This is a genomic window from Paracoccus sp. Arc7-R13 (assembly GCF_004010775.1).
Classification (GTDB): domain Bacteria; phylum Pseudomonadota; class Alphaproteobacteria; order Rhodobacterales; family Rhodobacteraceae; genus Paracoccus; species Paracoccus marcusii.
In genome coordinates this window covers 1-108,609 of record NZ_CP034810.1, presented here as the reverse complement: position 1 = coordinate 108,609, position 108,609 = coordinate 1, and the positions used below count along the sequence as shown (strand labels likewise).

Sequence of the window (108,609 nt, the reverse complement as noted above, 5' to 3'; positions counted from 1 at the left end):
GCCACGGCGATCTGGGCATGGTCACCGAATCCGACCTGGCGCTGGTCCTGTCCAACAGCGGCGAGACGCCCGAGCTGGCCGACCTGATCGCGCATACGCGGCGGTTCTCGATCCCGCTGATCGGGGTTGCGGCGCGGCCGCAATCGACGCTGATGCGGCAGGCGGACCTGGGGCTGGTGCTGCCCGCCGCACAGGAGGCCTGCGGCAACGGGATCGTGCCCACGACGTCGACCACGATGACGCTGGCCTTGGGGGATGCGCTGGCCATCGCGCTGATGGAGCATCGCAGGTTCACGCCGGAACATTTCCGCACCTTCCATCCCGGCGGCAAGCTGGGCGCGCTGCTGGCGAAGGTGGGCGATCTGATGCACACCGACCTGCCGCTGGTCGGGCTGGATGCCCCCATGTCCGAGGCGCTGCTGGTGATCAGCCAGAAGGGCTATGGCGTGACCGGGGTCGTGGACGGGGACGGTCTGCTGGCGGGGATCATCACCGACGGCGACCTGCGCCGCCACATGCAGGGCCTGCTGGACCTGGACGCGCGCTCCGTGATGACGCCCGCCCCGCGCACCATCGCGCCCGGCGCCCTGGCCGAGGCCGCCCTGGCGCAGATGCAGGAGCGCAAGATCACCTGCCTGTTCGCGGTCGAGGACGGGCGCCCCCGCGGCATCCTGCACATCCACGACTGCCTGCGTGCGGGGCTGGTCTGACCATGTCGCGGACCCGCATCGTCCGCTGGCTGCGCGTGCTGCTGCCGCTGGTGGCGCTGGCGATGCTGTCGACGATGTTCCTGTTCAGCCGCGGCTCTGACGTGGAATCGCGCATTCCCTATGCCGAGGTCGATGCCCAGGCCGCGGCGCGTGACAACCGCATCGTCGCGCCCGAATACAGTGGGGTGACCGGCGACGGGGCGCAGCTGACCCTGCGCGCGGCGCAGGTCACGCCGGGCGGGTCCGGCGGGGCCGCGGGGGACGTGGCGCTGGATTGGCTGCGCCCCGACGGGCTGCGTGCCGAGCTGACCGCGCCGCAGGGCGGGTTGCTGGACGGGCTGGTGCGGCTGGAGGGCGGCGTGCGCATGACCACCAGCAGCGGCTGGCAGCTGGACACGCCGCAGATCGACGCGCGGACCGATACGTCGGTCCTCCAGGCCGACCGCGGGGTCGAGGCGCAGGCGCCCTTTGGCCGCATCACCGCGGGCCGCATGCGGCTGGCCCCTGCTGCGACCGATGCCGATGCCGGGGCCGCTGCGGGCGATTCGGCGGGCGGCGGGGCCGCAGTCTTGAATTTCTCGGACGGCGTGCGTCTGATATACCAACCCTGACACCGGGCCGCTTTCCGCCCGAAGCCCTATCGAGGACCCGATGACCCTTCGCCCCCTGCTGATCGCGCTGGCGCTGGCCGCGCCGCAGCCCGCCCTGGCGCAGACCACCTTCGGGGGGATGCAGGCCGACACCTCGGCCCCGGTCGAGGTGTCGGCCGACAATCTGGACGTCAACCAGGCCGACGGCACCGCGCTGTTCACCGGCAACGTGGTCATCGGTCAGGGAGAGATGCGCCTGTCGGCGGACCGCGTCGCCGTGCAATACGCATCCGGCGACCAGCAGCGCATCGACAGCCTGACCGCGACCGGCAACGTGACCCTGGTGTCTGGGGAGGACGCGGCCGAGGCCGCCGAGGCGGTCTATGACGTCGCCGCGGGGTCGGTCCTGCTGACCGGGGACGTGCTGCTGACCCAGGGGGGCAACGTGCTGGCCGGAGAGCGCATGACGGTCGACCTGGCGACGGGCGCGGCGCAGGTCCAGGGGCGCGTGCGGTCCGTCCTGCAGCCGGGGTCCAACTGATGACCGACCGTTCCGGGCTGGACGTGCGTGGCCTGCGCAAGTCCTATCGCAACCGCCCCGTGATCCGCGACGTGTCCGTCAGCCTGCAGCGCGGAGAGGTCGTGGCCCTGCTGGGCCCGAACGGGTCGGGCAAGACGACGTGCTTCTACTGCATCGCGGGGCTGGTCACGGCCGATGCCGGGCAGGTGCTGATCGACGGGCGCGATGTTACGCGCCTGCCGATGTTCCGCCGCGCGCGCATGGGCATCGGCTATCTGCCGCAGGAGATGTCGATCTTTCGCGGCCTGACGGTCGAGCAGAACATCATGGCGGTGCTGGAGGTGGCAGTCGACGACCCCCGCCACAGGCGCGACCGGCTGGAGGAGCTGCTGGCCGATTTCTCGATCACGCATCTGCGCGGGGCGCCGGCGCTGGCCCTGTCGGGCGGCGAACGCAGGCGGGCCGAGATCGCCCGCTGCTTGGCGTCCGATCCGGGCTTCCTGCTGCTGGACGAACCCTTTGCGGGCGTCGACCCCATCGCCGTGGGCGAGATCCGCACCCTGGTCCATGCGCTGAAGTCGCGCGGGATCGGCGTCCTGATCACCGATCACAACGTGCGCGAGACCCTGGGCATCGTCGACCGGGCCTATATCCTGCATGACGGGCATGTGCTGATGTCGGGCACGACCGACCAGATCGTGGCCGATCCGCGCGTGCGCGAGGTCTATCTGGGCGACAGCTTCTCGCTGTCCTGAGCGCGCGGAAATCCGATTCAGGGTCACGCCCCCGTGTGGGCCGTTGACAGTCGGCGCGCGCTGTCACCAAATTGAGATATGCGGGTGCGGAGATGCCGCCCCGTTCAACCCGTTCGCGCCCTTGCCGGCACCAGTGGCGGGCAGGCGCCGCGACGACGGGCAACCGGAGAGGAGTGACGATGCGCTATACCATCAGCGGAAAACACATCGATGTGGGTGATGCCCTCAGCACGCATGTAAAGACCGAACTGGGCGCTACGATCGAGAAGTACTCTCAGCGTCCGACCGATGCGGCGGTGACCTTTTCCAAGGACGCGCATCAGTTCATGTGCGATTCGGTCGTGCACCTGTCCACTGGCCTGAACGTGGCCGCGCGCGGGACGGATACCGACATCTATGCCGCCTTCGAGGCCTGCCGCGAGAAGATGGACAAGCAGCTGCGCCGCTACAAGCGCCGCCTGAAGGACCACCACAAGGAACGGCCCGAACCGGTTGTCTTCGGCGAGGCAGGCAGCTATGTGCTGGCCGCCGACGAGGATGCGTGGGAATCGCAGGATGACAGCCTGCAGCCGATCATCATCGCCGAAATGCAAAGCCGCGTGCCCACCCTGTCGGTCGGCGATGCGGTGATGCAGATGGAACTGTCGGGCACCCCTCTGCTGGTGTTCCGCAACGAGAAACACGGCGGCGTCAATGTCGTCCACCGCCGCGACGACGGCAACGTCGGTTGGATCGATCCGCGCGGAAACGGCTGACCGCACGTCCGCGTCCAAACGACGCGGGACGACGGCCGCACTGGATGCCGCCCCCCTGACAGCTATGTCCGGGGGGCGGACAGCTTGGGAAAGACAAAGGCGCCATGCAACTTGCTGAAATCCTCCGGCCCGGGGCGGTCCGTTCCTTGGGACAGGTCACCTCGAAGAAGCGGCTGTTCCAAGAGCTGGCCGATCTGGCCCATGCGGAATACGGGCTGAATGCCTCCGAGGTGCTGGACGCGCTGCAGGAACGCGAAAGCCTGGGGCCGACCGGGGTGGGGCAGGGCGTGGCGCTGCCGCATGCGCGGCTGCACGGGCTGGACAAGGTCGCGGGGCTGTTCCTGCGGCTGGACAAGCCGCTGGATTTCGACGCGGTGGACCGCCAGCCGGTCGACCTGATCTTTGCGCTGCTGGCCCCCGAAAGCAGCGGCGTTGACCACCTCAAGGCGCTGGCGCTGGTGTCGCGCACGCTGCGCGATCAGGACCTGCGCGCCAAGCTGCGCGCCAATGACGACCCCGTCGCGCTGCACGCGGTCCTGTCGGCGGCACAGGGGATCAAGGCCGCCTGAGCCTGCCTTTCGAACAACACTGTTCAAATCGGACCGGATCGGCCCTATAGTCCAGGGGGTGACACCCACGGGAGGGCTGACCATGACCAGACATCATGCCGACAAGCCGCGGATGCAGGGGGCGGCGCGCCTGCGCGAATTCCTGCGCCTGGACCGCGAGGGCGGGATGCACGGCGCCATCCGCGCCCTGCACGCGCGCCCCCACGCCCGGGCCGAGGACAGCCGCAAGGCCGCCGAATACGCCCGCATCGCGCGGGGTCACCTGAAGTGACCCCGAGGAGGACCGCCCGCTGGGGCGGTCCCGCATTCAGGCCTCAGGCGCGGACCAGCGCCTCATAGCTTTCGGCCACGTCGCGGGTGATCTGGCCCACCTGGAAATGCCAGTCGCCGATCTGGCCCACGGGCGTAACTTCGGCCGCGGTGCCGGTCAGCCAGCATTCCTGGAACCCCTCCAGCTCGTCGGGCGTGATGCGGCGTTCGTGGACCGTATAGCCCTTGTCCTTCAGCATCTGCACGATGGTCTGACGGGTGATGCCGTTCAGGAAGCGATCGGCCAGCGGCGTGTGGACCTCTCCGTCCTTGACGAAGAAGATGTTGGCGCCGGTCGCCTCGGCCACGTAACCCTCCCAGTCCATGAACAGTGCGTCCGAACAGCCCTTGGCCTCGGCCGCGTGCTTGGACATGGTGCAGATCATGTAGAGGCCCGCGGCCTTGGCGGCGGTGGGGATGGTCTCGGGGCTGGGGCGTTTCCATTTGGCCACGTCCAGTTTCGCCCCCTGCCACTTCGCGTCGCCGTAATAGCTGCCCCATTCCCAGGCCGCGACGGCCATGCGGACCGGGTTGCGCGCCGCAGATACGCCCATGTCCGGCCCCGACCCGCGCCATGCGACGACGCGGACATAGGCGTTCTCGAAGCCGTTGGCTTTCAGCACGGCCTCCTTGGCGGCGTCGATCTCCTCGGCAGAATAGGGGATCGGCATGTCCAGCAGGCGGCCCGATTCGATCAGGCGCAGCGAATGTTCGTGACCCTTGAAGATCTTGCCGTCATAGCACCGCTCACCCTCGAAGACCGAGCTGGCATAGTGCATCGCATGGGTCAGGATGTGTACCTTGGCGTCGCGCCAGTCCACCAGGTCCCCGTCCATCCAGATCTTGCCGTCGCGATCGTCGTAAGCCAGCATCATATGTCTCCATCCGCCGCCCGGTTTTTCGATTCTTGCGCCTGTCAGGGCGGATTTGGCATGTTTGTTACGCAAGATGCTTGACGGCTAGCAATCACGGATTAGAAAGTCAACAACGCTGCCATATCCGGGGCAGGTGACGAACAGAGGGTGCAGATGCAGGAAAAAGCGCGGATCCAGGCGATGATGGGCGAGGACCTGCTGTTCCTGACCGACGACCAGCTGCGCCGCGGGATCGAGGCGATGTTCTTTGCCTATCGCGCCTTCACCGCCGATCCGGACCTGATCCTGGCCGAGCTGGATTACGGCCGCGCCCATCACCGCGCGCTGCATTTCGTCAACCGCGATCCGGGGCTGACGGTCACCTCGCTGCTGGCGGTGCTGGGCGTGACCAAGCAGTCGCTGAACCGCGTGCTGCGCACCCTGATCGAGGACGGGCTGGTCGACAGCCGCATCGGCCGCCGCGACCGGCGCGAACGCCAGCTGCACCTGACGGCCAAGGGCACCGCCCTGGAACGCCGCCTGTCCGAGGCGCAGCGGGCACGGATGCGCGCCGCCTATCGCAATGCCGGGCCCCAGGCCGTGTCGGGGTTCCGCCAGGTTCTGGAAGCGATGATGGACCCCGAGACCCGGGCGCAGTATCAGGCGCTGAAGGATCTTCCCGAAGACCGCTGAGGCCGCCATGACGCATACCGACTGCCACCTGCTGATCGTCGACGACGACGAACGCATCCGCGCGCTGCTGGGGCGGTTCCTGCGCAAGAACGGATACATGGTCACCATGGCCCGTGACGCGGTCCAGGCGCGCCGCCTGCTGGCGGGGCTGGAGTTCGATCTGATCGTCATGGACGTGATGATGCCCGGAGAGGACGGCCTGGCCCTGACGCGGGCGCTGCGCGAGCGGATCGACACGCCGATCCTGCTGCTGACCGCCAAGGGCGAGACCGAGGACCGGATCAGCGGGCTGGAAAGCGGCGCCGACGACTACCTGCCCAAGCCCTTCGAGCCGCGCGAACTGCTGCTGCGCATCGGTGCGATCCTGCGCCGGGTGCCGGTGGTCGAGGTGGCGCAGCCGAAATACCTGACGCTTGGCGCGCTGCGCTATGACACGGACAAGGGCGAGTTGTGGAACGGCGACGCGCCGCTGCGCCTGACGGGCACGGAAACCGCGCTGCTGCGCCGTCTTGCGGCCAGCCGGGGCCAGCCGGTCAGCCGCGCCGACCTGATCGACGACCTGGGCCGGGGCGGCGGCGAGGACGAGAACGGAGAGCGCGCCATCGACGTCCAGATCACCCGCCTGCGCCGCAAGATCGAGCCCGACCCGCGCGAGCCGCGGTTCCTGCAGACGGTGCGGGGCACCGGTTACATGCTGGTGGTGGACTAGGGCGGTCCGCGGCCCTAGCGTGCGGCGATGAACGATCAGGCCACATATCGGGGAATCACGCTGGACGGGGACAGCGCGCTGGCGCTGCTGGACTGGCAGCTGGAGATGGGCTGCGACGTGCCCATGCTGGATGCGCCGGTGGACCGGTTCGACCTGCCGACCCGCGTGGCGCCCGCGGCTCCTGTGCCCCAGGCCCCGCCGCCGCCCGCCGACCACGATCTGGCCAGCCGCGTGGTGTTGGCGCAGGCACTGGCCGACGGGGCCGGCACCCTGGCCGCGCTGGCCGAGGCCCAGCAGGGGTTTGACGGGATCGAGCTGAAGAAGGGCGCCCGCAATTTCTGCTTTGCCGATGGCAACCCCAAGGCCCGCGTCCTGATCCTTGGAGAGGCGCCGGGCGACGAGGAGGACCGGCAGGGCCGCCCCTTCGTGGGGCGCGCGGGACAGATGCTGGACCGCATGTTCGCGGCCATCGAGCTGTCGCGCGACGGGGTCGATGCGGAACGCGCCTTCTATGTCACGAACGTCCTGACATGGCGCCCGCCCGGCAACCGCGACCCCGAGCCCGATGAAATTGCCGTGAGCCTGCCGTTCCTGCGCCGCCATGTCGACCTGGTGGCGCCGGACTTGATCGTGCTGATGGGCAACATTGCCTGTCAGGCGGCGATCGAGAAACGCGGCATCCTGCGCCTGCGCGGCCAGTGGGTGCAGGCGTTCGGGCGGCCCGCGCTGCCCATGACGCACCCGTCCTATCTGCTGCGCAACCCCGCCGCCAAGCGCGAGGCCTGGGCGGACCTTCTGTCGCTGCAGGCGCGGCTGGAATCGCTTTTCGTTTAGGTTTCGTTTGCCCATCATGCGCTATCCCGGCCATCCCATAGATGGACCATCCGCATGCGTTTCCTGTCCCGCAGCCTTCTGGGGCTGTTCCTGACCTTCCTGACGCTGGCCCTGCTGATGCTGGCCGCGGGAATCCTGTGGCGTGCGGTGACGCCGGACGGGGACGGACCCGCGGTGCGCGCCCCTGCCGAACAGGTCTATGCCGCGCGGCTGGTCACGGTTGCGCCGGGGGTGGTCCAGCCGCAGATGCAGGTGTTCGGCCAGGTCCTGTCGCGACGCAATCTGCAACTGCGCGCGGGTGCCGGGGGCCGCATCGTCCAGCTGGACCCCGCCTTGCAGGAGGGCGGCACGGTCGTCGCGGGCCAGCTGCTGGCGCGCATCGACCCGTCCGCCGCACAGGCGGCGCTGGACAGCAGCCAGGCCGAACGCGCCGACGCCCAGGGCGTGCTGGAAGATGCGCGCCGCCGCGTCGACATCGCGGCCCAGGACGTGGCCGCGGCGGACCGCCAGGCCGAACTGCGCGCCGCCGCGGTGACGCGGCAGGAGCAGCTGGCCGACCGCGGCCTGAGCACCAGCCTGGACCGCGAGACCGCCGAACTGGCCGCATCCACTGCCAGCCAGACCGTGATCGCCGCCCGCGCCGCCCAGGCCGACGCGCAAAGCGCCGTGACCGCGGCCGAGAACGCCCTGCGCCGGGCCGAGATCGCCGTGACCGAGGCCCGCCGCGCGCTGGCCGACACGGAACTGCGCGCGGGCTTCGACGGGCGCGTCACCGCCGTCACCGCGGTCGAGGGCGCGCTGGTCGGCGTGAACGAACAGCTGGCCACGATCATCGACCCCGCGGCGCTGGAGTTGCAGATCCCGCTGTCGCTGGACCAGTTCGGGCGCCTGCTGGGCCCGGACGGTGCCCTGCTGGACCGCGAGGTGACGGTGACGCTGGACGGCAGCGCCGGCGCAGTGGTCGCGCAGGCGCGGCTGGATCGGGCGGCGGCCTCGGTCGCGGAGGGGACGGCGGGGCGGGTGGTCTATGCCCGGCTGGTCCAGGGTGCGCAGGCGCTGCGCCCGGGCGATTTCGTGACCGCGCGCATCGCCGAACCGGCGCTGTCCGACGCGGCGATCATTCCGGCGGCGGCCCTGGGGTCGGATGGCGGCCTGCTTGTCGCGGGGGCGGACGGCCGCCTGCAGGCGACGCCCGTGACCGTGCTGCGCCGGCAGGGCGACGATCTGATCATCGCGGTGCCGGCCGACCTGGCAGGGGCGCGCATCGTGGCCGAACGCGCGCCGCAGCTGGGCACCGGCATCCGCGTCCGCGACGCCGCAGCCCCCGTGCCCGCGCAGGGGCCCGATCAGCGGGCGCAGGGCCGGGGCCCCACCCGTGGATAGGCGCCCGGGCCTGATCGGCACCTTCGTGCGCCATGCCACGCTGGCCAACCTGCTGCTGGCGGTGATGGTGGTGGCGGGCCTTTATTCCGCGCCGCGCCTCAGGGCGCAATTCTTTCCCGACACGGTCGTCCAGCAGATCCAGGTGGCCGTCCGCTGGGACGGGGCCGGGGCGGATGATGTGGACCGGTCGGTGGTCGGCGTGCTGGAACCCGCGCTGATCGCGGTCGAGGGCGTGTCCCTGACCGAAAGCCAGTCCAGCCAAGGCAGCGCCCGCATCACCCTGGAGTTCGAGCCGGGCTGGGACATGTCCCGCGCCACCGGCGAGGTCGAGGCCGCCATCGCCGCCGCGGGCGACCTGCCCGAGGGCGCCGAGGACCCCGAGGTCACGCGCCGCGCCTGGCGCGACGCGGTCACCGACGTGGTGATCTCGGGACCCGTGGGCCTGGACCAGCTGGGCCGCATCGCGGACGACCTGACCAACCGCCTGTACGCCCGCGGGGTGACGCGGCTGTCCGTCACCGGCCTGTCCGCCCCCGAAACCCTGGTCGAGCTGCGCATGGCCGACCTGGTGCAGCACGACATCACGTTGGACCAGATCGCGGCGACCATCGCCGCCGCCGCCGCGCCCACGCCTGCGGGCGACGTGGCATCGGGCATATCGCGCGTGCGCACGGGGGCCGAGACGCGCACCCCCGAACAGGTCTCGGCTCTGGTCCTGACCGCGCTGCCCGACGGGACGCAGCTGACCATAGGCGACGTGGCGCAGGTGCGCGACACGGGCATCGACCGGGGCGTGGCCTATTTCGTCGACGGCAACCCGGCGGTCACGGTGTCCGTCCAGCGCAGCGCATCGGGCGACGCGATCGGCATGCAGCAGGACGTGCAGGCGGCCGTCGACGCGCTGGCGCCGACCCTGCCGCAGGGGGTCGCGGTGGAACTGGTGCGGGCGCGGGCCGAACAGATCTCGGCCCGGCTGTCGCTGCTTTTGGACAATGCGCTGATGGGGCTGGGGCTGGTCCTGGGCCTGCTGTTCCTGTTTCTGAACGCCCGCACCGCGATCTGGGTCGCGGCGGGCATCCCGGCGGCGCTGCTGGCGGCGGTGGCGATGATGTACGCGGTCGGCATGACGATCAACATGATCTCTCTGTTCGCGCTGATCCTGACGCTGGGCATCATCGTGGACGACGCCATCGTGGTGGGCGAACATGCCGACTATCGCGCCCGCAAGCTGGGCGAGCCGCCGCTGATCGCCGCCGAACGGGCGGCGGGCGCGATGGGCGCGCCAGTGATCGCATCGACCCTGACCACGATCATCGCCTTTGCCGGGCTGGTGCTGATCGGCGGACAGTTCGGGTCGCTGGTGTCGGACATTCCTCTGACCGTCATTCTGGTGCTGGCGGCATCGCTGATCGAATGTTTCCTGATCCTGCCCAACCACATGGCGCATGCGCTGGCCCATCACGGCAAGGACCGCTGGTACGACCGGCCGTCGGTCGTCGTGAACCGCTGGCTGGACCGGTTCGTGGCGGGCGTTCTGCGCCCGCTGGCGCGTCTGGTGCTTGTCGCCCGCTATCCGGTGCTGGCGCTGGTCATGGTGGGCTTTTCCTGGTCCACGGCGGCGCTGATCAGCGGGTCGGTGCCGTGGCGGTTCTTCGATTCGCCCGAACAGGGCAGCGTGTCGGGCAATTTCGCCATGCTGGAGGGGGCCACCCGCGACGACACCCTGCGCGTCATGGAACTGGTGCAGGACGCGGTGGACCGGGTCGCGGCCGAATATGAGGCAGAATACGGCATCAGCCCGCTGACCCATGTGATGACCCAGGTCGGCGGCAATGCGGGCCGTCCCCTGCCGGGGGCCGAGACCAAGGACGCCGACCTGCTGGGCGCCGTCCAGATGGAGCTGATCGACCCCGATTTCCGCCCCTATTCCAGCTTCGAGCTGGTCGCCGCCTTGCAGGAGGCCATGCCCACCGACCCCCAGCTGGAGACGATCAGCTTTCGCGGCGGGCGGTCGGGGCCGGGGGGCGATGCCATCTCGGTGCTGATGACCGGTGCGGATGCCGCAACGCTGAAGGCCGCCGCCGAGGCGCTGAAGGCGCGGCTGGCCGAGGCGCCCGAGGTCTCGGCGCTGGAGGACAGCCTGGATTACGACAAGGACGAGCTGGCGCTGCGCCTGACGCCCCAAGGCGAGGCCCTGGGCTTCACCACCGACGGGCTTGCGCGCGAGCTGCGCCAGCGCCTTGGCGGGATCGAGGCCGCAACCTGGCCCGAGGGCACCCGCACCGGCGCCATCACCGTGGAACTGGCCGAAGACGACCGCCGCGCCGATTTCCTGGACCGGATGCAGATGCGCACCGCGTCCGGGGCTTGGGTGCCCCTGGGCGACATCGTGTCGGTCAGCACCGAGGCGGGCTTCTCGGTCGTCCGCCGCGAGAACGGCGAGCGGATGATCGAGGTCACCGGCGACATCTCGGGCGACGATCCGGCGCGGGCGGCGGCGATCACCGCCGACCTGCAGACGCGCCTGCTGCCCGACATCGCCGCGCAGTTCGGTGTGACCTATGACGTCACCGGCCTGGCCCAGCAGGAGCGCGCGTTCCTGTCAGAAGCTCTGATCGGATTCGCGCTGGCGCTGACCGGCATCTACATGGTGCTGGCGTGGATCTTTGCCAGCTGGACGCGGCCCCTGGTGGTGATGTCGGTCATCCCCTTCGGACTGATCGGCGCGGTCTGGGGGCACGCGGCCTGGGGCCTGCCGCTGAGCTTGTTTTCCGTGGTGGGCCTGATCGGCATGTCGGGGATCATCATCAACGATTCCATCGTGCTGATCTCGACCATCGACGAATACCGGGCCACCCGGGCCCTGCGGCCCGCGATCGTCGATGCGGTCGCCGACCGGTTCCGCCCCGTGCTGCTGACCACGGCCACCACGGTTCTGGGCCTGGCCCCGCTGTTGTACGAACGCTCGTCGCAGGCGTTGTTTCTCAAGCCCACGGTGGTCACGCTGGCCCATGGGCTGGGATTCGGGATGGTGATGGTGCTGCTGGTGGTGCCGGCCGTGCTGGTCGCGGGCGACGATCTGGCCCGCGCCCGCCGGGCCTTTCGCCGCAGCCTGCGGGCCGGTCCGGTGCGCGGCGTGATGCGCGGCGCGGTGATCGCGGCCGTCGCGGGGCTGCTGCTGATCCTGGGGCCGGTGACGGTGCTGCCCGCGATGGGCCTGGCCGCGCCCGGCGGGTGGCCGGGGGCGGGGGGCGCGCTGCTGGCCTATCTGGCGACGCTGGCGGCGATCATGGCGGGGGCGACCCTGGCGCAGGTCCGGCGGGGGCGCCGTGCGGGGACCTAGTCCGCGGCGCAGCCGGTGGTTTCGGTCGCCCGTCCCCCATCGGCGGGGATCACCGTCAGGCGCAGTGCGTCATGGTCCAGATCGAAGGGCTTGCCCGAGGGAGCGACCATCTCGACCACCGCCTGGGGGCCCGTGGGTCCGGGCAGGATGTCCGCCGCCGAGACCCAGACCTGCGGATTGTCGGTCAGTTCGACCGCGGCCAGCGTGGCCGGGCCCTGCGGCAGGTCCATCGCGACGCGCAGCCCGTCTGCCAGGGGCGTCACCTCGCAGGCGGGGTTGCCGTCCAGGCGCTGCGGCTCCGCCGCAAGGGCGCTGGCGATCACCGGGTCCGACTGCCTGCCCACGGGCGGCGCCTGCAGTTCAAGGTGCACGGGAACGCAGATGTTCTCGCACAGGCCTAGATCGATCTGGGCGGCGATGTCGACGGGCTTGCCGGGGTCCTGCGGATGGGCGGTCAGCGGAAGCACGAGGCGGTCGTGATAGCCCATCTCCAGCGTCTCTCCGGATCGGATGGCCTGGGGCGCGGGCCAGTGCAGGGTGACATGGGACAGGTTCCGTGAGCCCGCCCAGTCCAGCTGGGGCGGCAGGCCGGTGTCGCCGGGGCTGCGCCAGTAGGTCTTCCAGCCCGGCTCCAGCAGCAGTTCCAGCGCCAGGATGCGCGCGCCGCCGGGTTCGGTCCAGCCGGGCAGCAGCTGTGCGCCGCGCAGGCCGGGCGGCAGGTCGTCCTGGGCGATGGCGGGTCCGGTCAGGACAAGCGCCAGGGCGGTGGCAAGAAGCGGGCGGGGGAAATGTGTCATGCCCCTGTCCTAGCGCCCGCGCGGCGGGGGCGGAAAGTCACAATTCCGCGCAAGCCTTGCAACATCCCGCCCCAGTGCCGATCTGTCATGAAAAGGAGACATGATGACCAGCATCACCGGTGATTCCGCCCAAGACCGCAACCTGACCGGCAAGATCCTGATCGCCATGCCCGGCATGAGCGATCCGCGTTTCGAGCGGTCCGTGGTGCTGGTCTGCGCGCATTCCGACGAGGGGGCGATGGGGCTGGTGCTGAACCGCCCGCTGCCCGAGATCGGCTTTGGCGATCTGCTGGACCAGCTGGGCATCGAGGCCGAGGAGGATGCGCGGCCGATCGAGGTGCGCTTTGGCGGCCCGGTCGAGCCGGGCCGGGGATTCGTGCTGCACAAGGTGGCCGAGCACGGGCAGGACCCCGAGGGGCGCTTGCGGATCGGTCAGGCGCTGGCGATGACCACGACGCGCGACATCCTGGTGGAACTGGCGCAGGGCTATGGCCCCGATCCTGCGGTTCTGGCGCTTGGCTATGCAGGCTGGGGGCCGGGGCAGCTGGAGACCGAGATGCTGGCCAATGGCTGGTTGACCGGAGATGGCGCCGAGGACCTGATCTTTGATCTGTCGCACGAGGACAAGTGGCAGCGCGCGCTGCGGGCGCAGGGGATCGATCCGTCGCTTTTGTCGGCGGCGTCCGGCCGCGCCTGAGCTTTGCGTCCCGCGCGGCGCCGGGGGGTTCCACCCCCCGGACCCCCTGGGGCGGAGGACGCCTTGCGGTGTTTTCCTGACCAATGAATGATTGCGACCTCCGGGGGGTCCGGGGGGCGGAGCGCCCCCGGCCACCGCGGGACGCAATCGATCACGCCAGTTCGGGGAAGAACCGGTCGGAAGGGGTAAAGATCTCGCATCCGTCGGCCGTCACGCCGATCGAATGTTCAAACTGGGCCGACAGCGACTTGTCGCGCGTCACCGCCGTCCAGTCATCGGCCAGGACCTTGGTTTCCGGGCGGCCGAGGTTGATCATCGGCTCAATCGTGAAGAACATGCCCTCCTCCAGCACCGGGCCTTTTCCCGGGCGTCCGAAATGCAGCACGTTGGGCGGCGAATGGAACACCCGCCCGATCCCGTGCCCACAGAAGTCGCGCACCACCGACATGCGCCGTTCTTCCGCATAGGTCTGGATCGCCGCGCCGATGTCGCCGAAGGTCGCGCCGGGGCGCACGGCCTCGATCCCCTTCATCAGCGCGTCATGGGTCACCTGCAGCAGCCGCTGCGCCTTGAGCGACGGCTTGCCTGCCACGTACATCCGGCTGGTGTCTCCGAACCAGCCGTCCAGGATGACCGTCACGTCGATGTTCAGGATGTCGCCGTCCTTGAGGCTCTTGTCGCCGGGGATGCCGTGACAGACTACGTGGTTCACGCTGATGCAGCTGGCATGCTGGTACCCGCGATAGCCTATCGTGGCCGAGGTCGCGCCCAGCTCCGTCACCCGGCCCCGGATGAAATCGTCCAGCGCGCCGGTGGTGACGCCCGGTGCGACCATCGGCCCCACCTCGTCCAGGATCCGCGCGGCCAGGGCGCCCGCCGCCCGCATGCCTGCGAAATCCCCGGGCATGTGCAGGCGGATGCCTTCCCTCGTGATACGGCCTTCGTCCATCGCTGATCCTTTCTGTCTGCCGCCCTAGATAGAGACGCGCGCCCACTTGTTCCAGCCCCGGCTGCGGGCATAGATGGGGCGCGACACCCAAGGGAGAGCCTGATGCAGTCCGACAACCCCACAGCCGCCATCCTGGTCATCGGCGACGAGATCCTGTCCGGCCGCACCCGCGAAGGGAACGCCCATCACCTGGCCCAGGTGCTGACCGCCACCGGCATTGACCTTCAGGAGATCCGCGTGGTGGCCGACGACACCGACCGCATCGTGGACGCGATCCGCGCACTGGACCGGACCCTGGGCGGGGCGTACGACCTGCTGTTCACCTCCGGCGGCATCGGGCCCACGCATGACGACATCACCGCCGATGCCGTGGCCGCCGCCCATGGCACCACGGTCGAGGTCAACCCCACCGCCCGCGCCCTGCTGCAGGAGCGCTGCGACCGCATGGGGGTCGAACTGAACGAGAACCGCCTGCGCATGGCCCGCATCCCCGTGGGTGCGACGCTGATCGACAATGCCGTGTCGGCCGCGCCCGGCTTCTCCATCGGCGCGACCCATGTGATGGCGGGCGTCCCCGAGGTCTTCCGCGCCATGGTCGCCTGGCTGATCCCGCAGCTGCCCGTGGGCCGCCCGGTGCAGTCCCTGACCGTCGAGGTCCGCCGCGGCGAAAGCGAGGTGGCCGAGGACCTGAAGGCCGTCGCCGCCGAATACGCCGACCTGTCGCTCGGGTCCTATCCGTTCCGCGATGACACGGGTTGGGGCACGAACCTTGTGGTGCGGGGCCTGGATGCCGCCCGCGTCGATCTGGCCATGGCCGCGCTGCGCGGACGCATCGGGTTGTGAGGCCCGACCCCGATCTGGCCGCCGCCTTCGAGGCGACCTGGCCCGCGTCTGAGACCGTCCGCTGCGGCGGCTTCCTGGTCGGGCGGGGCGCAGGGGCGGGCGGGCGCGTCAGCTCGGCCATCGCGGTCGGTCCGTGGGGCGATGCCGACATCGATGCCGCCTGCGCCCGGCATGCCGCATGGGGCCAGCCGCCGCTGTTCCGTGCGTGGGACGATGAAACTGACCTGATCGCCGCCCTGACCGCGCGCGGCCTCGGCGCGCATATCCCGACCCTGGTCATGGCCGCGCCAATCGCCGCGCTGACCGACCGGCAGATCCCGCCCGTCACCGCCTTCGCGATCTGGCCCCCCTTGGCGATCCAGCGCCAGATCTGGGGCGCGGGCAACATCACCCCCGCAAGACAGGCCGTGATCGACCGCGTGCCCCTGCCCAAGGCCGCCCTCCTGGGCCGCATCCGGGACCGTGCCGCCGGCGCAGGCTTCGTCGCGCTGCATGACTGCACCGCCATGGTCCACGCGGTGGAGGTCCTGCCCACCTTCCGCCGTCAGGGTCTCGCCGGCTGGATGATGCGCCAGGCCGCCGCTTGGGCCCAGGATCTCGGTGCCACACGCATCGGCCTGGCCGTCAGCCGCGCGAATACCGCAGCCCAGGCCACCTATGCCAGCCTCGGCTTCACGGTCCAGGGCAACTACGCCTATTACGGCCCCGCCGCCTGACCCACTGGACCGACCGCGCCCGGACCGCAGGTCCGGGCGCCACCGACGGCCGCGACCCCGGCCCGTCAGGGCCGGTCAGGCGCGGCCGTCCGCCCCGCTCACAGCTCGGTCCGCAGCTCCCACAGGTCGGGGAACAGCACCACGTCCAGCATCCGCCGCAGATAGGTCACCCCCGACGTGCCCCCCGATCCGCGCTTGAAGCCGATGATCCGCTCCACCGTCGTCACATGGTTGAACCGCCAGCGGCGGAAGTAATCCTCGAAATCCACCAGCTTCTCGGCCAGCTCATACAGCTCCCAATACCGCGCCGGTTCGCGATAGACCTCGGCCCAGGCCGCCCGCGCCGCCGCGTCCGGCGCATGGGGCTTGTCCAGCACGGTGCGCGCCGCCACGTCGAACCCCGCCGCTCTCAGCCGCCCCAGAACCTCGTCGTACAGCGACGGCCGCGCGGCCTCCGCCCGCAGCGCCTCGGCCAGGTCGGGCCGATGCGCATGGGGCGCGATCATCGCCATGTTGCGGTTGCCTGCGACGAACTCGATCATCCGGTACTGATGCGACTGGAACCCGCTGCTCTCGGCCAGCGCGGGGCGAAAGGTCGAATATTCCGACGGCGTCATGGTGCGCAGCACGTCCCAGGCCGAATTCAGCTGCTCCATGATCCGCGCCACGCGGGTCAGCATCTTGAACGCCGGGCGCAGGTCGCCCACAGCGATCCGTTCCCGCGCCGCCCCCATCTCCAGCAGGGCCAGCTTCATCCACAGCTCGGAGGTCTGGTGCTGGATGATGAACAGCATCTCGTCATGCGCATCCGACAGCGGATGCTGCGATGTCAGTAGCCGGTCCAGCCCCAGATAATCGCCATAGGACATGCGCCCGTCGAACGACATGCGCGCGCCTTCCTGTGCAGGGTCGATACTCATTGCTTCAGCCTGAACCTCTGGATCTTGCCGGTCTGGGTCTTGGGCAGGGCCGCGCAGAAGACCACCCGGCGGGGATATTTGAAGGGCGCGATCACGTCCTTCACATGACGCTGCAGCCGCTCCGCCGTCGCGGTGTCGGGCGCGACGCCGGGGGCCAGCACCACATGCGCCTCGACGATCTGGCCGCGCTCCGGGTCCGGCGCGCCGATCACCGCGCATTCCAGCACGTCCGCGTGCGCCAGCAACGCCGCCTCCACATCCGGCCCCGCGATGTTGTAGCCCGACGACACGATGATGTCGTCGCAGCGCGCCGCGAAATGGAACCGCCCGTCATCGTCCTGCCAGAAGGTGTCGCCGGTCAGGTTCCAGCCGCCCTGCACATACTCTGCCTGCCGCGCATCGTTCAGATAGCGGCAGCCGGTGGGCCCGATCACCGCCAGCCGCCCCATCTCTCCGCGCGGCACCTCCTGTCCCGCATCGTCCACGATCCGCGCGCGGTATCCCTGCACGGGCCGCCCGGTGCAGCCTGGATGGCTGTCGTCCAGCCGGTTGGTCAGGAAGATGTGCAGCATCTCGGTCGCGCCGATCCCGTCCAGCATCGGCTTGCCCGTGCGGTCGTGCCAGTCCTGCCAGATGGGGGCGGGCAGCGTCTCTCCGGCGCTGATCGCCACGCGCAGGCTGGACAGGTCCGCCCCCTGATCCATCGCGCGCAGCATCACCCGATAGGCCGTGGGCGCGGTCACGCAGATCGTGGCGCGGTGGCGTTCGATGATCTCGATCATGTTCGGGGGCGAGGCGTTCTCCAGCAGCACCGCGCTGGCCCCGAAGCGCAGCGGGAACACCGCCAGCCCGCCCAGCCCGAAGGTGAAGGCCAGCGGCGGTGACCCCACGAAGACATCGTCGGGCCTCACCCCCAGCACCTCCCGCGCATAGCCGTCGGCGATGATCAAGAGGTCGCGGTGGAAATGCATCGTGGCCTTGGGCTCGCCCGTCGAACCCGACGTCATCCCCAACAGCGCCACGTCATCCCGCCCGGTCCGCACCGCCTCGAACCGCACGGGTTTCGTCAGCGCCGCCCGGTCCAGCTCCGCGTCATGGTTCGCGGTGCCGTCGAACCCCACCACGGTGGTCAGCGTGGCCGAGCCCTTGGCCGCCGCCACCAGCTCATCCATCAGGCGCGTGTCGCACAGCGCATGCGTCACCTGCGCCTTGTCGATGATCTGGGACAGCTCCTTGGCGCGCAGCATGGGCATGGTGTTGACCACGACCGCCCCCGCCTTGGTCGCGGCCAGCCAGCAGGCGACCATCGCGGGGTTGTTGGCCGACCGGATCAGCACCCGGTTGCCCGGCCGCAGCCCGTAATCGGCGACCAGCGCATGGGCCAGCCGGTTGGTCCAGTCCGACAGCTCCTTGTAGGTCCGCGCCCGCCCGTTGCCGACCAGCGCGACCCGGTCCCCGAACCCGCGATCGACCATGCGGTCGGTCAGCTCCGCCCCCGCATTCAGCCAATCAGGATAGTCGTATCCGGACAGGTCGATCCGCGGCCAGGCCTCCGGCGGGGGCAGGTTGTCGCGCGTGAAGCTGTCCTCGTGCCCGCTTGGTCCCAGCATGATCGTCCCCCTATTCCGGCACCACGGCCGTGGCCTCGATCTCGACCTTGGCGCGGTCCTCGACCAGCGCCACGACCTGCACCAGCGCCATGGCCGGGTAATGCCGCCCGATCACGTCACGGTAGGCCGCCCCCACCGCGCGCAGCGCGCCCAGATATTCGTGCTTGTCGGTGACGTACCAGGTCAGCCGCACCAGATGCTGTGGCCCCGCGCCGCCCTCGGCCAGGACCGCCACGATGTTCTCCAGCACCTGCCGGACCTGGCCCGCGAAATCGTCGGTCTGAAAGACCTGATTCGCGTCCCAGCCCACCAGCCCGCCGGTAAAGATCATCCGCCCCCGCGCCATGATCCCGTTGGCATAGCCCGAGGCGCGCTTCCACGTCGCCGGATGCAGGGGTTCATGCATGATGCGCCTCCAGGGTCTGTCGCATGTCGTCGGGCCAGGGCGACGGGGTGAAATCGCGGTCCATCCAGACCACGGTGGTCCGCGCCTCCACCCGGTCCTCGCCGCGGATCAGAAAGCGCGCGCTGGACCGGCCCAGATGCTCGACCACCAGCGTCCAGTCCAGCCGGTCGCCAAGCCGCGCAGGCTTGCGGAACGCCATCTCCAGCGCGACGGTGGGCATCCCCTGACCCGCCGCCATCATCGGGCCGAACCCATGCCCCACGACCTCCAGGAAGAAGTTCTCCACCATGTGGTTCACCATCTCCGCATAGCGGGGGTAAAAAACGATCCCCGCCGGGTCGCAGTGGCAGAACTCGATGGGAATGGTGCGGGAATAGGTCATGCGCCCTCCAGGATGCTGCGGGCGATGACGACGCGCTGCACGTCGCTGGCCCCCTCATAGATGCGCAGGGCGCGGATCTCACGGTACAGGCTCTCGACCGTGCTGCCGGTGCGCACGCCGTCGCCGCCATGCAGCTGCACCGCCTGGTCGATGACCTCCTGCGCGATCTCGGTGGCGTACAGCTTGGCCATCGCCGCCTCGCGCGTGATGCGGGGCGCGCCCTGGTCCTTGGCCCAGGCCGCGCGATAGATCAGCAGGGCGGCGGCGTCGATCTTCAGCGCCATGTCGGCCAGATGCCCCTGGACCATCTGCAGCTCGGCCATCGGCGCGCCCTGGATCTGGCGCGACCGCACCCGCGCCAGCGCCTCATCCAGCGCCCGGCGCGCGAAGCCCAGGGCCGCGGCCCCCACCGTGGGCCGGAAATGATCCAGCACCGTCATGGCGATGCGAAACCCCTGTCCCGCCTGCCCGATCAGCGCCTCCCCCGGCAACCGCACCCCGGTCAGGCGCAGATGCGCCAGCGGATGCGGGGCCATCACGTCGATGCGGCCTGCCACCTCCAGCCCCGGCGTGTCCGCAGGCAGCAGGAAGGCCGACAGCCCCCGCGCGCCTGGGGCCTCTCCGGTCCGCGCCACGATCACATAGACATCCGCGATCCCGCCGTTGGAGATATAGGTCTTTTCCCCGTCCAGCACCCACCCGTCGCCATCCCGCCGCGCCGTGGTCGCCAGCCGCGCCACGTCCGACCCCGAGGCAGGCTCGGTCAGCGCGAACCCCGAAATCGCCCGGCCCCCTCGCGTCCGCTCCAGCCATGCCCGCTGCGACGCGCTGCCGAACAGCGTCACCGCCCCCATGCCCAGGCCCTGCATGGCGAAGGCGAAATCCGCCAGCCCGTCATGGCGCGCCAAGGTCTCGCGGATCAGGCACAGCGCGCGCACGTCCAGCGCCTCGCCCCCCGAATGCGCCAGCCACCCGCCATCGCCAAGCGCCCGCACCAGCCCCCGACAGGCCCCGTCCACATCGCCGTGATCCACAGGCAGCGCGCCCAGGGCCCAGTCCTCCAGCCCCTGGGCCAGCGCGCGATGCCTGTGCTCAAAGAACGGCCAGTCCAGAAAGCTGCGATCCATCGTCTTCTTCACCCAAATATCCCGGGGTCCGGGGCAGAGCCCCGGTTCCCTTAGTTGCCCTCGAAGACCGGCGTCTCCTTGGCGACGAAGGCCCGATAGGCCCGCTCGAAATCGCGCGTGGTCATGCAGATGGCCTGGGCCTGCGCCTCGGCCTCGATCGCCTGGTCCAGCCCCATGGTCCATTCCTGCAGAAGCTGCGTCTTGGTGATGCCATGCGCCCAGACAGGCCCCGCCGCGATCGCCCGCGCCAGATCCATCGCCGCCGCAAGGACATCGTCATGCAGGCTGTTCCAGAACCCCCACCGCTCGCCCTCCTCGGCGCGCAGCACGCGGCCGGTGTACAGCAGTTCCGCCGCGCGCCCCTGTCCCACGATGCGCGGCAGCATCGCGCAGGCCCCCATGTCGCAGCCCGCCAGCCCCACCTTGGTGAACAGGAACGCGGCCTTGGCCGAGGGCGCGGCCAGCCGCAGGTCGCTGGCCATGGCCATGATCGCGCCCGCGCCCACGCAGATCCCCTCGACCGCCGCGATCACCGGCTTGCCGCAATGGATCATCGCGCGGACCAGCTCTCCGGTCATGCGGGTGAAGGCCAGCAGCTGCGGCATCTCCATGCCGACCAGCGGGCCGATGATCTCATGCACGTCGCCGCCGGAACAGAAATTCCCGCCGTTGGAGGCCAGCACCACCACATCCACGTCCGAGGCATGGGCCAGCATCCGAAAGCACGCGCCCAGTTCGGCATAGCTGTCGAAGGTCAGGGGGTTCTTGCGTTCGGGGCGGTTCAGGCGGATCACCGCGATGCGGTCCGTGACCTCCCACAGGAAATGCTCGGGCGTCAGATCGGCCATGGGGACGGGTTTCATTCGGGCCTCCCGGCGCGGGACAGGATGTCGCGCAGCGCCTCCAGATCGGTTTCGGACAGTCGGCCCAGGATCGCGTCGACCTCGGCCTCATGGCCCAGGGCCATGATCTCGAACGCCTCCAGGCCTTCGGGCGTCAGGCGCACGCGGATGCGGCGGCGGTCGCCATCCTCGGCCTCGCGGCGGACCATGCCGTCGGCCTCCAGCCGGTCGACGACCGCGGTGGCATTGCCGTTCGACACCAGCAGCAGGCGCGACAGCTCGGACATGGTCACGCCCTCGCGCCTGCGCCACAGCGCCGCCATCACGTCAAAGCGGGGCAGGGTCGTGCCATGCGCGCGGCGCAGATAGTCGCGCAGGTGGTTCTCGGCCCCCCGCGTCACGCCCAGCAGGCGGATCCAGATCTTCAGCCGCCGCTTGGACAGGTCGGTCATGCGCTCTCGCCCCCGTCCAGGACGATGGCCTGGCCGTTCACGCTGGCCGCAGCGTCTGATGCTAGCCACAGCGCCGCGCCGGTCACCTCGGCGGGCGCGATCAGGCGGCCCTGCGGGTTGCGGGCGGTCAGCGCGGCCAGCGCCGCGTCGCGGTCGCGCCCCGTCTTCGCCATGATCCCGTCCAGCGTGCGGCCGGTCATTTCTGTGTCCAGATAGCTGGGGCAGATGGCGTTGGCGGTGATCCGTTTCGACGCCACCTCCAGCGCGATCGACCGCACCAGCCCCATCACCCCGTGCTTGCTGGCCGCGTAGGCCGAGGCATAGGCCGCCCCCCGCAGCCCCGCGGCCGAGGACACCGCGATCAACCGCCCCCCCGGTCCCATCTGCGACAGCGCCTGCCGAAAGGTCAGGAAGACCCCCGTCAGGTTGACCGCCATGATGCGGCTGAACTGGTCCAGCGTGGTGCGGGCAAAGGGCGCGGCCTCGGCGATGCCGGCATTGGCGATGACCACCTGGCAGGGGCCGGCGTCGTCGAAGATGCGGCGCACCTGATCCTCGTCGCTGACATCGCCGGGCACGGCGCGGATCAGGCCGCCCGCCACCGCCTCAAGCCGCGCGGCATCGCGCCCGGTGATGACGACTTCATGGCCTTGGGCGGCAAAGGCGCGGGCCATGTCGGCGCCGGTGCCGCTGCCGCCGCCGGTGATCAGGACGCGGGTCATGCGCGGATCTCCTCGGCCTGCTTGGCGGCCAGTCGCCGCGCCTGATCGCGGCCCGCGTGATAGGGCAGGGGCCAGTCCGCCCCGTCGCCAAGCGCCGTCGCCGCATGCAGCGTCCAATAGGGATCGGCCAGATGCGGCCGCCCGATGGCCACCAGATCGGCGCGCCCCGCCATCAGGATGCCGTTGGCCTGATCCGCATCGGTGATGTTGCCCACCGCCATCGTGGCCAGCCCCGCCTGGTTGCGGATGCGGTCGGAAAACGGCGTCTGGAACATCCGCCCATAGACGGGCCGCGCATCGGGCGTCGTCTGGCCCGCAGACACGTCGATGATATCCGCCCCCGCCGCGTGAAAGGCCCGCGCGATGGCGACCGATTCGTCAGGCGTCACGCCGTTCTCGGTCCAGTCCGTGGCCGAGATGCGCACCGACATGGGCCGCCCCTCGGGCCAGACGGCGCGCATGGCGGTGAACACCTCCAGCGGCCAGCGCAGGCGGTTCTCCAGGCTGCCGCCGTATTCATCGCCGCGCCGGTTCGACACCGGCGACAGGAACCCGGACAGCAGATAGCCATGCGCCGCATGCAGCTCGATCATGTCGAAGCCCGCCGCATCGGCCATGCGGGTCGCGGCCACGAATTGCGCCGTCACCGCCTCCATGTCGGCGCGGGTCATCTCCTGCGGGACGGCATTGCCCTCGGACCAGGGCAGGGCGGAGGCCGCCATGATCGGCCAATTGCCCTCCGCCAGCGGCTGGTCCATCCCCTCCCACCCGATGCGGGTGGAGCCCTTGCGGCCCGAATGGCCGATCTGACAGCAGATCCTGGCATCCGTCTCGGCATGGACGAAATCGGTGATCCGCCGCCAGGCCGCCTGATGCTCGGGCGCATAGAGGCCCGGACAGCCCGGCGTGATGCGGCCTTCGGGGCTGACACAGGTCATCTCGGTGAAGACCAGCCCCGCGCCGCCCTTGGCGCGTTCGCCGTAATGGACCAGGTGCCAGTCGGTCGGGCAGCCGTCCTGCGCCTTGTACTGGGCCATGGGCGAGACGACGATGCGGTTCTTCAGCGCCATGTCGCGCAGGCGGAAGGGCGCGAAGATCGGCGCGCGGCCCGGCTGGCCGCCGGCCTGCCGTTGGAACCAGTCCTCGGCCTCGCGCACCCAACCCGGGTCGCGCAGGCGCAGGTTCTCATGCCCGATCCGCTGGCTGCGGGTCAGCAGGGAATAGGTGAACTGGATCGGGTCCAGGTCCAGGTAACGCTCGACCTCCTCGAACCATTCCAGGCTGTTGCGGGCCGCCGATTGCAGGCGCAGCACCTCGACCCGCCGTTCCTCCTGATAGCGTTCGAAGGCGCGGGGCAGGTCGGGTTCGGAATGCAGGTAATCCGCCAGTGCGATGGCGCTGTCCAAGGCCAGCCGCGTGCCGGACCCGATCGAGAAATGCCCCGTCGCCGCCGCATCGCCCATCAGCACGACGTTCTCATGGTACCACCGCTCGCAGATGACGCGGGGAAAGTTCATCCAGACGGCCGAGCCGCGCAGATGCGCCGCGTTCGACATCAGCTCGTGCCCGCCCAGATGGTCCTTGAAGACCGCGCGGCAGGTCTCGACGATCTGCTCCTTGGACATGGCTTCGAAGCCCATCGCGTCCCAGGTCTCTTGCGCGCATTCCACGATGAAGGTCGCGGTGTCGGCATCGAAGGAGTAGACATGCGCCCAGAGCCAGCCCTGCGGCGTCTTTTCGAAGATGAAGGTGAAGGCGTCGTCGAATTTCTGTTTGGTACCCAGCCAGACGAACTTGCAGCGGCGGATGTCGATGTCGGGGCGGAACACGTCCGCATATTCAGTGCGGACCTTGCTGTTCAGCCCGTCGCAGGCGACGACCAGGTCATAGTCGCGGCGATAATGTTCAGCGGTCTGGAACTCGGTCCGGAACTGCAGGTCCACGCCCAGGTCGCGCGCGCGCTCCTGCAGCAGGATCAGCAGCTGCCGCCGCCCGATGCCCGCGAAGCCGTGCCCGCCCGAAACCTGCCGGTGGCCGTCGCGTATGACCGCGATGTCGTCCCAATAGATGAAGTGGTCGCGGATCGCCTGGGCCGAGGGCGGGTCGTTCTTCTGCAGCCGCGACAGGGCGTCATCGGACAGCACCACGCCCCATCCGAAGGTGTCGCCCGCGCCGTTGCGTTCCAGCACGGTGACGTCATGCGACGGATCGCGCAGCTTCATCGAGATCGCGAAGTAAAGGCCCGCAGGCCCGCCGCCCAGACAGAGAATCTTCATCCCGTGCCACCTCCTGCGCTGCAGGCTGGCACGGGTCCGAAATCATTTCAAGCTTGAAACTTCTCTGGCGATGGAGGCTGCGATCATCGCAGGCACTTCGGGGGCCAGGCCCACCGGGTCCAGGCGCGGGCCGGTGAAGCCCGCCTGATCCAGCGCCTGCGGCAGGTCGTCCAGCACATGTTCGGCGCGCAGCGCAAACAGCGGCAGGCTGATGGCGCGATCGAGGTCACGGGCGGCGTCGGCGATGAAGGGTTCCTGTTCGACGAAGCCCGCGACGACGCGGGCGAAATGCGGCGCGATGCGGGCGGCCAGTGCCATGGTGATGTCGTGGCTGGCCTGTCCGCGCTGCGATCCGTGCGCGGAGAGGAGCAGGGTCGTATCTGACAGCGCCCAGCCCTGGGCATCGGCCGCCTGCTGCGCCTTTTCGATGACCAGCGCGTCGAGGCCGGGATCGGTGCCGAAGGGGCGCATGATATGCGCGCCCGGTGCGCCGGCCTGAGTCAGGCGGCGGGGCAGTTCGACGCCGGTGAACCAGCCCTCGGCCATGAACATCGGATAGATGATGCAGTCGCTGCGGCAGGTGCGGGGCAGGGCGTCGGGGTCGGCGAGCGTCGCGCCCAGGACCTCGACGCCGGGGGCGTGGGCCGCGACCTGGGCGGCCAGCGCCTCGATGGCGGCCTGCTGGGGTGCGGGGTCGCCGGGCTGGCCATGCGAGACGATGACGGCGCGCGACAGGGTCTGCGGCTGATCGGCGTCATGGAAATACTGGGCCAACGCCTCGGGCATGGGGAATTCGGCCAGGGCGCGGGCGCGGGCCTCGGCCGACATCTTGCGGGCGGTCTTCTCGATGATGCGGGGGATCTTGTGGTCGGGCTGTTCGGCCATGAAATCGCCCAGATACCAGCGGATGAAGGTGAAGCAGATCACGTCCTCCAGCGCCTGCACCTGGGGGTCGCGCTTGAGGCCCTGTTTGGTCAGCATCTTGCGGGCGCGGTCGATGTCATCGGCGTCATAGCCCGCATCGGCCATGATGCCGGCGATGCGATCCGCGTGACGGCGGCCCTGTTCCTGACGCCAGGCCAGATAGCCGGGGCGGTTCATCGGATAGTCGGCCCGCGGCAGCAGCCAGCGTTCGACATGCTGGCCGCGGCAGGCGATGCGCAGAACGTCGTCGGCGTCTGGGAACAGGCGCTGCTGTTCCGCCGTCATGCGCTGGCCATAGAGGAGGTTCGCAGGCTTGCCGTCGTCCAGGTTCGGGTCCTGGGCATTGGCGGCATCAATGGCGGTGAAGGCATGGTCGAGGCGGGTCATCGCGGGCTCCGGCTGGTTCGGGGGGAGTGTGCGCGGGGCGCGCGCGGGTGGCAAGCGGGCAGGGGGGCGCTGCCCCCCGTCCTGTGGACTCCCCCCGGGGTATTTGGGCAAAGGAGAAATCTCAGGGCAGGGCGAAGAGGTCGGGGATGTCCCGACGGTCGCCCAGAAGGATCTGTGCGGTCAGGTCGGCGATCAGCGGGGCCATGCCGAAGCCGATCTTGAAGCCGCCATTGACGATCAGGTGGCCGGGGCGGCCGGGCCACGGGGCCAGCACCGGCGCGCGCGAGCGGGCGCGGGGGCGCAGGCCGGCCCAGATGTCGAGGACGGGTGCATCGGCCAGCGTCGGGCAGATCGCGACGGCGCGGGCCAGCAGATCCTGGGCCTGATGGTCGGGGTGTACGGTGTCGTAGGTGTTTTCCGAGGTCGAGCCGATGGCCGTGGTGCCGTCCGCATGGGGCACGATATGCAGCCCGTCGGCAAAGACCTGAGGGCTGTCAGGGGCGGCGTGGGAGAGGAGCAGCGACTGGCCCTTGACCCCCTGGCCGATCTTGCGGTCCAGCGCGCTGTTCAGCGCCACAAGTCCCGGCGTGCCCGTGGCCCAGATCGTGGGGGCGTGGGCGTCGGGGGCCGGCGTGTGTTCGTGGATCCGGCCGCCCCCGGCGCGGATCGCCGCGGTCAGAGCCTGCAGGGCGGCGCGGGGATTCAGGCGGGCCGTCAGCCCGTCGGTCAGCCACAGGCTGGTGGGGCTGGGCGGGATCAGCGGGCCGTGCGGATCGCGGGTCAGCGCCATGCCCATGGCAGCAGGCCACTGGCGCGCGGCGGCCGCGATGCGGTCGGGCAGGCGGGCGGCGGTATCCATGTCGGGAACGGGTTGCAGGCGGCCGGTGCGGGCGTAACCCGTAGGCAGGCGGGAGGCCTGTTCGACGCTGGCCCAGAAGGCGGGGGCGGCCAGAAGGCTGTCCAGCTGCAGCTGTTTCTTGATGTTCCAGGGGTCGGGCGCATGGGGGGCCAGGGCGCCCACATGGCCGCCCGAGGATCCTGCGCCGATGGTCGCGGCCTCGAACACGGTGACCTGCGCGCCGCGCCGGACCAGCGCCCAGGCACAGGCCAGCCCAAAAATGCCGGCCCCCGCCACATGGATCACCCTTGCCAAAGCCGCGTCCTTTCCCGACAGATGCGTCATGAGCGACCTAACCCATCCCCGTCCCGATGACGAGCCTGCGCTGGACTGGCGCGCTGGGGGCGTTCCCGTGTCACAGCAGTTCGACGACCCCTATTTCAGCCTGGGCGGCGGGCTGGAGGAGACGCGGCACGTCTTCTTTGCGGGCAACGACCTGCCCGCGCGGCTGAGGCCGGGGTTCCACGTGGCCGAGACGGGGTTCGGCACCGGTCTGAACGCATTGGCGCTGGCGCAGGTGGCGACGGTGCCCGTGCGGATGACCAGCTTCGAGGCCTTTCCGATGAGCCGCGCCCAGCTGGAGCAGGCGCATGCCGCCTTTCCCGACCTGTCGGCGCTGGCGGCGCAGCTGCGCAACGGGTGGGGGCAGGGGGTGATCCGCGTGGGACAGGTCGCGCTGACCGTGGTCCTGGGCGACGTGCGCCAGACGTTGCCCGCGTGGCGGGATGCGGCGGATGCGTGGTTCCTGGACGGCTTCTCTCCGGCCAAGAACCCGCAGATGTGGGGCGCGGACGTGATGGCCGAGGTCGGCGCACATACCGCGCCGGGGGGCACGTTCGCCACCTATAGCGCCGCGGGCCATGTCCGCCAGGCGCTGTCGGATGCCGGGTTCGAGGTCCTCCGCAGCCCCGGTTTCGGGCGCAAGCGCCACATGAGCCGGGGGCGGCTGAGGACGTCGGACGGCTGAATCCGCGGTCCCGCACTGGCAATCGGGGCGGGCAGGGCCTATCTGCGGGACCGGACAGCTGTGCGCGAGGCGCGCCACGGTCCCCGAACTCACCTACAGGAGAGGCGCATGGGCGCGATCATCGACATCGACCACCTGTCCAAGGAATATGGCAGCGGCACCAAGGCGCTGGACGACGTGACCCTGTCCATCGACGAGGGAGAGATCATCGCCCTGCTGGGCCCCAACGGGGCGGGCAAGACCACGCTGATCTCGATCATCTGCGGGTTGGTGGTGCCGACCGGCGGCACGGTCCGCGTGGGCGGGCACGACATCCGCACCGACTGGCGCGCCGCGCGCAAGCTGATCGGCCTGGTCCCCCAGGAAATCGCGCTGGAACCGTTCGAGAAGGTCATCAACTGCGTCCGCTTCACCCGCGGGCTGTACGGCATGCCTCCGGACGAGGCCTATATCGAGCGCATCCTGCGGTCGCTGTCGCTGTGGGACAAGCGCGACGCCGCCACGCGGGAACTGTCGGGCGGCATGAAGCGCCGCGTGCTGATCGCCAAGGCGCTGTCGCACCAGCCCAAGGTGCTGTTCCTGGACGAGCCCACGGCGGGCGTCGACGTCGCCCTGCGCCGCGAGATGTGGCAGGTCGTGGGCGATCTGCGCCGCGAGGGCGTGACGATCATCCTGACCACCCATTACCTGGAGGAGGCCGAGGAGATGGCCGACCGCATCGGCGTCATCGCCAAGGGCAGCCTGCTGCTGGTCAAGCCGACCAGCGAGCTGATGGGAGAGTTCGGCAAGAAGACCCTGTCGATCGAGCTGGACCAGCCTCTGGCCGCGATCCCCGACGATCTGTCCGGGCGCGGGCTGTCGCTGTCGGATGACGGGCGGCGGCTGTCCTTCGAATACGACACGCGGGCCGAACGCACCGGCATCGCGCGCCTTCTGGGCGATCTGGCCGCGCGCGGCATCACCGTGCGCGACGTGTCCACGCGGCAATCCAGCCTCGAGGACGTCTTCCTTTCCCTGGTCTCCGAGGACGCGGCATGAGCATCAACTGGTTTGGCGTCTGGTCCATCTTTCACCACGAGATGATGCGGTTCTTCCGCACCATCTGGCAGTCGCTGGCATCGCCCGTGCTGTCCACGGTGCTGTATTTCGTCGTCTTCGGCGCGGCCATCGGCGGGCGCATCCAGTCGGTCGAGGGGGTCGAATACGCGGCCTTCATCGTGCCCGGCCTGATGATGCTGACCGTGCTGCAGCAGGCCGTCAGCAACGCCAGCTTCGGCATCTATTTCCCTAAGTTCAGCGGCACGATCTATGAATACCTGGTGTCGCCCGTCGGCTGGATCGAGGTCACGATGGGCTTCGTCGGCGCGGCAGCGGTCAAGTCGATCCTGATCGCGCTGGTGATCCTGCTGACCAGCTTCGTCTTCGTCGGCGTCCACATCCTGCACCCGTTCTGGATGGTGGCCTTCCTGGTCCTGTCGTCGATCGGCTTCAGCCTGCTGGGCTTCATCATCGGGCTGTGGGCCAAGTCGTTCGAACAGCTGCAGATCGTGCCGATGATGGTCATCATGCCGCTGGTCTTCCTGGGCGGCGCCTTCTATTCGGCCAGCATGCTGCCGCCCTTCTGGGAGGGCGTGGCCAAGCTTAACCCGGTCCTCTACCTGATCTCGGGGTTCCGCTGGTCGTTCTTCGGACTGGCCGACGTGCCGGTGGGGGTGTCGCTGGTGGCGGTGGGGATCATGGTCGTGATCTGCCTGGCCATCATCCGCTGGATCTTTGCCACCGGCTGGCGCCTGCGCGACTAGGGGCGCAGGCTGCCGCAGATCCGCGCCTGCGGGTCCAGGCGCACGTATTCGCGGGCCGAGATGATCTTCATCTCCATCGAGCGGTTCCAGCCCCCGAACCACCGCTCGCGGATGCCGCCACGATAGAAGTTGCCCATGATCTGATCGACATAGGGCGGGATGATCTGGGTGCCCTGGATGCGCGGCGCGTGAAACCCGATCCGCGCCTGCGGCCCCAGGCAGGCATTGGGCATCGTCGTCAGGATCGTGCAGGCCGACCGGCAATAGCCGCGGATGCGCACTGTGCGGCCCGACGATGCCAGCTCCTGACGGGTCTGCACCATCTCCAGCACGTTGCCGCCGCGGTTGTTCCACACGTCGATGAACTCTCCCGCGCGCTGGATGCCTTGCGGCTGCTGGGCCAAAGCGGGGGTCGCGACCGTCAGGGCGGCGGCAAGGATCAGGGCAAGGCGGCGGGGTTTCATCATGGCGACATCTGGTCCTTTTTTCGGGCGGTGGTGAAATCACGTTCCGGCGACGACGGGCATCGGGAACGCGCATTGCCGTGAACCGGTTGCCCGCGGGGGACGTTGGGCCCGCGAACCCATATCGGAGAAGCCCATGTTCCGCCTGCTCAAGCTGTTTGCCATCTTCAAGATGATCCGTCGTTTCATGGGCCGCCGCTGACCGCGGAACGGACTTTCCCCGCGATCCAGAATCGCTTATGTGCGGCGGATGCAGCAGAACCCGCCCGAACTCCGCCCCGACCTTGCGCGTGCGCGCATCCCGGATGACCGCCGCGACGGTCAGCCGACCATCGGCATGGTCAGCCTTGGCTGCCCCAAGGCCTTGGTAGACAGCGAACGCATCCTGACGCGCCTGCGGGCCGAAGGCTATGCGATCAGCGCCGATTACCATGGTGCGGATGCCGTGGTGGTCAACACCTGCGGGTTCCTGGACAGCGCCAAGGCCGAGAGCCTGGATGCCATCGGCGAGGCGCTGCGCGAGAATGGCCGCGTCATCGTCACCGGCTGCCTGGGGGCGGAACCGGATTACATCACCGGCGCGCATCCCAAGGTCTTGGCCGTGACCGGGCCGCATCAATATGAACAGGTGCTGGACGCGGTCCATGCCGCCGTGCCGCCGCAGCCCGATCCGTTCATCGACCTGCTGCCCGCCAGCGGGGTCAGCCTGACGCCGCGCCATTACAGCTATCTGAAGATCTCGGAAGGCTGCAATCACAAGTGCAAGTTCTGCATCATTCCCGACATGCGCGGCCGTCTGGTCAGCCGCCCGGCCCATGCGGTGGTGCGCGAGGCCGAGCGCCTGGTGCAGGCCGGGGTGCGGGAACTGCTGGTCATCAGCCAGGACACCAGCGCCTATGGGCTGGACCTGAAGCACGCGACCGACCGGGGGCACCGCGCCCACATCACCGATCTGGCGCGTGATCTGGGCAGCCTTGGGGCCTGGGTGCGGCTGCATTACGTCTATCCCTATCCGCATGTGCGCGACCTCATCCCGCTGATGGCGGATGGCTTGGTCCTGCCCTATCTGGACATCCCGTTCCAGCACGCCCACCCCGACGTCCTGCGCCGCATGGCGCGCCCGGCGGCGGCGGCCAAGACCCTGGACGAGATCGCCGCCTGGCGCGACATCTGCCCCGACATCACCCTGCGCTCGACCTTCATCGTGGGCTATCCCGGAGAGACCGAGGCAGAGTTCCAGACCCTGCTGGACTGGCTGGACGAGGCGCAGCTGGACCGCGTCGGCGCGTTCCAGTACGAAAACGTCAAGGGCGCGCGGGCCAACGACCTGCCCGACCACGTGCCCGACGCGGTCAAGCAGGACCGCTTTGCGCGATTCATGGAAAAGGCCCAGGCCATCAGCGCCGCCAAGCTGGAGGCCAAGGTCGGCCAGCGCATCCAGGTGATCGTCGACGAGGTCGACGAGCGTGGCGCCACCTGCCGCACCAAGGCCGACGCCCCCGAGATTGACGGAAACCTGTTCATCGACGAGGGGTTTGACGCCCTGTCGCCGGGCGATATTGTGACCGTGACGGTGGACGAGGCGGGCGATTATGACCTTTGGGGAACACTTGAGCGCTGACGCCCTGTCGCGCCTGGTCACCACGCTGACGATCAGCCCGGCCTTCGATCCCCAGGGCCAGCCCCGCAAGCCTGGAGCGCTGTGCATTGGTGCGCAGAAGGCCGGGACCAGCTGGCTGGCCCAGATGCTGGGCCAGCATCCGCAGGTCTGGATCCCGCCCTTCAAGGAGGTGCAGTATTTCAACCATCTGCACATCCCCGAACACCGCCGCTGGATCGCCTGGCATTACCGCAACAAGCCCCAGGAGATCCGCGACCGCCACACGACGCGCAAGGTCGAGCTGCAGCCCGAGCTGGACGCCTATCTGACGGCCATCACCAGCGGCAAGATGTTCCACAACCAATGGTACAAGCGTGTCTTCGCCCCCGCGCCCGAACACGCGATGCCGATGGATTTCACCCCGGAATATTCCGGCCTGCCGGACGAGGGGGTGCAGGCGGTCCGCGACCTGCTGCCCAAGGCGCGCGTGATCTATCTGATCCGCCACCCCGTCGATCGCGCCATATCGCAGCTGCGCATGAACCTGCGCCGGGAAAAACGCGTGCCCGTGACCGAGGCCGACTGGCTGGCCGAGGTCGCGAACCCGGTCCTGGACGAACGCGGCGACTATGCCGCCTATCTGCCGCGCTGGCTTAGGCGCTATCCCGACATGCTGGTCCTGCCCTTCGGTCGGATCTCGCGCGCGCCGCACCGGGTGATGGACGCGGTCGAGGCGCATCTGGGGCTGGGCCCCTGCTTCTACGCCAACCTGACGCAGAAGGTGTTCGCAAATCCCGACGGCCCGATGCCGCCCCCCGCGGCCATCGCCGCGCTGGAGGCGCGCCTGGCCCCCCAGATGGACGCGCTGCGCGACATCATGGGCGACGATTTCGTGGACGAGGTGCGCTGATCTTCCATCGGACGCCCGTTTCCCTTACAAAGCGGCAAATTCACAGGAGTTTCCGATGGCGTCCTATCAGTTCGTCTACCACATGGACGGCGTGTCCAAGACCTATCCCGGCGGCAAGAAGGTGTTTGAGAACATCAAGCTGAACTTTCTTCCGGGCGTCAAGATCGGCGTCGTCGGCGTCAACGGATCGGGCAAATCCAGCCTGATGCGCGTGATGGCCGGCATCGACAAGGATTTCACCGGCGAGGCCTGGGCCGCCAAGGGTGCGACCGTCGGCTATCTGCCGCAGGAGCCGCATCTGGACGAAAGCCTGGACGTGCGCGGCAACGTCATGCTGGGGGTCGCGGCCAAGCAGGCCAAGCTGGACCGCTATAACGAGCTGGCGATGAACTACTCGGACGAGACCGCCGAGGAGATGTCCGCCCTGCAGGACCAGATCGACGCCGAGAACCTGTGGGACCTGGACAGCCAGGTCGATGTCGCGATGGAGGCCCTGCGCTGCCCGCCCGACGACGCCGATGTCAGCACCCTGTCGGGCGGCGAACGCCGCCGGGTCGCGCTGTGCAAGCTGCTGCTTGAGGCGCCGGACATGCTGCTGCTGGACGAACCGACCAACCACCTGGACGCCGAGACCATCGCCTGGCTGCAAAAGCACCTGATCGAATACAAGGGCACGATCCTGATCGTCACCCACGACCGCTATTTCCTGGACGACATCACGACCTGGATCCTGGAGCTGGAGCGCGGCCGCGGCATCCCGCACGAGGGGAACTATTCCTCGTGGCTGGACGCCAAGGCCAAGCGCGTGGCGCAGGAGGCCCGCGAGGACAAGTCCAAGCAGAAGGTCCTTGAGAAGGAACTGGAATGGATCCGCGCCGGCGCCAAGGCCCGTCAGGCCAAGCAGAAGGCCCGCGTCAACGCCTATAACGAGATGGCCAACAAGACCGAGAAGGAGCGCATCACCAGCGCCCAGATCATCATCCCGAACGGCGAGCGCCTGGGCGGCAAGGTGATCGAGGTCATCGGCCTGAAGAAGGCGATGGGCGACAAGCTGCTGATCGAGAACCTGGACTTCACCATCCCGCCCGGCGGCATCGTCGGCGTGATCGGTCCGAACGGCGCGGGCAAGTCGACGCTGTTCCGCATGCTGACCGGCCAGGAGCAGCCCGACGAGGGCACGATCACCCTGGGCGAGACGGTGCAGCTGTCCTATGTCGACCAGTCGCGCGACGCGCTGGGCGACAACCACAACGTCTGGGAGGAGATCAGCGGCGGCGCCGAGCTGATCGCCCTGGGCGACGCGACGATGAACAGCCGCGCCTATTGCAGCGCCTTCAACTTCAAGGGCAGCGACCAGCAGAAGAAGGTCGGCACCCTGTCGGGCGGCGAACGCAACCGCGTGCACATGGCCAAGCTGCTGAAATCGGGCGGCAACGTGCTGCTGCTGGACGAACCGACCAACGACCTGGACGTCGAGACGCTGCAGGCGCTGGAGGCGGCGCTGGACGATTTCGCGGGCTGCGCGGTGATCATCAGCCACGACCGCTTCTTCCTGGACCGTCTGTGCACGCATATCCTGGCGTTCGAGGGCGACGCGCATGTCGAATGGTTCGAAGGCAACTTCGAGGCCTATGAGGAGGACAAGATCCGCCGCCTGGGTCCTGATTCGGTGAACCCCAAGCGCGTGAAGTACAAGAAGTTCACGCGCTGATCGCACCTGTTGCGGCAATGAAAAAGGCGGCCCCCGCGGGGGCCGCCTTTCGCGTTCGGACCGTTTCGATCAGAACCGGAACGAGGCGCGCACCTGCACCATGTCGGTGTCGAGGTCGAGGCCCGACACGTCGTTGACGTCGTCGAAGTCCTGGCGGGTGTATTCCGCGCCCAGGGTCACGCGCTCGGTGACCTTGAAGTCGGCGCCGATGCCATAGGTGAAGGCGGTTTCCGACAGGTCGTCCGCATCGACATGGGCAGCGCCCAGAGAGACGTAGGGCATGAAGCGGCCCAAGTCATAGCCCGCGCGGCCGCGCAGCCGGACCAGGTCGCCTTCGCCGGCCTCGTCCAGGTCGATGCGGTTGTAGTCCAGCTCGCCGCCCAGAACGAACTGGCCGAAATCGCGGTTGTAGCCGCCGTGCACGCCGTAGGCGTCAAAGTCGCTTGACACGCTGTCGCCGTCGAAGTTCACGTCGGCATCCCCCTGGCCGTACTGCAGACCGGCATAGAAACCGGTCCAGTCGGACACGGGTGCCGCGACGGGGGCGACGACGGGTGCGGGGGCGGGCTCGACCACGGGGGCGACATAGCCGCCGGCATGGGCGGTGACGGCGAACAGGCTTGCGCCCAGAGTTGCGAATGCAAGTTTCATGATGGGGGTCCTTCTCAGTCTGATGACGGGGCAGATCTAACCGTCTGACCCTGCTGCCGAAAGGTTGACGCCCGGATTGCCCGTGTGCGGCGTTGCATGGTCGCAACCACAGGCTTGTGAACCCGCGTGAGCGACGCCAGCCGAACCCGTGCGTGGGGCCGCAAAGGAGGCCTGTGCCGATCACGACCTGCCGCCAAAGCCAGGGCGTGCAGGCCGAGACGCGCGGTTCACCGCCTGCGCGGACCTTGTCGAGGCCGTGCGCCTGTCAGGATGTGACCTGCCGGGCCCCGCCGCAGGACCGCTTGCCGGTCATGGCCGGATTGGTCGGCAGGGGGGCATCGGGGGTGCGGGCGTCCTGGGGGGCGGGGATCACGATGGGCGCGGGCGCCGGGGCCTGGGGCGGTCCGGTCTGGGCCAAGGCCGCAGGGGCGGTCAGGGCACCCAAGAGCAGCGCGGTCAGGAACGATCGGGGCATGGGACAGTCCTTTCGCAGGGGACGACTGTCTCAGGGTGCGCCCGAATCACGCTTCCGCAAAGCGGAAAAACCGATGGTATCAGCGCGTCCTTCCGGAAAAACCCGGCGGGCGGCGGGCGATCCAGGCCCAGAACGGGGCCAGGTCGGGATGGGTGCGCAGCGCCTCGACCGTGTTCACGTTTCGCGCCAGCTCCGTCTCGCGCAGGGTCTTGTGGATCGTCTTGTGGCAGATGTGGTGCAGCAGCACCGTAGGGCCCCCCTTGCCGCCGCGCAGCTTGGGGATCAGGTGATGGCGGCTTTGCGGCACGTCGGGCGGGATCGGGCGCAGGCACAGCGGGCAGACCGGGTCGGGGTCTGACGCCATCGTGACCTCTGGTTCGGTATATCTGGATTTACGCATCTGTCCGCCGTCGGTTAGGCCGAAGGACATCTGACCCCGGACCCGCCGAAAGGACAAGCCATGCCGACCCGCCGCTTTCTTCTGGCCTCTGCCGGCGCCTTCGCGGCGATGCCCGCCTTTGCGCAGGACCGCCCCAACCCGATGCCCGATGAGTTGCGCCAGGCGCTGGAACGCGACCCGACCGCACCGGTGCTGGGCAATCCCGACGGCAACATCACCCTGACCGAGTTCTTCGATTACAACTGTCCGCACTGCAAGACGATGCTGCCGCTGATGTCGGAACTGGTCCGGTCGGACCCGCAGCTGCGGGTGGTGCTGCGCGAATGGCCGGTCTTCGGTCCCGGATCGGAATTCGCGGCGCGCGCGTCGCTGGCGACGCTGCCCACGGGCAACTACTGGCGGCTGCACGCCGCCCTGCTGGGCATGCGCGCCCGCGCCGAGGAGGCGACCGTGATGCGCGTTGTCCGCGATCTGGGCCTGGACGAGGCCGCGATCCGCACAGGCATGCAGGCCGATACCGTCGAACGCCACATCACCTACAGCCACCTGCTGGGCGACCACATGGGGCTGATGGGCACGCCAAGCTTCATCTGCGGGGACGAGGCCGCGTTCGGCGCGATGACGCTGGAGGAGCTGCGCGCCCTGGTCCAGCGCGGACGGCGGACGATGGGGGTCTAGTCCCCCGCCGGGTCGCGCCGCCCCCACGCGGCGTCCTGCATCTCGCGCAGGCGGGATGCGGTGCGTTCGAACTCGAAGCTGCCTTCGCCCTCGTTGTACAGCTGTTCGGGCTGGTCCGCGCCGCTGGCGATCAGCCGGACCCGCGCCTCGTAAAGCGCGTCGATCAGCGTCACGAAGCGCTTGGCCTCATTATAGTTCGACGCCGACAGCCGCGGCACGCCGTCGATCAGCAGCACGTCGACCGCGCGTGCCACCGCCAGGTAATCCGCGGGCCCAAGCGGCTTGCCGCACAGGTCCCAGAAGCTGGACCGCGCCGCGCGCCTGACATGGGCGGGCAGGGTGACCTGGCGCCCCTGCACGGTCAGGACCAGCGGTTCGGGCGTAGCGTCGCCGGTCAGCTCGGCCCAGACGGCGTCCAGTTCGGCCCGTGCCGCCGCGTCGGCGGGGGCGAACCAGACCTGACCGCCCTGGCGGTTCTGGCGATAGTCGGTGCGGCTGTCCAGGCACACCACCTCCATCCGCTGGCGGATCAGCGCGATGAAGGGCAGGAACAGCTGGCGGTTCAGCCCATGCTTGTACAGGTCGTCCGGTTCGCGGTTCGACGTTGTGACCACCGTCACCCCCTGGTCGAACAGAACCTGGAACAGCCGCCCCACGATCATCGCGTCGGCGATGTCGCTGATCTGCATCTCGTCAAAGCACAGCAGGCGGACTTGGGCCGCCACGGCCTCGGCCACGGGGCGGACGGTGTCCTGCTCGCCGCGCTTGCGCGCCTCGTTCAGGCCGGCCTGGATCTCCTGCATGAATTCGTGGAAATGCACCCGCCGGGTGGGAACGTCGCCGGCCGCGTCGGCCATCAGGTCCATCAGCATGGATTTGCCGCGCCCCACGCCGCCCCACAGATACAACCCCTGCACCGCGGGCACCGGATCGGGGCTGCCCACGCCCAAAAAGGCCCGCCACGCCGATCGCGGCTTCTGCGGCGGTGCCGCCTGCAGTTGATCCAGAACGCGGTCCATGTGCGGCAGCACCGCTGCCTGCGCGTCGTCGTGGCGCAGCGCGCCCGATGCGATGCGCTGGCGGTAAAGATCGCTGACCGTGCCCATGGCGTGCCCCTGTCCTGTGACCGATGCACCCCTGCCACGGCGCGGCCCGTGCCCGCAAGGGTCTGCGGCCTTGACCGCCGCGGCGTGGCTGTGCGACGCCCGACGCGATCCCCGCTGACGTAGGTGCGCCGATGACCGACCTGCCGATCCTGTTCGTGATGGCCGCCCAGCCCGAATACGGCCCGGCCCTGCGCGCGCGCATCCAGCCGCTGATGACCGGCATCGGCCCGATCGAGGCCGCGGTCCAGCTGACCGCCGCGCTGGCCCGCATGGACCGGCTGCCCCGGCTGATCGTGTCGCTGGGGTCGGCCGGGTCCGCGCGTCTGGCCCAGACCGAGGTTTATCAGGTGGGCGCCGTCGCCTGGCGCGACATGGATGCCAGCGCGCTGGGGTTCGCGAGGGGCTGCACGCCGCTGCTGGACCTGCCGCGGGTGATCGACCTGCCGCACCGCATCCCCGGCCTGCCGGTGGCCAGCCTGTCCACCGGCGCCGACATCGTCAGCGGCCCCGCCTATGCCGCGATCGAGGAGGACATGGTCGACATGGAGACCTTTGCCCACCTGCGTGCCGCCCAGAATTTCGGCGTGCCGCTGATCGGGCTGCGCGGCATCTCCGACGGGGCGGCCGATCTGGGCGGGATGGACGACTGGACCCGCTATCTTCAGGTGATCGACGGCAAGCTGGCCGCGGCGGTGGACCTGCTGCACAAGGCGCTGGCCCAGGGGCGGCTGGTCCTGTGACAGGGCGCACGCTTGTCCTTGGGGCGGCGGCCCCCTAAACCGGGGCGGCAACGGACAAAGACGGGCAAGCATGGCACGCGGCGCAAGCAATCTGGAAGACCGGCCCACCAGCCGGCGGGTGGGGGCGCTTGGCGCGCTGTGGCCGTTCGTCCGGCCCTATCGCGGGCAGATGGTGCTGGCGCTGGTAGCGCTGGTGCTGACATCGGCGATCAGCCTGATCCTGCCACTGGCCGCACGCCGGGTGGTCGACAATTTCGACGACGGCGCGGGCCTTCTGGACAAGTATTTCGGCGCGGCCCTGATGATCGTGGCGCTGCTGGCTCTGGGCACGGCGGCGCGGTACTTCTTCGTGACACGGTTGGGCGAACGGGTCGTGGCCGACATCCGCAAGGCCGTCTATGCCCGCGTGATCACCCTGTCGCCCGCCTTCTTCGAACGCGTGATGACGGGGGAAATCCTGTCGCGCATCACCACCGACACCACGCTGATCCAGTCGGTTGTAGGGTCGTCGCTGTCCATCGCGCTGCGCAACATGCTGATCCTGGCGGGGGGCATGGCGATGCTGGCCTGGACCTCGGTCAAGCTGATGGGACTGGTGCTGCTGATCGTGCCCGCCATCCTGATCCCGATCATCGTGCTGGGACGCCGCCTGCGCGCCCTGTCGCGCGCCAACCAGGACTGGATCGCCGCATCCTCGGGCACAGCGTCCGAAACCCTGCTGGCCGCCCAGACCATCCAGGCCTACACCGCCGAGGCGCGCAGCATGGTGCGCTTTGACGACGTGACCGAACAGTCCTATGTCGTGGCCCGCACCCGCATCGGCACCCGCGCGGTGATGACCGCCATCGTGATCTTCCTGATCTTTGCGGGCGTGATCGGCGTGCTGTGGGTCGGTGCCCGCGACGTCCAAGACGGGGTGATGACCGCGGGCCAGCTGGTGCAGTTCGTCATCTATGCGATCCTGGTCGCGGGCGCGGCTGGCGCCCTGTCCGAGATCTGGGGCGAACTGCAACGCGCCGCCGGGGCGACCGAACGCCTGGCCGAACTGCTGTCCGCGACGGACACGCTGACCGATCCGGCGCGCCCGGTGCCCCTGCTGCTGCCCGTGCGCGGAGAGATCGTGCTGGAGGGGGTGGCCTTCAGCTTTCCCTCGCGTCCCGACGCCCCGGCCCTGCACGGGATCGACCTGACCATCCGGCCGGGGGAGACCGTGGCGCTGGTCGGCCCGTCTGGGGCGGGCAAGACGACCGTGATCCAGCTGATCCAGCGGTTCTGGGACCCGCAATCGGGTCGCGTGACGATGGACGGCACCGACCTGCGCCAGCTGGCGCGCGTCGATCTGCGCAGCCATATCGCGCTGGTTCCCCAGGACCCGGTGATCTTTGCCGCATCCGCCGCCGACAACATCCGCCTTGGCCGCCCCGACGCGACCGACGCGCAGGTGCAGGCCGCGGCGCGCGCGGCGCATGCGCATGACTTCATCGCGGCCCTGCCGCAGGGATATGACACCGCGTTGGGCGAACGCGGCGTGATGCTGTCTGGCGGTCAGCGCCAGCGCGTGGCCATCGCCCGCGCGATCCTGCGCGACGCGCCGGTCCTGCTGCTGGACGAGGCGACCAGCGCGCTGGACGCGGAATCCGAATCGCTGGTCCAGGCCGCCGTCAGCCGCCTGGCCGAGGGGCGCACGACCGTCGTCGTGGCCCACCGCCTGGCGACGGTCAAGAAGGCCGACCGGATCGTGGTCCTGGATCAGGGCCGGATCGTGGCCACCGGCAGCCATGACGAACTGGTCGCGCAGGGCGGGCTCTATGCGCGCCTGGCGCGGATGCAGTTCACCGACGGGCCGGGTGACAGGCCGGTCGACCCCGCCTAGCGCGGGGCGGCCAGCACCATCGCCCAGAACACTGTCCGCCCGTCCGCCGCCAGCGCCTGGCCGATGCCCACGTGGCGCACCCGCGCATGCAGCATGTTCGACCGGTGCCCCGCCGACCGCGCCCAGCTGCGCATCGCGGCGCCTGCGTCGCGCTGGCCCGCGGCGATATTCTCGGCCACGACGGAGGCGGCATAGCCCGCCGACCGGGCGCGCGCCTTGACGCCCCCGCCGCCCCGATGGCTGAGCCTGCCGCGGGCGGCCATCTCGCAGGCCTGGCGGGTCGCCGCCGCCGTCAACGCGGGATCGACCGTCACCGCGCCCAGCCCGGCCTGGGCCCGCATCTGGCTGACGGAGGACGCGATGGCCTGGCTGGCCCGGGGCGGGGGCGTGGCGCAGGATGTCGACGCATGGGCCGGCCATGCGCCGGCCACGATCAGCGCCAGCGCGGCGATGCGGTTGAAATGTCGGGTCATCCGATCCTCGTCTTTGTGGTCATCCGAATGGGTCGGGCCGCAGGTCATGCCCGCGGCCTAACGGGGGGCCGCATAGACGGCGGCCCAATAGGTCGTGCGCCCGTCCTGGGACGTCGCCTGCCCCACGCCGAAATCGCGCACCTGAGGCAGCATGATGTTGGCGTGATGCCCCGGCGAGGCCGTCCATTCCGACAGCACCCGCGGTAGCGAGAACGGCCCCGCGGCGATATTCTCGGCCGAGACGGTGGGCTGATAGCCCGCCTGCTTCAGGCGCATGGCGGGTCCGGTGGTGGTGCTGCCCAGATGGGTCATGCGCCCGCGCTGCGCCATGTCGCAGGCATGGCGCGCCGCGACCCGGGCCAGCCGGGGATCGGCGCGCAGCGGCGTCAGGCCGGCGCGGGCCCGCGCGCGGTTGCTCACCTGCGCCGCCATCGCGTTCCGGTCCGGCGCCGTCGCGCCGCATTGCGCGGGTCCGGGCGGGCCGACCTGGACCGCGTGGGGGTCGTGTCCCACCGGCGCCTGCGGGGTGGCCGCGCATCCCGCCAGCAGCGCCGCGCCCAGGATCATCAGCGATCCCCGTCCGTATCCTGTCCAGTTCGTCATGCCCTGCGGTGACCCCGTTTCCAAGCGCGCCTTGGTTCTTATAGCCGCCCCGGGTTAACAAGCGCTTTCGCCCCGATGCGGCCATGGCGCCCTGGTTTGGCGGAACCGTGCCGACATGGCGGTCGTTCGGTGGCGGAACATCACAAGGACCTTTGCACATGGCCATCTGGGATTTCGTGAAAGACGCGGGCAAGTCGGTCTTCGGCAAGGCCGAGGCCGCCACGCTCAAGCCCGCCGTCGCGGCCCCTGCCGCAGCCCCCGCCGCCGCGCAGCCCGCGGCCCAGGACGACACGCAGCGCAAGGTCGCGGCGCTAAAGGCGGAACTGCGCGCGCTGAACCTGGACGGCGACGACGTGCACCTGCGCCTGCGCGGCGACACGGTGGTCGTCGAATCCAAGGGTGCCGACCGCGAGACGCTGGAGAAGCTGATTTTGGCCGTCGGCAACATCGAGGGCATCGCCAAGGTCGAGGCCGACCTGCCCGCCGATGCCCCCCAACCCGTCTTCCACACCGTGAAGAAGGGAGAGACCCTGTCCGCCATCGCCAAGGAGCACCTGGGCAACGCGAACAAGTACGCCGCGATCTTCGAGGCGAACCGCCCGATGCTGAGCGATCCCGACAAGATCTATCCGGGCCAGGTCCTGCGCATTCCCGCTGCGGACTGACCACCCCGGTTGGACCGCCATGACGCCGCGTCGGCCATCGGTTGACGCGGCGTTTTCACATGCGGCGGACCGGTCGGGACTTGCCCCGCCCGGCCTTGTCGGACCATCCTGACCCGCAGGGAGGGGCCGCAGCCGATGCGGCCCGACAGCAGGGGGACCAGATGGGCAAGTTCGGCAGCTATGCGGACCGCGACAGGATCGAACAGGAAGGCAGCTTCGACGCGCGCGGCCTGCCGGTCACGATCTATGAATTCCTGTCGCGTACGGCCGAGCGGTTCCCGCAGCGGCCCGCGATCTCGTTCCAGCTGCTGTCGGGGCCCAAGGATCACGCCGTTACCCTGTTCTGGCAGGACCTGCTGGAACGCGTGACCGAAACCGCCAACCTGTTCCGCAGCCTGGGCGTGGGGCCAACCGACACCGTCGCGTACCTTCTGCCCAACAGCATCGAGACGCCGGTGGTCCTGCTGGCCGGGGCCACGGCGGGGATCGTGAACCCGATCAACCCGCTGCTGGATGCAACCCAGATCGCCGGCATCCTGCGCGAGACGAATGCCAAGGTGCTGGTCACGCTGAAGGCCTTCCCCAAGACCGACGTGGCGCAGAAGGCCGCCGAAGCGGTGGCCCAGGCCCCGAACGTCACCCATGTGGTCGAGGTTGACCTGAACCGCCATCTGCGCGGCCTGAAACGCTTTATCGTGCCGCTGATCCGCCCCAAGGTGAAGGTCCGGCACAAGGCCAAGGTCCTGGATTTCGAGGCCGCCACCAGCGCACGCAAGCACACCGCCCTGGAATTCGACGACCCCAAGGCCGACCGCGTCGCGGCCTATTTCCACACCGGCGGCACCACCGGCACGCCCAAGGTGGCCCAGCACAAGTACAGCGGCATGATCTATAACGGCTGGCTTGGGGGGACGCTGCTGTTTGACGAGACCGACGTACTGATGTGCCCGCTGCCGATGTTCCATGTCTTTGCGGCCTATCCGGTGCTGATGTCCTGCATCGCGTCAGGCGCGCATGTGGTGATGCCCACGCCCGCCGGATACCGGGGCGATGGGGTCTTCGACAACTTCTGGAAGCTGATCGAGCGGTGGCAGGCGACGTTCCTGATCACCGTGCCCACGGCCATCGCCGCGCTGATGCAGCGTCCGGTCAACGCCGATGTGGGCAGCCTGAAGACCGCCATCTCGGGTTCGGCGCCGCTGCCGATCGAGCTGTATAACCGCTTCAAGGCGGCCACCGGGGTGGAGATCGCCGAAGGCTACGGCCTGACCGAGGCCACCTGCCTGGTCAGCTGCAACCCGGTGGACGGGCTGAAGAAGGTGGGCTCGGTGGGCATCCCGCTGCCGCACACGCATGTGCGCATCCTGAACCACGACGATGCGGGCCGGGTGCATGAATGCCCCACCGATGTCGTCGGAGAGATCTGCGTCGCCAATCCCGGCGTCTTCCCCGGCTCGACCTATACCGAGGCCGACAAGAACCATAAGCTGTTCGCCGACGATCGGTACCTGCGCACGGGCGATCTGGGCCGGATCGACGCGGACGGCTATCTGTGGATCACCGGGCGGGCCAAGGACCTGATCATCCGCGGCGGCCACAACATCGACCCCGCCGAGATCGAGGAGGGGATGCTGTCGCACCCCGCCGTCGCGTTCGCCGGCGCCATCGGCCAGCCCGACGCCTTCGCGGGCGAACTGCCCTGCGTCTATGTGGAACTGGTTGGCGGAGCCACGGTGACCGTGGACGAACTGGCGGCCCATGCCCGCGACCACATCCATGAACGCGCCGCCGTCCCCAAGCATATCGAGATCCTGTCGGAACTGCCCAAGACCGCGGTCGGCAAGATCTTCAAGCCGGACCTGCGCCGCCTGGCCATCAGCCGCGTCTATGACGCCGCCCTGCAGGGCACCGGCGCCCGCGTGGTCGAGGTGCGCGAGGACAAGAAGCGCGGGTTGGTCGCCCGCCTGTCGCGCGAGGGCAACGTCGCCGAGAATCAGGTCCGCGAGAGGCTGGGTCAGTTCACGACGCCCTGGGACTGGGCGTGACGGCGGGGACCGGGGGCCGTCAGGCGCCCCGGTCCTGTTCGTCCTTGGCCCACAGATAGCCGATGAAGGCGCCCTTGATCAGGCGCAGCAGCACAAGTGTCATCACCGTGGTGATCAGCCCGGTGACCGCCAGCAGCGTCGCGGGTTCGGGGCGCCAGACGTTCCAGATGATGCCGAACAGCGGGATCAGCACCAGCAGCATCACCGTCATGGTGAAGAACGCCGGCCCGTCCGCCGCCGGATAGCGGGACAGGGGCGCCTGGCAATGCGCGCAGACCGGGTTCACCTTCAGATAGCCCTGCATCAGCTGCCCCTCTCCGCAGGAAGGGCAGCGGTTCATGACGCCCCGCAGGATGGCGGCGCGGCTGTCTCGGATCTGGGTCATGGGCTGTCCTTGGGTTCGGGCGTGGCCTAGCCGTTGTCGCGCAGGATGCGCCCGGCCAGATACAGGGATCCGCAGATCAGGATACGCGCGCCGGGGTGGCGGGTCACCAGCTGTTCCACCGCCTGCGCGGCATCCTGGGCCACATGCGCGGTCATGCCGACCTGGCGCGCGGCGTCGGCGGTCTGGGTGGCGGGCAGGGTGTTCGGCTCTCCGGGGATGTCGATGGCGGTCAGGCCGGCGGCGTGGTCGGCCAGCGGACGCAGATAGCCCGCGACATCCTTGGTGTTCAGCATGCCGCAGACCAGATGCGTGGGGCGTGCGGGCATCGCGGCCAGGGTCGCGGCCAGCGCCTGCCCGCCCGCCGGGTTGTGCCCGCCGTCCAGCCACAGCTCCGCCCCCTGGGCCAGATCGACCAGCGGACCATGGCGCAGGCGCTGCATCCGGGCGGGCCATTCGGCCTGCGTGACGGCGGCGCGGGCCTGCGCGTCGGTGGCGCCAAGCGCGCGCAGGGCGGCCAGCGCGGTGCCCGCGTTCTGGACCTGGTGCGGGCCGATCAGCTTCGGGCGGGGCAGGTCCCACAGCCCGTGATCGTCCTGGAACACCATGCCGTCGCGTTCGGGCTGGATCATCCAGTGCTGGCCATGCGCGACGATGGGCGCGGACAGGCCCATGGCGCGCGCCTCGATCACGCGCAGGGCATCATCGTCCTGGGGGCCGACGATGACGGGGACGCGGGGCTTGATGATGCCGGCCTTTTCGGCGGCGATCAGGGGCAGCGTCTCTCCCAGGTACTGGGTGTGGTCGATCGAGACCGGCGTGATGACCGTCAGGCGCGGCGCGTCGATGACGTTGGTCGCATCCAGGCGCCCGCCCAGTCCGACCTCCAGCAGGGTGAAGTCCGCGGGGGTGCGGGCGAAGGCCAGGAAGGCTGCGGCGGTGGTGATCTCGAAGAAGGTGATGGGCTGGCCGTCATTCGCGGCCTCGACCTGGGCCAGCAGGTCGGCCAGGGCGTCGTCCTCGATCAGGGTGCCCGCCAGGCGGATGCGTTCGCGAAACTGCGCCAGGTGCGGCGAGGTATAGGCATGGACCCGCGCGCCCCCGGCCTCAAGGCCTGCGCGGATCATCGCCTGCGTGCTGCCCTTGCCGTTGGTGCCCGCGATGTGGATCACCGGGGGGATGGCACGTTCGGGGTTGCCCAAGGCCGCCAGAAGGCGGTGCATTCGGTCGAGCGACAGGTCGATCACCTTGGGGTGCAGCGCCATGAGGCGCGACAGGATCGCATCGGATGTGGTCATGTCATGCACCGGGGGCCAGCCCCCGGACCCCCGGGGTATTTCGACAAAGAAGAATTACTCGGCCGGGGCCGGCGCAGGCGTGGGAGCCGGCGCCGGGATCGGGTCGTTGACCGGTTCGGGCGCTGGCAGGTCGGCGCGGGTGGGGGCGGGCAGGCCGCCCAGCATCCGCAGGATCGAGACCAGTTCGTCGCGCAGCTTGCCGCGATGGGTCACGCGGTCCAGCATGCCGTGTTCCAGCAGGTATTCGGAGCGCTGGAACCCTTCGGGCAGCTTCTCGCGGATCGTCTGTTCAATCACGCGCGGGCCGGCAAAGCAGATCAGCGCGTTGGGTTCGGCGATGTGGATGTCGCCCAGCATGGCATAGCTGGCGGTGACGCCGCCCGTGGTCGGGTGGGTCAGCACGACGATGTAGGGGATGCCGGCCTCGCGCAGCATCTCGACCGCGACGGTGGTGCGGGGCATCTGCATCAGGGACAGGATCCCCTCCTGCATGCGGGCGCCGCCCGCGGCGGAGAAGAGGATCATCGGCTTTCTAACCTTGATCGCCCGTTCGGCGGCCGCCACGATCGCATTGCCCACATACATGCCCATGGACCCGCCCATGAAGCTGAAGTCCTGGCCCACGGCGATGACCGGGGTGCGGCCGATCTCCCCCTCGGCGACCAGCATGGCCTCTTTTTCGCCGGTGGATTTCTGCGCGGCCTTCATGCGGTCGGGGTATTTCTTCTGATCGCGGAACTGCAGCGGGTCTGCGATGGGCTCGGGGACCTTGACCTCGACGAAGGCGCCGCCGTCGAACAGCGCACCGAAGCGGTCGCGCGGCGTGATCGCCATGTGGTGATCGCAGTTCGTGCAGACGTTCAGGTTGTCCGACAATTCGCGGTGGAACAGCATCGTCCCGCATTCGGGGCATTTCGTCCACAGGTTCTCGGGGACTTCGCGCCGCGAGAACAGCGAGTTGATGCGCGGGCGGACGTAGTTCGTGATCCAGTTCATCGCGAATGGCCTTGGCTGTTTCAGGCCCCCAGATAGGGCCCCACGCGGGGAATTGCAATTGCCGGGGGGGCGGCTGATGATGCCGGGCATGTGGACGACCCTGTTCTTTTTCACGCACACGACCCTGTCGCTGGTGATCATCGCCCGCGTGCTGCTGCGTCCCAGGGTCGAGCCCTCGGTGCGGCTGGCCTGGATCATGGTCGTCGAGGCGGTGCCGCTTTTGGGGATCGCGGCCTATCTGCTGTTCGGAGAGGTCCGCATGAAGCAGGCCGAGGTCCAGCGCATGTCCGACGTGCGCGACCGCCTGACCGGCCTGCGCACCGCCGTGCCCGCCGTCCGCGCCGACCGGTCCGACCCGGCGGGCCCGATCATCGCCGCGAACGAGGCGGTGGGCGGCATGCAGGCCGTCCAGGGCAACAGCCTGCAGCTGCTGGAGGAGAGCGACGGGGCGATCGACGAGCTGGTCGCGGCCATCGATGCGGCGACCGATCACGTGCATCTGCTGTTCTACATCTGGCTGCCCGATGCCAGCGGCACCAAGGTCGCCCAGGCCCTGTGCCGCGCCGAGGATCGCGGCGTGCAATGCCGTGTCATCGTCGACGCCCTTGGGTCGCGGTCGCTGGTCCGGTCGGAGCTGTGGGACCGGATGAGCCAGGCGGGCGTGGAATGCGTCACCGCCTTTCCCTGGGGCCTGCCCTTCATCAGCATCCTGTTCCAGCGTCTGGACTTGCGCAACCACCGCAAGATCCTGGTGATCGACAATGCCATGGCCTTCACCGGCAGCCGCAACTGCGCGGACATGGCGTTCGCGATCAAGGCGCGCTTTGCCCCTTGGGTCGACATCCTGGTTCGGGTCGAGGGACCGGCGGTGCGCCAGCTGCAGGGCGTCTTCCTGTCGGACTGGATGAGCTATACCGGCCGCGATCTGGGCCCCATGCTGCAGCCGGTGGCGCCGGTTGCCGATCCCGGCGTCGCGGCGCAGGTGGTGGCCACCGGCCCCGACCTGCGCGCGGGCAGCGTGTCGGACTGCCTGTCCGCGATGCTGCATGCGGCGCGCGACCGGGTGGTGATCACCACGCCGTACTATGTCCCCGACGATGCGCTGGACGCGGCGATCCGGGCAGCGGCGCGGCGCGGGGTGCAGGTCACCATGATCCTGCCCGCCCGCAACGACAGCCTGATCGTGGGGGCGACCAGCCAGGGCTTCTATTACGGGCTGCTGGCCGCCGGGGTCCGGCTGATGCTGTTCCGCGACGGCCTGCTGCATTCCAAGATCCTGACCGTGGACGGGCGCATGGCGATGATCGGCAGCGCGAACCTGGACCGTCGCAGCTTCGAGCTGAACTATGAGGTCAACATGGCGGTCTATGATCCGGAATTCGTCGGGCTGCTGGATGCGCGGCAGGCCAGCTATGTCGCGCGGGCCGACGCGATCACGCTGGACCAGGTGCGCGCCTGGTCGCCGTGGCGGCGCATCCGCAACAACGCGCTGGCGCTGGCATCGCCGCTGCTGTGATCACAGGGGCAGGGCGGTCGTGTATTTCGTCTGACGCAGCACGAAATGCGTCACCGTGCTGCGGATGATGCCCAAGGACAGCATCCGGCGCATCAGGAAATGTTCCAGCCCCTCGGGGTCGGTCGCCACGATCTTCAGCTGATAGTCGAAGGTGCCGGTGATGGTCGCGCATTCCAGGATCTGCGCCTCGGTCTGCACGAAGCGGTCGAACCGCGCCAGCGTCGCCTCGGTATGGTCCAGCAGCGACACCTGGACATAGGCCAGGGCATGCAGCCCGGCCTTGGCCGGCGGGACCAGCGCCACCTGCCGGTCGATCACCCCGGTCTCGATCAGCCGCCGCAGCCGCCGCCACGCGGGCGATGTCGACAGGCCCGCCGCATCGGCCAGCCCCTGGGTCGACAGGGTCGCGTCCTGCTGCATCAGGCGCAGGATGCGGCGGTCGGCATCGTCCAGATCGGGCATCGGTTTCCTCTGTTTCGGCGGTCTGCGAAATGATGTGCCGCCAAAGCCGGATGGACAACCCATTCCGGCAAGGTTTTTCCCCCGCATCCGGTAATCTGGACCGCAGAGGAGGACGTGCCATGCCGAAATCGACCGAATATGCCGCCAAGGTCGCCGACGACCGGGGTTTCATCGCCTATGACGCCGAGGAGGATGCCGTCTGGCGCGACCTGATGGCCCAGCAGTTGCCCGCCGTGCGGGACCGGATGGCCTCGCCCTATCTGCGGGGTCTGGACCTGCTGGACCTGCCGCAGGTCCGCGTGCCGCAATGCCCCGAGGTGTCGGCCAAGCTGGGCGCGCTGACCGGGTGGCGGGTGGAACCCGTGCCGGCGCTGATCGGGTTCGGGCGGTTCTTCGGCATGCTGGCCGACCGGACGTTCCCGGCTGCCAGCTTCATCCGCAAGCGCAAGCATTTCAACTACATCGAGGAGCCGGACATCTTCCACGAGATCTTCGGCCACACGCCGCTGCTGACCGATCCGGCCTTTGCCGCCTTCAGCCAGGCCATCGGCGCGGCGGGAACGCGCTGCGACAAGGCCGATTATGCCTGGCTGATCCGCCTGTATTGGTTCTCGATCGAATTCGGGCTAATGCGCGAGGATGGCCAGCTGAAGGCCCTGGGATCGGGGCTGGCCAGTTCGGTCACCGAACTGCCCTGGGCCATTTCCGGGCAGGCGGAACAGCGGCCCTTCGACGTGATCGACATCCTGCGCACGCCCTATCGGATCGATATCCACCAGCCGGTCTATTTCGTGATAGACGATCTGGACGACCTGTTCGCCGCCGCCCGGCGCGACCTGCTGGCCGACATCGCCCAGGCCCGCGCCCTGGGGCTGCACGCACCGAAATACCCGCCCAAGACCGCCGCCTGAAAGGACCGATGCCATGACCACCTGCGATCTTGCCGCCCGCGACTGCGAACCCTGCAAGGGGGGCGTGGCGCCGCACGACCCTGCGACCGCCGCCACCATGCTGAACCGGCTGACGGGCTGGACCCTGTCGGACGATGCCACCGCCATCACCCGGCGCTTCACCTTCAAGGGGTTCGCCAAGGCGGTGGAGATGGCGAACCTGGCCGCATGGCTGGGCAACAAGCAGGGCCACCATCCCGACATCGCCTTCGGCTGGGGCTATTGCGCGGTGACCTTCACCACGCACGAGGCCGGCGGGCTGACCGACAACGACTTCATCTGCGCCGCCCGGCTGGACGCGCTGGTGGCCTGAACGGCACGCGTCAGGGTTGTCCGGCGGCCCGTCACGGTCTATCCCCAAGGCCAGAGGTTTCCAGCATACGGGCCGTGCCGCATGACGAATCGTCGCCTTGTCCGGGATGACCGGCGCCAGACCGGGGGTCGCGTCCATGTCGCGCCATGAGACTAGCTGGCTGTCGCGCCGCCGGCGCGGCCATGCGGCCCGGCAATGGTCGCGGATGCTGAAATCGGTCACGCGCCGCGACCGGCCCCTGGATCCCGACCTGCGCGACGAGGCCCGCGACCTGCATCAGGTGCTGTCGCGTCTGCTGCACGCCGCCGACGCGCGCAGCGTGGGCGCCCGCGATTCCCTGTCGCGCATCGATCTGCCGGCGGGCACCGACTGGCGCTGGCGGCCCCAGATCCTGCAGGCGCGCCATGCCGCCCCCGCGCTGATCGCCCCGGAAGCGGGCCGGTGGCTGTCCCCCGAGGTGGCGCTGTTCCACGACTGCGCCGAACGTGCGCTGATCCTGCGGCAGGTGCGCAACCGCCGCGCCACCGACCTGTCCGATTACGGGCTGGCGCTGGAGGTGATGGGGTTTTCCGGAAGCTTCCTGTCGTTCTCGCTGTCGCTGCCGGTCGAGGCGCTGCGTGATCTGGGCGGGCATCACATCATCCGGCTGGACGCGACGCTGCAGGCGGAACGCCCCATCGCGGTCTATGCCCGGCTGAACATCCAGCAGGGTCCGAACACCGAAACCATGCTGCGCAAGATGGGCGAGCCGATCGAGGGCCGCCACTGCAACCGCATCGTCGAGTTCGACCTGGGCTATGCCGAACTGTCCGCCCGGTCGGTCGAGAAGGCATGGCTGGACCTGATCTTCGAGGCGCCCTTCATGAACGCGGTCGGCCTGCGCGATGTCATCCTGTCGCGCCATCCCCGCGCCCAGATCTGAGGATATGGCCATGCCGCATTTCGACAATCACGGCCTGAAGGGCGGCGTCTGGCGCGGCGCGCTGACGGGCATCGACGCACCCGGCATCCGGGTCGTGCTGATTCAGCACGCCGAGGTCCTGGCCGAGGCGCGCGTGACCGCCGACGGCCCCGGCCGCTGGCTGGTCGAGGCGGACCTGCCGGCCCAGGTCCTGTCGGACGGGGTGCAGACGCTGCTGCTGAAGACGGCGGCGGGGCCGGGACCGGACAGCGGGCCGGACGGGTATGTCCTGGCGCGGCTGTCGCTGATGGCGGGCCAGCCCCTGGACGAGGATCTGACCGCCGAGATCGCCGCCCTGCGGGCCGAGCTGGAACTGGTCAAGCGAGAGCTGCGCCGCTTTGCCGCCGACCTGACGGGGCGCTAGGTCCCGTCACCCGGCCGTCATGGTTCCTTGCGAAAAGCGGGGGGCGTGGCTATATCGCGGCTTCGCGACCCGCCCCCCGTGTTTCTTGACGTAAGGTTGACCATGACCCTGCCGCAGACGCCGCATTACCTGATCGACATGGCCCGTCTGCGCGCCAACATGGAAAAGGTCGCCCATCTGCGCGAGGCGTCGGGCGCCAAGGCACTCCTGGCGCTGAAATGCTTCGCCACCTGGTCGGTCTTCGACCTGATGCGCGACTACATGGACGGGACCACGTCCTCGTCGCTCTATGAACTGCGCCTGGGGCATGAGACCTTCGGCAAGGAGACCCACGCCTATTCCGTGGCCTGGGCCGATCACGAGATCGACGAGGCGGTGGGTTACGCCGACAAGATCATCTTCAACAGCCTGTCGCAGCTGGACCGTTTCGGCGCCAAGGCCGCGGGCATCGCGACCGGCCTGCGGCTGAACCCGCGCTTTTCGACCAGCGGCTTCGATCTGGCCGACCCGGCGCGGCCGTTCTCCCGCCTGGGCGAAGGCGACGTGGAGCGGCTGGAATCCGCGCTGGATCGCATCAGCGGCGTGATGATCCACTACAACTGCGAGAACGGCGATTTCGACCTGTTCGACCGCCAGCTGACCCGGATCGAGGACGAGTTCGGCACGATCCTCAAACGCCTTGACTGGGTGTCCCTGGGCGGCGGCATCCACTTCACCGGCGAGGGCTATCCGCTGGACCGGCTGGCCGACCGTCTGAAGGCCTTCCAGGACCGCTTCGGCGTGCAGGCCTATCTGGAGCCCGGCGAGGCCAGCATCACCAACACCACCACGCTGGAGGTCAGCGTCCTGGACATCATCGACACCGGCAAGCCCGTGGCGATCGTGGACAGCTCGACCGAGGCGCATATGCTGGACCTGCTGATCTATCGCCAGGACGCCCGCCTGCCGCAGGAGGGTGACCACCGGTACCAGATTGCGGGCAAGACCTGTCTGGCGGGCGACATCTTCGGAGAGGCGGGCTTTGACCGGCCCCTGCAGATCGGCGACCGGGTCAGCATCCAGGATGCGGCCGGATACACGATGGTCAAGAAGAACTGGTTCAACGGCGTCGCCATGCCCGCCATCGCGCGCCGCGAGGAGGACGGAACGATCCGCACCGTCCGCAGCTTCGGTTACGACGAATACAAAGGCAGCCTGTCCTAAGGCCACCCATCCTCTGCCACCTGAAGGAGACAGAATTGGCGAAGAAGAACGTGCTCATCATCGGTGCGGGCGGCGTGGCGCAGGTCACGGCCCACAAGGTCGCGCAATGGGCGGCCGAGTTCGGCGACCTGCACATCGCGAACCGCACGCAGGCCAAGGCCGACGCGATCATCCAGTCCTTGCGCGAGAAGGGTCATGACATGGCCTGGACCAGCCACGCGCTGGACGCCATGGACGCGGACGCGGTCGAGGCGCTGATCCGGCAGGTGGATGCGGGCATCGTCATCAACGTGGGCACGGCCTTCATCAACATGACCGTCCTTGAGGGCTGCATCCGCGCGGGCGCGGCCTATATCGACACCGCCATCCACGAGGACCCGGCCAAGATCTGCGAGACGCCGCCCTGGTACGGCAACTATGAATGGAAGCGCCGCGAGGACGTGGCCAAGGCGGGCATCACCGCCATCCTTGGCGCGGGCTTCGATCCGGGCGTGGTCAACGCCTATGCGCGCCTGGCCGAGGACGAGTATTTCGACAAGGTCGACAGCATCGACATCGTGGACATCAACGCCGGGTCGCACGGCCGCTGGTTCGCCACGAATTTCGACCCCGAAATCAATTTCCGCGAGTTCACCGGCACAGTCTACTCCTGGCAGAAGGGTGCCTGGCAGGAGAACCGCATGTTCGAGGTCGGCCGCGAATGGGACCTGCCCGTTGTGGGCAAGCGCACCGCCTATCTGTCCGGCCACGACGAGGTCCACAGCCTGTCGGCCCGCTATCCGCAGGCCGACGTCCGGTTCTGGATGGGGTTCGGAGAGCATTACATCAACGTCTTCACCGTCCTGCAGAAGCTTGGCCTGCTGTCGGAACAGCCGGTCACGCTGGCCGACGGCACCGACGTGGTGCCGCTGAAGGTGGTCAAGGCCGTGCTGCCCGACCCGGCAAGCCTCGCCCCCGACTATGAGGGCAAGACCTGCATCGGCGACCTGGTCCGCGGTACCCGCGACGGCAAGGAGGCCGAGGTCTTCATCTACAACGTCGCCGACCACAAGGAGGCCTTCGAAGAGGTCGGCAGCCAAGGCATCAGCTATACCGCGGGCGTGCCGCCGGTCGCGGCGGCGATCCTGATCGCGCGCGGTCTGTGGGACGCGGGCAAGATGGCCAATGTCGAGGATCTGCCCGCGCGACCCTTCCTGGAGCTGCTGGGAAAGATGGGCCTTCCCACCCGCGTCATCGACGCATCGGGCGATCATCCGGTCTGATCCAGGCCGATCCGGAATAACGTGAACGCGGCGGTTCGGAACATCCGGGCCGCCGCCTGCGTTTGCGCAGCACACGGGTGCCACCGGCGTTGGGGAACGCGGCGCCCGCATCGGGGGTTCGACATGCCAGGTCCTGAAGGACATCTTTTTCCACGGTTTTCACAACGCGCCGACAGCAAGGTCCCGGTTCTGGCGAACTGGGCCGTGATCGGCATCTTCCTGGTCATGGCCTTCGCCGCCATCGCTGCGGGACGCGATTTCCTGATGCCCGTCACCATGGCGATGCTGCTGTTCTTCGTCTTCACGCCCCTGCGCCGATTTGCCGAACGCCGCGGCATCCCGGATGCGGCGACGGCTGCGGGCATCACCCTGTCGATCCTGCTGGCCGTGGGGGTCATCGCCTATGCCGCCAGCGGCCCGCTGAGCCGGGCGATGAGCAACATGCCCATCATCAGCGCGCAGCTGGAGCAGAAGTTCGACAGCGTCCGCGACAGCCTGTCGGACCTGCGCGAGGCCGCCGCACGCATCGACGAGGCGCAGAACACCGATCCCGGCCCCGAGGAACCCCCCGCCATCCGCATCCAGCAGGAGGGCGAGACGACCCTGGGCACCGTCATGCACATGGCGCCGCTGCTGATGGGGCAGGTGTTGTTCACACTGATCCTGCTGTTCTTCCTGATCGCGTCCGGCGACCTGCTGTATCTGAAGATCGTCCAAAGCTTCGACCGCATGCGCGACAAGCGCGGCGCCTATCTGGCCCTGCGCCAGATCGAGGATTCGCTTGGCAACTATCTGGGCGCCATCACCATCATCAATGCGGGGCTTGGCCTGGCGGTGGGGCTGACGATGTGGGCCTGGGGGATGCCGGGCCCGCTTCTGTTCGGGATCGGGGCGTTCCTTCTGAACTTCATCCCCTATCTGGGGGCGATCACCGGGGTCGCCATATCGGGCATCGTGGCGCTGGTGGTGATGCCAGGGCTGTTCTGGCCGGCGATGGTCGCCGCAAGCTACCTGGGCCTGACATCGCTGGAGGGGCAGATCATCACGCCCTACTTCGTGTCGCGGCGGCTGCAGATGAACACGGTCGTGGTGTTCCTGGGCGTCGCGCTGTGGGCTTGGTTGTGGTCGGTCATCGGGATGATCATCGCGGTGCCCGTGCTGGTGGTGATCCGCGTGCTGGCCGAACACATCCCCGGGTGGGAGAAGTTCGGCAACTTTCTGGCGGGCGACGAACCCCCCGCCCTGACCGACGAGGACGAGGACGAGGCCCGCGAACTGGTCGAGGCGGGTGCCGCCGCCGAGGATGGCCCCGCCGCCCGCGCGGTCACGGCCGAGCTGGTCGCGACCCACGACGCCACCGATGCGCCATAGAAAAACGGGCCGGCGATCGCCGGCCCGTTTTCCGTTGTCATGGGCGTAAGGCTCAGCCTGCGGGCAGGGTGGGCGCGATCTCGTTCACAGCGGCCTCGATCTGCTGGCAGGTCGCCTCGACGGTGCTGCCGCGCTCTTCGACGGCATCGGCCAGGGACACCTCGGTTCCGCCGACGGACACGGTGCCTTGGGCGCCCTTCTCCTCGGCGGCGCTGCCGACGGCCTCGTCACCGCCCTGCAGAAGGCCGACCAGCTTGCCCTGGGCCTCGACGGCCTCGGCACCGGTGAAGCCCTGCTCCTGGCAGTACTGCAGGATGCCCAGCTGATTGCGCGCGGCCTCGTACGTGGTGCCGGGATCGGCGGGGGCGGTCTGCGCGGGGGCATCCTGTGCGGGCGCTGCGGCATCCTGGGCGACAACGGCGGCGGGCAGCAGGCCCAGACCCATGGCGAATGCGATCTTGCGGATCATGTCGTTTCCTTTTTCTGCGTACCCGGTGGTGATCCGGGCAACGTCGGCAGGACGCTAGACCGAGCGATCGGGAATGACCCGATCCGCACCGTCCATGACCTCCATACCGGCAAGACCCTGCCTGAAACCCGCCCTGGGATCGCCGGATCTGGGCAGGTTCCGGCGCAGGCTGTTTACCCCCGATCACATCGGCACACGAAATCATCAGCAGCCCCCGTGACACGGGCGTGATTGAACCGTTCGTCCGCCCAAAGGTTGGGTGCGTGACAGCGGCATCGACCGCAGCGAATCACAGGAGAGTACGATGACCAATCCGATCGCATCCCTGAAGCTGGGTGGCGTGGCCGCCGTCCTGACCGCCCTAATGGCGACGGCTTCCCTGGCCCAGACCGCCGTGCCGACGGAGGGGATGACCACCATGGAGGAGGTCCAGTTCCCGACCCTGGACGGGTTCGCGACCGACCAGGAGGTCATCGACAGCCTGTCCGCCCAGGGCTACGAGAATGTCGTCGTCCTGCGCGGCCCCGAGACGCTGATCGTCAGCGGGGAACGCGGCGGCCTGCCGACCGAGTTGATCTTCAGCGCCACGGACGGGACGCTGCTGATGGTCGACGGGATCGAGCCGGTGACCGACGGCTGATCCGATGATCTCTTGTTGAACAGGCCGGGTCATGTGCCCGGCCTTTTTCATGGGTCACGGCGCGTCGGGATCCTGCGCCAGCTGGTCCAGCGCCGCGGACAGGGCGGCCGCGTCAGATCCCAATTCCGCCAGCAGGCGATCCTGAAACGCTTGCGCGACCTGGCCCAACCGGTCCATCAGATCACGCCCTTGCGGGGTCAGTTCCAATACGATCAGGCGGCGGTCGCCCGCATGGTCCGACTTGGCGACCAGCCTTGCCTGTTCCAGCCGCGTCGCCGCCCGGCTGACGACCGACTTGTCCAGATTGACGCGGGTGTGGATGTCGCGGACGCTGACGGAACCGGAATGGTTCAGATGCGCCAGCACCCGCCATTCGGGAATCGTCAGCCCTGCTTCGGCCGCATAGAGGCGGGCGAAACGGCGGCTGACCTGCTGGGCCGCGACGGCCAGGCGATAGGGCAGAAAGTCGTCCAAGTGAAAGGCCATGATCCCCTCCGGTCCGGATCAGATGGCCCGAAAGCGGGGCAGGGGGCAACCGCCCGTCACACCAGTCCCAGCATCAGCGGCACCGCGATCAGCGTGGCCAGGGCGGCGGTCTGGACCAGAAGCATGGCGATGGCGGCGGCGCCGACCTGCGCCATGCGCGCCAGCGCGGTCTTCATGCCGACCGCGGCCACGGCGGCGACCAGCAGGGCCCGCGACAGGGTCGAGGCGGCATCGGTCACGGGCAGCGGCACCAGATGCGCCGAATTCGCCGCCGCCAGCACCAGAAACACCAGCACGAAGCCCGGCAGCAGCGGCGGGCGCGCGGCCCCCGCGGGCGCGGCACGGCGCAGGACCAGCGCCGCAATCAGCACGACGGGCGCCAAGAGCGTCACGCGGATCAGCTTGACCACGGTGGCGATGTCGCCTGTCTCCTCGGAGACGGAATAGCCCGCGCCCACGACCTGGGCCACGTCATGGATCGTGGCACCCAGGAACAGGCCGGTCTGATGCTGGTCCAGGCCCAGGCCCGCCGCCAGCATCGGATAGACGATCATCGCGAAGGTCGACATGACCGTGACGGTGATCACGGTAAAGGACAGGTCGCGTTCCGCGCTGTCCCGCGCGGGCAGGACGGATGCGATGGCCATCGCCGCCGATGCCCCGCAGATCGCCACCGACCCGCCGGTCAGCAGGCCAAAGGCGCGGTCCTGGCCCAGCCTGCGCGCCAGCGCGACCGATCCCAGGATCACCGCCGCGACCGATCCCGCGACCAATGCCACGAAGGGCCAGCCGATCGCGGCGACCATGTCCAGCGACACCCGCAGGCCCAGCAGCGCGACCCCCGCGCGCAGCAGGGTGCGGGCGGCAAAGTCGATGCCGGGACCGGCGCGGTCGTCCTCGGCCAGGAAATGCAGCGGCATGCCCAGCAGGATCGCCATCAGCATCACCGGCACGCCGTAATGGCCGGACAGGAACTGCGCCGCCATGGCGACGGTGACGGCCAGCATCAGGCCGGGCGCCAAGGCGCGCGCGCGGGCGGCAAGGGGGATGTCGGTGCGGGTCATGGGCGTCCAGGGGGGCCGGGTCGCGGCCCCCGGCAGGGGTTACTGGATGTCGCGGGCGCGTTCCTCGGCCAGCGCGGTCTCGGCCTGGGACACGGCCTCGCGGAAGCTGGCCAGGATCTCCTCGCCACCGTCGACATTGCCGGTGAACCAGTCATAGACCGGGGCCGCGGCCTCGGTGAAGGCGGCCTTCTCCTCGGCCGTGGGGACATAGACCTCGCCGCCGCCGGCGCGGAACTCCTCATAGGCCGCGATGGACTTGCGCTTGGGCGACGCGAAGGTCGCCTGCTGCAGCTGGGCGAACCCGTCGACCACGATGGCGCGCATGTCCTCGGGCATCTCCATGAAGCGTTCGTTCGACATCCACCACATCGCGCCCATGTAGGCGTGGCCGTCCAGCGTCAGGTATTGCAGCCCGGCTTCGGGGAAACGCATCGACATGATGTCGGTGATGCCGTTCGCGGTGCCCTCGACCACGTTGGTCTGCAGCGAGGTGAACAGTTCCGCCCAGGGGATCGGCGTGGGCGAGGCGTCCAGCGCGCGCACCAGCTCCTGCGGCAGGTCGGCCACGACGGTGCGCATCTTCAGGCCCGACAGGTCGGCGGGCGTCTGGATGCGGCGCTTGGTGTTGGCGAAGTTGCGCCAGCCGCCGGTGTTGCCGATCGTCATCAGCCGCAGCATCCCGCCCGAATCCTCCAGCGTCATGTCGCGCAGCTGGCGGGTGAAATCGCCGGTCAAGACGCGTTCGGCCACCCGGTCGTCGGCCATGATGTAGGGCAGGTCCAGAACCTGCAGATAGGGAAACAGCCCCGCCGCCCCGTCCGAGGTCGAGATGTAGACGTCAATCGAGCCGTCGGCCACGCCCTGGAGGCATTCCGCACCGTTCGAGCAGAGCTGCGTGCCCATGAAAATCTCGACCGCGATGGCGCCGTTGGAGGCCGCCTCGACATGCGACTTGAAGACCTGCAGGCCGTCGAAATCCTCGTCGTTCTCATTCGAGTTGGCCACGGCGCGCAGGGTATAGTCCTGGGCCATGACGGGGGTGGCCAGCGCCAGGGCGGCGGCCAGGGTCAGTGCGGGTTTCAGCATGGTATCCTCCCTTGGTGGTCTCAGTCCGCAAAGCCGGTCAGGCGCGGGATGGTCATGGAAATGGCCGGGACATAGGTGATCAGGAAGATCACCAGCACCTCGACCAGCAGGAACGGCAGGATGGCGCGGGCGATGGTCATGACCTTTTCGCCCGACACCGCAGAGGCCACGAACAGCACCAGCCCCATGGGCGGCGTGGCCAGGCCCACCGTCAGGTTGACGCACATGATGATCGCGAAATGAACGCTGTCGACGCCCATGCCGGTGAAGACCGGCCCCAGGATCGGCGCCAGGATGATGATCGCGGGGCCCGCGTCCAGGAACATGCCGACGACGAACAGGAACAGGTTGATCATCAGCAGCAGGATAAGCGGGTCGGCGGTCAGCGTCAGGATCCAGTCGGCCATCATCTGCGGCGTCTGCGACAGCGAGATCACCGTCTTGAACGACATCGCCGCCCCCACCAGCAGCAGCACCACCGCCGAGGTCAGCGCTGCGCGGCCTAGGACGTCCGGCAGTTCCGCGATCTTCATCGTGCGCAGCACGAACAGGCTGATGACCAGCGCATAGACGGCGGCGACGGCGGCGGCCTCGGTGGGCGTGAAGACGCCGCCCAGGATGCCGCCCAGGATGATGACGGGGGTCATCAGCGGAAAGAACGCCTTGAGGCTGGCCTGTCCGCGCTGGCCCCAGCTTTGGCGCGGCGCGGCGATGGGAAAGTCGTAGCGGTCGGCCATGACCTTGACCGCGATCATCAGGCCCACGCCCACCAGGATGCCGGGCACGATGCCCGCCAGGAACAGCGCCGCGACGCTTTCGCCCATCACATAGGCATAGATGATCATGATCCCCGACGGCGGGATGATCGGCCCGATGACCGAGCTGGCCGCGGTGATCGCGGCGGCGAAGCGGCGGGTATAGCCCTGCTTCTCCATCGCCGGGATCAGCATGGACCCAAGCGCCGAGGTGTCGGCCACGGCCGATCCCGACAGGCCCGCGAACAGCATCGACGACAGGATGTTCACATGCGCCAAGCCGCCGCGGAAATGCCCCATCAGGGCCTGGGCGAATTCGACCAGGCGCAGCGTGATGCCGCCGCGGTTCATCAGCTCGCCCGCCAGCATGAAGAACGGGATCGCCATCAGCGGAAAGCTGTCCATGCCGTTGTAGAGGTTGCGGTACAGCAGCGTCAGGTCGCGTTCCTGTCCGTTCAGCATCAGCAGGATGCCCGGCGCCGCCAGCATCCCGAAGAACACCGGCAGGCCGATCAGCAGAAAGGTCAGGAACAGCGGCAGAAACAGGATCAGCATCACTCGGCCCCCCGCAGGCCCGCATCCAGCCCCTCGATCGGGGGCAGGTCGCGGGCGCCGCCCAACTGCGCCAGGATGCGCAGGATCAGTTCGACATTCACGGAAATCAGCAGCATCAGCCCGACCGGGATCGACGCCATCATCCAGGACCGCGGCACCCGGTACCAGTCGCCGAAATCCAGCGACGTGGGCAGGAACAGCGATGCGCTGGCAAAGCGCCCGCCCAGGCCCGTCACCTCGCGCCAGCCGATCTGCACGGCTGCGACCAGCACCACCAGCGACACGACCAGCAGGACCAGGTTCAGCAGCCGCGCGGCCGTCGCGGGCAGCATGGCGGGAAGAAAGTCGATCGCGACGAAACCCCCGCGCCGGAACGCGGTCGGCGCCATCAGGCCGGTCATCCACAGCATGCAGAACCGCGCGGCCTCGTCCGGCCAGGCCAGGGCGCTGTTGAAGCCATAGCGCGCGACGACCTGCACGATGGTCACCACGACCATCAGGCCGATGGCCACGATGCCCACCGCGCGCCCCGCGCGCAGCAGCTGTTCGTTGATCCGGGACAATGGCCGGACAAGGCCCGTCAGCAGGCGCATCTTGGGTGTCTCCTCCCCCGTTTCGTGACGGTGCCGGGCCTCCTCCTGCCCGGCGCCGCGGTCAGTCAGCCTCTGGCGATCCCGGCGATTTGCCCGCCGAAGAAGGCCAGCGGATCGCCTTCGGTGATCTGGGCGTGCAGGACGCGACCGACGATGATCATGTGGTCGCCCGCCTCGTGCATGGCGAACAGGTCGCAATCGAACCGGGCCAGGCAGCGGTCCAGCACCGGCACGCCATGCGCGTTCGCGGACAGGCCCGCATGGTCCAGCGCGTTGCGGTTGCGCGCGACGGTCCAGGCCAGATCGGCCTGGTCGGCGGCCAGCACGTGGATGGCGAAATGGCGCGCCTGCGCAAAGACCGGAAAGCGGGAGCTGGCCAGCGCCGGCGACCACATCACCAGCGGCGGGTCCATCGAGATGGACGAGAAGCTGTTGGCGGTCATCGCCGCGCAGCCGCCCTCGGTCGCGGCGGTCACCACCGTGACCCCGGTCGCAAAGCGGCCAAAGGCATCGCGCAGCAGCCGCCCGTTCTGCGGATCGGGAACGAAGCTGTGCGGGATCGGTCGCGTCATGGCACCTCTTGCCCAAGGGCTGCTTGGTAAAGGCGGAACCACTGCACGCGGTCCAGCCGGACCTTTTCGGCATCGGCGATCCGGGCGATCCGTGCAAGCGAATTGGTGCCCATGACCGGCAGGATGGTCGCGGGGTGGCGCAACAGGAACGCAACAGCCACCGCCGCGCGGTCCACGCCGAATTCCGCCGCCAGCGCGTCCAGTTCAGCAGCGACGGGACCGTGACCGGTCATCAGGCTGCCGCCGCCCAGGGGCGACCAGGCCATGACCGGGTCGCGGCGGCGCTGATGAAAGGCCAGGTCGCCGTTGGTGAAGGGCTGGATCGCGGCCAGCGACACCTCGATCTGGTTGGTGACCAACCGGGTCTGCATCGACCCCTGCAGCAGCTCCACGTCCCAGGGGCGGAAGTTCGACACGCCCACCGCGCGGACCTTGCCCGATGCCACCAGCGCGTCCAGCGCCGCGCCCGTGTCGTCGGGGTCCATCAGCGGGTCGGGGCGGTGGATCAGCAGCAGGTCGATCCGGTCCGTGCCCATGTCGCGCAGCGACGTGTCGACCGCGGCGCGGATGTGATCGCCGGACGTGTCGTAATGCTTGCAGGCCGCGTCGGCGTATTTGCCGATCGGTGCGATGATGTCGCATTTCGTGACGATCTCGATCCGGTCGCGCAGGCCGGGGCTGGCACGCAGGGCGGCGCCCAGGATGCCTTCGGCGGTATAGGCGCCATAGATGTCCGCCTGGTCCATCGTGGTGATGCCCTGGTCCAGGCAGGCCTCGATCTTGGCCTGGACATGGGCGGGCGAGGTGTCGGCATCGTCGCCGATCCGCCACATGCCATAGACCAGCCGCGACAGGCTCAGATCGTCGGTCAGCGTCACACGGTTCATCTCAGCGCCTTTCGCCGGTGCCCAGGGGCGTTGCGGGGGTGGTGTCGGGCACGCGGCCCCAGACACGGTTCAACTGGCAGGTATTCATCTGGGGCAGGACGCGGCTGCCGAAATGGCAGGCCTCGTCGTTGTGGGGATAGCCCGACAGGATGAAGGCGCGGATGCCCATGCGACGCAGCTCCTCCAGCTTGGTCAGGACCTGGTCGGTCGATCCGACGATGGCCGCGCCGCAGCCCGACCGCGCCCGGCCCACGCCGGTCCACAGGTTGGGCTCGATATAGCCTTCCAGATCGGCCAGCTCTCGGTTGCGCGCCTGGCGGCTGACGCCGAGCGAGCCCGCGTCCAGCGCGCGTTCGCGGATCAGCCGACCCTGGTCATCGTCCAGCTGGCTGACAAGGTCGCGGGCATATTCGCGGGCCTCGGCCTCGGTGTCGCGGACGATCACATGGGCGCGAAAGCCGTAATCCAGCGTGCGGCCGTATTTCTCGGCCGCGGCATGGGCGGCGCGCATCCTGTCGGCGATGTCCTCGGTCTTCTCGGGCCACATCAGATAGACGTCGCAATGCTGGCCGCACAGGTCCAGCGCGTCGGGGGAATACCCGCCGAAATACAGCATCGGCCCGCCCGTCTGATAGGGCTGGACAGGATCGGTGGTCAGGCCGCTGAAATCATAGACCTGACCCTGATAGTTGATTTCGCCCTGCGTCCAGGCCTGCTTCAGGATCTCGACCACCTCGCGACTGCGCTGATAGCGGAAGGGGCTCGGCTCCTGCTGGCCGGGGAAATTGCTGCTGATGATGTTGACCGTCAGGCGGCCCTCCAGCATGTGGTCCAGCGTGGCGATGGTGCGGGCCAGCATGATCGGCTGCATCTCTCCGCAGCGGACGGCAGCCAGCATGTTGATGCGTTGGGTGATCGGCGCGCAGCCCGCGACGAAGGACAGCGTGTCCTGTCCGACCTGATAGCTGGACGGGCACAGGATGTTGCCGAAACCCTGCCGTTCGGCGGTGCGCACGATGTCAGAACAATGCGCCCAGGACGACCGCAGCGACCCGTCGGGCACGCCCAGATGGCGGTAATCGTCGGAACACAGCGCCGCGAACCAGGCGACCTCGACGGCATCCAGATCGGCTGAGGTGACGGGGACGACGGTCATGGTTTCCTCCCGGGACGGCGTCGGATTTCCCTTTGCATAGCGTCCCCCATCGTGTAAATCAATGGTGTATCAATTTACCGGGGGACGGTCGTGGCAGGGGCAGGCGAACATCGGTCGGACGCGTTGCCGATCCACCTGCAGATCACCGAGATGATGATTCGCGACATCGCCGCGGGTCGTCTGGTCGATGGCCAGAAGCTGCCGCCCGAACGCCAGATGGCCCAGGCGCATGACACCACCGTGCGGACCCTGCGCAAGGCGCTGGCCGAACTGGAGGCGCAGGGCCTGCTGGACCGTCGGCAGGGATCGGGGAACTACATCCGGGCGGGCGAACCGACGCGGGCGGTCTATTCGATGTTTCGGCTGGAACATGCGCAGGGCGGGGGCGGGCTGCCGCGCGCGCGGCTGCTGTCGGTCGGATCGCATCCCAAGGATGCCGGCCAGCCCGCCTATGGCAGCGCCGATCACGGCACCCGGTTCCGGCGCCTGCGGTTCCTGGACGACACCCCCATCGCGGTCGAGGAGATCTGGCTGGACGGCGGGGCCGGGGCCATTCCCCCCGAGATGGTGCAGGATTCGCTGTATCTGACCTACAAGCGGGCGCTGAAGCTGTGGATCACCCGGGCCGAGGATCGCGTCGGCCTGGGCACCGTGCCCGACTGGGCGCCGCCCGATTTCGCGCCCCGCCCCGGCAGCACGACCGCCTTCATCCAGCGCCTGTCCTGGGCGCAGACACAGGACGCGGTCGAATTCTCGCGCACCTGGTACGACACCGACCGCGCGCTCTACGTCCAGCGCCTCGTCTAAGGAGATCCCATGACCATGCAAGACAGCCGCGTGATCACCTATGGCGTGATCGGCTGCGGGATGATGGGCCAGGAACACCTGCGCAACATCGCCCTGCTGCCCGGCACCGCCATCGGTGCCATCTTCGAACCCGACGCCGCCATGCGCGCCCGCGCCGCGGCGCTGGCCCCCGGTGCGCGCATGGTCGACAGTGTGGCCGACCTGCTGGCGCATCCGGGGCTGGACTGCCTGCTGATCGCCAGCCCGAACCACCGCCATGTCGAACAGCTGCAGGCCGTGGCCGCGCACAGGCCGCTGCCGGTGCTGGTGGAAAAGCCGCTGTTCACCCAGGCGTCGGACGCGGCGGCGGTGGCGGAACTGGCCGCACGGCACGCGGCGCCGGTCTGGGTCGCGATGGAGTACCGCTACATGCCCCCCGTCGCCCGGCTGCTAGAGATGGCCCAGGAGGCCACCGGCGGCATCCGCATGCTGAGCATCCGCGAACACCGCTATCCGTTCCTGTCCAAGGTCGGTCAGTGGAACCGCTTCAACCGCTACAGCGGCGGGACGTTCGTCGAGAAGTGTTGCCATTTCTTCGACCTGATGCGGCTGGCGCTGGGGTCGGATCCCGTCCGCGTCATGGCCACCGGCGGGCAGGCGCTGAACCACCTGGACGAGGTGCATGACGGCCGGACGCCCGACATCTTCGACCACGGCTATGTCGCGGTGGACTTTGCCGACGGCACCCGCGCCATGCTGGAGCTGTGCATGTTCGCCGAAGGATCGCGCTGGCAGGAGGAGATCAGCGCCGTGGGCCCCCGCGGCAAGATCGAGGCCTTCGTGCCTGGTCCCACGCGCTTCTGGCCCGCGCATCTGGGCGATCCGCCCGTGGCGCAGGTCGTCGTGTCGCCCCGCGAACCCCGCGGGCCGCAGGTCCACGTGATCCCCGTGGACCCGACGCTGCTGGATGCGGGGGATCACAACGGCTCGACCTTCTATCAGCACCGGGGGTTCTTGGAACTTGTCCGCGGCCAGCGCGACCGCCCCGACGTCAGCGTCCAGGACGGCATCTGGGCCGTGCGCATGGGGCTGGCGGCGCAGACCGCGATGATCGAGCGGCGCGTCGTCGAATTGTGACGCCCCGCACAGCGGATGTGCGGCCAAGGCAGTGCCGCGCATCCGCGAAACGCGCTATCAGGGGAAAAATCCGCATCGAAGGCCCCCCATGCGCCAGAACACCAAAGCCAGCTATGGCAGCGTCGCCCGCAGCCTGCACTGGCTGACCGCCCTGATCATCCTGTCCAACATCGCCCTGGGCCTGTGGGCCGAACGCATCCCGCTGGAGCAGATGGCGCTCAAGGTGCAGGTGTTCTCGTTCCACAAGACGCTGGGTCTTGCGGCGCTGGTCGTGGCGCTGGTGCGCATCGGCTGGGCGCTGACCCAGACGCGCCCCGCCCCCGTCCACCCCGAACGCCGACTGGAGACCCTGCTGGCCGAGGCGGTGCATTGGACGCTTTACGGGTCGATGGTGCTGGTGCCGGTGACGGGCTGGATCGAACATGCCGCGACCGACGGGTTCGCGCCGATCCTGTGGCCCTTGGGGCAGGGGCTGCCGCTGGTGCCGAAATCGCCCGCCCTGGCGATGGTCATGGCCCAGGTGCACCACGTCTTTGCCTTCCTGCTGATCGGGTCGGTGGTCCTGCATGTGGCGGGCGCCATCAAGCATGCGGTGATCGACCGCGACGGGGTGCTGGGCCGCATGACGCGGGGCGTGCCCGCGGGCCGGGGCGTCGCCGCCCGCCACGCGCTGCCGGCGCTGGTCGCGGTGGCGGTCTTCGGGGCTGGGGCGGCCTATGCGCTGGCCACCGCGCCGCGCGACGCGGCCCCGGTGGCGATGCTGGAACAGGCGGCGTCTGAATGGCAGGTCACCGACGGTGAACTCGGCTTTGCCGTGCGCCAGATGGGATCGACCGTGACTGGCAGCTTTGCTGACTGGACGGCGGCAATCACGTTCGACCCGGACAGCGGCACGGGCGCAGTGACGGTGACCATCAACATGGACAGCGTCACCATCGGCACCGTCACCGACCAGGCCAAGGGGGCCGAGTTCTTTGACGTCGACGCCCATCCCACCGCCGTCTTCGAGGGCACGATCCGACCCGAGGGCGCGGGCTATGTCGCCGAAGGACCGCTGCGCCTGCGCGACCAGCAGATGCCCGTCACGCTGCCCTTCGATCTGACCATCACGGACGGCGTCGCCGTGATGCAGGGGCAGGCCGTGATGGACCGCCGCGACTGGCAGGTGGGGGCGGGATATGCCGACGAAAGCACGGTGGGGTTCCAGGTGGACCTGAGCGTCGCGCTGACCGCCACACGGTGATGTGCGCTGGCTGACAGCCCCTGTTCGCGCATCGCTAGTTGCCCCACGGGCCGCTTCCAAGGATGGTGCCCCCACAACAAACGGAGATTCCGATGCTGAAAACGACCGCCCTGACCGCCGCTTTCGCCCTCGTCGCCGGTGCCGCCCTGGCCGAGCCGCAGGCCTACAGCCTGGACACCTCGCACAGCCAGATCGTGTTCGACTACAGCCACCTGGGCTTCTCGACCACGACGGGCATGTTCGGCGACATCACCGGCACGATCATGTTCGACGCCGAGGACCCGGCCGCATCCTCGGTCGAGGCGACGTTCCCGGTCGCTTCGCTGATGACCGGCTTTGCGGGCCGTGACGAGCATTTCCTGTCGCCCGACTTCTTCGGCGCCGAGGGTGCCGCCCCCGAGGTGACCTTCAAGTCCACGGGCATCGAGGTCACCGGCGACACCACCGCGCTGATCACCGGCGATCTGACCCTGAACGGCGTCACCAAGGAGGTCGTGCTGGACACCACGCTGAACCAGCAGGGCACCCACCCGATGGAGAACAAGCCCTGGCTGGGCTTTGACGCGACTACCACCCTGCTGCGCAGCGACTTCAACGCCGGCATGTTCGCCCCCGCCGTGTCCGACGAGGTCGAGGTCCGCATCTCGGTCGAGGCGATGCCGGCCGAATGATCGCCGATCCGGCGTGACGACAGGGGCCCGTGGCATCGCCGCGGGCCCTTTCGCATGTCGCCGATCCGATAGCCGGGTCGCGGCCGGCATGGTTGACTGGTCTGCGCGAATCACCGCTGGATCGGAAGACCGCCGCTTGACCGGTAGGACCATCCTTGCCCTGCTGGCGGCGCTGCCGCTGGCCGCCTGCGTCGGTGACGACCTGACCGGCCCCGCCGCCACCGCCTGCCGTGCGGCCATCGCGGCCCAGGTGGGCAGGGGCCTGTCCGCCGTCACCCTCGTCGCCATGACCGAAACGCAGGCAGGCGCCGAGGTCGAGGCCGCCGTCACCGGGGCCGAGGCGCCATGGACCTGTCGGACCGACGCCGCCCATCGCGTGCTGGGCGTGACGTATTCCGGCAGCGAGGGGGCCCTGTGAGCCCAAAACGAAAAGATGCCCGCAGACCACCTGGGGCAGGGTTCATAAGATTGCATCTGGGGGGATGACTGGTAGCGGAGGTGCGTTTCAGTTCCACCCCCCGACATGATCTTGGTTTGTTTTACTTAAGATATGTCGGATAAATCTGGGCGGCGATTAGGATCAGGACCCATTGATCCGCTTAAGGCTGTCGCCGCTGCGTGATTCAAGGCCCCGATTTGACAGGGGTGTTGATGAGCAACCTTTTCTGGCTGACCGACGCGCAGATGGACCGGTTGAGGCCGTTTTTTCCAAAGAGCCATGGCAAGCCGCGTGTCGATGACCGGCGCGTGTTGAGCGGCATAATTTTCGTTAATCGCAATGGCTTGCGGTGGTGCGATGCCCCGCGTGAATATGGACCGCCGAAGACCCTCTACAATCGATGGAAGCGGTGGGGTGACATGGGAGTTTTCGCCAGGATGATGGAGGGACTGGCATCCGAAGGCACCGAGCAGAAGACCATCATGATCGATGCGACGTATCTCAAGGCGCACCGCACGGCTTCGAGCCTGCGGGCGAAAAAAGGGGACCCGGCGATCAACGCGGACGTCTGATTGGCAGAACGAAGGGCGGATTGAACACCAGTTGCATGCTGTCACCGACGCCAAGGGACGGCCCTTAAAGTCCTTCATGACCGCCGGGCAGGTCAGCGACTACATCGGAGCCGCGGCCTTGCTGGGCAGCCTGCCCGGAGCCGAATGGCTGATTGCCGACCGGGGCTACGATGCCGACTGGTTCAGGGAAGCGTTGAAAGACAAAGGGATGAAGCCCTGCATCCCAGGCCGGAAGTCGCGCGGCAAGGCCGTCCGCTACGACAAGCGCCGCTATAAACGGCGCAACCGCATCGAGATCATGTTCGGCAGGCTCAAAGACTGGCGCCGCATCGCGACCCGCTACGATCGATGTGCAAAGACCTTCCTGTCAGCAGTCGCCCTCGCAGCTACCGTCATGTTCTGGCTTTGACGATCAATGAGTCTGGAGCCTAGGAGAGCGGCCACTGTAAGCGTCTTCGGGGCGGTGCCATGTCTTCATCCGCATTCAAGGCGGAATAAATAGGCTGAGATAAGAAAACCGTTCACGGAATGGTTAATCAACTATCGTTTCAAAACGCTTTCGAGCTTATCGGACACGCTATCGCGACGGGCTTCATTCGTCGCACCGGAAGACATCCTGATAGCTCTGCCGCCGGCCGGTGAGATCGAAGCAGAGACCGCGGGCGCGGATGTCGTCGCGGATGCGACTCATCTCGACACAGGCCATCGAGCGTTCGGTGATCGATATGCCGTCCGCCATGCAGCGCTCCATGCTGGCGTGATGGCGGTCCACGAGGCGGCGATCGGCGCCGCTGAGGGCACCACCTTTTGTCGTCAGAATGAGAACGACGATAAGGGCCGTGACAAGCGCGAGGACGCTGGCGGTGATGACGCGGCGACGGGGGGAGAGGGGCATGGTGCGGTCCTTCGGGAAAGGGCTGGGGCGGAGAGAGGCAGCCGGGATGCGGCCGCCTCGGGCAGGGTGAGACGGGCGGTGCGTTAGCGTGCCGTCAGGGCATCGAAGTCCGCGAAGACTTCGGTGCCGGTGGCGCCGTAGCCGAGCGCGTCGGCCGCGGCGAAGGGATCCGCGCCGATCTCCGCCTCGGGGTGACAGGCGTGCAGATACATCGCCGTCACCAGGGTGGTGGCGCCTACAGGGGTCACGAGATCCAGACCCTGGTAGCTGCCGTCGCCTGAGCGGAAGGCTGGCCGGATCTCGGAGCAGAAGAACTGGACCGGGGCCGGGGCCTCCCAGTTCAGGGTGGCGGGATCGGTCTCGGGTGCGTCCGAGACGGCGGTGCGCAGCGAGACCATCACCAGATCGCCCGGCACGGCGGCGCTGCCGTCGCCCACTACATGGTGCGAGACCTGATCGACATGGATGCATTCGCCCATCTGGCAGCGGCCGAGATAGGGCGCCGCAGTCACCGCGCCGGGCAGCAGGAGCGCCGGCAGCAGGAGGGCAGGAAGGGGGATCGTGGAACGGTGGTCGGTGGTCGAGGTGAGGGTCATGGTCGTCTCCGTATTGCTGGGGGTGGGTGAGGGTGGTCGTCATTCCTGACAGCGCGCCGGATTGGCAAGGCATTGGTGCAGGGTCTCGGGCGCATCGGGATCGAGGTCCCGGGCGAGGCGGCCGGGGATGAGGGAGAGGTCCCGCAGCTGCCAGAGCCCCGCCGCGTCCGGACCGTGGAGCGTGCCAGTGAGGGTCAGCGGCGCCTCCAGCGGCCCGAGCTGCAGGCTCAGCTCAGTCCGGCTGGCCGAGAAGATCCCGCCGCGCGTCCTCGCCTCGGCCTCGAAGCCGTAATCGCAGAGGAGCGCGGTGGCGTTCACCGTTTCGCCGCCGCCGACATCGAAGGCGCCATAGCGCAGCTCAGCCGGGGCGATCTCGAAGAGCCGCTCGCAGCGCAGATGGGTGTGACGGGCCGCGAAGCGCTGCCGGAGGTCCCGGCAATGCGACAGGAGAGGACGCAGCCACGGCTGGCCTGCGTCAAAGGCGGCGCATTCCGGCAGGTCGGCCAGCTCGTGCCGCGCGGGATCGAGCGCGTCCATTGCTGCGTCGAGGCGTTGCCGCTCGGCCTCCAGCACCTCGTTCCGCCTGGCCGCGCCGGCGCGGCGGGCTCCCTCGAAGGCCGCGTCGATCTCACGCGCGCCCGCGCGGTAGGCGGCGCTTGCGGAGATGCGGGCGAAGTCGTTGTCGGCAGGCGCGTAGCCATTCGCCTCGATCGCCGCGTCGAGCGTGTGGGGCGCAGCCTCGATCTCGGACAGGGCGCGGCTGGCGCGCTCCCCGGCGATCTCGACGAGCCGCGCGCCGGCCTTGGCCTCGCAGGCGGATCCGGCCGCATCGGCTGCCGCGTCGCGCTCGAAGCCGAACGCCTCGCTCATCCGGGCCAAGCAGTGCAGGGAGACAAGATAGGGCTCGGTGATCCGCTCGACGCCCTGCGCCAGCTCGGCCCCGCGGACCTCCGCCGCGGCATCGGCCTCTGCCGTGGTCGCCGGGGCCGCGGGGGTGGCTTGCGCCGAGGCCGCGAGAGCGGCGGCGGGCAGGACGGCGGCCATGATGGTGGCCCTCACGGTGGCAGGGCGGTTCGGGAAGAGGCAGGTCATCAGAGTCATCCTCGGGTGGTGGCAGGGATCAGGCAGTCTCCATCCGGCCACCGGGCAGCTGAGCGCGGCAGGACGAACGGCAGGGCAGGCAGATAAGGCTGTCGCGGCGCGTCGGCGCTCAGCCGGCGGCGGGCGGGCGGAGCCGCGGCGTGCCCGGAGGCAGGCGCGGGACGGGGGCATCAACGGGCGGGGTCTCGGGCATCGGGGTCTCTCGGCTGCGAGGAATGAGGCCAAGGCTTGGGGAGAAGTGCGGGCTTGGCGCATCTTATTCACAGGATGCTTCTATTTCCATAGTATACTTCGTGGCGCGACTCGGGTCATTTCAGTTCTAGGATCGGGATGACCGATCGTGCCGATGCCCTCCTTTCCGCCTTCGCCATCGTCCTGCGCCGGCACCGCCTCGCCGCCGGGATGACCCAGGAGGAGCTGGCCCATAAGGCCGGTGTCAGCCCGCGCTACGTCTCGCTGCTCGAGACCCGCAAATACCAGCCCACCTTGGCCACCGTCGATGGCATCGCACTGGCGCTTGGAATGCCGCTGGCGGCCTTCGTCGCCGAGATCGAGACGGAGCATGCCGCCGCCAGTGTGCCCCGGCCCTGATAGGGTCCGCGGCGTTGCTGCAGTTGACAGCGCCGCCACCTGCATCATCCCCGCCGCCGCCTATCGCGGTCATAACCATAACCCGCACCCTCCCGCCGGCGGCCGCAGCTGCGACCTCGCCGCCTCGATCTGGGCGATGAGCAGCTCAAGTCGATCCTGGGCCATCATCGCGCCGCGGGAGAGGCCCGCGCCCTTGGGTCTGGGCACCGCCTCGGCGGCCCAGAAGACCAGCCCAAGAAGATCGCGCAGGACAGCGGCCTCGTCCAGCGCATCTACGAGGGCGCCCCGCAGCAAGGCAAGGTCGGGGACCTGCTCAGACATCGGGTGATCCTCCCGTGCCCGGACCGGGGGGCGGCGGCGCGGACCCGGCTGATCCGGCACTACCGGCCGCAGGCGGCGTCTCGCCATCCGACGCCGTCCGCGTTCTGGCTGTCGGTGCCGTCGATGGGTTCTCTCCATCGGCCCGCGAGGCTTCGCCCGCCGTGATGGCCACCGCCGTCACCGGGTCCTCGAACGGATCGCCCTCGATCACCCGTTCCGCCTCGAGGCGGGACGCCAGCGCGTCGAGGAGCGGCCGGCTCTCCTTCAGGAGCACCGTGGCGCGGCCATGACCACGCTGGAGATGCGCCTCGACGCGGTCGCGCAGATGCGGGTCGGCCGCCAGCCGCGCCATCGGGTTGGCGTGCCAGGTCAGGCCCCCGCCGAGGCCCCAGGACAGCTCCAGCTGCAGCGCGAGCCCGGTCGCCAGCGCCAGGTCACTGCCGGCATCGCCCCCCGCGCCGGTGCCGGGGGCGCCGAGGACCAGCGCCTCGGCCGCGCGCCCGGCCAGCCGGCAGGTGATCCGCGCCTCCAGACCCACGCGGGTCGGGTTGCCGGCCTGCTCCTCCATGGCGACGACGCCACCCGTCGCACCGATCCGCGCCGCGGTGATGCGGCCGGCGAGAACCCCGGCCTGACGCAGGCGGTGGAAGGCCACGGCATGGCCCGCCTCGTGAACCGCTATCCGGCGCATCAGGCCCGGCGCCTCGGGGCCGAGACCCAGGGCGCCGGCAATGTCGGCGGCGGTGATCCCGCGACCGGCGGCGCGGGCCAGGCTGCGAGCCTCGCGCAGGGCGGCGTCGATCTCGGCCGGGCTGTGGCCGATGGCGCGACGGGACAGATCGTCCAACGCCTCGGGGGGCAGCGCGCAGCCCAGTTGCCGGGTGAGGATCGCCTGCAGGCCCGCGCGGCCGGGCAGCCGCAGGGCCAGCGTGCGGTCGAGCCTGCCGGGACGGCGCAGGGCCGGGTCGATGGCGCCCGGGTCGTTCGTCGCGGCCAGCACCAGCACCCCCTCGTGACCCAGCACCCCGCCGAGCTGTTCCAGGAGCCCGGCGATGACCTGCGCGCGGTAGGTCGAGGCGTGCCGGTCATCCGAGCTGCGGCTGCCGGCGGCGTCCAGCTCGTCCAGGAACAGCACGCAGGGCGCCGCAGTCCGGGCGCGCGCGAAGGTGGCGCGCATCTCGCGCAGCAGATCGCCCAGATGCCCCGCCGCCTGCCAGTCTCCGAGCGAGGCCGCGATCAGCGGCAGCCCCGCCGATCCGGCGATGGCGCGCGCCAGCCAGGTCTTGCCGGTCCCCGGCGCACCATGGATCAGGAGCGAGCGGGTCATCTCGGACCAGGCCACCCGGCCCGCGCGCCAGCCGGCCATGTCGGCGATGAGCCGCGCGGCCGCGTCGCGGACCGGTCCGTCCTCGAGGGACAGATCGTCGAGCGTCAGGGTCGCGTTGCCGCGCGCGGGCGCGCTGGCCGCGAGGCGGCGCAGTTCGGCGGTCCAGGCCGCCGGGTCCGGTGCGCGCAGGGCCAGGTGCCAGGCCTCGGCCTCCAGCCCGCGGAGCGCCGCGTCGGAGGGCAGGTCCGATGCTGGGACAGGCGCCGGCACCGCCGCGCTCGGGGCGTCACCGGCCGCGCGCGGTCCGTTCCCGCCGCGCGCGCTGCGCGCGCCGCGGGTGCGGGCCGCGGCACCTGTCGCGCAGGCGCGCGCCGTGCCTGTCACCGCGAGATCCAGCACCGCCGCCACCGCCGCACGGTCGGGCGGGCCGACATGCAGCAGCGGCGGCAGCAGGCGCGCGATGCGCCGGGGCAGCTGGCTCTCCCCGCCGAGGATCAGCAGATGCGGCATGTCCCCGCCCGCCAGCACCCCTTTCCAGAAGGACCGGATCGCCTCCGGGGGCTTGGCCTCCGAGGTGGAGGCGGTCCCGGTCCCCGGCGGCGTCGCCGCGCAGGTCAGGGCGAGCGGGACCCCGGGATGCTCTGTGGCGATCAGCGCCTGCACCAGGCGGGCCAGCTCCGGGGCCAGCCCCGCCGGACGGCAGGCCATGAGCGTGATCGCCCCGGGGCGGAGCATCCGTGCCAGGTCGGAGGCCTCGGGCAGGGCTTGGGCGAGCATCGCAAGCGCCAGCGCCATGAGCGGGCGCTGCGCGAGGGGCGGACGGGTCCCGGCAAACGAGATCTCCTCGTCGAGCGGCGTCATGGTCTCGAGATCGTCGATCTCGCCGATGCGCCCCTCGACCAGGGCCTCGAAGACGGCGTCCGACATCTCGGGCGGGGGCAGGGGTGCCGCATCGATGCGGCGGGCGGCGGTGTGGAAGCGGGTCAGCCAATCGGACATGGCGGGACCTCCCGTGATCGGGGGAAAAGGACGGGGCGGCGCCAGCACGAGCCTGTGCGCGCGCGCGCCCCGCGACGGGTTCAGGAAAGGGAGCCGGGGCTCAGCGGCCGGAGGATCCGTCGGTCCCGGGGTCCTCGGGCGGCGTCTCGTCCGCCGCGGTCGGGTCGGGCGCTGTCGGATCAGACGCCTCCAGCGTCACGGCCAGCGCGTCCAGCCGGGCCTCGATCTCGGCCCGGAGTGCGGGGCGGTAGATCTCGCGGGAGACGTTGAGCATGTCGGCGAACTCCTCCCGCGAGACGACCGCCTCCGGAAAGCCCCGGCGCAGATCGCCGTGCATGCGCTGCTCGGCCGCACAGGCCGCGGCCCCAGTGGGCACGACCAGCTCGCGCAGCACCCGCACGCGGGCCTCGGGGGGCAGGCCCAGCTGATGGCGGTGCCGCTTCTCCGGATGGGCGGAGTAGCCCAGCTTCAGGAAGTGGCGATCTCCATGGCGCAGGTCCAGCAGGTAGATGCGGCTCTCCCGCGCGCTCCAGCCCTTGCCGCAGCCCGGGCAGTCGACCTGCCCACAGGAGAGGTTCGCCCGGGCGATGCGCCGCTCGGTCCCGCAGGCGTGACGATAGAGATGGTAGTTCGGATTGCGCTCGGGGTCCGGGCCGATCCGCGTCCAGCCGCGCCGCGCGGCGATGGCCGCCTCCTCTGCCGCGAAGCAGGTCTCGCAGCGCAGGCCCGCGGTGCCCTCGGCCATCCGGCGGACATAGTCGAACTGGCGGCGCTGGTCGTGACCGCAGCGGGCACGATAGAGCCCGTAGGCGGTGTCCTCCGGGTCGCGGCCCAGGTAGACCAGTGCCGCCCGGGCCGCGGTCTCCGCCCGGCGGGCCTCCAGGCAGGCATGGCAGATCGGCCGGCCCGCCATCAGCGTGAAGATCCGGCAGGTGAAGACACGCCCGCAGGTCCGGCAGCGCAGCGCCAGGTGCAGCTGGTCGATGACCCGGCCGGCGATGTCGAAGCCCTTGGCCTCGGCGGCGGCGATCCAGCCGGGGGAAAGGGGGCCGGGATGGACCGCCAAGGGCGTGCCGTCCACGAGAAGGGTGCCCGGGGCGGCGAGAGCCGCAGCATCGGCGGTCGGGCAGGACGAGAGCGTCGCCGGATCGGATGCGGCGGAACGGGGTTTGCGGGGCATGGACGCCTCCAGATGCTGAGATAGGGAAAACCCGCCCTCGCGCGACCCGTCCGCGCGAGGGATGTGCAGGACGCGCGTGTGCAGCATCGGACCGCCCCGGTAAGGCGGGGTCGCGGCAGACGGCAGCGCGGGTCAGGAAGAGGGAAGGGTCAGGCCAAGACCGGCGTCGCGACCGCGGCCATCTCCGGCTCGATCTCGTGGGGATCGAGATGGCAGGGCAGGGAGGCCATCTCCCCGACCGCCACGCGCATGCTGCGCAGCATCTGCCGGCAGCGCCAGGCCACGGCGCCATGACCAGGGCAGGCGAAGAGACCGGGCGCCTGGTCCAGGACCTGCCGGGCCTCGCGGAACTCGGCAGTCGTGCCGGCCTGCATCAGCAGGTAGCCGATCAGCGCCATGTGCCGCAGGGGCCGGTCCTCGGGGCGCATCACGGCGGAGCTGCGGATCCCGTCGATCCGGGCGAGGACGCCGGCACGGGCCGCCTCGGCCTCGCGAAGCGACGCGGCGAAGCCCGGGTCCCGGACGTCGGCCGCGCTGATGTCGCGCTCTGCCTCCACATGGGCCGCAAGCCCCGCCAGAAGCCCCGAGAAGGCGCGCGAGATCGGCGTGTGGGTGAAGTGGCGCGATGCCGGTTCCGTCACGCCGACAGGTGTGGTAAGGCTGCGATTAGCCATCATCGATCTCCATCTGATCGGTTTCGGTTAGAGCTTGGGGAGGGACTGCAATCCATTCCTAAGCTCGCTATAAGCTATATTGCTTATCAGTGCTTGTCAACGTCATGGAAACAGCTTAGTTCCGCATCATGCCAAAACCTATGCTCTATCCTGTCAAGAAGCTGATTGCCCTGACAGATGAGCAGGTCGAGCAGATTGCCCGTTTCCGAGATGAAAAAGCCATTCGATCAGAGGCCGAAGCGATCCGTCAGTTGATCATGCTGGGTCTGAAAGCGGCGAAATGAGGTCGCCGGCTTTTGCCACGCCCGGCAGAAATTTCAGAACGAGCAACGCATCAAGATTGTCTTCTCGCGGCGCTTCACGAAGCCGTAGATCAGAAGCGCGATCGTTGCGACAATGAAGCCGCAGGCGATGGGGCGCTCCAGGAAAGTCATTGGATCGCCGCGTGAGACCAACAGGGCGCGACGCAGGTTCGTCTCGATAAGCGGGCCTAGGACGAAGCCGAGCAGCAGCAGTGCGGGGCTGAAGGCCGCCTGGGTCAGCGCATAGCCGATGGCCCCGATGGCGGCGACCATGACGATGTCGAAGGTCGAGCCGCGCACGGAATAGACGCCCAGGCAGACGAAGATGATGATCGCCGGATACAGCCAGCGGAACGGGATGCGCAGCATCGCTACCCAGATCCCGATCAGGGGCAGGTTCAGGACCAGAAGAAACAGGTTCCCGATCCCGAAGCTGACGACGAGGCCCCAGAACATGTCCGGGTGCGCCTCCAGCATCATCGGGCCGGGCTGGATGCCGTGGATGACCAGCGCACCCAGCATCAGCGCTATGATCGGATCGCCCGGGATGCCCAGGGTTAGTGTGGGGACGAAGGCTGTGATTGAGGCCGAATTGTTGGCAGCCTCGGGGCCCGCGACCCCCTCGATTGCGCCCTTGCCGAAGCGTTCGGGCTGTCGAGCGACGCGCCGCTCCAGCGCATAGCTGAGAAAGGACGAGATGGTCGAGCCGGTGCCTGGCAGCGCGCCGAAGAAGCCGCCAAGCGCAGTGCCGCGCGTGATGGGCGCCACCATCCGCCGCAGGTCGTCCCGCGTCGGGACCAGTTCGCGCAGGCTGACGCGTGGGGGTGGGCCATCACGCTCGGCCTTGCGGATGTTGCCGATGATCTCGGCCAGACCGAAGAGGCCCATCGCCAGCGCGACCAGATTGATGCCGTCCAGAAGCTGGACCTGCCCGAAGGTGAAGCGTTGCGCGCCCGAATTCACGTCGGTGCCGACGCATCCCAGGATCACCCCCAGGACCACCATCGCCAGGCTTTTGGACAGCCGTCCCTCGCCGATGGTCGAGGCCGCGACCAGCCCCATCACCATCATTGCCGCATAGTCCGCCGCCCCGAAGCTGGTCGCCAGACCGCTGAGCCAGCCCGCAAGCAGCACCAGGATCACGATCCCCAACATCGAGCCCGCGAAAGACGAGACCATCGCCGTGAACAGTGCGACCCCCGCCCGGCCCTGCTGGGCCATCGGATAGCCGTCCAGTGTGGTCACTGCCGATTGCGGCGTGCCCGGCAGGCGCAGCAGGATCGAGGCGACCGCCCCGCCATATTGCGCGCCGTAATAGACTGCGGCCAGCATGACCAGCGCCGCTTCGGACGAGATGTAATAGGTGATCGGCAGTAGCAGCGTGATCGCCGCCATGGCGCCGATGCCGGGCAAAACGCCGACCAGCGTGCCAAGCACCGCGCCCAGGAGGCTGTAGATCAGGACAGATGACTGCAGCGCAACCGCCAGCCCGTGGGCCAGGCCATCCAGCGTGGTCATCGCAGCGCCCCCGGCCAGACGGGCAGCGACATGTTCAGACCGCGCACGAAGACCAGCCAGACCAGCACCGTCACCGCGACGGACAGCACCAGCCGCCAGCCGATGCCCCGGCGCGGCGCGACCGAACTGGCGATCAGCACCGTCACCGCCGTGGTCAGCAGGACGCCCAGCCTGTCCAGCGCCAATCCGAATACCAGCAGTGCGGCGACGACGGCGAGGGTCTCGGGCCAGGCGAAGGGGCGGGACTGGCCGGGCCTGCCCATGGCGGGGACGGCGATCAGCGCCCCCAGACCCGCCAGCAGCATCCCGAGCGCCACCGGAAAGAACCCGGGGCCCATCCGTCGCAGGCTGCTCATGTCATAGCTGGCCCAGGCATAGCCCGCGACGGCCAACCCGGTCAGCGCAAGGGCCGCGCCCCAGCCAAGATCGTGCAGGTCGCGACGCATCGGCGTTCCGGCCTATTCGGCGGCTTGGACCGCGTCGATCACTCCGCCCCAGAGGGCGGTGTCATCGTCGATCCGCTGTGCCAGATCGTCCGGCGTGCCGGGCTGTGCCTGCCAACCCATGGCCAGCAGACGCTCGGCCACCGCGTCATCGGCAAGGATGGCGTTCAGCTGGGCATTCAGCCGCTCGATCACGGCCGGATCCGTTCCGGCGGGGGCGATGAAGGCGTTCCACAGCTCGGCGCGGAAGTCCTGGGGCAGACCTGCCGTTCCGGCGATCACCGGCACGTCGGGCACCTGCGCGAAGGGTTCGGCCGAGGTGACGCCCAGCATCTTCATCGTGCCCGCCTCGACCTGCGGCAGCGCCGCCGAGGGGGCCATGAAGCCGCTGTCGATCTCGCCCCCGAGGATGGATGTCGTGACCTCGGCATAGCTCTGGAAGGGAATGTGGAACAGCTGGACGCCCGCGGTCTTGGCGAACAGTTCGGCCGTCAGATGCGCCCCGGACCCCTCGCCGACCGAACCATAGCTGATTGCCTCAGGCTCGGCTGCGGCCGCGATGAAGCCCGCCAGGTCGTCGGCCGGGAAATCCGCCCCCACGGCCAGGACCAGCGGGCTGGTCGCGATCAGGCCCACCGGCGCGAGGTCGGCCACCGGATCGTAGCCCAGATCGGGGATCAGCCGCTGCGCCGTGGTCAGCGGGCCGTTGATGGTGATGCCGAAACTGTCGCCGCCGCGGGCCAGCATCTGCTGGACCCCGATCACCCCACCGGCGCCGGGTCTGTTCTCGACCACGACCGGCTGGCCAAGCGCCTCCGCCAGCGGCTCGGCGACGATCCGTGCGATGGTGTCGGGTGACGAGCCCGCGGGGAAGCCGACGAAGATATGCACCGGACCGGTGGGCCAATCTTGGGCGGTCGCAGCCGAGGACAGGGCGCAGCCGGTCAGGACGGCGGCGACGGCCGCAGCGCGGCGTGTTTGGCAATAGATCATATGAGGGTAAGCGCGACGCGGCCCCCCTCCTGCCGCTTCTGATCTGACCGGGCCATTTTCTGTACGCATGAGCGTTGGAGGTGTTGGTTTGGAACGAGACGGCAAAGTGGGCGTCCATTTGGACGGCCCAGGGGACGGCAGGGTTTCTCGGCTAGAGGTGATCGAGGGGCCGAGCGGGCGTCGGCGGCGCACGAAGGCGGAGCGGGCGCGGGTCGCTGCGGAGAGCCTGGTGCCGGGGGCCTCGGTAACGGATGTCGCGCGGCAGCACGGGACGACGCGCTGGCAGGTCTACGACTGGCGGAAGAAGTTGCGGACGGGGCAGCTTGTCGTGCCCGAGAGCGTGGCGGCCCTGCCGATGTTTGCAGAGTTGGTCGTCGAGGGTCCCGCAGCGGCGATGCCGGCAGAGACGGAGGTCGCCACCGGCGTGGAGATCGTTGTCGGCGATGTCGTGATCCGCGTCGGGGCCGACGCCGATGAGATCCTGCTGACCAGGTCCATCCGGGCGGCGCGGACGGCGACATCATGATGCTCGGTCAGGGAGGGCCAACAAAGGTCTATGTGGCGACGCGCCCGGTGGACTTCCGCAAGGGGATCGATGGCCTCGCGCTGGCGGTGCAGGAGATGTCCGGGCTCGATCCATTCTGTGGGGCGGTCTTCGTCTTCCGCTCGAAACGGGCGGACAGGATCAAGCTGCTGGTTTGGGATCAGACCGGAATGGTGCTCGTTCACAAGCGCCTTGAGGGAGGCAAGTTCGTCTGGCCGCAGATGCGGGACGGAGTGATGCGGATCTCCTCGGCGCAGCTGGCGGCTCTGTTCGAAGGGTTGGATTGGCGGCTGGTGCGGCCGGAACGGGCGCGGCGTCCGCTGGTCGCAGGGTGAGCGGGCGGACGCACGGGAATTCCCTGTTTTTGCTAGCCAGAACCGCGTTTGCGTGATTCACTCCGAGGCATGGATGCCGATGCCCTCAGCCGTGAGAACGCTCATCTGAAGGCCCGCCTGACCGAGGTCGAGGCGGCGCTCGTGGAGGTGCAGGAGGCCAATCGTCGGCTGGAGGGCATCCTGCGGGCATCGCAGCGCGAGCGCTTCGGCAAGAGTTCCGAGAAGCTGTCACCCGACCAGTTCAATCTGCCGCTCGAGGATGCCGAACTGGCCCAAGGCGTCCTCGCGGCCGCGCAGGAAAAGGCAGAGGCCGCGCTTGCCCAAACGCGCGGGGAAGAACCTCGCAAGCCCGCGCGCAACCGCGGGCATCTGCCGGCGCACCTGCCCAGGGTCGAGCGCGTGATCGAGCCCGCCAGCATCCAATGCCCCTGCGGCTGCGGTGAGATGGCCCGGATCGGGGAAGATATATCCGAGCGGCTCGACGTAATCCCGGCGCAGTTCCAGGTGCTGGTGACGCGGCGCCCGAGATACGCCTGTCGCCGCTGCTCGCAGGCCGTCGTGCAGGCGCATGCCCCTGAGCATGTCGTCCCTGGCGGGCTGCCGACCGAACGGCTGATCGCGTGGATCATCGTCTCGAAGTTCGGCGACCACCTTCCGTTCTACCGCCAAGCGGGGATCTTCGAGCGGCAAGGTCTCCACCTCGACCGTGGCACACTCGGCAACTGGACGGGGCGCGCCTGCTTCCACCTGATGCCTGTCATCGACCACATGAAGGCTCATCTGCGCAGCGCCGACCGGATCTTCGTGGACGAGACCCGCGCGCCGGTGCTCGATCCGGGCCGGAAGGCTACCAAGAGCGGCTACTTCTGGGCCGTCGTGTCCGACGATCGCGGCCATGGCGGTGTCGGTCCGCCCATCGTGCTGTTCCACTACGCCCCCGGCCGAGGACGGGAGCATCCGCTAAAGTTCCTCGCCGGATACCGCGGCCGGTTCCTGCAATGTGACGCCTACCAGTCCTACAACGCGCTGACCGAGATCACGCGCGATGAGGGGCCGTGGCAGTTGGTCAATTGCTGGACCCATGTCCGCCGTCGCTTCGTGAAGCGCTTTGAAAGCGAGGGCTCGCCCATCGCCGAGGAGATGCTGCGCCAGATCGCATTGCTGTATCAGATCGAGAAGACCGTGCGCGGCCAGGCTCCCGCCGACCGTCTCGCCGTCCGGAGCGCCCAGGCCGCCCCGATCATCGCCGCGCTCAAGCCCTGGCTTGGAACTCAGCTGTCGCGCATCCCGCAGAAATCCCTTCTGGCCGAGGATATCCGCTATACCCTCGCGCATTGGCCCGGCCTGATCCGCTTCCTCGACGACGGCACCCTCGAGCTCGACACCAACCCGGTCGAAAACCAGATCCGTCCGATCGCGCTGACCCGCAAGAACGCCCTCTTCGCCGGCAACGAGGTCGGCGCCGAGAACTGGGCCATGCTCGCCTCGCTCGTCGCCACCTGCAAAATGGCCGGCGTGAACCCCGTCGACTATCTCGCCGACACCCTCCGCGCCATCCTCGACGGACACCCCAAATCCCGCATCGAAGACCTCATGCCCTGGCGGCACGCACAGCCGTCAAGCCTCACCGCATAGGGCCGCGACGTCGCGCTTACATATGAGGCTCCCCCGATAAATATGCATCGTTTGTTGCCCTTGGCGGCAGGGGCGTCAATGGCGAGCAGGCGGGTGCGCCACTTGAAGCCGCTCCCACCAATCGTCGATTTGGATCGAGCGACCACACTGGCGTTGATTAGCCGATACTCAAGTCTGGTCTAGACGCATGCGGCCCAAAGCATACGGTCAACAACTGCCAAGCGGAGCGTTGCAGCCTCCCCAATCCAGACATTCGTGCTCAAAGCAGAAAGACTTACCGGCAGTGCCCCTAGACCCCATTGTTATGCCCAGATGACCGGTCTGAATAGGGCCAATTCATACCTAGCCTGCAGGTTGGAGGCTGCAGCTAAACAGCACATAGTTGAGCTATGGCACCGAAACCGTTGCCAATCGTTAGCTCTGTGTTGGAAAGGATACATTTTATGTTGCTATAAATGATAAGGGGTGCATCACTATCTGCATCACCATCCGGTCAACTTAGTAGCGGTTCTTAAATGCAAGCATCACCTATTATAGGACGTTTCAAGAATAAAGCCACCGCACCTCACGTAATCAAAGCGATTAGAAAGTTTCAGGGTGATCGTAGGAGCGCAGTTCGCGGAATCATCTCTGATGCACACAAGAATGACGACCTCCAGCCATATGGATCCTTTGTTTCAGCGCGATTTCTGATAGAAGCTATCGGACGATACTTTAGCAACGTTTAGTTGGCTGTTGCGGGCAGTGTAAGCTTTACACGAGAGCCGTCTGCTTCACGACGATGCTGCTACTGCCAAGCGGCACCATCGTCAGTCGGCTTTCCGCCCCTCGTGACGGAGTTGGCGTCGGCCGTGCTGCGGCTGCGACGAACGTCCGTTCCTGTGGCCTGAGACTTTTGCTACGCTGAACGGTGGTCATCGCTTACCCATCTCGGCCAGTAATCGTTGTCCTGCAGGTCCCGGTGGATGCTTTGACAAATGAGCAGCGTAGATGGTCAGCGTGCCTTTTTGGGCGGCCGCATCTTCGTCTAGAGCAAGTTCCACGATGCGCCCTTCTTTCAGGTCCGCCTCTACCAGATATCGCGGCATCCGGCACCAGCCGAACCCTGCACGAAGAAAGTCTAGCCGGCGGCCTAGATCAAGGAACCGCCACCGCGCGAAACTCGCGATGCCATAGTCGGGGCTTTCGGCGACAAAGCCAGAGCTGAGAACAAGCTGAACATGCGGCTCTAGATCCGCGCGCGTCAGCGGGCCGGCCTTGTGCGCCAGCGGATGCATTGGCGCTACGACCGGCACCAGGTCAACCGTGGTTAGCGGAACGGCGAGCACATCTTCGGGCACCTCTGGCAACAATAGGCCAATCGCCAGCGCCACTTCCTTGCGGCGGAGCCGGCGCAGCGCTCCGCCAAGTCCCTCGGTAGAAAAGCTGATCGGCAGCTGCGGCCAGGTTTCATGCAGGATGCGCAGTCCTTTGATCAGGGGTGCCGAGGGCACCAACGGATCAATCGCCAGCGCCAGTTCCGGCTCTAGTCCCTTCCGGGTGCCCGCGGCCACCGCCTCAAATCTAGCTGCGCTGGCAAGGACAAGCCGTGCCTGCTCCACCAACACGCGCCCTGCCTCTGTCAGCACCGGACGATGACCTGCCCTGTCGAACAAAGTCACCTGCTGCGTTGCTTCCAGATTGGCGACAGACTGGCTAATCGCAGATTGCGCACGTGATAGGCTGCGGCCAGCCGCCGAGAAGCTGCCAGCATCGGCAATGGTCACCAGGACACGCAGCTGATCAAGAGTCAGAGCGTTGAGCATACCCATCTCAAAACCAGATAGATTTCATCATTATTATACGTCTTCAAGAGATGCTCATCGCAACTTAACTTCCGCATATGCAATCAACATACCTCATCAATCACGGTTGTGGCCCCTGTTTTTTCTTGAAAGGAGGACTTATACGCGACGGCTTCCGAGAGTTAGAGGCCTATATCGCCTGCTCTGTCGGGCAGCTCGCAGGAGGCTCGCGCGTGATCCTCGTCATCTCGGGGCACTGGGAGGAGGATGCACCGACCGTGAGCGCCTCTGCGAATCCGCTACTGTTCTACGATTAAAGGGGGGGCTCGGCTTGCACTTATCGGCCTACTTGGCCAGCGCCAAGGTCACCGGATATTGTAGCACGGGTGCAGCGCCTGCAGGGACATGCCGGGATCGACAGCGCCCGCGATACCGAGATACTGAGCGATGCTGGGAGCCTGAGGTATTCGTGCCATCCGAGTTGATCTGGCCCGAGACGCCTATCCCGCCTGTGCAGTTGTCGATGCGCCGCGGCTAGGTTCCGGCAGGGCATCTCGCAATAGTTCGCGCGCTCCGCTCGCTTCGCAATGAAGGCGTGCTGATCTTCCGCGGTGGTTGGACATATTAGAGCAGGGCCGGCGGCTTCGGCGACCCTGATCCCGTGACGACGCGCTGATCAGATGGGCGGAAGCCCCTGTCGCCTCCTACGCCTAGCCCGAGGAGGATCATCTGCTGGCCGTGATGGTGGTGGCTGGCGCCGCCTCGGGCGAGCGCGGCCATATCGATTTTCGTGGGCTGGCCCTTGGCAAGCCTATTTTCGGGTTCCCCTTCGGAGCCTAACCTTCCCAGATTTCCCAGAAAGGAAACACATGACCAATCTCCTTCTCGTCGAGACCAGCCCGCGCGGCGCTGGGTCCATTTCGCGCAACCTGACAGCGAAGTTCATCTCTGACTGGAAGGCTGCGAATGCTGAAGGCCAGATCGTGACCCGAGATCTGGCCGAGGATTCGCTGCCCCATGTCACCATGGGCTGGCTGGGCGCATATTTCACGCCGCCCGAGGCCCTGAGCGCAGAGCAGAAGGCAGCGCTCGCGAAATCGGATGAGCTGGTGCAAGAGTTACTTGCCGCCGATGAGATCGTGATCTCGACCCCTGTCTACAATTACAACATTCCTTCCAGCCTGAAGGCATGGGTCGATCACATCGTAAGAAAGGGCCTGACCCTCGGTTTTGACGGCAAGGGTTTGTTGACGGGCAAGAAGGCGACGCTGATCGTGGCCTCCGGCGGCTACTACGGCCACGGCTCACCGATCGCGGACCGCAACATCGCGCCGCGTTACATGAAACTGATCATGAATGTTATCGGAATCACCGATGTGTCGGTGATCCACGGCGAAAACGCGAAATCGGTTGATATGGGCGAGACCACGATGGAGGCCTTCGTCGAAAGCTTCGCACCGCAGATGAAGCTGCTCACCTACGTCTGATCAGTGACCGGCCCCACCACGGCGGGGCCGGAGCTTTCGGCGGGCTAGCGCAACAGTTCAGCTGCACTGGCTCCCCGCTGAACTTTTATTGCGTGCAGAAAGTCGGGCGATTGCGCTGGGCAAATGCCGGGCAAAGCCCGCGGGGGTCTCGTAGCCGGGGCTGAGTGCGGCCGGGGGGTGTGGTAGCCGGTAACCCAGGCTTTGGGCAGATCGCGGGCACGTGCAAGTTTACGAAATAGTGTCTCACTCAGAAACTTGTCCCGTATTACGGCGGGCATTACCACTTTCTAGGACAGCTCTTGCATCGCCGCCCTGTCGAGCATTGGGCTTGCCAGCACCTTCTTTGGCTTGGCATTCTCGTTCTCTAATGCCTTCAGACGCCTGGCCTCAGACACCGTCACCCAGAATACTTAGCCTTCCAGGCATAGGATGTAACCTGCGACACCCCGTGCTTGCGGCAGATACCTGCGCACTTCGCGCCCACTTCATGCTCTTGCAAATGCCAATGATCTGCTCTTCCGTAACTCGTGCCCTTTTCCTCATCCATTCTCTCCATGGGCCGGACTCTAATCGCAGATAGAGTAAAAATCCCGTGGCAGGTCAGGGCCCGCAGCGCCACAGCCCCCCGACCACAATCTCGGCCCCACCATTCGGCTGCAGCGTCAGTGTCCCCGGACGGGCAGGGGACTCTCCGCCTTCGATCGTCGGCCCCGTTACCTCGATCTCGACCGACCCGTCGGGTCCGGTGAAGGCGGTGCCGGCGACGATGCCGTTGAACCCGCCCGGTGCGCTGAGGGTCATGAGGCGGCCAGAGAATCTGATAGCCGCTCCCGCGGGCCGGTCCGTCCCCACATAGCCCGCAGCCAGCAGCAGCGTCCTGCCCTCTGCCTCGAAGCCACAGAACAGCTCGCCTGCCAACGCCGCGTTCTCCATGTCGCTCGGGGTCAGCGGCTGCAATAAGGGCCGCGTGACCGCGATGTCCAGCTCGCCGCCGATCTGGACTGCGCGGCTTTCCTTTTCGAGAACACAGATCACACTTGCAACGCGGTCCTCGGCGACCTGCCCGCTGACGATGGCCAGACCGTAGCTTTGGCTACCGAACGGGTCGACCACCGCGGAAGCGTTGGACATCGAGTTGCCCACAGCGCCAAGGCACGTATTCTCGACCTCGGCGGCAAAGGCAGCCCAGGCATCATCGCTGGAGCCGAAGGCCGGGCCCGCAAGCAGCATGAGGGGGAAAAGAGACTTCAGCATTCGATTATTCCTTGCGTTGTGGGGATCAGGGCGACGTGTCCCCTAGAATCGCGGGGTGTTCCCCCTGCCAGACAGACAGGACTGGAACGGATGCGTCAGGATCATGCGGGTCGCGGATGCGCAGGATAAGCGCAGAAACGGCCCACCCGCTGGCTGCTCTGACTGACCCGCTTCGCCGCGCTATCCAAGGGTGACCGATTGGCCACCTTGGCGACATACCAGGCCGGCGTGTTCGAGAAACCGTAATATAGGATCTTGCCCCGCGCGACCGCCGCCGCCAGCGTCCGCAGCACCTCTTCGGGCGGGGTGGTGCGGTCCCAGACATGCATCCAGTAGAGATCGATCCGGTTTGTCCCGAGCCGGCGCAGCGAACCCTCGATCCCCAGCCAAATGTTGATCGCGCCGTTGCCGCCATGCAGCTGATTCCTCTGCGCGCGCGCAAAGCTCGACTTGGTCGAAACCACGATCCGATCGCGAAGGCCGCTCTCCTTCAGGAAGCCGCCCAGCATCCGCTCGCTTTCGCCGCTGCTATAGACATCGGCCGTGTCGACCACGTTGCCGCCGGTGGCGACATAGGCCTCTAAGACCCGGCGCGTCCCGGCCAGATCGCTGCCCCACCGGCCCGCGCCGAAGGTCATGGTGCTTAGTGTCAGTGGGCTTACGATCAGCCCCGAACGGCACCAGGTCCAGTAATCGGTCATCTGCATGGTCTGCTCCTCTCCAAGATCATGACGTGAAGCTGGGCGCGCGGCGCGCTGCAGATTGCCAGGGTCCCTCTGCCTGAACCGGCCATGGCCTACTGATGCGCCGCAAGGATAGGCCGAGTCACCTGCCTTACGGGGCGCGGGGAACAGGGCAAGCCAAATCGCCTTCGGGGCAGTTGAGGAGGTCCTCGAACTCGTTTACGCGCTTCCGCGTCAGATCCTCTATGCATGCATTGTAGACCATCGGCGCAGCGCTTCCCTGGATGCCGGATGTCCGGAAACGGCACTCATTGTCCCGAAACGCGATCCAGGCGCGCTGCGCCTCGACAAGCTTTTCTTTGCCTGCCGAGTTGTCCGCAAGCCGGGACCGCATGATTCCGTAAAGCTCGTTCAGTCTGGCGTCAGGAGTATTCGCGATCACGCTGACCGGAAGGGCAGCGAGCAATGCACTGAAAAAAAGAAGCTTCATGATGATCCTATGTTTGATCTTGTCGTAATCGCCCATTCAACCAGGGACAGACTGGCGGCTTTGTCCGCTAGCAATCGCCCGAGACATGAACCGAGGTTGCAAACCGCACTTCTATGCTATTCGACGCGAAGCTTGCGAAACCGTTCGCGCTGTCGCCGGCGTCAAGGGACCCGGTGGTCAGAGCCGCGTCAACGGTATCAAGGTTGAAGAGATTCCCATCAATCGTTTGTGCGGTGAAGCACAGGCTGATGAGGTCGACTGGTGCATCGGTGGCATTCGTGATGGCGATGTCGAACGATGAAGTAGGCGACCGTCCCTGCCTTGGTCATTGCGCCAATGGACCTGTCGATTGCGTTGACGCCGATGCCCTCGTGGACATCGGCAAGGGCCGGAAGGGTGGTGGCAGCCACGGCGAGCAGGCAGGCAAGAGCGGACCTTTTCATGGTTTCCTCGCAGGTATGCAGTCATGTTAAGCGCCGAATGCAGGTGCCGGGGATGGCATTGACGGAACCCTGTGCCCGGGGCACCTGTAAGGGCTCCGGACGAACGGATGCGCCTGCAGCGCGGCAGTGATGGCCTGTCGGGGCGCACCCATCCGCTGACCTAGTTCCTCGTGTCATTTCGGCTTCGGCATATCGTCGATAAGCAAAGCAGGCCGCAGTGGTATGCGGCCCACCCTGCTATCTCTGGTGCCCGAGCATTGCGTGAACATGACGCCTTCGACGTTCAGCTCGGCGCCGAAGGGGGCGCGGCTGCCGGGTGTCGGGCGGGTTTGACAGGCCACGGCTTTATGCTGCGGCCTGCAGGCAGGCGCATCGGGCGATACGTCCTGGCTTTCCGAGGGCTTCCCGTCAGCCTCTGACGAAGGCAAGAAGATCAGGATTGATAAGGTCGGGGTTGGTAGCAAAGGGCGCGTGCGACAGGCTCGGATAGGTCTTCAGCGTGCCGTTCCGCAACAGCTTGATGGCCTTATGGGCCGAATTCGCGATCGGCACGATCTGGTCGTCCTCGCCGTGCATCAGCAGGACCGGAATGTTCAACGCCCTGAGATCCTCGGTGAAGTCGGTTTCCGAAAAGGCCTTGATGCAGTCGTAATGCGCCTTGGCCCCGCCCATCATGCCCTGACGCCACCAGTTCTGGATCTGGCCCTGACTGACCTGCGCCCCCTCGCGGTTGAAGCCGAAGAAGGGCCCCGACGGGATGTCCAGGAAGAATTGCGCCCGGTTGGCGACCAGTGCGGCGCGGAAGCCGTCGAAGATCTCCGGCGGGATGCCGTCGGGATTGGCCTCGGAGGCGATCATCACCGGCGGCACGGCGCCGATCAGGACGGCCTTGGAGATGCGGCCGGCCTCGGCCCGGGCGGCATAGCGCGCGACCTCTCCTCCGCCCGTCGAGTGGCCGATATGGATCGCGTTTCTCAGGTTCAGCGCGCGGGCCAGTTCGACGACATCCTGCGCATAAGTGTCCATCTCGTTGCCGGTATCTGTCTGGTCCGAGCGGCCGTGGCCGCGGCGATCATGAGCGACGACGCGGTAGCCCTGTTCCAGGAAGTAGAGCATCTGGTTGTCCCAGTCATCGCCTGACAGAGGCCAGCCGTGATGGAAGACGATTGGCTGCGCATCGCGCGGCCCCCAGTCCTTGTAGAAGATGTTGGTGCCGTCTTGGGTCGTGATCGTCGCCATGACGATGTCTCCTTTGGATTTAGCAGCAAGGCTGCGTGACAGGATCAGAAGGGCAGCCGCGGCGGCCCCGGTTGTCATCAGAGTTCGTCGGTTGATGGTCGCATTCATGAGGCTGTCCTTCGTTCCATATGGACAAGGTAGCCATTCGCGCTCGCCAAGAGGCGTGGCGAAAATGACAATAGCCGATGTGAATCGGACAATGACCAAGAACCCTGATCTGGTGGCCGAAATCGGCCTTCTGCTCTATCCGGGCTGCCAGCTGGCAGCGATCCACGGGCTGACCGACCTCTTTCGCCTTGCCGGCGAGTTGAGCGGCGATGATGCGGGCGCCATCCGCGTTTCGCATTGGCAAGCCGATGATGACGGGGTCGGTTGCGTCTGGGACAGCCATCCGGGCCCGCCGCACCGGTTGACGCATGTCATCGCGCCGCCCAGCATCATCCTGCCTAAGCTGATGGCCCCCGCTCCTGCGGAGGCCGCTTGGCTGCGCGATCAGCACGGCAGCGGGGCGATCCTCTGCTCGGTCTGCGCGGGCGCGTTCGTTCTGGCCGAAACCGGCCTGATCGACGGTCGGCGCGCGACGACGCACTGGGCCTTTGCGCGCCAGCTTGCGGCGCGCTTTCCCAAGGTGAAGCTGGCCGACGCGCATATGGTTGTGGATGAAGGCGACATCATGACCGCCGGTGGCATCCTGGCCTGGACAGATCTGGGGCTGACGCTGGTGGACCGGCTGCTTGGGCCTGCCACGATGCTGGCCACGGCGCGCTTCCTGCTGATCGAGCCACCGCGCCAGAGCCAGCGCCCCTTTGCCCAGTTCGTGCCGCGATTCGATCACGGCGATGACGCGATCCGCCAGAGCCAGCACCACATACACGCCAATGCGCAGACGATGCAGGGCGTGGGGGATCTGGCGGACCGGGCGGGAATGACGGGGCGCACCTTTCTACGGCGTTTCCGTGCCGCGACCGGGTTCTCGCCGGTCGAATATCTGCAGCAGGTCCGGATCGCCAAGGCACGCGAAGCGCTTGAGCGGACGTTGACGCCGGTGGACCGCATCGCATGGGAGGTGGGCTATTCGGACCCCGCCGCCTTTCGCAAGCTGTTCCAGAAGCTGACCAGCATTCCCCCCGCCGCTTATCGCCAGCAATTCGGCATCGCGGGTTGAGGATGCGGCCCCGGGCCGCTGCCCGGCCGCCGGAAGAGGACGCAATCCGGCCGTTCCGGGCCCCGCTCGATCACAGTTCCGACGACAGGCGTCCCTCGCGCTGCGGGGCGCGGATGAGGCCCTCGACCAGATCATCCGTCCATTCGACATATTCAACGTGCAGGCCGTCGGGGTGCCGCGCATAAAGCATCCGCCCCGTGGGAACCGAGACAATGGGCTGCGTGATGGTCGCGCCGCCCCGGATCAGTTCGGCCTCGACGGCATCCAGGTCGGACACGATCAGCGGGCCGTGGCTGTCTGCTATGGGGGCCAACGATTCGCGTGTCCCGGCCACGACAAAGACGTCACCGATGCCCGCAAGGTCCCATTCTCCGTAACGAAAGCGCAGATGCGCCTTCCTGCCATGCAGACGCTCGAGCAGAGTCAGGGTCTTGTCGCAATCCGCGGTGAACATTCTGGAATAGGTCTTCAGGATCATCTCGCACCTTTTGTATCGATCACTACTGAACTATGTTCAGGGCAAGCCCCGTGCAACGGTGATTTATAGTGATCGATACAAAACCCTCGCCCAAAGGGGGGCGCCCCCGATCATTCGACTGTGACGAGGCGGTCGAGACCGCGATGCATCTGTTCTGGCGCCATGGCTATGAGGGCGTCACGCTGAACATGCTGACCGGGGCGATGGGGATCGCGCCGCCCAGCCTCTATTCGACCTTCGGATCCAAGGCGGGGTTGTTCCGGGAGGCGGTCGCCCGCTATGCGCGGCAATCCGGGCTGATGCCGATGGGCCAGGATGGCGGACAATCGACGCTGGATGCCGCCCTGGCCGGGTTCTTCCACCGCGCCATCGACTGGATCACCGGCCCGGATGGCGGGCGCGGCTGCATGATCTCTTCGGGCCTGCTAGCCGCTCATCCCGACAACGAGGAGTTGCGTGATGAGCTTGCCAAGCTCAGGCGCGAGATGGCGGCGGATCTTGAGGATCAACTGCGGGAATGGCTGTCGCCGGACCGCGCGGGGATCGCCGCAAGCTTCGTCTGCATGACATTGCAGGGTCTGTCGGTGCAGGCCCGCGACGGCGCCAGCGCCGAGGCGCTTCGCGCCATGGCCGATCTTGCGCGGGCGGGCGTTCATGCTCTGGCGCTACAGGAACCCGCCGCGCCCCCGATCAGCGTTTGAGCGCGACCGTGGCAAGGGGCGTCGGGCTGCGTGCCAACGCAGCCAGCGCCTCGGGCCACGCCAGTGGGTCAAGATCGAGCGCCGCGCCAAGCCACGCTAGGGTCAGCCGCCGTGTCGCCTCCAGCGCATCGGGGTGCTCGATCTCGGTTTCCTTCGCGTCCAGCCCGGCAACTCCGCCCAATCCGTGCCCGACATCGTGGATCCTCACCAGCGCCTGAGCCGTTGGCGCATCGTGATAGGCATCAGCGTGCCATTCCGGGCCGCGCAGGGTGAAGTGCTGCGGATCATCCTTTTGGCCACAGACGACCAACGTCGGCACGCGTATCGTCGCAAAATCCACATCCAGAAAGGACAGGCGCGCGGCTTGTTCGGGCAGAAGATCGCCGCCCCTTCCCGGACTGGCCAGCAGGATGCCCGCGCGGATGCGCGGGTCGAGGAAGTCCTGTCCTGCCACCTGTCCGCCCATGGCAAGACTGCAGGTGTGGCCGCCGAAGGAATGCCCGGCCAAGGCGATCCTTTCGCGATCAAGGCGGCCCGTGATGCCGGGCAGGCGCTCCAACAGGTCCAGCCCGTCGAGGATCGCGCGCAGTTCGGCGACGCGCTCGCGCCAGAACCAAGGGCCTCCGGGCAGCCTGGGGTCCAGCCCGCCGATGCGAGCGCTGGCATGGGTGGGCTGGATGACCGCAAGGCCGCGTTCGGCCCAGAACTGGGCGAGGGGGGCGTAGCCGTCCTTCGACGGGATTGCGTTCGACGGCCCGAAGCCGTGCGACAGGATCAGGACCGGCAGCGGCCCGGTCCCGACCGGCGCGGTCAGTCGCAGTTCAAGCGGCTGACGCCCGGGCATCGGCAGGCAGATCGGCGTATAGGCCAGGGTCAGGGCCGGCGGGGGCGCGGGCAGCTCGCGTGACAGGCGGATCAGGCGGTTCATCGTCTATGCCGCCGATTGTGCATCGGCCATGGCCCGCGCATCGGCCCCGGCCAGCAGGCGCATCGGCGCGTCCGGTTCGGTCACGGCCCGCCAGACGGCCTCTGCCACGTCGCCTGCCTGCGTCCGGTCGCGGGCGGCGCGCAGCGACCCCAGGACGGCCTGCATGAAGGGGCCGTAATCATCCGGCACGTCCATCCCCATCCGCGCGACCGCATTGCGACCGAACGCGGTCTCGGGCGCGCTGCCGGGCAGGACCAGCCGGGTCCTGATGCCGAAAGGCGCGGCCTCCAGCGCAAGGCTTTCGGTGAAGGCGTTCACCGCCGCCTTGCTGGCGCTATAGACCGACAGCGCGGGCAGAGCCTTCAGCGTCACGGCCGAACTGATGTTGACGATGACGCCGTGCCCTTGGCGACGCATCGCGGGCATCGCGGCGTGGGTCACGCCCATCATGCCCAGAAAGTTGATCTCGAACAGCTCGCGTGCGCGGTCGATGCCGACGCCTTCCAGCACGTTTAGCATGCCCACGCCCGCATTGTTGACCAGCGCGTCCAGCAGGCCGGCCTGGGTCAGGGCGGCGGCAATGCTGGCGCCGTCGGTCACGTCCAGCGGCAGCACCCGCAGGCGGTCCGCCTCGGGCAGCCCTTCGGGCGAGGGGTGGCGCATCGTGGCGACGACCTCCCAGCCCCGATCGAGGAAATGCAGCGCGGTGGCGCGCCCGAAGCCGGACGAGGTTCCGGTGATGAGAATGCGGGGCATGGTGTTCTCCTGTCATACGATCATTGGACAGATAGACGGCGGGCCGCGATCATTCTATGAACACACGTCCGCAATCATTCAGCGAAAGTTCAGGATGCCGGTTCAGGATGCGCCCGACCCCCTTTCGGCAGCCGTCGCGCTGCTGAGCCCTGGGATGGAACTGTCCAAGCTGGTCGAGGGCGGGGGCGCCTGGCAAGTGCGCCGCGACGATCTGGACAGCCCCCTCTATTGCGCCATCGTCGAGGGCCGCGCCCGACTGGAGGTCGCGGAGGGTGGCGTGACGCTTAGGGCGGGGGATTTCGTGCTGGTTCCGGCCCTGTCCGGGTTCCGCATGACCAGCCTGCCGCCCCCCGATCCGCGCGGGCCGGAACTGCGCCTGCAGGCGGGGCCGGGGCAGGTGCGGCTGGGGCCGCCCGAGGCCCCGGTCGAGATGCGCGCGCTGGTTGGTCATTGCCGCTTTCGCGGGGCACGCCCGGTGCTGGTCTCGCTGCTGCCGGGAGTGATCGTGGTGTCCGGACAGCCCCGGCTTGCCGCGCTGGTCCGGATGATCCATGACGAGACGCGCGCCGACAGGCCGGGCCGGGCGCTGACGCTCGGGCGGCTTCTCGACGTCCTGCTGATCGAGGCGCTGCGCTCGGGTGCGGGGGTGGACCTGCCGCCGGGCCTGTTGCGTGGGCTGGCCGATCCGCAGCTGGCCGCGGCCCTGGGGCGCATTCATGACGATCCGGCGGCGGATGTCACGGTCGCGTCGCTTGCGCGCGCGGCGGGCCTGTCGCGGACGGGCTTCTTCGAGCGGTTCCGGCGCGAGGTGGGACGCGCGCCGATGCAGTATCTGACCGACTGGCGGATGGCCGTCGCGCAGGATCTGCTGCGCGAGGGGCGGCTGACGAACGATCAGATCGCGCGGCGCGTCGGCTACGGCTCGGCCAGTGCCTTCGGCATGGCGTTCCAGCGCCATGCCGGGGTCCCGCCACGGGTCTTTGCCGAGGCCGGAGCCTAGCGGGCGGCGTCGGGGAGCCGGGCCACGACCTTGATCTCAAAGTCGAAACCCGCCAGCCATGTCACGCCCAAGGCGGTCCAAGCGGGGTAGGGTGCGGCGGGGAAATGGCGATCCTTGACCGCCATCAGGTCACCGAACTGGGCGGCCGGGTCGGTGTGGAACGTGGTCACGTCGATGATGTCGTCAAAGCTGCAACCTGCTGCGGACAGGATCGCGCCCAGATTGGCGAAGGCGCGTTCGACCTGGGCCAGATGCGTATCCTCGGGGGTGCCGTCCTCGCGGCTGCCGACCTGGCCCGACACGAACAGCAGGCCGTCGCTGCGGATCGCGGGGGAATAGCCGTGTTCGTGATAGAGGGCGTGGCGGGCAGAGCCGGCGGGGAAAATCGCGTCGCGCGTGGTCATGAAACTGTCCTTTGTTGCGTCTGCAGGGCTGTTGGTCGAAAAGCGGCACAGGGCCGTTGCGGCCCAAGACAAGCCGGATTTTCATACGGGGCGTATGTGAATTCCTATAGACATGCGCGACGTATGTAAACACCTGTCGTGCGGACGGGAAAAGCGGAGTGGAAGATAGTGGCCAGAACCCGTGCCGAGATGACCGAGGAGACGCGCGAAAAGCTGATCGAGGCGGCGCGCCGGGCCTTTGCGCGTGACGGTTTCGCGGCGACCTCGATGGATGCGCTGACCTCGGATGTCGGGCTGACGCGGGGCGCGCTCTATCACAATTTCGGCGACAAGAAGGGGCTGCTGGCGGCGGTGGTCGATCGGATCGACGCCGAGATGGCCGCCAAGGCGCGCCGGATCGGGGCGGCGGCGGGACCGGGATGGGACGCGCTGCTGGCCGAGGGATGCGCCTATATCGAGATGGCGCTGGACCCGGAGGTGCGGCGCATTGTGCTGCTGGACGGGCCGGCCGTGCTGGGCGATCCGTCGCTCTGGCCCAGCCAGAACCGGTGCCTGGACGCGACGCGGGCGGCGGTGCAGGGGCTTTTGCCCCACGACATCCTGCGGCCGGTGGATGTCGAAGCCGCTTCGCGGCTGCTGAACGGGGCCGCCCTGAACGCGGCGCTGTGGGTCGGGACCTCTGCGGACCCGGCCCTGACGCTTCCCAAGGCGCAGCACGCCTTTCGTCTTTTGGCAGAAGGGCTGCTGCGCCAACGCTGACCGCCCGCGTTCAGCGGCTTTCGATCTCGGTCACGATGGCCTGGCCGATGCGTGCGATGGCGGCGTTTCGACTGGCCATGTCGGCCGCGTTGCCGGTCAGATAGACCGCGGCCAGCCAGGGCTCGTCCTGCGGCGTGCGGATCAGCGCGACGATCGAGCGAGAGCCATACCCGCCCGCCCCGGTCCGGTCGGCGATGGTCCAGCCCTCGGGCAGGCTGGCGCGGATCAGGTCATCGGCCACCGCATTGGCGCGCATCCAGGCCTCAAGCTGCTGCTGAGACGGCTCGGACAGGACCGGACCGAACAGCAGCCGCTCCAGCGTGGCGATCATCGCTTCGGGGGTCGAGCTGTCGCGCGGATCGCCGGGCGCGCCCTCATTCAGGTCGGTCTCCCACCGGTCGAGGCGGGTCGTCTCGTCTCCGATGGCGCGCAGATAGTCGGTAAAGCCCTCGGGGCCGCCGACGCGCTCCAACAGCAGATTGGCGGCGGTATTGTCGCTGAGCGTCAGCGTCGCCTCGCACAGATCCGCCACACTCATGGCGTCGCGCGTTTCCGTCACCGGCGAATGGGTCACAAGATCGCCGCTGGTATAGCCGATCACGCGGTCCAGCTGATCCTCGCCCGCATCGACCAGCGTCAGGATCGCCCCGCAGAGCGGCGCCTTGAAGGTCGAGGACAGGGGAAAACGCTCACCCGCGCGATAGCCCTCGCCCTCGGGGCTGCCTTGGCGGCGCAGCGCGACGCCGACGCGCCCGCCCAGCTCGGCCTCGACCGCGCGGGCGGCTTCGGGGATGGTTTCGGCGGCGGTCGGGGCGGCGGCAGAGGCCGCGACGGCGCCCAGAAAAAGGGCCGCGACAAGGGTGCTGCGGGTCATGAAGGTCTCCGTTCTGGTCGGGGGCTGCGCGTGATCGCGTCTCTGGCCCTTCCGCCCTTGGGGGCGGTTGCGATGTCTGGTGGCGGTCCCTGCGCATGGCTTCGGGGCCGCATCCGACGTATAATCCGGGCCCGGACGGGTGGCCAAACGACAAATCCTGACAGGGCGGATAAGCTGAGATGATAGACCGACCGAACCTTCCGCTGAACGGGCTGCGCGCCTTCGAGGTCGCGGCCCGGCAGGGCAGCTTCACCCGCGCCGCCATCGAGTTGCGGGTGACGCAAGCCGCCGTCAGCCAGCAGATCCAGCGGCTTGAGGAGATCCTGGGCCACCAGCTGTTCAAGCGCGCCTCGACCGGGCTGATCCTGACGGATGTCGGGGCGTCGCTGCATCCGGTGCTGACGCGCAGCCTGGACCAGATGGCCGAGGCGCTGGGGCGGTTCCAGTCCGGCCGCCACCGCGAGGTGCTGCATCTGGGCGTGGTGACGACCTTTGCGACCGGATGGCTGATCCCGCGCCTCGCGGATTTCGAGGCCGCGCATCCCGATGTCAGCCTGCGCGTCTTCACCCATAACAACCGCATCGAGATCGCCAAGGAGGGGCTGCACATGGCCGTGCGCTTTGGCGACCGCGAGGCCTGGCCCTGGCTCGAGGCCGACCCGCTGATCGCCGCGCCGCTGACGCCCCTCTGCGCGCCCGCGCTGCTGCCGCACCTGCGCCAGCCGGGCGATCTGGCCGGCCAGCGCCTGCTGCGATCCTATCGCACCGACGAATGGGAGGGTTGGTTCGACGCCGCGGGCGCCCTCTGCCCGCCGCTGGAGGGGCCGGTGCTGGACAGCTCGGTCGCGCTGGCCGAGCTTGCGGCGGCGGGGCATGGCGTAGCGCTGCTGCCCGCCGTCATGTTCGCCCGCCAGCTGCGCAAGGGGACGCTGGCCCGCCCCTTCGCCGCCGAGGTCGAGGCGGGCCGCTATTGGCTGACCTGGCCGCGCGGCCGGCCGCACAATCCCGCGATGGAAAAGCTCAGGGCCTGGATGGCCACGGCCGTCGCCGCACCGGGCGCCTGACGGACAAGAAATCGCTGCCGTCGATGGGCGGGGCAGGCTATCATCTGCCCCATGAATTTGCGATCGATCGACCTCAACCTTCTGGTGATTCTGGACGCCCTTTTGGACGAGGCGCATGTGGGTCGCGCGGCGGACCGCGTGGGGCTGTCGCAGCCTGCGGCCTCGGCCGCGCTGCAACGCTGCCGCCACCTGTTCGGAGATGCGCTGCTGGAACGGGGACGCGGCACGATGCGCTTGACCGCCAAGGCGGAATCGCTGCGCGCCCCGCTCAAGTCGGTCCTGGCGGGTATCGTGCATCTGGTCGATCCGCCCGAGGTTCCGCTGGCCCATATCCGCGCCACGATCCGCATCACGATGGCGGATTATCCCGCCGCCCTGCTGGCCGTCGGGCTGCAGGCGGGCCTTGCGCGGACGGCGCCGGGGATCGATCTGGTGATCCAGCCCTGGCGCGGCGGACACGAGGCGCGTCTGGCCCTGATCGACGGGACGAGCGACCTGGCGCTGTCGGTCTTTCCGGGCGAGGACCCCGACATCAACCGGGCCGAGATCCTGCGCGAGGATTACGTCATCGCCCTGCGCCAGGATCATCCGGCGATCGCGGGCTTCGATCTCGACCGCTGGCTGGACTGGCCGCATGTCGTCGTGTCGGGCCGCGCCGAGACGCGCAGCCCGCTGGACGGGCAACTGGCCGAACAGGGCCGCATCCGCCGGGTGGGGATGGTGGTTCCGGGTTTCGCGATCGTGCCGGACCTGCTGCGCCAGTCCGACCTGATCGCGATGCTGCCCTCGCGGGTGGCGGGGGCGGCGGGGCTGGTGACGCTGTCGCCGCCGATCCCGGTGCCGGGCTTTTCGCTGCACCTGGCCTGGCACCGGCGGCGGGACGGGGACCGTGCCCTGCGGCATGTGGCGGACCTGCTGGCCGCCTGGCGCGATCCCGCCCCGGTTCAATGATCTCGCCTAGTCCTTCGGCGTGACCTCAAGGCCCGTCCAATGGGCCGCAAAGGCCCATTGCTCGGCCATCTGCGCGATCTGCATGGCCAGGGGCGTGCCCTGCCCGTGACCGGCCCCCTGCGCCACCCGCAACAGATGCGGCCGCGCGCCGATATCGGCCGCTTGAAGCGTCGCCGCGTATTTCAGCGAATGGGCGGGCACGACACGGTCGTCGGTATCGGCGGTGGTCACGAGGATCGCAGGATAATCCGTGCCGTCGCGGACACCGTGCAGGGGCGAATAGGCCAGAAGGGTGCGGAACTGATCCTCGACCGCGGGGCTGCCATATTCCTGGACCCACATCGCGCCGCCGGTGAAGCGGTCAAAGCGCAGCATGTCCATCACCCCCACATCGGGCAGGACGGCGGCAAACAGGTCGGGCCGCTGATTGGCGACCGCCGCGACCAGAAGCCCGCCGTTCGACAGGCCGTGGATGGCCAGCCCGTCCGGCGCGGTGATGCCTTCGGCGATCAGGTATTCGCCCGCCGCGATGAAGTCGTCGAAGACGTTCTGCTTCAGCGCGCGCCGCCCGGCATGATGCCAGGCCGCGCCATATTCTCCGCCCCCGCGGATGTTTGCCACCGCATAGACGCCGCCCTGTTCCACCCAGGCCATCGCTCCGGGCATGTAATAGGGAACCATGCTGATGCCGAACCCGCCATAGCCGGTCATCATGGTCGGGGCCGACCCGGTCACGTCGGCGCGGCGGATGACGAAGATCGGGATACGGGTCCCGTCGGCCGAGGCGTAGAAGCGCTGCTCGACGACGACATCGTCAAGCGTCACCGGCAGGTTCGGATCATGCCAAGGCGTCACGCGGTTCCGGGCCACATCCAGCCGCAGGACCGTGGGCGGAACCTCGTGGCTGGTAAAGAGGAAATAGCCATCGTCCCGGCCGGGCTCGCCCTGGAACAGGGCAATGGTCCCGGCGCCGGGCAAATCCACCGACCCGTCGGGCGTGCCGTCCAGCCGATATCGCTCCAGCACCATCCGGGCATCGACCATGTAGGCCAGCACGATCCGGTCGCCCATGATGGCCGTGCCGTGGCGCAGCACCGCGTCGGGACGCTCGGGGATCAGCTCGGCAAAGGCGGGTTCGGGATCGGCCAGGTCGATGGCCATCACCCGGCCCCGCGGCGCGCCCATCTGCGTCGAAAAGATCAGCCGCGTGCCCTCCGTGCCCAAGAGCGCCCATTGATCCTCCTGGCTTTCGACCAGGGTCAGCGGCTTTGCGCCGTCCTGCGACAGATCCGTCACGGTCACGGCGACGCCGCCTGACAGGCCCGAGCTGTAGATCACCAGAAACCGCCCGTCGCCCGAGACGGTCGCCGTATGCAGCAGCAGCGTGTCGGATGCGCCGCCATGGACCAGCCGGTCCTCGGACTGGGCCGTGCCAAGCCGGTGGAAATAGACCGCGTGACCGCCGACCGCCTCGTTGAACGAGGCGCTGTCTTCACGGGCGGGAAAGCGCGAATAGTAGAACCCCGATCCGTCGCCGGACCAGGCGATCGTCGTGAAGCGCGCCCATTCAAGACGATCGTCCAGAACCTCGCCGGTGACGGCGTCCATCACGTGGATGCTGCGCCAGTCCGAGCCGTCCTTCTGCAGCGCATAGGCCACGAAATCCCCGCCGGGCGACACGTCCCATTCGGCCAGGGCCCGCGTGCCGCCTTCTTCCTGGGCGGAGGGATCAAGCAGCACGCGTTCCGGCCCACCGGTCCCCTCGCGCAGGATCAGGCGCGGCTGGTCCTCGCCTGCACCCTGGCGCTGAAAAAAATAGCGCTCGCCGCGCCGGATGGGCGGGAAGGCGGTGTCGTGCCGGTTCAGCAGGGTCAGCCGCTGCTGAAAGATCGGCCGCGCCGGCAGCGTCTCAAGATAGGCAGACGAAACGGCATTCTGCGCGTCGATCCATTCTGTCACGGTTGTATCCGTGCGCGGGTCGGCTTCAAGCCAGCGGAATGGATCGGCGATCCAGACGCCGAACAGCGTCTCGACATCGTGTGTCCGGGGGGTCTCGGGATAGGTCAGGTGCATCTCCTCGGCCGCAGAGGCGGCGAATGTGGACAGGATCACGGCGACGGCCGCGCCGCGGAACGCGCGGATCGACCAGAACGGGGCGGACATGCCGCGCCCACCGCGCGGGCATGGCGCGCCGCCTGTCGGATGGGGGGTCATTCGGCTTCTCCTTAGACTGTATCGGGTTCGCCCCGTGGATGCGCGGCATCCGCGGGGCGGCTTTCACGGGGTGTGAGACTCAGGGGCGCGGGCCGCATTCGCGGCGGGACGGGTCGCGCTGGCAGCGCTGATCGCGGGCGCGGTCGCTCATGATCTGGGCGTTCAACGCGGTCTCGCTGACCATGTTCTGCCGATAGAGGGCCTCGGTCGAGCTTTCCTCGGACATGCACCCGGCAAGAAGTCCGGCCGCCAGCAGCGCCATGCCGATGCCGCCACGCGACCGGAGGAGAGGAGATTTTCGCATTTCAAGTGCCTTCATGTCAGTTCCGGTTCTGCGCAGACGGATCGCATCCGTCCCGCCTGCGTCCGGGAACCCTTGCGCACCGAAGGTTGCGCGAACATGGCGTCGCTGCGCCGGGCGACGGAAAAGCCGCCTAGCCGGCAATGTCCATGTCAGGAGTCTTGCCAAGGCCCAGCTCGACCCGGACGATGGTGCCGCCGCCCGGTGCCGGGTGGATCGTCACGCGGCCGTCATGCCGGGCCACGACCTCGGCCACCAGGTTCAGCCCAAGGCCGCTGCCGCCCGATTGCGGGCGCAGCCGGTAGAAGGGCTCGAACACGCGATCGCGCTGATCCGGTGGAATGCCCGGCCCGTCATCCTGCACCTCCAGCACATGGCCCGTCACGCGCAGCACGACAGTCCGCCCGCCATGGTCGATCGCGTTGCGCAGGAGGTTCATCAGCACCCGCTCCAACGCGGCCGCGTCCCCCATGCAGGGGGCTGCGGTGCCGGCCTCCACCGCGATCGTCCGGCCTCCGGCAATGGCCAAGGGCGCCAGATCCGCGACCACGCCGCGCGCTAGGGCCGCCAGATCCACCGGGGCATCGGGTCCGCCCTCGGCCATGCGCTGCAGGTCCAGAAGCTGCTCGGTCAGGATCGTCAGGCGCTGGATGTCGCCGCCAAGCGCGCACAGGGCAGGGTCGTCCGCCGCCTCGATCCGGGCCTGCAGCACGGCGATGGGTGTGCGCAATTCATGCGACGCCATCGAGATGAACCGCTGCTGGCGCGCGTGACCCTCGTCCAGCCGTCGCAAAGCCTCGTTCATTGCGCGCACGAGGGGCGCGATCTCGCGGGGGACATGCGCCTCGTTCAGGCGTCTGCCGCGGCGGGCGGGGTCGATCCGTTCGGCCTCGTCTGCGATGCGCGATATGCCGGCCAGCGCCCGCCTGACGATCAGCGGGGTGATCGCGAAGGACGTCAGCGACAGCAGCACGAGGAACGGCAAGAAGACCAAGGTCGAGGCCATAAGGACGACCATGTTCAGTTCCAACAACGGACCGTGGCCCAGGATAGTCAGCGTGCCGATCTCGGTCGTCTGGCGGCGCAGGATCGCGGTGAGTCGATAGGGCGGCGCGACGTCGCGCAGCTGCGCGACGGACAGATCCACCAGCCGCCCGCGCAGCCCGTCATAGGCCTCAGGGACAACGCCGAAGCTGACGCTGTGCCCGTCCTCGTCCTCGGCAAGGAACCACAGGCCCGGCGCTTCGGCCTGCAACGCCTCCAGTGCTTCGGTCGGGCGGACTACCAGCGCGCCTGCCTGATCGCGCTCGATCGCCGCGGCGATAACGGGGACGACCCGCTCGTCGGCATAGGGCCCGCCGCTGTCGATCCTGAGCGCGCCCGCGATCAGGATCAGGACCGAGATCAGCAGCGTCGCCAGATGGACGATCAGCGGGTAGACGATCAGAGGCCTTTTGAGCGAAGGGCCGCGCATCACGGCGCGGCGCGCAGCAGATAGCCCACGCCCCGGATGGCATGGATCTCGACCCCGGCATCCGCCTCTCGCAGGCGGCGGCGCAGGCGCGAGACATGCGAGTCCAGCGTGTTCGACTGGATCTCGTCGTCAAAGCCGAAGACAGCCTGCTCCAGCGTCTCGCGCATGACGGTGCGCCCCCGGCGCCGCATCAGGGCGGCCAGCACGCGCAGCTCGCGGCGGGGCAGCGTCAGGGGCTGGCCGCCGATCTCGGCCTGATCGTTGACGGGATCAAAGATTACCCGCCCCGCGCCGATCCGTTCGTCGCGCACCTGCGCCGGGCGGCGGCGCACGGCGCGGATCCGCGCCAGCATCTCGTCGAGCGCGAAAGGTTTCACGAGGTAGTCGTCCGCGCCGTGATCCAAGCCGCTCACGCGGTCCGCGACCTCGCCGCGTGCGCTGAGGATGATGACATGGATGCCGGGGCTTCTCTCGCGCAGCCCTGCCAGCAGCGACAGCCCGTCCCCGTCGGGCAGGGTCCGGTCCAGCAGCGCCAGATCGTATTCGACCAAGGCGGCGGCTTCGCGCGCGTCGGTGAGGCAATCGAGATGATCGACCACGTAGCGTTCGCGTTCCAGGACCCGGGCCAGCATCTCGGCCAGCCCGGCCTCGTCCTCGACAAGCATGATGCGCATGGGGCCTCCGGGTCGTTCGGGCAGCCTCAGCCCGGCAGGGTCAGGATGACGGGGCCGCGTTTCGTGGCGACGACCGTGTGTTCATATTGCACAACCGGCGCGGGCGGGCTGGCAAGCAGCGTCCAGTCGTCGCGGCCGCCCTCGACCGCCCAGGAACCACCGCGGGACAGGAACGGCTCGACCGTCAGGACCAGCCCGTCATGCATCTTGCGTTTGTCGCGACGGTTGGGCCAGGTGGCGATCTCGGTCGGGGCTTCGTGCAGGGCGCGACCAATCCCATGACTGGCAAGATTGCGGATCAGCGTATAGCCGCGCCTGGCTGCAAAGGCGCCCACGGCATTGCCGATCCCGGCCAGCGGCTTGCCATGGCCGACTTTCGCGATGCCGATCTGCATCGCACGCCGCCCGTCTTGGCAGAGCCGTTGCAGTTCGGGCGCGACGGCGCCAAGCGCGAAGCTTGCCCCCGTATCGGCGAAATAGCCGTGTAGCGAGGCCGAGACGTCGATGTTGACCAGATCGCCCTCGCGCAGTCTGCGCGGGCCGGGGACGCCGTGGGCGATCTCCTCGTTTACGCTGATGCAGGTCGTGCCGGGAAAGTCGTAGGTGGCCCGCGGCGCAGAGACCGCCCCTTCGCGCTCCAGCAGCTCGTGGCCGATCTCGTCCAGCTCCTGCGTGGTCATGCCTGGCTCCATCGCGGTGGCCATGGCCTGCATCGTGTTCGCCACGACGCGACCGATCCTGCGCAGCGCGTCCAGTTCGTCCTGATGCGTGATGGTCATTGGCAATCCTTGGGGTTGGGGCCTGTGAGGCTGTGCCGGGGCGGTGCGGGGCGGTGCGGGACGGGGCGAGGCCGCGCTCATCCCGCGCGCCCCAGTCTGCAGGAAACGAAACTGGCGATCTCGCGCGACAGCGCCCGATCTTCGGGCGTGCCGCCGAAGCCGCCATGCGGCATCGCCTCAAAGACGTGCAGCTCGGCCTGCGCGCCCTTCTCCCGCAGCGCCCGGTGCAGGCGGACCGCGTTCGACAGCATCAGATCGCGGGTGCCGGTCTGGATGAATGTCGGCGGGAAATCCGCCGCGAAGCGCCCGAAAAGCGGCGACAGATAGGGATGGGCTAGATCGGCTCCCCCGGCGTATAGCAGGTTGGCCCGCATCAGCGAGCCGGGGAGGTTGACGTCGAGGCCGCGATTGGTGCGGAAGCTGTCGCCCGACTCGGTCAGGTCCACCTCTGGCGACAGAAGCACCAGCCCGGCGGGTGGCGACAGGCCCTCGTCCTGGGCGCGCAGCACCGTGGCCAGCGCTAGGTTGCCTCCCGCCGAGCGCCCGCCGATCACCACGCGAGTGCTGCCGACCTCCGCGACGGCACGTCGATAGGCCGCGAGGCTGTCGTCCAGCGCGGCGGGGAAGGGGTGCTCGGGCGGCATCCGGTAATCGACCCCGTGACAGTAGAGGCCGTGCTGGACGGCCGCGGCGCCCGCCGCCGCGCGACAGGCCTCGCCCCCGCCGAATACGAAGGCGCCGCCGTGCAGGTCGAGATAGACCGCGTCGGGATGGACGAGGTTGGCGGGCCGCGCGACATGGACCGTGGCGCGGTCGACGCTGATCGTCGTGATTTCGGCCTTGCCGGCTTCCTGCGTCGGCAGGGCCTTGCGATAGGCCACGTCCACCTGCACGCGAAGGGCGCGCCAGGCATCATAATCGGCTGGATCGGGCAGGGCCTGCGCCGCATTGGCCTGCACGCCACCAATCACGGCCGCCTGCAGTCGCGCCTGCGCTTCGACGCTGAGCGAAGCCGGCACTGGAATGACGCGCGCGTCCATCCGGATCCCATCCGCAGGCCGGTCGGTCGATGAGGTCACTGACTGCTCCTTTGGCCTGGGTTCGATGATTGCCGATCTTGAAGAGCCTTGCGCGGTCGCCAGAGGGTCATCAGGCTCGACCAAGGAAACGCTTTTATGGTGCGCAGAAAGCCCAACCAAGCCAGAAAATGCATGGGGGCGCATAAGCCTGCCTTATGCCGGACGATCCTGCCGATGGGCCAGATTTTTCCGGCCAGCGTCATGCTGGTGCAATCTTGCGAGGTCACGAGCCTTTCGACATCCGCCCGGTCCGACCGGCTCAAATATGAAAATGGCTTGCTTATCATGATCATGCAAAGAACTTCATGCGGTCCTGTGGAATCGGGCCGACAATGACCACACCTCCCTTCCTTGTATTGACCATTCTGAGCGTGGGTTACTGGACCCTTGTGGCGAGTCTGGCGAAGACGCCCGAACCTTGGGACGCGGAAGACTATTGGATGCTGGCCTATCCGCTGTCCATCCTGATGGCCGCAGTGGCGGGAGCCGCCTTTGACCGGAGGGCTTGGCTTGCCGGGCTGGTGCTGACGATGGGGCAGCTTCCGGTCTTGTTGGTTCAGAGCGGGGGCGGGCCGATGATCGCGGTCGGCCTGCTGCTGCTTGTCGTGCTGGCCATTCCGGCAGCGATCGTGTCCGGCTGTTCGGGCTGGCTGGCACGCCGCTGGTGCGGCAGCCTTGGCTGATCGGCCTCGGACCCGCGCCTGGGTCAGTGCGATCCATCCGGGCCGGCGCTTGGCGTGATGCGGGTGACAAAATCCGCGACCGCCTCAACGACCTCGGGGGCGATGGGCAGGTCGGGGTCCGAATAGGTGGCGATATTCTCTGGCAATCCATCCGACGGGACGGTCTTCAGCACGTGGTTCACCTCGGGCAGGATCGCCAGCTCGGCCTGCGGCGCGGCATCGGCAAGAGTGCGGGCGTCATCCTCGGGCACCTGCACGTCGCGGCCGCCCTGCACGACAAGGACGGGCACCTGCAGATCCGCAATCAGCCGGGCTGGATCATAGCTGAAGACATCGATGAGAAACCCCTGCACCTGAAGCGAAAAGATCGGCTGCAGCGCGGCGGGCAGCGTCGAGGCATCCATCCTTTCGCCCCGCTCCAGGGACCGGAAGGCGGCCTCGGCAGCCTTGGCAAGCGGGGCATTGGCTGGATTGTCGCGGAATTGCTGGCGCATGACATCCGCGATGGGCCGTCCGGGGGCGCCGACAAGGACCAGCCCGCAGGACGCGGCAAGACGGTCCATCGCCGCTAGAGCAACCAGACCGCCCTCGCTATGGCCTAAGGGGATGACGCAGCGCGGCCCGCCGGCGCCCGGCAGCCTGTCGCGGATGTTCTCGGCCCAGGCCAGCAGGTCGTCGCCATAACCCGCGATGGTGACGTCATTGGGATCGCTGACGGCCTCGGCCGAGCCGAACATCCCGCGCTTGTCGATGCGGACCGAAGGGATGCCCCGTTCCGCCAGGGCTTGGGCCAGCAGCGCATAAGGTGCGGCGGTGACGCCAAGCGGCGAATTGCCATCGCGGTCGGTCGGCCCCGATCCGGGCACGATCAGCAGAACCGGCATTTCATCGGCCAGCCCGGCATCGGGCAGGGTCATCGTTCCGGCCAGCGCGCCGTGCGGGCCGGGGGCGGTGATTTCGGACTCGACGATCAAGGACTCTCCTCCAACGGCTTGCGTGACCTTGAGGCACAGGATGAGAGCTGCGCCGCACAGCAGGCTTGGCACCCTGTCGGCGGATGCGGCCCGCAGGGCGGCCCCCAAGGAAGACGGGTGCAACGACGCCGGATGCGCCCCGCTGGCACCAATTTTGTTCATCATTGACGGCTCCCCGATCACAAGCCCATCTCTGCCCGATCCAGGCACAGGATCCGGCGGGGCGCGGCGGTCTCGCGGCTCACGCCTGGCAGGCCCTGCATCACGAGGGCCGTTGCGCTCCCCTGATGAACGATTGTTGTTCAAGGGGAAGCAACTCACCTTTGCATGATCGGCGGGATCCCGCGTCAGGGCGCCGCTGTCGAGGTTGCGCCATCAACGGCGGGTGCGGAGGGGCCGAAGGTTTCGGCATGGATGCGGTCGGCGTGGATGCCGTGTTCCTCGAGCCCGGCCCGGATCTCGGCCATGAACCGCGTCGGGCCGCAGAGCATGAAATCGGCCTCGGCCGCCGAGGGCAATGCCGCCAGCTCGGCTGCCCCGACCCGCCCGGTCCGGTCGAAGGCGCCGAGATCGTCGCTTTCGGTCGGCGCCGTGTAATGGATCTGGCGGGTGGCGCGGTCGCTCTGGTCCAGCAGATGCTGCAGTTCGGCGGCAAAGGCGTGGTCGCGGCCGTTCCGTGCGACATGGACGACATGCACGAGCCGGGAAGGCTGGGTGCTGATCGCCGCATGCAGCATGGACAGCATCGGCGTGATCCCGACCCCGGCGCTGACAAGAACCAGCGGATGATCGTCAGGGGGCAGGGTGAAATCGCCCTGCGGCGGGCGGGCGTCGATCTCGTCTCCGATGCCGATCCGGTCGTGCAGGAAACGCGAGGCGATGCCATGGGCCTCGCGCTTTACGCTGATGCGCCAGGTCGGGGCCGTGGGGCTTCCCGACAGGGAATAGCTGCGCTCGACCGCCGCCGCATGGCCCGGGATCTTCAGCCGCACGGGCAGGTGCTGCCCCGCCTCGAAGCCGCCGGGAACGGGTCCCTCGGCCGGGGCCAGATGGAACGAGGTGATGCCCGTGCTTTCGCGAACCTTGTCGACGACCTTCAGCCGCAGCCAGCTGTCGGCGGGCCGCCAGCGGAGCGACAGGGCGCCGGGGCGGTCGACCACGCTGTCGACGGCGACGTGGATCATGCGCCGCGCGGCCGGATCATGGCTGTTCTGCGGGGTCCAGTCGATCCGGGCCAGCCCGCCGACATGCAGCAGCCCGCCCGTGGTGAAATCGACGAACAGTAGCCCCAGACGGGGGTTCAGCAGCAGGTTGCCCAAGGTGTTGAAAAAGTTGTTGCCGGAATAATCCGGGATCAGCAGCGAGCCGTCATCCTGAACCTTGACGAAGCCCGGCGCGCCGCCGCGATGCGAGGCGTCAAATCCCCCCGCCCCGGACGCGCGGTCGGGTCCGGCAAGCCCCGAGCCGATGAACAGCGTATCCGCCACAGCGATCCGCCGGGCCTGTTCGGCATCGAGCCGCTTTGCGATGCGCGGCGCCGGGGCCACGCTGTGTGTCACGCGGGACCAGTCGCGGGAATGGATGTATTGCGGGCAATTGCCGAAGCTCTGCTCGACCTGAAGGGCGTAGCCCCCCGCAGCCGGTGTCAGTGTTCCGTTCAGCCGGTTGCGGCGGCGGCTGGCCAGGTCGATCCCCAGCAGCCCGACCGGCCCGCCCTTGGCAAGCCCGGCGGCCAGCGGGTCGCCCTCGGGCAGCCTGGATGCGATGGTCAGGCGGGCCGGGTCGGGCGACGAGACGAACCCGCCCGGCCCCTCGAGGATCGAGACCCAGACCCGCCCGTCCATCCCCGCGCCCGAGACGACCAGAAAGGGCAGATCGGCGAAGAACGCCCGGTGCTGGTCGGGCATGGCCTTGCGGATGAAGGCACTGCCGGACGCGGCGCTCTCGGTCGTGCCGGCCAGCCTCTGGGCGGCCTGCTCGCCTGCGTGAAACGGGGTGGGCCGGGTCATCGCGCGCTCACTCACGCCAGGGCGGGAGAGCGCGCCATGCCGACGAAGCCCTCAAGCGCCTCAACGCGCGCCAGCCATGCGCGGATCGCGGGATAGGCGCCAAGGCCGACCCCGCCTTCGGGGGCATGCGCGACATAGCTGTAGCCGGCGATGTCGGCCAGCGTCACGCGGTCCGCTGCCAGCC

General features: G+C 68.3%; 119 protein-coding genes and 1 pseudogene (1 of these 120 only partly in view). 55 read left to right on the top strand and 65 right to left on the bottom strand.

The window, feature by feature from the left end; all coding sequences use genetic code 11:
• The 7 genes from EOJ32_RS00595 to EOJ32_RS00565 form a co-directional block, all read left to right on the top strand.
• Positions 1-710, top strand: partial view of an SIS domain-containing protein gene (locus EOJ32_RS00595; protein WP_127897358.1) — the 3' portion only. The gene continues 235 nt to the left of window position 1, outside the view; only the last 710 of its 945 coding nucleotides appear in the window; the start codon falls outside the window, past its left edge; the stop codon is at positions 708-710.
• A gap of 2 nt (positions 711-712) precedes the next feature.
• A complete protein-coding gene (locus EOJ32_RS00590) occupies positions 713-1,321 on the top strand; it encodes a hypothetical protein (RefSeq protein WP_127897357.1) in 609 nt (202 codons plus the stop codon).
• Positions 1,322-1,361: 40 nt separating this feature from the next.
• On the top strand, positions 1,362-1,841 hold the full coding sequence (gene lptA / locus EOJ32_RS00585) for a lipopolysaccharide transport periplasmic protein LptA (protein WP_127897356.1): 480 nt from the start codon (positions 1,362-1,364) through the stop codon (positions 1,839-1,841).
• Complete coding sequence (lptB, locus tag EOJ32_RS00580; RefSeq protein WP_127897355.1) at positions 1,841-2,575, top strand: LPS export ABC transporter ATP-binding protein; 735 nt, start codon at positions 1,841-1,843, stop codon at positions 2,573-2,575. Before lptA ends, lptB begins: the two co-directional genes overlap by 1 nt.
• A gap of 179 nt (positions 2,576-2,754) precedes the next feature.
• Positions 2,755-3,330, top strand: a complete 576-nt coding sequence (hpf, locus tag EOJ32_RS00575) for a ribosome hibernation-promoting factor, HPF/YfiA family (protein WP_045984022.1) — start codon at positions 2,755-2,757, stop codon at positions 3,328-3,330.
• A gap of 104 nt (positions 3,331-3,434) precedes the next feature.
• Positions 3,435-3,899, top strand: coding sequence for a PTS sugar transporter subunit IIA (locus EOJ32_RS00570; protein ID WP_046001228.1), 465 nt, complete (start codon positions 3,435-3,437; stop codon positions 3,897-3,899).
• An 82-nt stretch (positions 3,900-3,981) separates the two neighbouring features.
• Entirely contained in the window at positions 3,982-4,170 is a 189-nt protein-coding gene (locus tag EOJ32_RS00565) for a hypothetical protein (protein WP_127897354.1), read from the top strand.
• Positions 4,171-4,213: 43 nt separating this feature from the next.
• Here the strand turns inward: EOJ32_RS00565 and EOJ32_RS00560 are convergent, their stop codons facing one another.
• Positions 4,214-5,080 (bottom strand): branched-chain amino acid aminotransferase, encoded by an 867-nt coding sequence (locus EOJ32_RS00560; RefSeq protein ID WP_371706154.1) that lies wholly within the window; start codon positions 5,078-5,080, stop codon positions 4,214-4,216.
• 156 nt (positions 5,081-5,236) lie between these two features.
• Between EOJ32_RS00560 and EOJ32_RS00555 the strand changes: the two genes are divergently transcribed.
• Genes EOJ32_RS00555 through EOJ32_RS00535 form a run of 5 tightly spaced genes read left to right on the top strand, consistent with a single transcriptional unit; the run spans position 5,237 to position 12,024 of the window.
• Positions 5,237-5,755: a MarR family winged helix-turn-helix transcriptional regulator gene (locus tag EOJ32_RS00555; RefSeq protein ID WP_046001230.1), complete on the top strand. Its 519-nt coding sequence runs from the start codon at positions 5,237-5,239 to the stop codon at positions 5,753-5,755.
• Positions 5,756-5,762: 7 nt separating this feature from the next.
• Positions 5,763-6,464: a response regulator gene (locus tag EOJ32_RS00550; protein ID WP_046001231.1), complete on the top strand. Its 702-nt coding sequence runs from the start codon at positions 5,763-5,765 to the stop codon at positions 6,462-6,464.
• A 27-nt stretch (positions 6,465-6,491) separates the two neighbouring features.
• Complete coding sequence (locus EOJ32_RS00545) at positions 6,492-7,298, top strand: uracil-DNA glycosylase family protein (RefSeq protein ID WP_127897352.1); 807 nt, start codon at positions 6,492-6,494, stop codon at positions 7,296-7,298.
• Between the two features lie 54 nt (positions 7,299-7,352).
• Positions 7,353-8,681 carry an efflux RND transporter periplasmic adaptor subunit gene (locus tag EOJ32_RS00540; protein WP_127897351.1) on the top strand — a complete coding sequence of 443 codons (1,329 nt, stop codon included), beginning with the start codon at positions 7,353-7,355 and terminating at the stop codon, positions 8,679-8,681.
• On the top strand, positions 8,674-12,024 hold the full coding sequence (locus tag EOJ32_RS00535) for an efflux RND transporter permease subunit (RefSeq protein WP_127897350.1): 3,351 nt from the start codon (positions 8,674-8,676) through the stop codon (positions 12,022-12,024). Before EOJ32_RS00540 ends, EOJ32_RS00535 begins: the two co-directional genes overlap by 8 nt.
• On the opposite strand, the gene EOJ32_RS00530 is transcribed toward EOJ32_RS00535, so the two are convergent.
• Entirely contained in the window at positions 12,021-12,821 is an 801-nt protein-coding gene (locus EOJ32_RS00530; RefSeq protein WP_127897349.1) for a protein-disulfide reductase DsbD domain-containing protein, read from the bottom strand. The genes EOJ32_RS00535 and EOJ32_RS00530 overlap by 4 nt on opposite strands.
• A 100-nt stretch (positions 12,822-12,921) precedes the next feature.
• Here EOJ32_RS00530 and EOJ32_RS00525 point away from each other — a divergent pair, with 100 nt between their 5' ends.
• Positions 12,922-13,518 carry a YqgE/AlgH family protein gene (locus EOJ32_RS00525; RefSeq protein WP_240542462.1) on the top strand — a complete coding sequence of 199 codons (597 nt, stop codon included), beginning with the start codon at positions 12,922-12,924 and terminating at the stop codon, positions 13,516-13,518.
• 151 nt (positions 13,519-13,669) lie between these two features.
• Here EOJ32_RS00525 and map (EOJ32_RS00520) read toward each other — a convergent pair whose 3' ends face one another.
• On the bottom strand, positions 13,670-14,467 hold the full coding sequence (gene map / locus EOJ32_RS00520) for a type I methionyl aminopeptidase (RefSeq protein ID WP_127897348.1): 798 nt from the start codon (positions 14,465-14,467) through the stop codon (positions 13,670-13,672).
• A 102-nt stretch (positions 14,468-14,569) separates the two neighbouring features.
• Here map (EOJ32_RS00520) and EOJ32_RS00515 point away from each other — a divergent pair, with 102 nt between their 5' ends.
• A complete protein-coding gene (locus EOJ32_RS00515) occupies positions 14,570-15,310 on the top strand; it encodes a molybdopterin-binding protein (RefSeq protein WP_127897347.1) in 741 nt (246 codons plus the stop codon).
• The gene (locus EOJ32_RS00510) at positions 15,307-16,026 is read left to right on the top strand and encodes a GNAT family N-acetyltransferase (protein ID WP_127897346.1); all 720 of its coding nucleotides are present in this window, start codon (positions 15,307-15,309) and stop codon (positions 16,024-16,026) included. The genes EOJ32_RS00515 and EOJ32_RS00510 overlap by 4 nt, the downstream gene beginning before the upstream one ends.
• 98 nt (positions 16,027-16,124) lie before the next feature.
• On the opposite strand, the gene EOJ32_RS00505 is transcribed toward EOJ32_RS00510, so the two are convergent.
• The 11 genes from EOJ32_RS00505 to EOJ32_RS00455 all read right to left on the bottom strand — a co-directional run bounded on the left by EOJ32_RS00505 (position 16,125) and on the right by EOJ32_RS00455 (position 27,227).
• Entirely contained in the window at positions 16,125-16,946 is an 822-nt protein-coding gene (locus tag EOJ32_RS00505; protein WP_127897345.1) for a tryptophan 2,3-dioxygenase, read from the bottom strand.
• The gene (locus tag EOJ32_RS00500) at positions 16,943-18,556 is read right to left on the bottom strand and encodes a benzoate-CoA ligase family protein (RefSeq protein ID WP_045983326.1); all 1,614 of its coding nucleotides are present in this window, start codon (positions 18,554-18,556) and stop codon (positions 16,943-16,945) included. The genes EOJ32_RS00505 and EOJ32_RS00500 overlap by 4 nt, the downstream gene beginning before the upstream one ends.
• Positions 18,557-18,566: 10 nt before the next feature.
• The gene (locus EOJ32_RS00495) at positions 18,567-18,962 is read right to left on the bottom strand and encodes a RidA family protein (RefSeq protein ID WP_045983325.1); all 396 of its coding nucleotides are present in this window, start codon (positions 18,960-18,962) and stop codon (positions 18,567-18,569) included.
• On the bottom strand, positions 18,955-19,344 hold the full coding sequence (locus EOJ32_RS00490) for a thioesterase family protein (protein WP_127897344.1): 390 nt from the start codon (positions 19,342-19,344) through the stop codon (positions 18,955-18,957). The genes EOJ32_RS00495 and EOJ32_RS00490 overlap by 8 nt, the downstream gene beginning before the upstream one ends.
• On the bottom strand, positions 19,341-20,471 hold the full coding sequence (locus EOJ32_RS00485; protein ID WP_127899232.1) for an acyl-CoA dehydrogenase family protein: 1,131 nt from the start codon (positions 20,469-20,471) through the stop codon (positions 19,341-19,343). Before EOJ32_RS00485 ends, EOJ32_RS00490 begins: the two co-directional genes overlap by 4 nt.
• A 50-nt stretch (positions 20,472-20,521) precedes the next feature.
• Positions 20,522-21,334: an enoyl-CoA hydratase family protein gene (locus EOJ32_RS00480; RefSeq protein ID WP_127897343.1), complete on the bottom strand. Its 813-nt coding sequence runs from the start codon at positions 21,332-21,334 to the stop codon at positions 20,522-20,524.
• A complete protein-coding gene (locus EOJ32_RS00475) occupies positions 21,331-21,765 on the bottom strand; it encodes a MarR family winged helix-turn-helix transcriptional regulator (protein WP_127897342.1) in 435 nt (144 codons plus the stop codon). The genes EOJ32_RS00480 and EOJ32_RS00475 overlap by 4 nt, the downstream gene beginning before the upstream one ends.
• Entirely contained in the window at positions 21,762-22,487 is a 726-nt protein-coding gene (locus EOJ32_RS00470; RefSeq protein ID WP_127897341.1) for an SDR family NAD(P)-dependent oxidoreductase, read from the bottom strand. The genes EOJ32_RS00475 and EOJ32_RS00470 overlap by 4 nt, the downstream gene beginning before the upstream one ends.
• Complete coding sequence (locus EOJ32_RS00465; RefSeq protein ID WP_127897340.1) at positions 22,484-24,763, bottom strand: bifunctional salicylyl-CoA 5-hydroxylase/oxidoreductase; 2,280 nt, start codon at positions 24,761-24,763, stop codon at positions 22,484-22,486. The genes EOJ32_RS00470 and EOJ32_RS00465 overlap by 4 nt, the downstream gene beginning before the upstream one ends.
• 42 nt (positions 24,764-24,805) lie before the next feature.
• On the bottom strand, positions 24,806-26,074 hold the full coding sequence (locus EOJ32_RS20610; RefSeq protein WP_371705731.1) for a DUF4202 family protein: 1,269 nt from the start codon (positions 26,072-26,074) through the stop codon (positions 24,806-24,808).
• A gap of 121 nt (positions 26,075-26,195) precedes the next feature.
• Positions 26,196-27,227, bottom strand: a complete 1,032-nt coding sequence (locus tag EOJ32_RS00455; protein WP_127897339.1) for an FAD-binding oxidoreductase — start codon at positions 27,225-27,227, stop codon at positions 26,196-26,198.
• A gap of 28 nt (positions 27,228-27,255) precedes the next feature.
• On the opposite strand from EOJ32_RS00455, the gene mnmD reads away from it, so the two are divergent.
• The 3 genes from mnmD to EOJ32_RS00440 all read left to right on the top strand — a co-directional run bounded on the left by mnmD (position 27,256) and on the right by EOJ32_RS00440 (position 29,741).
• Positions 27,256-27,939 carry a tRNA (5-methylaminomethyl-2-thiouridine)(34)-methyltransferase MnmD gene (gene mnmD / locus EOJ32_RS00450; RefSeq protein WP_127897338.1) on the top strand — a complete coding sequence of 228 codons (684 nt, stop codon included), beginning with the start codon at positions 27,256-27,258 and terminating at the stop codon, positions 27,937-27,939.
• Positions 27,940-28,047: 108 nt separating this feature from the next.
• Entirely contained in the window at positions 28,048-28,977 is a 930-nt protein-coding gene (locus tag EOJ32_RS00445) for an ABC transporter ATP-binding protein (protein ID WP_045983316.1), read from the top strand.
• Positions 28,978-28,979: 2 nt separating this feature from the next.
• Positions 28,980-29,741 (top strand): ABC transporter permease, encoded by a 762-nt coding sequence (locus tag EOJ32_RS00440; protein ID WP_045983333.1) that lies wholly within the window; start codon positions 28,980-28,982, stop codon positions 29,739-29,741.
• Here the strand turns inward: EOJ32_RS00440 and EOJ32_RS00435 are convergent.
• Positions 29,738-30,208, bottom strand: coding sequence for a hypothetical protein (locus EOJ32_RS00435; protein WP_239441348.1), 471 nt, complete (start codon positions 30,206-30,208; stop codon positions 29,738-29,740). The genes EOJ32_RS00440 and EOJ32_RS00435 overlap by 4 nt on opposite strands.
• Before the next feature lie 247 nt (positions 30,209-30,455).
• Between EOJ32_RS00435 and rimO the strand changes: the two genes are divergently transcribed.
• Genes rimO through ettA form a run of 3 tightly spaced genes read left to right on the top strand, consistent with a single transcriptional unit; the run spans position 30,456 to position 34,426 of the window.
• Positions 30,456-31,826: a 30S ribosomal protein S12 methylthiotransferase RimO gene (rimO, locus tag EOJ32_RS00430; RefSeq protein ID WP_164871358.1), complete on the top strand. Its 1,371-nt coding sequence runs from the start codon at positions 30,456-30,458 to the stop codon at positions 31,824-31,826.
• Positions 31,816-32,715, top strand: a complete 900-nt coding sequence (locus EOJ32_RS00425) for a sulfotransferase (protein ID WP_164871357.1) — start codon at positions 31,816-31,818, stop codon at positions 32,713-32,715. The genes rimO and EOJ32_RS00425 overlap by 11 nt, the downstream gene beginning before the upstream one ends.
• Positions 32,716-32,770: 55 nt before the next feature.
• Entirely contained in the window at positions 32,771-34,426 is a 1,656-nt protein-coding gene (gene ettA, locus EOJ32_RS00420) for an energy-dependent translational throttle protein EttA (RefSeq protein WP_045983314.1), read from the top strand.
• Positions 34,427-34,495: 69 nt separating this feature from the next.
• Here the strand turns inward: ettA and EOJ32_RS00415 are convergent, their stop codons facing one another.
• The 3 genes from EOJ32_RS00415 to EOJ32_RS00405 form a co-directional block, all read right to left on the bottom strand.
• Positions 34,496-35,077: an outer membrane protein gene (locus EOJ32_RS00415; RefSeq protein ID WP_045983313.1), complete on the bottom strand. Its 582-nt coding sequence runs from the start codon at positions 35,075-35,077 to the stop codon at positions 34,496-34,498.
• A 265-nt stretch (positions 35,078-35,342) separates the two neighbouring features.
• Entirely contained in the window at positions 35,343-35,552 is a 210-nt protein-coding gene (locus tag EOJ32_RS00410) for a hypothetical protein (protein ID WP_127897334.1), read from the bottom strand.
• Between the two features lie 79 nt (positions 35,553-35,631).
• Complete coding sequence (locus EOJ32_RS00405) at positions 35,632-35,952, bottom strand: HNH endonuclease (protein ID WP_240542461.1); 321 nt, start codon at positions 35,950-35,952, stop codon at positions 35,632-35,634.
• Positions 35,953-36,012: 60 nt separating this feature from the next.
• On the opposite strand from EOJ32_RS00405, the gene EOJ32_RS00400 reads away from it, so the two are divergent.
• Positions 36,013-36,630 (top strand): DsbA family protein, encoded by a 618-nt coding sequence (locus EOJ32_RS00400; RefSeq protein ID WP_127897333.1) that lies wholly within the window; start codon positions 36,013-36,015, stop codon positions 36,628-36,630.
• On the opposite strand, the gene zapE is transcribed toward EOJ32_RS00400, so the two are convergent.
• Positions 36,627-37,736 carry a cell division protein ZapE gene (gene zapE, locus EOJ32_RS00395; protein ID WP_127897332.1) on the bottom strand — a complete coding sequence of 370 codons (1,110 nt, stop codon included), beginning with the start codon at positions 37,734-37,736 and terminating at the stop codon, positions 36,627-36,629. The two genes, EOJ32_RS00400 and zapE, sit on opposite strands and share 4 nt — an antisense overlap.
• A 131-nt stretch (positions 37,737-37,867) precedes the next feature.
• Here zapE and EOJ32_RS00390 point away from each other — a divergent pair, with 131 nt between their 5' ends.
• Together EOJ32_RS00390 and EOJ32_RS00385 are read left to right on the top strand one after the other, a co-directional pair.
• Positions 37,868-38,476 carry a 5'-methylthioadenosine/S-adenosylhomocysteine nucleosidase gene (locus tag EOJ32_RS00390; RefSeq protein WP_045983308.1) on the top strand — a complete coding sequence of 203 codons (609 nt, stop codon included), beginning with the start codon at positions 37,868-37,870 and terminating at the stop codon, positions 38,474-38,476.
• Between the two features lie 70 nt (positions 38,477-38,546).
• A complete protein-coding gene (locus EOJ32_RS00385; RefSeq protein WP_127897331.1) occupies positions 38,547-40,349 on the top strand; it encodes an ABC transporter transmembrane domain-containing protein in 1,803 nt (600 codons plus the stop codon).
• Here EOJ32_RS00385 and EOJ32_RS00380 read toward each other — a convergent pair.
• The gene (locus EOJ32_RS00380; protein ID WP_164871356.1) at positions 40,346-40,822 is read right to left on the bottom strand and encodes a CAP domain-containing protein; all 477 of its coding nucleotides are present in this window, start codon (positions 40,820-40,822) and stop codon (positions 40,346-40,348) included. The genes EOJ32_RS00385 and EOJ32_RS00380 overlap by 4 nt on opposite strands.
• A gap of 57 nt (positions 40,823-40,879) precedes the next feature.
• The gene (locus tag EOJ32_RS00375; RefSeq protein WP_240542460.1) at positions 40,880-41,425 is read right to left on the bottom strand and encodes a CAP domain-containing protein; all 546 of its coding nucleotides are present in this window, start codon (positions 41,423-41,425) and stop codon (positions 40,880-40,882) included.
• A gap of 158 nt (positions 41,426-41,583) precedes the next feature.
• Here EOJ32_RS00375 and lysM point away from each other — a divergent pair, with 158 nt between their 5' ends.
• Both lysM and EOJ32_RS00365 read left to right on the top strand, forming a co-directional pair.
• Positions 41,584-42,090, top strand: coding sequence for a peptidoglycan-binding protein LysM (gene lysM, locus EOJ32_RS00370; RefSeq protein ID WP_127897329.1), 507 nt, complete (start codon positions 41,584-41,586; stop codon positions 42,088-42,090).
• A 161-nt stretch (positions 42,091-42,251) separates the two neighbouring features.
• Positions 42,252-44,135: an acyl-CoA synthetase gene (locus tag EOJ32_RS00365; protein WP_127899228.1), complete on the top strand. Its 1,884-nt coding sequence runs from the start codon at positions 42,252-42,254 to the stop codon at positions 44,133-44,135.
• A gap of 19 nt (positions 44,136-44,154) precedes the next feature.
• Here the strand turns inward: EOJ32_RS00365 and EOJ32_RS00360 are convergent, their stop codons facing one another.
• The 3 genes from EOJ32_RS00360 to accD are packed head-to-tail and all read right to left on the bottom strand — an operon-like array spanning position 44,155 to position 46,811.
• Positions 44,155-44,520 (bottom strand): DUF983 domain-containing protein, encoded by a 366-nt coding sequence (locus tag EOJ32_RS00360; RefSeq protein WP_045982397.1) that lies wholly within the window; start codon positions 44,518-44,520, stop codon positions 44,155-44,157.
• Positions 44,521-44,546: 26 nt separating this feature from the next.
• On the bottom strand, positions 44,547-45,815 hold the full coding sequence (locus tag EOJ32_RS00355) for a folylpolyglutamate synthase/dihydrofolate synthase family protein (protein ID WP_127897328.1): 1,269 nt from the start codon (positions 45,813-45,815) through the stop codon (positions 44,547-44,549).
• A 54-nt stretch (positions 45,816-45,869) separates the two neighbouring features.
• Positions 45,870-46,811 (bottom strand): acetyl-CoA carboxylase, carboxyltransferase subunit beta, encoded by a 942-nt coding sequence (gene accD, locus EOJ32_RS00350; protein WP_127897327.1) that lies wholly within the window; start codon positions 46,809-46,811, stop codon positions 45,870-45,872.
• 88 nt (positions 46,812-46,899) lie between these two features.
• On the opposite strand from accD, the gene cls reads away from it, so the two are divergent.
• Positions 46,900-48,327 carry a cardiolipin synthase gene (gene cls, locus EOJ32_RS00345; RefSeq protein WP_127897326.1) on the top strand — a complete coding sequence of 476 codons (1,428 nt, stop codon included), beginning with the start codon at positions 46,900-46,902 and terminating at the stop codon, positions 48,325-48,327.
• Here the strand turns inward: cls and EOJ32_RS00340 are convergent, their stop codons facing one another.
• Positions 48,328-48,789, bottom strand: a complete 462-nt coding sequence (locus EOJ32_RS00340; protein ID WP_045982401.1) for an Lrp/AsnC family transcriptional regulator — start codon at positions 48,787-48,789, stop codon at positions 48,328-48,330. It abuts the gene before it with no gap.
• 119 nt (positions 48,790-48,908) lie between these two features.
• Between EOJ32_RS00340 and EOJ32_RS00335 the strand changes: the two genes are divergently transcribed.
• The 7 genes from EOJ32_RS00335 to EOJ32_RS00305 all read left to right on the top strand — a co-directional run bounded on the left by EOJ32_RS00335 (position 48,909) and on the right by EOJ32_RS00305 (position 55,213).
• Positions 48,909-49,700, top strand: coding sequence for a phenylalanine 4-monooxygenase (locus tag EOJ32_RS00335; protein ID WP_127897325.1), 792 nt, complete (start codon positions 48,909-48,911; stop codon positions 49,698-49,700).
• 13 nt (positions 49,701-49,713) lie between these two features.
• Entirely contained in the window at positions 49,714-50,052 is a 339-nt protein-coding gene (locus EOJ32_RS00330; protein WP_127897324.1) for a 4a-hydroxytetrahydrobiopterin dehydratase, read from the top strand.
• Positions 50,053-50,188: 136 nt separating this feature from the next.
• The gene (locus EOJ32_RS00325; protein WP_127897323.1) at positions 50,189-50,974 is read left to right on the top strand and encodes a DUF6478 family protein; all 786 of its coding nucleotides are present in this window, start codon (positions 50,189-50,191) and stop codon (positions 50,972-50,974) included.
• Between the two features lie 10 nt (positions 50,975-50,984).
• A complete protein-coding gene (locus EOJ32_RS00320) occupies positions 50,985-51,377 on the top strand; it encodes a hypothetical protein (protein WP_127897322.1) in 393 nt (130 codons plus the stop codon).
• Between the two features lie 108 nt (positions 51,378-51,485).
• Positions 51,486-52,580 (top strand): carboxynorspermidine decarboxylase, encoded by a 1,095-nt coding sequence (gene nspC, locus EOJ32_RS00315; protein WP_205963194.1) that lies wholly within the window; start codon positions 51,486-51,488, stop codon positions 52,578-52,580.
• 35 nt (positions 52,581-52,615) lie between these two features.
• The gene (locus EOJ32_RS00310) at positions 52,616-53,842 is read left to right on the top strand and encodes a saccharopine dehydrogenase family protein (RefSeq protein ID WP_127897320.1); all 1,227 of its coding nucleotides are present in this window, start codon (positions 52,616-52,618) and stop codon (positions 53,840-53,842) included.
• A gap of 204 nt (positions 53,843-54,046) precedes the next feature.
• Positions 54,047-55,213 carry an AI-2E family transporter gene (locus EOJ32_RS00305; protein ID WP_240542459.1) on the top strand — a complete coding sequence of 389 codons (1,167 nt, stop codon included), beginning with the start codon at positions 54,047-54,049 and terminating at the stop codon, positions 55,211-55,213.
• 52 nt (positions 55,214-55,265) lie between these two features.
• Here EOJ32_RS00305 and EOJ32_RS00300 read toward each other — a convergent pair whose 3' ends face one another.
• Positions 55,266-55,682 (bottom strand): pore-forming ESAT-6 family protein, encoded by a 417-nt coding sequence (locus EOJ32_RS00300; protein ID WP_045982408.1) that lies wholly within the window; start codon positions 55,680-55,682, stop codon positions 55,266-55,268.
• A 304-nt stretch (positions 55,683-55,986) separates the two neighbouring features.
• Between EOJ32_RS00300 and EOJ32_RS00295 the strand changes: the two genes are divergently transcribed.
• Complete coding sequence (locus EOJ32_RS00295) at positions 55,987-56,322, top strand: hypothetical protein (RefSeq protein ID WP_052714780.1); 336 nt, start codon at positions 55,987-55,989, stop codon at positions 56,320-56,322.
• A gap of 54 nt (positions 56,323-56,376) precedes the next feature.
• Here the strand turns inward: EOJ32_RS00295 and EOJ32_RS00290 are convergent, their stop codons facing one another.
• The 8 genes from EOJ32_RS00290 to EOJ32_RS00255 form a co-directional block, all read right to left on the bottom strand.
• On the bottom strand, positions 56,377-56,808 hold the full coding sequence (locus EOJ32_RS00290) for a MarR family winged helix-turn-helix transcriptional regulator (protein ID WP_127897318.1): 432 nt from the start codon (positions 56,806-56,808) through the stop codon (positions 56,377-56,379).
• 56 nt (positions 56,809-56,864) lie between these two features.
• Entirely contained in the window at positions 56,865-57,872 is a 1,008-nt protein-coding gene (locus EOJ32_RS00285) for a YeiH family protein (RefSeq protein WP_127897317.1), read from the bottom strand.
• A 39-nt stretch (positions 57,873-57,911) separates the two neighbouring features.
• Positions 57,912-58,958, bottom strand: a complete 1,047-nt coding sequence (gene dctP / locus EOJ32_RS00280) for a TRAP transporter substrate-binding protein DctP (protein ID WP_127897316.1) — start codon at positions 58,956-58,958, stop codon at positions 57,912-57,914.
• Positions 58,959-58,978: 20 nt separating this feature from the next.
• A complete protein-coding gene (locus EOJ32_RS00275) occupies positions 58,979-60,268 on the bottom strand; it encodes a TRAP transporter large permease (RefSeq protein WP_045982414.1) in 1,290 nt (429 codons plus the stop codon).
• The gene (locus EOJ32_RS00270; RefSeq protein WP_127897315.1) at positions 60,268-60,861 is read right to left on the bottom strand and encodes a TRAP transporter small permease; all 594 of its coding nucleotides are present in this window, start codon (positions 60,859-60,861) and stop codon (positions 60,268-60,270) included. The genes EOJ32_RS00275 and EOJ32_RS00270 overlap by 1 nt, the downstream gene beginning before the upstream one ends.
• A 65-nt stretch (positions 60,862-60,926) precedes the next feature.
• Complete coding sequence (locus tag EOJ32_RS00265; RefSeq protein ID WP_045982416.1) at positions 60,927-61,433, bottom strand: flavin reductase family protein; 507 nt, start codon at positions 61,431-61,433, stop codon at positions 60,927-60,929.
• Positions 61,430-62,320: an aldo/keto reductase family oxidoreductase gene (locus EOJ32_RS00260; RefSeq protein ID WP_127897314.1), complete on the bottom strand. Its 891-nt coding sequence runs from the start codon at positions 62,318-62,320 to the stop codon at positions 61,430-61,432. The genes EOJ32_RS00265 and EOJ32_RS00260 overlap by 4 nt, the downstream gene beginning before the upstream one ends.
• A gap of 1 nt (position 62,321) precedes the next feature.
• Positions 62,322-63,476, bottom strand: a complete 1,155-nt coding sequence (locus EOJ32_RS00255; protein WP_127897313.1) for an LLM class flavin-dependent oxidoreductase — start codon at positions 63,474-63,476, stop codon at positions 62,322-62,324.
• A gap of 90 nt (positions 63,477-63,566) precedes the next feature.
• Between EOJ32_RS00255 and EOJ32_RS00250 the strand changes: the two genes are divergently transcribed.
• The 7 genes from EOJ32_RS00250 (at position 63,567) to EOJ32_RS20600 (ending at position 68,733) form a co-directional block, all read left to right on the top strand.
• Positions 63,567-64,283, top strand: a complete 717-nt coding sequence (locus EOJ32_RS00250) for a GntR family transcriptional regulator (RefSeq protein WP_369799445.1) — start codon at positions 63,567-63,569, stop codon at positions 64,281-64,283.
• 9 nt (positions 64,284-64,292) lie between these two features.
• Positions 64,293-65,399 (top strand): Gfo/Idh/MocA family protein, encoded by a 1,107-nt coding sequence (locus tag EOJ32_RS00245; protein WP_371705721.1) that lies wholly within the window; start codon positions 64,293-64,295, stop codon positions 65,397-65,399.
• Positions 65,400-65,487: 88 nt separating this feature from the next.
• Entirely contained in the window at positions 65,488-66,642 is a 1,155-nt protein-coding gene (locus EOJ32_RS00240) for a cytochrome b/b6 domain-containing protein (protein WP_127897312.1), read from the top strand.
• A gap of 95 nt (positions 66,643-66,737) precedes the next feature.
• Positions 66,738-67,313, top strand: coding sequence for a YceI family protein (locus EOJ32_RS00235; RefSeq protein WP_045982427.1), 576 nt, complete (start codon positions 66,738-66,740; stop codon positions 67,311-67,313).
• Between the two features lie 136 nt (positions 67,314-67,449).
• Positions 67,450-67,731 carry a hypothetical protein gene (locus EOJ32_RS00230; RefSeq protein WP_127897311.1) on the top strand — a complete coding sequence of 94 codons (282 nt, stop codon included), beginning with the start codon at positions 67,450-67,452 and terminating at the stop codon, positions 67,729-67,731.
• A 233-nt stretch (positions 67,732-67,964) separates the two neighbouring features.
• Positions 67,965-68,324 (top strand): transposase, encoded by a 360-nt coding sequence (locus EOJ32_RS20605; RefSeq protein WP_341872777.1) that lies wholly within the window; start codon positions 67,965-67,967, stop codon positions 68,322-68,324.
• Complete coding sequence (locus tag EOJ32_RS20600) at positions 68,242-68,733, top strand: IS5 family transposase (RefSeq protein ID WP_341872776.1); 492 nt, start codon at positions 68,242-68,244, stop codon at positions 68,731-68,733. Before EOJ32_RS20605 ends, EOJ32_RS20600 begins: the two co-directional genes overlap by 83 nt.
• 183 nt (positions 68,734-68,916) lie before the next feature.
• On the opposite strand, the gene EOJ32_RS00220 is transcribed toward EOJ32_RS20600, so the two are convergent.
• The 3 genes from EOJ32_RS00220 to EOJ32_RS00210 form a co-directional block, all read right to left on the bottom strand.
• Positions 68,917-69,219 (bottom strand): hypothetical protein, encoded by a 303-nt coding sequence (locus EOJ32_RS00220; RefSeq protein ID WP_127897310.1) that lies wholly within the window; start codon positions 69,217-69,219, stop codon positions 68,917-68,919.
• Between the two features lie 83 nt (positions 69,220-69,302).
• Positions 69,303-69,815, bottom strand: coding sequence for a hypothetical protein (locus EOJ32_RS00215; RefSeq protein ID WP_127897309.1), 513 nt, complete (start codon positions 69,813-69,815; stop codon positions 69,303-69,305).
• Between the two features lie 39 nt (positions 69,816-69,854).
• Complete coding sequence (locus EOJ32_RS00210; RefSeq protein WP_139086352.1) at positions 69,855-70,907, bottom strand: hypothetical protein; 1,053 nt, start codon at positions 70,905-70,907, stop codon at positions 69,855-69,857.
• Positions 70,908-71,246: 339 nt separating this feature from the next.
• Between EOJ32_RS00210 and EOJ32_RS00205 the strand changes: the two genes are divergently transcribed.
• Complete coding sequence (locus EOJ32_RS00205) at positions 71,247-71,507, top strand: helix-turn-helix domain-containing protein (RefSeq protein ID WP_127897307.1); 261 nt, start codon at positions 71,247-71,249, stop codon at positions 71,505-71,507.
• Between the two features lie 69 nt (positions 71,508-71,576).
• Here EOJ32_RS00205 and EOJ32_RS00200 read toward each other — a convergent pair whose 3' ends face one another.
• The 4 genes from EOJ32_RS00200 to EOJ32_RS00185 form a co-directional block, all read right to left on the bottom strand.
• Positions 71,577-71,828, bottom strand: a complete 252-nt coding sequence (locus EOJ32_RS00200) for a hypothetical protein (RefSeq protein WP_127897306.1) — start codon at positions 71,826-71,828, stop codon at positions 71,577-71,579.
• The gene (locus EOJ32_RS00195) at positions 71,821-74,154 is read right to left on the bottom strand and encodes an AAA family ATPase (RefSeq protein ID WP_127897305.1); all 2,334 of its coding nucleotides are present in this window, start codon (positions 74,152-74,154) and stop codon (positions 71,821-71,823) included. Before EOJ32_RS00195 ends, EOJ32_RS00200 begins: the two co-directional genes overlap by 8 nt.
• A 100-nt stretch (positions 74,155-74,254) precedes the next feature.
• A complete protein-coding gene (locus EOJ32_RS20005; RefSeq protein WP_164871355.1) occupies positions 74,255-75,334 on the bottom strand; it encodes a hypothetical protein in 1,080 nt (359 codons plus the stop codon).
• Between the two features lie 149 nt (positions 75,335-75,483).
• Positions 75,484-76,011, bottom strand: a complete 528-nt coding sequence (locus EOJ32_RS00185) for a hypothetical protein (protein WP_127897304.1) — start codon at positions 76,009-76,011, stop codon at positions 75,484-75,486.
• 137 nt (positions 76,012-76,148) lie between these two features.
• Between EOJ32_RS00185 and EOJ32_RS20000 the strand changes: the two genes are divergently transcribed.
• Positions 76,149-76,292, top strand: coding sequence for a hypothetical protein (locus tag EOJ32_RS20000; protein ID WP_164871354.1), 144 nt, complete (start codon positions 76,149-76,151; stop codon positions 76,290-76,292).
• Positions 76,293-76,325: 33 nt separating this feature from the next.
• On the opposite strand, the gene EOJ32_RS00180 is transcribed toward EOJ32_RS20000, so the two are convergent.
• The 3 genes from EOJ32_RS00180 to EOJ32_RS00170 are packed head-to-tail and all read right to left on the bottom strand — an operon-like array spanning position 76,326 to position 79,264.
• Positions 76,326-77,828 carry a tripartite tricarboxylate transporter permease gene (locus EOJ32_RS00180; RefSeq protein ID WP_127897303.1) on the bottom strand — a complete coding sequence of 501 codons (1,503 nt, stop codon included), beginning with the start codon at positions 77,826-77,828 and terminating at the stop codon, positions 76,326-76,328.
• On the bottom strand, positions 77,825-78,274 hold the full coding sequence (locus EOJ32_RS00175) for a tripartite tricarboxylate transporter TctB family protein (RefSeq protein ID WP_127897302.1): 450 nt from the start codon (positions 78,272-78,274) through the stop codon (positions 77,825-77,827). The genes EOJ32_RS00180 and EOJ32_RS00175 overlap by 4 nt, the downstream gene beginning before the upstream one ends.
• A 12-nt stretch (positions 78,275-78,286) precedes the next feature.
• A complete protein-coding gene (locus EOJ32_RS00170) occupies positions 78,287-79,264 on the bottom strand; it encodes a tripartite tricarboxylate transporter substrate binding protein (protein ID WP_164871353.1) in 978 nt (325 codons plus the stop codon).
• A 106-nt stretch (positions 79,265-79,370) separates the two neighbouring features.
• Here EOJ32_RS00170 and EOJ32_RS00165 point away from each other — a divergent pair, with 106 nt between their 5' ends.
• The 3 genes from EOJ32_RS00165 (at position 79,371) to EOJ32_RS00155 (ending at position 81,778) form a co-directional block, all read left to right on the top strand.
• Positions 79,371-79,790 carry a transposase gene (locus EOJ32_RS00165; protein WP_205963144.1) on the top strand — a complete coding sequence of 140 codons (420 nt, stop codon included), beginning with the start codon at positions 79,371-79,373 and terminating at the stop codon, positions 79,788-79,790.
• Positions 79,787-80,143, top strand: a complete 357-nt coding sequence (gene tnpB, locus EOJ32_RS00160) for an IS66 family insertion sequence element accessory protein TnpB (protein WP_071209476.1) — start codon at positions 79,787-79,789, stop codon at positions 80,141-80,143. The genes EOJ32_RS00165 and tnpB overlap by 4 nt, the downstream gene beginning before the upstream one ends.
• A gap of 69 nt (positions 80,144-80,212) precedes the next feature.
• Positions 80,213-81,778: an IS66 family transposase gene (locus EOJ32_RS00155; RefSeq protein ID WP_127897300.1), complete on the top strand. Its 1,566-nt coding sequence runs from the start codon at positions 80,213-80,215 to the stop codon at positions 81,776-81,778.
• 914 nt (positions 81,779-82,692) lie between these two features.
• Here EOJ32_RS00155 and EOJ32_RS00150 read toward each other — a convergent pair.
• Positions 82,693-83,589, bottom strand: coding sequence for a LysR family transcriptional regulator (locus tag EOJ32_RS00150; protein ID WP_240542458.1), 897 nt, complete (start codon positions 83,587-83,589; stop codon positions 82,693-82,695).
• Between the two features lie 842 nt (positions 83,590-84,431).
• Here EOJ32_RS00150 and EOJ32_RS00140 point away from each other — a divergent pair.
• Complete coding sequence (locus EOJ32_RS00140) at positions 84,432-85,049, top strand: FMN-dependent NADH-azoreductase (protein WP_127897299.1); 618 nt, start codon at positions 84,432-84,434, stop codon at positions 85,047-85,049.
• Between the two features lie 44 nt (positions 85,050-85,093).
• Here the strand turns inward: EOJ32_RS00140 and EOJ32_RS20595 are convergent, their stop codons facing one another.
• From EOJ32_RS20595 to EOJ32_RS00110, 7 genes and pseudogenes are all read right to left on the bottom strand, one after another.
• Positions 85,094-85,327, bottom strand: a complete 234-nt coding sequence (locus EOJ32_RS20595; RefSeq protein WP_127897298.1) for an integrase core domain-containing protein — start codon at positions 85,325-85,327, stop codon at positions 85,094-85,096.
• A gap of 15 nt (positions 85,328-85,342) precedes the next feature.
• Positions 85,343-85,592: pseudogene (locus EOJ32_RS20285) on the bottom strand (transposase); the annotation flags it as partial.
• A 57-nt stretch (positions 85,593-85,649) separates the two neighbouring features.
• Positions 85,650-86,303 carry a hypothetical protein gene (locus EOJ32_RS00130; RefSeq protein ID WP_127897297.1) on the bottom strand — a complete coding sequence of 218 codons (654 nt, stop codon included), beginning with the start codon at positions 86,301-86,303 and terminating at the stop codon, positions 85,650-85,652.
• Between the two features lie 101 nt (positions 86,304-86,404).
• Positions 86,405-87,010 (bottom strand): aldo/keto reductase, encoded by a 606-nt coding sequence (locus EOJ32_RS00125; RefSeq protein WP_127897296.1) that lies wholly within the window; start codon positions 87,008-87,010, stop codon positions 86,405-86,407.
• A 127-nt stretch (positions 87,011-87,137) separates the two neighbouring features.
• A complete protein-coding gene (locus EOJ32_RS00120) occupies positions 87,138-87,476 on the bottom strand; it encodes a lysozyme inhibitor LprI family protein (protein ID WP_164871352.1) in 339 nt (112 codons plus the stop codon).
• Between the two features lie 67 nt (positions 87,477-87,543).
• Positions 87,544-87,720, bottom strand: a complete 177-nt coding sequence (locus EOJ32_RS20590) for a DUF4354 family protein (RefSeq protein WP_371706152.1) — start codon at positions 87,718-87,720, stop codon at positions 87,544-87,546.
• A 607-nt stretch (positions 87,721-88,327) separates the two neighbouring features.
• Entirely contained in the window at positions 88,328-89,158 is an 831-nt protein-coding gene (locus EOJ32_RS00110; RefSeq protein ID WP_127897294.1) for an alpha/beta fold hydrolase, read from the bottom strand.
• A gap of 106 nt (positions 89,159-89,264) precedes the next feature.
• Here EOJ32_RS00110 and EOJ32_RS00105 point away from each other — a divergent pair, with 106 nt between their 5' ends.
• Positions 89,265-90,323, top strand: a complete 1,059-nt coding sequence (locus tag EOJ32_RS00105; RefSeq protein WP_240542457.1) for a GlxA family transcriptional regulator — start codon at positions 89,265-89,267, stop codon at positions 90,321-90,323.
• A 70-nt stretch (positions 90,324-90,393) separates the two neighbouring features.
• Here EOJ32_RS00105 and EOJ32_RS00100 read toward each other — a convergent pair whose 3' ends face one another.
• On the bottom strand, positions 90,394-90,801 hold the full coding sequence (locus EOJ32_RS00100; protein WP_127897293.1) for a VOC family protein: 408 nt from the start codon (positions 90,799-90,801) through the stop codon (positions 90,394-90,396).
• Positions 90,802-90,869: 68 nt separating this feature from the next.
• Between EOJ32_RS00100 and EOJ32_RS00095 the strand changes: the two genes are divergently transcribed.
• Positions 90,870-91,502, top strand: a complete 633-nt coding sequence (locus EOJ32_RS00095) for a TetR/AcrR family transcriptional regulator (protein WP_205963161.1) — start codon at positions 90,870-90,872, stop codon at positions 91,500-91,502.
• Here EOJ32_RS00095 and EOJ32_RS00090 read toward each other — a convergent pair.
• Together EOJ32_RS00090 and EOJ32_RS00085 are read right to left on the bottom strand one after the other, a co-directional pair.
• The gene (locus tag EOJ32_RS00090; RefSeq protein ID WP_127897292.1) at positions 91,492-92,430 is read right to left on the bottom strand and encodes a dienelactone hydrolase; all 939 of its coding nucleotides are present in this window, start codon (positions 92,428-92,430) and stop codon (positions 91,492-91,494) included. The genes EOJ32_RS00095 and EOJ32_RS00090 overlap by 11 nt on opposite strands.
• Positions 92,431-92,433: 3 nt before the next feature.
• A complete protein-coding gene (locus EOJ32_RS00085; RefSeq protein WP_127897291.1) occupies positions 92,434-93,186 on the bottom strand; it encodes an SDR family oxidoreductase in 753 nt (250 codons plus the stop codon).
• A 94-nt stretch (positions 93,187-93,280) separates the two neighbouring features.
• Between EOJ32_RS00085 and EOJ32_RS00080 the strand changes: the two genes are divergently transcribed.
• On the top strand, positions 93,281-94,186 hold the full coding sequence (locus EOJ32_RS00080; RefSeq protein WP_127897290.1) for an AraC family transcriptional regulator: 906 nt from the start codon (positions 93,281-93,283) through the stop codon (positions 94,184-94,186).
• Here EOJ32_RS00080 and EOJ32_RS00075 read toward each other — a convergent pair.
• Positions 94,183-94,590: a RidA family protein gene (locus tag EOJ32_RS00075; RefSeq protein ID WP_127897289.1), complete on the bottom strand. Its 408-nt coding sequence runs from the start codon at positions 94,588-94,590 to the stop codon at positions 94,183-94,185. The two genes, EOJ32_RS00080 and EOJ32_RS00075, sit on opposite strands and share 4 nt — an antisense overlap.
• Before the next feature lie 168 nt (positions 94,591-94,758).
• On the opposite strand from EOJ32_RS00075, the gene EOJ32_RS00070 reads away from it, so the two are divergent.
• The gene (locus tag EOJ32_RS00070; protein WP_164871351.1) at positions 94,759-95,349 is read left to right on the top strand and encodes a TetR/AcrR family transcriptional regulator; all 591 of its coding nucleotides are present in this window, start codon (positions 94,759-94,761) and stop codon (positions 95,347-95,349) included.
• Positions 95,350-95,359: 10 nt separating this feature from the next.
• On the opposite strand, the gene bla is transcribed toward EOJ32_RS00070, so the two are convergent.
• Positions 95,360-96,223: a class A beta-lactamase gene (gene bla / locus EOJ32_RS00065; protein ID WP_127897288.1), complete on the bottom strand. Its 864-nt coding sequence runs from the start codon at positions 96,221-96,223 to the stop codon at positions 95,360-95,362.
• 179 nt (positions 96,224-96,402) lie between these two features.
• On the opposite strand from bla, the gene EOJ32_RS00060 reads away from it, so the two are divergent.
• Together EOJ32_RS00060 and EOJ32_RS00055 are read left to right on the top strand one after the other, a co-directional pair.
• The gene (locus EOJ32_RS00060; RefSeq protein WP_127897287.1) at positions 96,403-97,287 is read left to right on the top strand and encodes a LysR family transcriptional regulator; all 885 of its coding nucleotides are present in this window, start codon (positions 96,403-96,405) and stop codon (positions 97,285-97,287) included.
• Between the two features lie 51 nt (positions 97,288-97,338).
• Entirely contained in the window at positions 97,339-98,238 is a 900-nt protein-coding gene (locus EOJ32_RS00055; protein ID WP_127897286.1) for a LysR family transcriptional regulator, read from the top strand.
• A 6-nt stretch (positions 98,239-98,244) separates the two neighbouring features.
• Here the strand turns inward: EOJ32_RS00055 and EOJ32_RS00050 are convergent, their stop codons facing one another.
• The 6 genes from EOJ32_RS00050 to EOJ32_RS00025 form a co-directional block, all read right to left on the bottom strand.
• Positions 98,245-100,452, bottom strand: coding sequence for a prolyl oligopeptidase family protein (locus tag EOJ32_RS00050; RefSeq protein ID WP_240542456.1), 2,208 nt, complete (start codon positions 100,450-100,452; stop codon positions 98,245-98,247).
• 79 nt (positions 100,453-100,531) lie between these two features.
• Positions 100,532-100,756, bottom strand: coding sequence for a hypothetical protein (locus EOJ32_RS00045; protein WP_127897285.1), 225 nt, complete (start codon positions 100,754-100,756; stop codon positions 100,532-100,534).
• A gap of 130 nt (positions 100,757-100,886) precedes the next feature.
• Positions 100,887-102,227 carry a HAMP domain-containing sensor histidine kinase gene (locus EOJ32_RS00040; protein WP_240542555.1) on the bottom strand — a complete coding sequence of 447 codons (1,341 nt, stop codon included), beginning with the start codon at positions 102,225-102,227 and terminating at the stop codon, positions 100,887-100,889.
• Positions 102,227-102,901: a response regulator transcription factor gene (locus EOJ32_RS00035; RefSeq protein ID WP_127897283.1), complete on the bottom strand. Its 675-nt coding sequence runs from the start codon at positions 102,899-102,901 to the stop codon at positions 102,227-102,229. The genes EOJ32_RS00040 and EOJ32_RS00035 overlap by 1 nt, the downstream gene beginning before the upstream one ends.
• A gap of 26 nt (positions 102,902-102,927) precedes the next feature.
• Positions 102,928-103,680, bottom strand: a complete 753-nt coding sequence (gene map / locus EOJ32_RS00030; RefSeq protein ID WP_127897282.1) for a type I methionyl aminopeptidase — start codon at positions 103,678-103,680, stop codon at positions 102,928-102,930.
• Between the two features lie 77 nt (positions 103,681-103,757).
• The gene (locus tag EOJ32_RS00025) at positions 103,758-104,759 is read right to left on the bottom strand and encodes an alpha/beta hydrolase (protein ID WP_205963160.1); all 1,002 of its coding nucleotides are present in this window, start codon (positions 104,757-104,759) and stop codon (positions 103,758-103,760) included.
• 440 nt (positions 104,760-105,199) lie between these two features.
• Here EOJ32_RS00025 and EOJ32_RS00020 point away from each other — a divergent pair, with 440 nt between their 5' ends.
• Positions 105,200-105,442, top strand: a complete 243-nt coding sequence (locus EOJ32_RS00020; RefSeq protein ID WP_127897281.1) for a hypothetical protein — start codon at positions 105,200-105,202, stop codon at positions 105,440-105,442.
• Positions 105,443-105,465: 23 nt separating this feature from the next.
• On the opposite strand, the gene EOJ32_RS00015 is transcribed toward EOJ32_RS00020, so the two are convergent.
• Both EOJ32_RS00015 and EOJ32_RS00010 read right to left on the bottom strand, forming a co-directional pair.
• On the bottom strand, positions 105,466-106,416 hold the full coding sequence (locus tag EOJ32_RS00015) for an alpha/beta hydrolase (RefSeq protein ID WP_127897280.1): 951 nt from the start codon (positions 106,414-106,416) through the stop codon (positions 105,466-105,468).
• Between the two features lie 347 nt (positions 106,417-106,763).
• The gene (locus EOJ32_RS00010; RefSeq protein WP_127897279.1) at positions 106,764-108,425 is read right to left on the bottom strand and encodes a pyridoxamine 5'-phosphate oxidase family protein; all 1,662 of its coding nucleotides are present in this window, start codon (positions 108,423-108,425) and stop codon (positions 106,764-106,766) included.
• Between the last annotated feature and the right edge of the window lie 184 nt (positions 108,426-108,609).

Coding starts and splice junctions, on each gene's coding strand:
- EOJ32_RS00590 (WP_127897357.1), top strand. CDS start 713: ATGTCGCGGACCCGCATCGTCCGCTGGCTGCGCGTGCTGCTGCCGCTG.
- lptA (WP_127897356.1), top strand. CDS start 1,362: ATGACCCTTCGCCCCCTGCTGATCGCGCTGGCGCTGGCCGCGCCGCAG.
- lptB (WP_127897355.1), top strand. CDS start 1,841: ATGACCGACCGTTCCGGGCTGGACGTGCGTGGCCTGCGCAAGTCCTAT.
- hpf (WP_045984022.1), top strand. CDS start 2,755: ATGCGCTATACCATCAGCGGAAAACACATCGATGTGGGTGATGCCCTC.
- EOJ32_RS00570 (WP_046001228.1), top strand. CDS start 3,435: ATGCAACTTGCTGAAATCCTCCGGCCCGGGGCGGTCCGTTCCTTGGGA.
- EOJ32_RS00565 (WP_127897354.1), top strand. CDS start 3,982: ATGACCAGACATCATGCCGACAAGCCGCGGATGCAGGGGGCGGCGCGC.
- EOJ32_RS00560 (WP_371706154.1), bottom strand. CDS start 5,080: ATGCTGGCTTACGACGATCGCGACGGCAAGATCTGGATGGACGGGGAC.
- EOJ32_RS00555 (WP_046001230.1), top strand. CDS start 5,237: ATGCAGGAAAAAGCGCGGATCCAGGCGATGATGGGCGAGGACCTGCTG.
- EOJ32_RS00550 (WP_046001231.1), top strand. CDS start 5,763: ATGACGCATACCGACTGCCACCTGCTGATCGTCGACGACGACGAACGC.
- EOJ32_RS00545 (WP_127897352.1), top strand. CDS start 6,492: ATGAACGATCAGGCCACATATCGGGGAATCACGCTGGACGGGGACAGC.
- EOJ32_RS00540 (WP_127897351.1), top strand. CDS start 7,353: ATGCGTTTCCTGTCCCGCAGCCTTCTGGGGCTGTTCCTGACCTTCCTG.
- EOJ32_RS00530 (WP_127897349.1), bottom strand. CDS start 12,821: ATGACACATTTCCCCCGCCCGCTTCTTGCCACCGCCCTGGCGCTTGTC.
- EOJ32_RS00525 (WP_240542462.1), top strand. CDS start 12,922: ATGATGACCAGCATCACCGGTGATTCCGCCCAAGACCGCAACCTGACC.
- map (WP_127897348.1), bottom strand. CDS start 14,467: ATGGACGAAGGCCGTATCACGAGGGAAGGCATCCGCCTGCACATGCCC.
- EOJ32_RS00515 (WP_127897347.1), top strand. CDS start 14,570: ATGCAGTCCGACAACCCCACAGCCGCCATCCTGGTCATCGGCGACGAG.
- EOJ32_RS00505 (WP_127897345.1), bottom strand. CDS start 16,946: ATGAGTATCGACCCTGCACAGGAAGGCGCGCGCATGTCGTTCGACGGG.
- EOJ32_RS00500 (WP_045983326.1), bottom strand. CDS start 18,556: ATGCTGGGACCAAGCGGGCACGAGGACAGCTTCACGCGCGACAACCTG.
- EOJ32_RS00495 (WP_045983325.1), bottom strand. CDS start 18,962: ATGCATGAACCCCTGCATCCGGCGACGTGGAAGCGCGCCTCGGGCTAT.
- EOJ32_RS00490 (WP_127897344.1), bottom strand. CDS start 19,344: ATGACCTATTCCCGCACCATTCCCATCGAGTTCTGCCACTGCGACCCG.
- EOJ32_RS00485 (WP_127899232.1), bottom strand. CDS start 20,471: ATGGATCGCAGCTTTCTGGACTGGCCGTTCTTTGAGCACAGGCATCGC.
- EOJ32_RS00480 (WP_127897343.1), bottom strand. CDS start 21,334: ATGAAACCCGTCCCCATGGCCGATCTGACGCCCGAGCATTTCCTGTGG.
- EOJ32_RS00475 (WP_127897342.1), bottom strand. CDS start 21,765: ATGACCGACCTGTCCAAGCGGCGGCTGAAGATCTGGATCCGCCTGCTG.
- EOJ32_RS00470 (WP_127897341.1), bottom strand. CDS start 22,487: ATGACCCGCGTCCTGATCACCGGCGGCGGCAGCGGCACCGGCGCCGAC.
- EOJ32_RS00465 (WP_127897340.1), bottom strand. CDS start 24,763: ATGAAGATTCTCTGTCTGGGCGGCGGGCCTGCGGGCCTTTACTTCGCG.
- EOJ32_RS20610 (WP_371705731.1), bottom strand. CDS start 26,074: ATGACCCGCCTCGACCATGCCTTCACCGCCATTGATGCCGCCAATGCC.
- mnmD (WP_127897338.1), top strand. CDS start 27,256: ATGAGCGACCTAACCCATCCCCGTCCCGATGACGAGCCTGCGCTGGAC.
- EOJ32_RS00445 (WP_045983316.1), top strand. CDS start 28,048: ATGGGCGCGATCATCGACATCGACCACCTGTCCAAGGAATATGGCAGC.
- EOJ32_RS00435 (WP_239441348.1), bottom strand. CDS start 30,208: ATGATGAAACCCCGCCGCCTTGCCCTGATCCTTGCCGCCGCCCTGACG.
- rimO (WP_164871358.1), top strand. CDS start 30,456: ATGCAGCAGAACCCGCCCGAACTCCGCCCCGACCTTGCGCGTGCGCGC.
- ettA (WP_045983314.1), top strand. CDS start 32,771: ATGGCGTCCTATCAGTTCGTCTACCACATGGACGGCGTGTCCAAGACC.
- EOJ32_RS00415 (WP_045983313.1), bottom strand. CDS start 35,077: ATGAAACTTGCATTCGCAACTCTGGGCGCAAGCCTGTTCGCCGTCACC.
- EOJ32_RS00410 (WP_127897334.1), bottom strand. CDS start 35,552: ATGCCCCGATCGTTCCTGACCGCGCTGCTCTTGGGTGCCCTGACCGCC.
- EOJ32_RS00405 (WP_240542461.1), bottom strand. CDS start 35,952: ATGCGTAAATCCAGATATACCGAACCAGAGGTCACGATGGCGTCAGAC.
- EOJ32_RS00400 (WP_127897333.1), top strand. CDS start 36,013: ATGCCGACCCGCCGCTTTCTTCTGGCCTCTGCCGGCGCCTTCGCGGCG.
- zapE (WP_127897332.1), bottom strand. CDS start 37,736: ATGGGCACGGTCAGCGATCTTTACCGCCAGCGCATCGCATCGGGCGCG.
- EOJ32_RS00390 (WP_045983308.1), top strand. CDS start 37,868: ATGACCGACCTGCCGATCCTGTTCGTGATGGCCGCCCAGCCCGAATAC.
- EOJ32_RS00385 (WP_127897331.1), top strand. CDS start 38,547: ATGGCACGCGGCGCAAGCAATCTGGAAGACCGGCCCACCAGCCGGCGG.
- EOJ32_RS00380 (WP_164871356.1), bottom strand. CDS start 40,822: ATGACCCGACATTTCAACCGCATCGCCGCGCTGGCGCTGATCGTGGCC.
- EOJ32_RS00375 (WP_240542460.1), bottom strand. CDS start 41,425: ATGACGAACTGGACAGGATACGGACGGGGATCGCTGATGATCCTGGGC.
- lysM (WP_127897329.1), top strand. CDS start 41,584: ATGGCCATCTGGGATTTCGTGAAAGACGCGGGCAAGTCGGTCTTCGGC.
- EOJ32_RS00365 (WP_127899228.1), top strand. CDS start 42,252: ATGGGCAAGTTCGGCAGCTATGCGGACCGCGACAGGATCGAACAGGAA.
- EOJ32_RS00360 (WP_045982397.1), bottom strand. CDS start 44,520: ATGACCCAGATCCGAGACAGCCGCGCCGCCATCCTGCGGGGCGTCATG.
- EOJ32_RS00355 (WP_127897328.1), bottom strand. CDS start 45,815: ATGACCACATCCGATGCGATCCTGTCGCGCCTCATGGCGCTGCACCCC.
- accD (WP_127897327.1), bottom strand. CDS start 46,811: ATGAACTGGATCACGAACTACGTCCGCCCGCGCATCAACTCGCTGTTC.
- cls (WP_127897326.1), top strand. CDS start 46,900: ATGTGGACGACCCTGTTCTTTTTCACGCACACGACCCTGTCGCTGGTG.
- EOJ32_RS00340 (WP_045982401.1), bottom strand. CDS start 48,789: ATGCCCGATCTGGACGATGCCGACCGCCGCATCCTGCGCCTGATGCAG.
- EOJ32_RS00335 (WP_127897325.1), top strand. CDS start 48,909: ATGCCGAAATCGACCGAATATGCCGCCAAGGTCGCCGACGACCGGGGT.
- EOJ32_RS00330 (WP_127897324.1), top strand. CDS start 49,714: ATGACCACCTGCGATCTTGCCGCCCGCGACTGCGAACCCTGCAAGGGG.
- EOJ32_RS00325 (WP_127897323.1), top strand. CDS start 50,189: ATGTCGCGCCATGAGACTAGCTGGCTGTCGCGCCGCCGGCGCGGCCAT.
- EOJ32_RS00320 (WP_127897322.1), top strand. CDS start 50,985: ATGCCGCATTTCGACAATCACGGCCTGAAGGGCGGCGTCTGGCGCGGC.
- EOJ32_RS00300 (WP_045982408.1), bottom strand. CDS start 55,682: ATGATCCGCAAGATCGCATTCGCCATGGGTCTGGGCCTGCTGCCCGCC.
- EOJ32_RS00295 (WP_052714780.1), top strand. CDS start 55,987: ATGACCAATCCGATCGCATCCCTGAAGCTGGGTGGCGTGGCCGCCGTC.
- EOJ32_RS00290 (WP_127897318.1), bottom strand. CDS start 56,808: ATGGCCTTTCACTTGGACGACTTTCTGCCCTATCGCCTGGCCGTCGCG.
- EOJ32_RS00285 (WP_127897317.1), bottom strand. CDS start 57,872: ATGACCCGCACCGACATCCCCCTTGCCGCCCGCGCGCGCGCCTTGGCG.
- dctP (WP_127897316.1), bottom strand. CDS start 58,958: ATGCTGAAACCCGCACTGACCCTGGCCGCCGCCCTGGCGCTGGCCACC.
- EOJ32_RS00275 (WP_045982414.1), bottom strand. CDS start 60,268: ATGCTGATCCTGTTTCTGCCGCTGTTCCTGACCTTTCTGCTGATCGGC.
- EOJ32_RS00270 (WP_127897315.1), bottom strand. CDS start 60,861: ATGCGCCTGCTGACGGGCCTTGTCCGGCCATTGTCCCGGATCAACGAA.
- EOJ32_RS00265 (WP_045982416.1), bottom strand. CDS start 61,433: ATGACGCGACCGATCCCGCACAGCTTCGTTCCCGATCCGCAGAACGGG.
- EOJ32_RS00260 (WP_127897314.1), bottom strand. CDS start 62,320: ATGAACCGTGTGACGCTGACCGACGATCTGAGCCTGTCGCGGCTGGTC.
- EOJ32_RS00255 (WP_127897313.1), bottom strand. CDS start 63,476: ATGACCGTCGTCCCCGTCACCTCAGCCGATCTGGATGCCGTCGAGGTC.
- EOJ32_RS00245 (WP_371705721.1), top strand. CDS start 64,293: ATGACCATGCAAGACAGCCGCGTGATCACCTATGGCGTGATCGGCTGC.
- EOJ32_RS00240 (WP_127897312.1), top strand. CDS start 65,488: ATGCGCCAGAACACCAAAGCCAGCTATGGCAGCGTCGCCCGCAGCCTG.
- EOJ32_RS20605 (WP_341872777.1), top strand. CDS start 67,965: ATGAGCAACCTTTTCTGGCTGACCGACGCGCAGATGGACCGGTTGAGG.
- EOJ32_RS20600 (WP_341872776.1), top strand. CDS start 68,242: ATGCGACGTATCTCAAGGCGCACCGCACGGCTTCGAGCCTGCGGGCGA.
- EOJ32_RS00220 (WP_127897310.1), bottom strand. CDS start 69,219: ATGCCCCTCTCCCCCCGTCGCCGCGTCATCACCGCCAGCGTCCTCGCG.
- EOJ32_RS00215 (WP_127897309.1), bottom strand. CDS start 69,815: ATGACCCTCACCTCGACCACCGACCACCGTTCCACGATCCCCCTTCCT.
- EOJ32_RS00210 (WP_139086352.1), bottom strand. CDS start 70,907: ATGACCTGCCTCTTCCCGAACCGCCCTGCCACCGTGAGGGCCACCATC.
- EOJ32_RS00205 (WP_127897307.1), top strand. CDS start 71,247: ATGACCGATCGTGCCGATGCCCTCCTTTCCGCCTTCGCCATCGTCCTG.
- EOJ32_RS00200 (WP_127897306.1), bottom strand. CDS start 71,828: ATGTCTGAGCAGGTCCCCGACCTTGCCTTGCTGCGGGGCGCCCTCGTA.
- EOJ32_RS00195 (WP_127897305.1), bottom strand. CDS start 74,154: ATGTCCGATTGGCTGACCCGCTTCCACACCGCCGCCCGCCGCATCGAT.
- EOJ32_RS20005 (WP_164871355.1), bottom strand. CDS start 75,334: ATGCCCCGCAAACCCCGTTCCGCCGCATCCGATCCGGCGACGCTCTCG.
- EOJ32_RS00185 (WP_127897304.1), bottom strand. CDS start 76,011: ATGATGGCTAATCGCAGCCTTACCACACCTGTCGGCGTGACGGAACCG.
- EOJ32_RS20000 (WP_164871354.1), top strand. CDS start 76,149: ATGCTCTATCCTGTCAAGAAGCTGATTGCCCTGACAGATGAGCAGGTC.
- EOJ32_RS00180 (WP_127897303.1), bottom strand. CDS start 77,828: ATGACCACGCTGGATGGCCTGGCCCACGGGCTGGCGGTTGCGCTGCAG.
- EOJ32_RS00175 (WP_127897302.1), bottom strand. CDS start 78,274: ATGCGTCGCGACCTGCACGATCTTGGCTGGGGCGCGGCCCTTGCGCTG.
- EOJ32_RS00170 (WP_164871353.1), bottom strand. CDS start 79,264: ATGATCTATTGCCAAACACGCCGCGCTGCGGCCGTCGCCGCCGTCCTG.
- tnpB (WP_071209476.1), top strand. CDS start 79,787: ATGATGCTCGGTCAGGGAGGGCCAACAAAGGTCTATGTGGCGACGCGC.
- EOJ32_RS00155 (WP_127897300.1), top strand. CDS start 80,213: ATGGATGCCGATGCCCTCAGCCGTGAGAACGCTCATCTGAAGGCCCGC.
- EOJ32_RS00150 (WP_240542458.1), bottom strand. CDS start 83,589: ATGGGTATGCTCAACGCTCTGACTCTTGATCAGCTGCGTGTCCTGGTG.
- EOJ32_RS00140 (WP_127897299.1), top strand. CDS start 84,432: ATGACCAATCTCCTTCTCGTCGAGACCAGCCCGCGCGGCGCTGGGTCC.
- EOJ32_RS20595 (WP_127897298.1), bottom strand. CDS start 85,327: ATGCCCGCCGTAATACGGGACAAGTTTCTGAGTGAGACACTATTTCGT.
- EOJ32_RS00130 (WP_127897297.1), bottom strand. CDS start 86,303: ATGCTGAAGTCTCTTTTCCCCCTCATGCTGCTTGCGGGCCCGGCCTTC.
- EOJ32_RS00125 (WP_127897296.1), bottom strand. CDS start 87,010: ATGCAGATGACCGATTACTGGACCTGGTGCCGTTCGGGGCTGATCGTA.
- EOJ32_RS00120 (WP_164871352.1), bottom strand. CDS start 87,476: ATGAAGCTTCTTTTTTTCAGTGCATTGCTCGCTGCCCTTCCGGTCAGC.
- EOJ32_RS00110 (WP_127897294.1), bottom strand. CDS start 89,158: ATGGCGACGATCACGACCCAAGACGGCACCAACATCTTCTACAAGGAC.
- EOJ32_RS00105 (WP_240542457.1), top strand. CDS start 89,265: ATGAGGCTGTCCTTCGTTCCATATGGACAAGGTAGCCATTCGCGCTCG.
- EOJ32_RS00100 (WP_127897293.1), bottom strand. CDS start 90,801: ATGATCCTGAAGACCTATTCCAGAATGTTCACCGCGGATTGCGACAAG.
- EOJ32_RS00090 (WP_127897292.1), bottom strand. CDS start 92,430: ATGAACCGCCTGATCCGCCTGTCACGCGAGCTGCCCGCGCCCCCGCCG.
- EOJ32_RS00085 (WP_127897291.1), bottom strand. CDS start 93,186: ATGCCCCGCATTCTCATCACCGGAACCTCGTCCGGCTTCGGGCGCGCC.
- EOJ32_RS00080 (WP_127897290.1), top strand. CDS start 93,281: ATGCCGGTTCAGGATGCGCCCGACCCCCTTTCGGCAGCCGTCGCGCTG.
- EOJ32_RS00075 (WP_127897289.1), bottom strand. CDS start 94,590: ATGACCACGCGCGACGCGATTTTCCCCGCCGGCTCTGCCCGCCACGCC.
- bla (WP_127897288.1), bottom strand. CDS start 96,223: ATGACCCGCAGCACCCTTGTCGCGGCCCTTTTTCTGGGCGCCGTCGCG.
- EOJ32_RS00060 (WP_127897287.1), top strand. CDS start 96,403: ATGATAGACCGACCGAACCTTCCGCTGAACGGGCTGCGCGCCTTCGAG.
- EOJ32_RS00055 (WP_127897286.1), top strand. CDS start 97,339: ATGAATTTGCGATCGATCGACCTCAACCTTCTGGTGATTCTGGACGCC.
- EOJ32_RS00050 (WP_240542456.1), bottom strand. CDS start 100,452: ATGACCCCCCATCCGACAGGCGGCGCGCCATGCCCGCGCGGTGGGCGC.
- EOJ32_RS00045 (WP_127897285.1), bottom strand. CDS start 100,756: ATGCGAAAATCTCCTCTCCTCCGGTCGCGTGGCGGCATCGGCATGGCG.
- EOJ32_RS00040 (WP_240542555.1), bottom strand. CDS start 102,227: ATGCGCGGCCCTTCGCTCAAAAGGCCTCTGATCGTCTACCCGCTGATC.
- EOJ32_RS00035 (WP_127897283.1), bottom strand. CDS start 102,901: ATGCGCATCATGCTTGTCGAGGACGAGGCCGGGCTGGCCGAGATGCTG.
- map (WP_127897282.1), bottom strand. CDS start 103,680: ATGACCATCACGCATCAGGACGAACTGGACGCGCTGCGCAGGATCGGT.
- EOJ32_RS00020 (WP_127897281.1), top strand. CDS start 105,200: ATGCTGGCCTATCCGCTGTCCATCCTGATGGCCGCAGTGGCGGGAGCC.
- EOJ32_RS00010 (WP_127897279.1), bottom strand. CDS start 108,425: ATGACCCGGCCCACCCCGTTTCACGCAGGCGAGCAGGCCGCCCAGAGG.